The 102,047-nt window shown below is 46.2% G+C and carries 96 protein-coding genes and 1 tRNA gene (1 of these 97 only partly in view); 58 read left to right on the forward strand and 39 right to left on the reverse strand.

Features of this window, described 5'->3' with window-relative positions:
* A protein-coding gene (locus MTBPR1_RS10340; protein ID WP_069188932.1) for a caspase family protein crosses the window boundary here: on the reverse strand, positions 1–297 show its 5' portion. It extends 1,011 nt beyond the left edge of the window; the window shows 297 of its 1,308 coding nt (coding positions 1–297); its start codon is at positions 295–297; the stop codon falls past the left edge of the window.
* A 154-nt stretch (positions 298–451) separates the two neighbouring features.
* Here MTBPR1_RS10340 and MTBPR1_RS10345 point away from each other — a divergent pair, with 154 nt between their 5' ends.
* Genes MTBPR1_RS10345 through MTBPR1_RS10355 form a run of 3 tightly spaced genes read left to right on the forward strand, consistent with a single transcriptional unit; the run spans position 452 to position 2,451 of the window.
* Positions 452–1,555 (forward strand): cytochrome b/b6 domain-containing protein, encoded by a 1,104-nt coding sequence (locus MTBPR1_RS10345; protein ID WP_069188933.1) that lies wholly within the window; start codon positions 452–454, stop codon positions 1,553–1,555.
* A complete protein-coding gene (locus MTBPR1_RS10350; RefSeq protein WP_069188934.1) occupies positions 1,548–1,955 on the forward strand; it encodes a DUF1924 domain-containing protein in 408 nt (135 codons plus the stop codon). Before MTBPR1_RS10345 ends, MTBPR1_RS10350 begins: the two co-directional genes overlap by 8 nt.
* A 19-nt stretch (positions 1,956–1,974) precedes the next feature.
* Complete coding sequence (locus MTBPR1_RS10355; RefSeq protein ID WP_069188935.1) at positions 1,975–2,451, forward strand: diheme cytochrome c; 477 nt, start codon at positions 1,975–1,977, stop codon at positions 2,449–2,451.
* A gap of 3 nt (positions 2,452–2,454) precedes the next feature.
* Here MTBPR1_RS10355 and MTBPR1_RS10360 read toward each other — a convergent pair whose 3' ends face one another.
* Positions 2,455–4,725, reverse strand: a complete 2,271-nt coding sequence (locus MTBPR1_RS10360) for an ATP-binding protein (RefSeq protein ID WP_069188936.1) — start codon at positions 4,723–4,725, stop codon at positions 2,455–2,457.
* A gap of 274 nt (positions 4,726–4,999) precedes the next feature.
* On the opposite strand from MTBPR1_RS10360, the gene MTBPR1_RS10365 reads away from it, so the two are divergent.
* Positions 5,000–5,989, forward strand: coding sequence for a zinc-dependent alcohol dehydrogenase family protein (locus MTBPR1_RS10365; protein ID WP_205631233.1), 990 nt, complete (start codon positions 5,000–5,002; stop codon positions 5,987–5,989).
* A 76-nt stretch (positions 5,990–6,065) separates the two neighbouring features.
* On the opposite strand, the gene MTBPR1_RS10370 is transcribed toward MTBPR1_RS10365, so the two are convergent.
* A complete protein-coding gene (locus MTBPR1_RS10370; protein WP_069188938.1) occupies positions 6,066–7,064 on the reverse strand; it encodes a polyprenyl synthetase family protein in 999 nt (332 codons plus the stop codon).
* 123 nt (positions 7,065–7,187) lie between these two features.
* Between MTBPR1_RS10370 and MTBPR1_RS10375 the strand changes: the two genes are divergently transcribed.
* Both MTBPR1_RS10375 and MTBPR1_RS10380 read left to right on the forward strand, forming a co-directional pair.
* Positions 7,188–7,412 (forward strand): putative signal transducing protein, encoded by a 225-nt coding sequence (locus MTBPR1_RS10375; RefSeq protein ID WP_069188939.1) that lies wholly within the window; start codon positions 7,188–7,190, stop codon positions 7,410–7,412.
* Complete coding sequence (locus tag MTBPR1_RS10380) at positions 7,405–8,172, forward strand: tRNA1(Val) (adenine(37)-N6)-methyltransferase (protein ID WP_165602657.1); 768 nt, start codon at positions 7,405–7,407, stop codon at positions 8,170–8,172. The genes MTBPR1_RS10375 and MTBPR1_RS10380 overlap by 8 nt, the downstream gene beginning before the upstream one ends.
* On the opposite strand, the gene MTBPR1_RS10385 is transcribed toward MTBPR1_RS10380, so the two are convergent.
* The gene (locus MTBPR1_RS10385) at positions 8,161–10,308 is read right to left on the reverse strand and encodes a diguanylate cyclase domain-containing protein (protein ID WP_069188941.1); all 2,148 of its coding nucleotides are present in this window, start codon (positions 10,306–10,308) and stop codon (positions 8,161–8,163) included. The genes MTBPR1_RS10380 and MTBPR1_RS10385 overlap by 12 nt on opposite strands.
* A gap of 238 nt (positions 10,309–10,546) precedes the next feature.
* On the opposite strand from MTBPR1_RS10385, the gene MTBPR1_RS10390 reads away from it, so the two are divergent.
* The 6 genes from MTBPR1_RS10390 to MTBPR1_RS10415 all read left to right on the forward strand — a co-directional run bounded on the left by MTBPR1_RS10390 (position 10,547) and on the right by MTBPR1_RS10415 (position 18,409).
* Complete coding sequence (locus MTBPR1_RS10390; RefSeq protein ID WP_069188942.1) at positions 10,547–11,236, forward strand: hypothetical protein; 690 nt, start codon at positions 10,547–10,549, stop codon at positions 11,234–11,236.
* Positions 11,237–11,335: 99 nt separating this feature from the next.
* The gene (locus MTBPR1_RS10395; RefSeq protein WP_069188943.1) at positions 11,336–11,605 is read left to right on the forward strand and encodes a hypothetical protein; all 270 of its coding nucleotides are present in this window, start codon (positions 11,336–11,338) and stop codon (positions 11,603–11,605) included.
* Between the two features lie 95 nt (positions 11,606–11,700).
* Positions 11,701–12,588 (forward strand): glycine--tRNA ligase subunit alpha, encoded by an 888-nt coding sequence (locus tag MTBPR1_RS10400; RefSeq protein WP_069189038.1) that lies wholly within the window; start codon positions 11,701–11,703, stop codon positions 12,586–12,588.
* A gap of 6 nt (positions 12,589–12,594) precedes the next feature.
* A complete protein-coding gene (gene glyS / locus MTBPR1_RS10405) occupies positions 12,595–14,679 on the forward strand; it encodes a glycine--tRNA ligase subunit beta (RefSeq protein ID WP_069188944.1) in 2,085 nt (694 codons plus the stop codon).
* 106 nt (positions 14,680–14,785) lie between these two features.
* Complete coding sequence (gene ppdK, locus MTBPR1_RS10410; RefSeq protein WP_069188945.1) at positions 14,786–17,467, forward strand: pyruvate, phosphate dikinase; 2,682 nt, start codon at positions 14,786–14,788, stop codon at positions 17,465–17,467.
* Positions 17,468–17,470: 3 nt separating this feature from the next.
* Complete coding sequence (locus MTBPR1_RS10415; RefSeq protein ID WP_069188946.1) at positions 17,471–18,409, forward strand: ArgK/MeaB family GTPase; 939 nt, start codon at positions 17,471–17,473, stop codon at positions 18,407–18,409.
* 66 nt (positions 18,410–18,475) lie between these two features.
* Here MTBPR1_RS10415 and MTBPR1_RS10420 read toward each other — a convergent pair whose 3' ends face one another.
* Positions 18,476–19,093, reverse strand: coding sequence for a FecR family protein (locus MTBPR1_RS10420; protein ID WP_069188947.1), 618 nt, complete (start codon positions 19,091–19,093; stop codon positions 18,476–18,478).
* Positions 19,094–19,300: 207 nt separating this feature from the next.
* Here MTBPR1_RS10420 and MTBPR1_RS10425 point away from each other — a divergent pair, with 207 nt between their 5' ends.
* Positions 19,301–20,629 carry a sodium-dependent transporter gene (locus MTBPR1_RS10425; protein WP_069188948.1) on the forward strand — a complete coding sequence of 443 codons (1,329 nt, stop codon included), beginning with the start codon at positions 19,301–19,303 and terminating at the stop codon, positions 20,627–20,629.
* Between the two features lie 61 nt (positions 20,630–20,690).
* Here MTBPR1_RS10425 and MTBPR1_RS10430 read toward each other — a convergent pair whose 3' ends face one another.
* Together MTBPR1_RS10430 and ygfZ are read right to left on the reverse strand one after the other, a co-directional pair.
* Positions 20,691–21,431, reverse strand: coding sequence for a substrate-binding periplasmic protein (locus MTBPR1_RS10430; RefSeq protein ID WP_083223029.1), 741 nt, complete (start codon positions 21,429–21,431; stop codon positions 20,691–20,693).
* An 80-nt stretch (positions 21,432–21,511) separates the two neighbouring features.
* Complete coding sequence (gene ygfZ / locus MTBPR1_RS10435; RefSeq protein ID WP_069189039.1) at positions 21,512–22,342, reverse strand: CAF17-like 4Fe-4S cluster assembly/insertion protein YgfZ; 831 nt, start codon at positions 22,340–22,342, stop codon at positions 21,512–21,514.
* 140 nt (positions 22,343–22,482) lie between these two features.
* On the opposite strand from ygfZ, the gene MTBPR1_RS10440 reads away from it, so the two are divergent.
* The 9 genes from MTBPR1_RS10440 to MTBPR1_RS10480 all read left to right on the forward strand — a co-directional run bounded on the left by MTBPR1_RS10440 (position 22,483) and on the right by MTBPR1_RS10480 (position 30,755).
* A complete protein-coding gene (locus MTBPR1_RS10440) occupies positions 22,483–23,511 on the forward strand; it encodes a glycosyltransferase (RefSeq protein ID WP_069188950.1) in 1,029 nt (342 codons plus the stop codon).
* A complete protein-coding gene (locus MTBPR1_RS10445) occupies positions 23,512–24,264 on the forward strand; it encodes a glycosyltransferase family 2 protein (protein ID WP_069188951.1) in 753 nt (250 codons plus the stop codon).
* Positions 24,265–25,296 carry a glycosyltransferase family 4 protein gene (locus MTBPR1_RS10450; RefSeq protein WP_069188952.1) on the forward strand — a complete coding sequence of 344 codons (1,032 nt, stop codon included), beginning with the start codon at positions 24,265–24,267 and terminating at the stop codon, positions 25,294–25,296.
* Entirely contained in the window at positions 25,296–26,333 is a 1,038-nt protein-coding gene (locus tag MTBPR1_RS10455) for a glycosyltransferase (RefSeq protein ID WP_069188953.1), read from the forward strand. The genes MTBPR1_RS10450 and MTBPR1_RS10455 overlap by 1 nt, the downstream gene beginning before the upstream one ends.
* Before the next feature lie 31 nt (positions 26,334–26,364).
* Positions 26,365–28,125, forward strand: coding sequence for an asparagine synthase (glutamine-hydrolyzing) (gene asnB, locus MTBPR1_RS10460; RefSeq protein ID WP_069188954.1), 1,761 nt, complete (start codon positions 26,365–26,367; stop codon positions 28,123–28,125).
* A 15-nt stretch (positions 28,126–28,140) separates the two neighbouring features.
* On the forward strand, positions 28,141–29,460 hold the full coding sequence (locus MTBPR1_RS10465) for a dihydroorotase (RefSeq protein ID WP_069188955.1): 1,320 nt from the start codon (positions 28,141–28,143) through the stop codon (positions 29,458–29,460).
* 10 nt (positions 29,461–29,470) lie between these two features.
* Positions 29,471–30,025, forward strand: coding sequence for a Crp/Fnr family transcriptional regulator (locus MTBPR1_RS10470; protein WP_069188956.1), 555 nt, complete (start codon positions 29,471–29,473; stop codon positions 30,023–30,025).
* A gap of 89 nt (positions 30,026–30,114) precedes the next feature.
* Positions 30,115–30,555 carry a FliM/FliN family flagellar motor switch protein gene (locus tag MTBPR1_RS10475; RefSeq protein WP_240492881.1) on the forward strand — a complete coding sequence of 147 codons (441 nt, stop codon included), beginning with the start codon at positions 30,115–30,117 and terminating at the stop codon, positions 30,553–30,555.
* On the forward strand, positions 30,552–30,755 hold the full coding sequence (locus tag MTBPR1_RS10480; protein ID WP_069188957.1) for a hypothetical protein: 204 nt from the start codon (positions 30,552–30,554) through the stop codon (positions 30,753–30,755). The genes MTBPR1_RS10475 and MTBPR1_RS10480 overlap by 4 nt, the downstream gene beginning before the upstream one ends.
* A 2-nt stretch (positions 30,756–30,757) precedes the next feature.
* Here MTBPR1_RS10480 and MTBPR1_RS10485 read toward each other — a convergent pair whose 3' ends face one another.
* The 3 genes from MTBPR1_RS10485 to guaA all read right to left on the reverse strand — a co-directional run bounded on the left by MTBPR1_RS10485 (position 30,758) and on the right by guaA (position 35,356).
* Positions 30,758–32,494, reverse strand: coding sequence for an ATP-binding protein (locus tag MTBPR1_RS10485; RefSeq protein ID WP_069188958.1), 1,737 nt, complete (start codon positions 32,492–32,494; stop codon positions 30,758–30,760).
* A 151-nt stretch (positions 32,495–32,645) separates the two neighbouring features.
* Entirely contained in the window at positions 32,646–33,650 is a 1,005-nt protein-coding gene (locus MTBPR1_RS10490) for a response regulator (protein ID WP_069188959.1), read from the reverse strand.
* A gap of 152 nt (positions 33,651–33,802) precedes the next feature.
* A complete protein-coding gene (gene guaA / locus MTBPR1_RS10495; RefSeq protein WP_069189041.1) occupies positions 33,803–35,356 on the reverse strand; it encodes a glutamine-hydrolyzing GMP synthase in 1,554 nt (517 codons plus the stop codon).
* Positions 35,357–35,519: 163 nt separating this feature from the next.
* Here guaA and MTBPR1_RS10500 point away from each other — a divergent pair, with 163 nt between their 5' ends.
* Entirely contained in the window at positions 35,520–36,137 is a 618-nt protein-coding gene (locus MTBPR1_RS10500; RefSeq protein WP_069188960.1) for a TetR/AcrR family transcriptional regulator, read from the forward strand.
* On the opposite strand, the gene MTBPR1_RS10505 is transcribed toward MTBPR1_RS10500, so the two are convergent.
* From MTBPR1_RS10505 to MTBPR1_RS10525, 5 genes are all read right to left on the reverse strand, one after another.
* Positions 36,134–36,928 (reverse strand): TSUP family transporter, encoded by a 795-nt coding sequence (locus MTBPR1_RS10505; protein ID WP_069188961.1) that lies wholly within the window; start codon positions 36,926–36,928, stop codon positions 36,134–36,136. The genes MTBPR1_RS10500 and MTBPR1_RS10505 overlap by 4 nt on opposite strands.
* Before the next feature lie 16 nt (positions 36,929–36,944).
* Positions 36,945–38,231: an RsmB/NOP family class I SAM-dependent RNA methyltransferase gene (locus MTBPR1_RS10510; RefSeq protein WP_069188962.1), complete on the reverse strand. Its 1,287-nt coding sequence runs from the start codon at positions 38,229–38,231 to the stop codon at positions 36,945–36,947.
* A gap of 84 nt (positions 38,232–38,315) precedes the next feature.
* The gene (gene guaB / locus MTBPR1_RS10515; protein WP_126465168.1) at positions 38,316–39,779 is read right to left on the reverse strand and encodes an IMP dehydrogenase; all 1,464 of its coding nucleotides are present in this window, start codon (positions 39,777–39,779) and stop codon (positions 38,316–38,318) included.
* Positions 39,780–39,910: 131 nt separating this feature from the next.
* Entirely contained in the window at positions 39,911–40,624 is a 714-nt protein-coding gene (locus MTBPR1_RS10520; RefSeq protein ID WP_069188964.1) for an RlmE family RNA methyltransferase, read from the reverse strand.
* Between the two features lie 100 nt (positions 40,625–40,724).
* Positions 40,725–41,750, reverse strand: a complete 1,026-nt coding sequence (locus tag MTBPR1_RS10525) for a Ppx/GppA phosphatase family protein (protein WP_240492882.1) — start codon at positions 41,748–41,750, stop codon at positions 40,725–40,727.
* Between the two features lie 617 nt (positions 41,751–42,367).
* Between MTBPR1_RS10525 and MTBPR1_RS10530 the strand changes: the two genes are divergently transcribed.
* From MTBPR1_RS10530 to MTBPR1_RS10550, 5 genes are all read left to right on the forward strand, one after another.
* Entirely contained in the window at positions 42,368–42,628 is a 261-nt protein-coding gene (locus MTBPR1_RS10530; RefSeq protein WP_069188965.1) for a DUF4212 domain-containing protein, read from the forward strand.
* 22 nt (positions 42,629–42,650) lie between these two features.
* Positions 42,651–44,426, forward strand: a complete 1,776-nt coding sequence (locus tag MTBPR1_RS10535; protein WP_069188966.1) for a sodium:solute symporter family protein — start codon at positions 42,651–42,653, stop codon at positions 44,424–44,426.
* 211 nt (positions 44,427–44,637) lie between these two features.
* On the forward strand, positions 44,638–46,491 hold the full coding sequence (locus tag MTBPR1_RS10540; protein WP_069188967.1) for a DUF294 nucleotidyltransferase-like domain-containing protein: 1,854 nt from the start codon (positions 44,638–44,640) through the stop codon (positions 46,489–46,491).
* 12 nt (positions 46,492–46,503) lie between these two features.
* Positions 46,504–47,202, forward strand: coding sequence for an exonuclease domain-containing protein (locus MTBPR1_RS10545; RefSeq protein WP_069188968.1), 699 nt, complete (start codon positions 46,504–46,506; stop codon positions 47,200–47,202).
* Positions 47,203–47,303: 101 nt separating this feature from the next.
* A complete protein-coding gene (locus MTBPR1_RS10550) occupies positions 47,304–47,816 on the forward strand; it encodes a hypothetical protein (RefSeq protein ID WP_069188969.1) in 513 nt (170 codons plus the stop codon).
* Between the two features lie 3 nt (positions 47,817–47,819).
* On the opposite strand, the gene MTBPR1_RS10555 is transcribed toward MTBPR1_RS10550, so the two are convergent.
* Positions 47,820–48,236: a bacteriohemerythrin gene (locus tag MTBPR1_RS10555; RefSeq protein ID WP_069188970.1), complete on the reverse strand. Its 417-nt coding sequence runs from the start codon at positions 48,234–48,236 to the stop codon at positions 47,820–47,822.
* A gap of 71 nt (positions 48,237–48,307) precedes the next feature.
* Entirely contained in the window at positions 48,308–49,300 is a 993-nt protein-coding gene (gene dusA / locus MTBPR1_RS10560; RefSeq protein ID WP_069188971.1) for a tRNA dihydrouridine(20/20a) synthase DusA, read from the reverse strand.
* A 252-nt stretch (positions 49,301–49,552) separates the two neighbouring features.
* On the opposite strand from dusA, the gene MTBPR1_RS10565 reads away from it, so the two are divergent.
* From MTBPR1_RS10565 to MTBPR1_RS10575, 3 genes are read left to right on the forward strand one after another with little or no spacing between them, the layout of a single operon-like run.
* Complete coding sequence (locus MTBPR1_RS10565) at positions 49,553–51,433, forward strand: ATP-binding protein (protein ID WP_069188972.1); 1,881 nt, start codon at positions 49,553–49,555, stop codon at positions 51,431–51,433.
* Between the two features lie 19 nt (positions 51,434–51,452).
* A complete protein-coding gene (locus MTBPR1_RS10570; protein ID WP_069188973.1) occupies positions 51,453–51,959 on the forward strand; it encodes a chemotaxis protein CheX in 507 nt (168 codons plus the stop codon).
* Positions 51,959–52,342: a response regulator gene (locus tag MTBPR1_RS10575; protein WP_069188974.1), complete on the forward strand. Its 384-nt coding sequence runs from the start codon at positions 51,959–51,961 to the stop codon at positions 52,340–52,342. Before MTBPR1_RS10570 ends, MTBPR1_RS10575 begins: the two co-directional genes overlap by 1 nt.
* Here MTBPR1_RS10575 and MTBPR1_RS10580 read toward each other — a convergent pair.
* A complete protein-coding gene (locus tag MTBPR1_RS10580; RefSeq protein ID WP_069188975.1) occupies positions 52,339–52,545 on the reverse strand; it encodes a dodecin in 207 nt (68 codons plus the stop codon). The genes MTBPR1_RS10575 and MTBPR1_RS10580 overlap by 4 nt on opposite strands.
* Positions 52,546–52,663: 118 nt before the next feature.
* On the opposite strand from MTBPR1_RS10580, the gene MTBPR1_RS10585 reads away from it, so the two are divergent.
* The 8 genes from MTBPR1_RS10585 to MTBPR1_RS10620 all read left to right on the forward strand — a co-directional run bounded on the left by MTBPR1_RS10585 (position 52,664) and on the right by MTBPR1_RS10620 (position 61,435).
* Positions 52,664–55,453, forward strand: coding sequence for an ATP-binding protein (locus tag MTBPR1_RS10585; RefSeq protein ID WP_165602658.1), 2,790 nt, complete (start codon positions 52,664–52,666; stop codon positions 55,451–55,453).
* Positions 55,454–55,538: 85 nt separating this feature from the next.
* Positions 55,539–56,837, forward strand: a complete 1,299-nt coding sequence (locus MTBPR1_RS10590; RefSeq protein WP_083223032.1) for a methyl-accepting chemotaxis protein — start codon at positions 55,539–55,541, stop codon at positions 56,835–56,837.
* 18 nt (positions 56,838–56,855) lie between these two features.
* A complete protein-coding gene (locus tag MTBPR1_RS10595) occupies positions 56,856–57,161 on the forward strand; it encodes an STAS domain-containing protein (RefSeq protein ID WP_069188977.1) in 306 nt (101 codons plus the stop codon).
* 9 nt (positions 57,162–57,170) lie between these two features.
* Positions 57,171–58,049, forward strand: coding sequence for an ATP-binding protein (locus tag MTBPR1_RS10600; RefSeq protein WP_069188978.1), 879 nt, complete (start codon positions 57,171–57,173; stop codon positions 58,047–58,049).
* The gene (locus tag MTBPR1_RS10605) at positions 58,049–58,555 is read left to right on the forward strand and encodes a response regulator transcription factor (RefSeq protein WP_069188979.1); all 507 of its coding nucleotides are present in this window, start codon (positions 58,049–58,051) and stop codon (positions 58,553–58,555) included. Before MTBPR1_RS10600 ends, MTBPR1_RS10605 begins: the two co-directional genes overlap by 1 nt.
* Positions 58,456–59,196 (forward strand): PP2C family protein-serine/threonine phosphatase, encoded by a 741-nt coding sequence (locus MTBPR1_RS10610; RefSeq protein WP_083223033.1) that lies wholly within the window; start codon positions 58,456–58,458, stop codon positions 59,194–59,196. Before MTBPR1_RS10605 ends, MTBPR1_RS10610 begins: the two co-directional genes overlap by 100 nt.
* Before the next feature lie 280 nt (positions 59,197–59,476).
* Positions 59,477–60,694, forward strand: coding sequence for a 5-aminolevulinate synthase (gene hemA, locus MTBPR1_RS10615; RefSeq protein ID WP_069188981.1), 1,218 nt, complete (start codon positions 59,477–59,479; stop codon positions 60,692–60,694).
* A gap of 168 nt (positions 60,695–60,862) precedes the next feature.
* Entirely contained in the window at positions 60,863–61,435 is a 573-nt protein-coding gene (locus MTBPR1_RS10620; RefSeq protein ID WP_069188982.1) for a hypothetical protein, read from the forward strand.
* Here MTBPR1_RS10620 and MTBPR1_RS10625 read toward each other — a convergent pair.
* From MTBPR1_RS10625 to MTBPR1_RS10635, 3 genes are all read right to left on the reverse strand, one after another.
* On the reverse strand, positions 61,432–61,803 hold the full coding sequence (locus MTBPR1_RS10625) for a response regulator (RefSeq protein ID WP_069188983.1): 372 nt from the start codon (positions 61,801–61,803) through the stop codon (positions 61,432–61,434). The genes MTBPR1_RS10620 and MTBPR1_RS10625 overlap by 4 nt on opposite strands.
* Positions 61,804–61,903: 100 nt before the next feature.
* Positions 61,904–62,275: a response regulator transcription factor gene (locus MTBPR1_RS10630; RefSeq protein ID WP_069188984.1), complete on the reverse strand. Its 372-nt coding sequence runs from the start codon at positions 62,273–62,275 to the stop codon at positions 61,904–61,906.
* A gap of 93 nt (positions 62,276–62,368) precedes the next feature.
* Entirely contained in the window at positions 62,369–63,112 is a 744-nt protein-coding gene (locus MTBPR1_RS10635) for an SDR family NAD(P)-dependent oxidoreductase (protein ID WP_069188985.1), read from the reverse strand.
* A gap of 44 nt (positions 63,113–63,156) precedes the next feature.
* Here MTBPR1_RS10635 and MTBPR1_RS10640 point away from each other — a divergent pair, with 44 nt between their 5' ends.
* Complete coding sequence (locus tag MTBPR1_RS10640) at positions 63,157–64,689, forward strand: bifunctional aminoglycoside phosphotransferase/ATP-binding protein (RefSeq protein WP_069188986.1); 1,533 nt, start codon at positions 63,157–63,159, stop codon at positions 64,687–64,689.
* Between the two features lie 54 nt (positions 64,690–64,743).
* Positions 64,744–65,610: a universal stress protein gene (locus MTBPR1_RS10645; RefSeq protein ID WP_069188987.1), complete on the forward strand. Its 867-nt coding sequence runs from the start codon at positions 64,744–64,746 to the stop codon at positions 65,608–65,610.
* On the opposite strand, the gene MTBPR1_RS10650 is transcribed toward MTBPR1_RS10645, so the two are convergent.
* Both MTBPR1_RS10650 and MTBPR1_RS10655 read right to left on the reverse strand, forming a co-directional pair.
* Entirely contained in the window at positions 65,607–66,188 is a 582-nt protein-coding gene (locus MTBPR1_RS10650) for an SOS response-associated peptidase (RefSeq protein WP_069188988.1), read from the reverse strand. The genes MTBPR1_RS10645 and MTBPR1_RS10650 overlap by 4 nt on opposite strands.
* Positions 66,189–66,190: 2 nt before the next feature.
* On the reverse strand, positions 66,191–67,405 hold the full coding sequence (locus MTBPR1_RS10655) for an ABC transporter substrate-binding protein (protein ID WP_069188989.1): 1,215 nt from the start codon (positions 67,403–67,405) through the stop codon (positions 66,191–66,193).
* A gap of 98 nt (positions 67,406–67,503) precedes the next feature.
* Between MTBPR1_RS10655 and MTBPR1_RS10660 the strand changes: the two genes are divergently transcribed.
* A complete protein-coding gene (locus MTBPR1_RS10660) occupies positions 67,504–68,169 on the forward strand; it encodes a D-glycero-alpha-D-manno-heptose-1,7-bisphosphate 7-phosphatase (protein WP_069188990.1) in 666 nt (221 codons plus the stop codon).
* On the opposite strand, the gene MTBPR1_RS10665 is transcribed toward MTBPR1_RS10660, so the two are convergent.
* A complete protein-coding gene (locus MTBPR1_RS10665) occupies positions 68,166–68,624 on the reverse strand; it encodes a MarR family winged helix-turn-helix transcriptional regulator (protein ID WP_069188991.1) in 459 nt (152 codons plus the stop codon). The two genes, MTBPR1_RS10660 and MTBPR1_RS10665, sit on opposite strands and share 4 nt — an antisense overlap.
* Positions 68,625–68,685: 61 nt before the next feature.
* Positions 68,686–69,273: an LOG family protein gene (locus MTBPR1_RS10670; protein WP_069188992.1), complete on the reverse strand. Its 588-nt coding sequence runs from the start codon at positions 69,271–69,273 to the stop codon at positions 68,686–68,688.
* Positions 69,274–69,327: 54 nt separating this feature from the next.
* Between MTBPR1_RS10670 and MTBPR1_RS10675 the strand changes: the two genes are divergently transcribed.
* Positions 69,328–70,185, forward strand: a complete 858-nt coding sequence (locus tag MTBPR1_RS10675) for a hypothetical protein (protein ID WP_069188993.1) — start codon at positions 69,328–69,330, stop codon at positions 70,183–70,185.
* Positions 70,186–70,270: 85 nt separating this feature from the next.
* Entirely contained in the window at positions 70,271–71,233 is a 963-nt protein-coding gene (locus tag MTBPR1_RS10680; protein ID WP_069189044.1) for a LysM peptidoglycan-binding domain-containing protein, read from the forward strand.
* A 15-nt stretch (positions 71,234–71,248) separates the two neighbouring features.
* Here MTBPR1_RS10680 and MTBPR1_RS10685 read toward each other — a convergent pair whose 3' ends face one another.
* Positions 71,249–71,890 carry a hypothetical protein gene (locus tag MTBPR1_RS10685; RefSeq protein WP_069188994.1) on the reverse strand — a complete coding sequence of 214 codons (642 nt, stop codon included), beginning with the start codon at positions 71,888–71,890 and terminating at the stop codon, positions 71,249–71,251.
* 180 nt (positions 71,891–72,070) lie between these two features.
* On the opposite strand from MTBPR1_RS10685, the gene pssA reads away from it, so the two are divergent.
* Positions 72,071–72,886: a CDP-diacylglycerol--serine O-phosphatidyltransferase gene (pssA, locus tag MTBPR1_RS10690; protein WP_069188995.1), complete on the forward strand. Its 816-nt coding sequence runs from the start codon at positions 72,071–72,073 to the stop codon at positions 72,884–72,886.
* A 69-nt stretch (positions 72,887–72,955) separates the two neighbouring features.
* Here pssA and MTBPR1_RS10695 read toward each other — a convergent pair whose 3' ends face one another.
* Positions 72,956–73,378, reverse strand: coding sequence for a hypothetical protein (locus MTBPR1_RS10695; protein WP_069188996.1), 423 nt, complete (start codon positions 73,376–73,378; stop codon positions 72,956–72,958).
* Between the two features lie 197 nt (positions 73,379–73,575).
* Between MTBPR1_RS10695 and MTBPR1_RS10700 the strand changes: the two genes are divergently transcribed.
* Both MTBPR1_RS10700 and MTBPR1_RS10705 read left to right on the forward strand, forming a co-directional pair.
* On the forward strand, positions 73,576–74,292 hold the full coding sequence (locus MTBPR1_RS10700) for a response regulator (RefSeq protein ID WP_069188997.1): 717 nt from the start codon (positions 73,576–73,578) through the stop codon (positions 74,290–74,292).
* A 2-nt stretch (positions 74,293–74,294) separates the two neighbouring features.
* Entirely contained in the window at positions 74,295–75,704 is a 1,410-nt protein-coding gene (locus MTBPR1_RS10705; RefSeq protein ID WP_083223036.1) for an ATP-binding protein, read from the forward strand.
* A gap of 134 nt (positions 75,705–75,838) precedes the next feature.
* Here MTBPR1_RS10705 and MTBPR1_RS10710 read toward each other — a convergent pair whose 3' ends face one another.
* From MTBPR1_RS10710 to MTBPR1_RS10725, 4 genes are all read right to left on the reverse strand, one after another.
* On the reverse strand, positions 75,839–76,522 hold the full coding sequence (locus MTBPR1_RS10710) for an orotate phosphoribosyltransferase (protein ID WP_069188999.1): 684 nt from the start codon (positions 76,520–76,522) through the stop codon (positions 75,839–75,841).
* Positions 76,523–76,680: 158 nt separating this feature from the next.
* Positions 76,681–78,081 (reverse strand): TRAP transporter large permease, encoded by a 1,401-nt coding sequence (locus MTBPR1_RS10715; protein ID WP_069189000.1) that lies wholly within the window; start codon positions 78,079–78,081, stop codon positions 76,681–76,683.
* A complete protein-coding gene (locus MTBPR1_RS10720) occupies positions 78,081–78,734 on the reverse strand; it encodes a TRAP transporter small permease (RefSeq protein ID WP_083223037.1) in 654 nt (217 codons plus the stop codon). The genes MTBPR1_RS10715 and MTBPR1_RS10720 overlap by 1 nt, the downstream gene beginning before the upstream one ends.
* Positions 78,735–78,836: 102 nt before the next feature.
* Positions 78,837–79,823, reverse strand: coding sequence for a TRAP transporter substrate-binding protein (locus MTBPR1_RS10725; protein WP_069189002.1), 987 nt, complete (start codon positions 79,821–79,823; stop codon positions 78,837–78,839).
* A 526-nt stretch (positions 79,824–80,349) separates the two neighbouring features.
* Between MTBPR1_RS10725 and MTBPR1_RS10730 the strand changes: the two genes are divergently transcribed.
* The 5 genes from MTBPR1_RS10730 (at position 80,350) to MTBPR1_RS10750 (ending at position 85,563) form a co-directional block, all read left to right on the forward strand.
* Positions 80,350–82,089, forward strand: a complete 1,740-nt coding sequence (locus tag MTBPR1_RS10730) for an ATP-binding protein (RefSeq protein ID WP_069189003.1) — start codon at positions 80,350–80,352, stop codon at positions 82,087–82,089.
* Between the two features lie 80 nt (positions 82,090–82,169).
* On the forward strand, positions 82,170–82,844 hold the full coding sequence (locus tag MTBPR1_RS10735; protein ID WP_069189004.1) for a response regulator transcription factor: 675 nt from the start codon (positions 82,170–82,172) through the stop codon (positions 82,842–82,844).
* A gap of 123 nt (positions 82,845–82,967) precedes the next feature.
* Positions 82,968–83,882, forward strand: a complete 915-nt coding sequence (locus MTBPR1_RS10740) for a hypothetical protein (protein ID WP_069189005.1) — start codon at positions 82,968–82,970, stop codon at positions 83,880–83,882.
* 27 nt (positions 83,883–83,909) lie between these two features.
* Positions 83,910–84,626 (forward strand): outer membrane protein, encoded by a 717-nt coding sequence (locus MTBPR1_RS10745; RefSeq protein ID WP_069189006.1) that lies wholly within the window; start codon positions 83,910–83,912, stop codon positions 84,624–84,626.
* A 331-nt stretch (positions 84,627–84,957) separates the two neighbouring features.
* Positions 84,958–85,563 (forward strand): response regulator, encoded by a 606-nt coding sequence (locus MTBPR1_RS10750; protein WP_069189007.1) that lies wholly within the window; start codon positions 84,958–84,960, stop codon positions 85,561–85,563.
* Between the two features lie 9 nt (positions 85,564–85,572).
* On the opposite strand, the gene MTBPR1_RS10755 is transcribed toward MTBPR1_RS10750, so the two are convergent.
* Positions 85,573–86,934 carry a sigma-54-dependent transcriptional regulator gene (locus tag MTBPR1_RS10755; RefSeq protein WP_069189008.1) on the reverse strand — a complete coding sequence of 454 codons (1,362 nt, stop codon included), beginning with the start codon at positions 86,932–86,934 and terminating at the stop codon, positions 85,573–85,575.
* A complete protein-coding gene (locus MTBPR1_RS10760; protein ID WP_126465170.1) occupies positions 86,927–88,891 on the reverse strand; it encodes a sensor histidine kinase in 1,965 nt (654 codons plus the stop codon). Before MTBPR1_RS10760 ends, MTBPR1_RS10755 begins: the two co-directional genes overlap by 8 nt.
* Before the next feature lie 130 nt (positions 88,892–89,021).
* On the opposite strand from MTBPR1_RS10760, the gene MTBPR1_RS10765 reads away from it, so the two are divergent.
* A complete protein-coding gene (locus MTBPR1_RS10765; RefSeq protein WP_069189010.1) occupies positions 89,022–89,981 on the forward strand; it encodes a mitochondrial fission ELM1 family protein in 960 nt (319 codons plus the stop codon).
* Here the strand turns inward: MTBPR1_RS10765 and MTBPR1_RS10770 are convergent.
* A complete protein-coding gene (locus tag MTBPR1_RS10770) occupies positions 89,978–92,029 on the reverse strand; it encodes a M48 family metalloprotease (RefSeq protein ID WP_069189011.1) in 2,052 nt (683 codons plus the stop codon). The genes MTBPR1_RS10765 and MTBPR1_RS10770 overlap by 4 nt on opposite strands.
* A 46-nt stretch (positions 92,030–92,075) precedes the next feature.
* Positions 92,076–93,494 carry an FAD-binding oxidoreductase gene (locus MTBPR1_RS10775; RefSeq protein WP_069189012.1) on the reverse strand — a complete coding sequence of 473 codons (1,419 nt, stop codon included), beginning with the start codon at positions 93,492–93,494 and terminating at the stop codon, positions 92,076–92,078.
* 150 nt (positions 93,495–93,644) lie between these two features.
* Between MTBPR1_RS10775 and gatC the strand changes: the two genes are divergently transcribed.
* The 3 genes from gatC to gatB are packed head-to-tail and all read left to right on the forward strand — an operon-like array spanning position 93,645 to position 96,877.
* On the forward strand, positions 93,645–93,935 hold the full coding sequence (gene gatC / locus MTBPR1_RS10780; RefSeq protein WP_069189013.1) for an Asp-tRNA(Asn)/Glu-tRNA(Gln) amidotransferase subunit GatC: 291 nt from the start codon (positions 93,645–93,647) through the stop codon (positions 93,933–93,935).
* Between the two features lie 2 nt (positions 93,936–93,937).
* Positions 93,938–95,416, forward strand: a complete 1,479-nt coding sequence (gene gatA / locus MTBPR1_RS10785) for an Asp-tRNA(Asn)/Glu-tRNA(Gln) amidotransferase subunit GatA (RefSeq protein ID WP_069189014.1) — start codon at positions 93,938–93,940, stop codon at positions 95,414–95,416.
* Between the two features lie 3 nt (positions 95,417–95,419).
* Positions 95,420–96,877, forward strand: coding sequence for an Asp-tRNA(Asn)/Glu-tRNA(Gln) amidotransferase subunit GatB (gene gatB, locus MTBPR1_RS10790; protein ID WP_069189015.1), 1,458 nt, complete (start codon positions 95,420–95,422; stop codon positions 96,875–96,877).
* Positions 96,878–96,927: 50 nt separating this feature from the next.
* Here the strand turns inward: gatB and MTBPR1_RS10795 are convergent, their stop codons facing one another.
* Positions 96,928–97,161, reverse strand: coding sequence for a hypothetical protein (locus MTBPR1_RS10795; RefSeq protein ID WP_069189016.1), 234 nt, complete (start codon positions 97,159–97,161; stop codon positions 96,928–96,930).
* Positions 97,162–97,294: 133 nt separating this feature from the next.
* Here MTBPR1_RS10795 and MTBPR1_RS10800 point away from each other — a divergent pair, with 133 nt between their 5' ends.
* Entirely contained in the window at positions 97,295–97,981 is a 687-nt protein-coding gene (locus MTBPR1_RS10800; RefSeq protein ID WP_069189017.1) for a glutathione S-transferase family protein, read from the forward strand.
* 69 nt (positions 97,982–98,050) lie between these two features.
* Positions 98,051–98,140, forward strand: a tRNA-Ser gene (locus MTBPR1_RS10805).
* Positions 98,141–98,374: 234 nt separating this feature from the next.
* On the opposite strand, the gene MTBPR1_RS10810 is transcribed toward MTBPR1_RS10805, so the two are convergent.
* Genes MTBPR1_RS10810 through MTBPR1_RS10820 form a run of 3 tightly spaced genes read right to left on the reverse strand, consistent with a single transcriptional unit; the run spans position 98,375 to position 101,406 of the window.
* Positions 98,375–99,988 (reverse strand): recombinase family protein, encoded by a 1,614-nt coding sequence (locus tag MTBPR1_RS10810; protein WP_069189018.1) that lies wholly within the window; start codon positions 99,986–99,988, stop codon positions 98,375–98,377.
* On the reverse strand, positions 99,985–101,022 hold the full coding sequence (locus tag MTBPR1_RS10815) for a DUF2924 domain-containing protein (protein ID WP_069189019.1): 1,038 nt from the start codon (positions 101,020–101,022) through the stop codon (positions 99,985–99,987). The genes MTBPR1_RS10810 and MTBPR1_RS10815 overlap by 4 nt, the downstream gene beginning before the upstream one ends.
* Before the next feature lie 12 nt (positions 101,023–101,034).
* Complete coding sequence (locus MTBPR1_RS10820; RefSeq protein ID WP_069189020.1) at positions 101,035–101,406, reverse strand: hypothetical protein; 372 nt, start codon at positions 101,404–101,406, stop codon at positions 101,035–101,037.
* Positions 101,407–102,047: the final 641 nt, after the last annotated feature.

The following is a 102,047-nucleotide window of genomic DNA, read 5'->3' on the forward strand; positions in this document are numbered from 1 at the left end:
ATTTTCCATGGCGAAGAAATCTTCATCAAAACTTTCGCCACCAGCACTGTCGCCGCCGCCATCACCACCAGAAGCGCCGCCATCGCCGCCACCGCTTCCGCCATCGCCGCCGCCGTCTCCGCCACCATCTCCGTCACCATCGCCGTCGCCATCACCATCGCCGTCCCCATCTCCATCACCACCATCCCCATCGCCAAAAGCCGGTGAGATTAGGTTTAGGTCTTGCTGAGAAGTGAAGCAGACAAGGCTTATGCCAAGAAACAAGAAGAGGAAGCTACGGTGCGAGATTTTTTTCATATCGTTGTCAGACTATTGTGTGGTTTCATATCAAACTGAAAACAACCCTATAGAGCCAAGCTTACAAGAAGCTGACATGAAGTCTGACAGCTTGTCAGTTTCCTGTAAGCTCAGGGGAATATAAAGCATCAGGATAAATAAACGGGTTCCTGTTATGCAGAACGTCACGACAATTTGGGATATGCCTGTGCGCCTTTTTCATTGGGCGCTGGTTATCTGTGTTCTCATCACATTATATACGGGTTTTTTAGGTGAGGAATGGCTGCTCAACTGGCATGTGAGTGCGGGCTATCTCATTGCGGTGTTTATGGTCTTTCGCCTGTTCTGGGGCTTTATGGGATCGCGCTATAGCCGTTTTAGCAGTTTTAAACCCTCGCTGAGTAAAGCATGGGTGTATGTACAAAACTACCGCAAGGGCCGTGGTGATCCTTATGTTGGGCACAATCCGGCAGGAGCTTTTTTTGTATATTTCGTTATTGGGCTTCTTGTGATGTTGAGCCTATCGGGTTTTATCCTTTTAGGCGGGGTTGAAAAACAAGGTGTCCTTGCGCCGTATGTGAGCTTTGCGACGGGGCTTTCCTTTAAAGTAATCCATGAAGCGCTTGGATTTGCCCTGCTGGGCTTGATCCTCCTTCACCTGCTTGGCGTGCTTGTGCATGAGCTAAAGGGGGAGAAGCTGGTTCTCTCCATGATCCATGGTCAAAAATCGGATGTGCCTGAAGAAAAAAGTGATGAGGGGGCTTTAAGGTTTCTTTTGTTCTGGTGCGTGCTTCCTGTTTTTGTGTTGCTTGCCCTTTATTTGTTTAACCAGCCCTTTCAACAGACTTTATCGACAAGCCGCATCTATGAAAATGAATGCGGAGATTGCCATCATGCGTTTCATCCAAGTTTGCTGCCACAAGAAAGCTGGGAGCATATTATGGCAGGTCTGGACGACCATTTTGGAGAAGATGCAACGCTGGATGAGGGCTCATTCCTTGTTATTCAAGACTATTTAAAGGCAAATAATGCATGGAAGTGGGATACGGAAGCGGCGAATAATTTGCGCCTTGACCTCTTTGAACAACCTGCTCGCATTACAGCTTCACCCTTTTGGCGTTATCGCCATGAAGCAATTGCTGAAGAATTCTTTTCGCATAAAAAAATTGAGTCAAAAACAAACTGTGCAGGCTGCCACCAAGATGCGCTTGTGGGCACTTTTTACGACCAGAATATCAACCTGCCTGACGTTGTGAAAAAAGGAAAATCAAATGAATAAAATTATAATTACCCTCGTGATGGGTATGAGTTTTGCCCTGTCTTCAATGGCGGGTGCATCACCTGTATTGGAAAAACTCAAAATGAAGGCCGAGCAAGAAAACGCCTCTTTTCAGGGCTTTGATGCGCAAAGGGGTAAGGTGTTGTTTGAAACAAAATTTGGTTTGGGAAAGGCTGAAACACCTTCTTGCACCACGTGCCATGGTTCAAGCCCTTTTACACAAGGGCTAACACGTGCTGGCAAGGTGATTGAGCCAATGGCCAGCTCAAAAACACCTGCGCGTTATATGGACCAGCGCAAGGTGGATAAATGGTTCAGACGTAACTGTAACTCGGTTCTTAATCGTGAATGTAGCCTTCAGGAAAAAGGTGATTTCCTGACTTATATGATGTCGCAATAAAAAAGAGAAAGTGAAGAAAATGAAAAAAGTTTTATTGCCTGTAATGGCCCTGATGCTCAGCGCAGTCCCTGCATGGGCTGATAGTGATAATGTTCCTGTAATTAAAGACAGAGTTGTAAAGCAGGAATGTGGGGATTGTCATATTGCTTTTCAGCCCCAGCTTTTACCAAAGGCCTCATGGCAGAGAATTATGTCTGATCTGCCTAATCATTTTGGTGAAGATGCTTCGCTTGAAAAAGATATCGAAAAGCATATTGAGACTTATTTGGTTGAAAATGCAGCCGATGCAGGCACGTTTTCCCGTTTTTGGCGCTCATCACGTTTTGATAATGTGAAAGGTGATAACCCCAGCCTGCGTATTACCCAAACATCCCATTGGGTGCATGAGCATGAAGAAGAGGATGAAATCACGCCACAACGTTGGGCCAAGGCCAAGTCAAAAGCAAATTGCCAAGCGTGTCATAATGAAGCTGATAAAGGCTATTACGATGATTAGAATTTAGTCGTCTTTAAGGACGTGAATGTCTTCATCCATGACGTTGTTGATGGCAAGAATGGTTTGAACCCAGTTAAACGGTTTGGGGACAAAGGCATTCATGCCTGCTTCAAAGTAACCCTCAATATGTTGCTTGATGGCATCTGCGGTAATGGCGATGATGGGGACATTTGCGGGCTCACCAGAAAGTTGGCGAATGTTTCTGGTGGCTTCAGGGCCATCCATTTCTGGCATGCGCACATCCATTAAAATCAGCTCATATGGGTTTTCCTTATGGGCATTTAGGGCTTCAAGGCCGTTGGCGGCAATGGTGATTTTATGCCCATAGGCTTCCATGAATTTTTGAATGATATGCTGGTTAACCCGGTTATCTTCTGCCACAAGAATATTAAGCGGGCGCAGGGCCTTATAATCAGTCGCAAGGGCTTTGGGTTCATCTTGTGACTGAATATCTGTTGCTTCTTTATAGGGCAGGGTAAACCAGAAGGTACTGCCTTTACCTTCCTGGCTTTCAACACCAATTTCACCACCGAGAAGGTCAATTAGGCTTTTGCAAATTGCAAGCCCCAAGCCAGTACCTTCAAACTTTCTCGAGATGGAGGCATCGGCTTGTGTGAAGGAGGTGAACAGCATGTTGATTGTATCATCGGCAATACCGATCCCTGTATCAATCACACTGAATTTCACAAAAGGTTGTCCCTCATCATCCTCAGTCATTTCACAATGAATGCTGATGGTGCCTTCTTGGGTGAATTTAAACGCATTACCCAACAGGTTCATTAAAATTTGGCGAATGCGGGTAATATCTGAATGAATGCCTTGGGGGAAGTCATCTGAAAAATGAAGTTCCCAGACAACATTTTTATCCGTTCTCCTGCTTTTCTCAAACAGGTCAGTCACTTCTTTGACAAGTTTTTGCAGGTCGAAATCGTTCATTTCTAAATTGAATTTCCCAGCTTCGAGCTTGGACATATCCAAAATATCATTGATGATGCGATAAAGTGCTTCGGTAGAGCCTTTAATGCGCATGGCCTTTTGTTTGCTTTCTTGGGGGATATCATCCACCAACAAAAGGTCTGCAAACCCCATCACCCCGGTGAGCGGCGTGCGGATTTCATGGCTCATGGCGGCTAGGAATTCGGATTTTGTTTTATTGGCAGTTTCGGCATCATCTCTTGCCTGAACAAGTTTGTGTTTCTGTTCGGTAATTTCGCGCGACATATGGTTAAAGGCGTGCGCCAGTTCGCCTAATTCATCATTTCGCTCAACAACAATCTGGGCTTCATCACCTTCTTTGACTTTATGGGTCGCGGAAATAAGTTCGCGAATGGCCTTATGAAGAGGGCGCGATATGACGCTAATGAGAATAATGCCGAAGATCAGGAAGAAAATAATAGAATTGCGTATGTTGGTAATGGTGGAAAGTGCTTCTTCTTCTGCTTGTTTAGCTTGCTGGGTTGCATGTGAGCGAAGATGATCGTTCACGATGGTTTCCATATAGGTGGTGGTTTTATTAAGCGTGGTTAGCAGGCGGTCTTTTTCATCTTCAAGGATTAATATGTCTAGGCTAAGGGTTTTAATTTCGTTGAAGAGAAAGTTAACAACTTCAACCTTGCGACGGATATTACTTGTGAGAGAAAGCGAGGTAAGCTGTTTTTTCCATTTCTCAAAATCTTTAATGCTTTGATTAACCTGCTCTTTTAGATGAAGGTCGTGGCGCAGCAGATAGCCGCGCACAGCCGAGATCAGTTCATGAATGCTGACTTCCATTTCAACAAGAAAGTGATCTTTCAGGCTATAGTGAGACAGGTCTTTCCCTTTTTGCAGGATATCGTCGAGCAGGATTTCAAGTTCGTTTGATAAAATGCGTCTACGTTCAGTGATTTTGGCAAGCTGTTGGGCATTTTTTTTCGTGAGAATATCTGATACCCGGCTGAACTTATCAAAGTTTATGCGAATATCTTTGAGAACTTCCTGTTCTTCAGGCCCTGTGGGTAAATCGCTATAGCTTTTAAAATAGTCTTCAAAGCCAATAATATGTTTTTTGAAAGAGGCCAGTGATTTTGGGGAAGCCGTAATAAGATAATAATGCAGGTTTGCTGAGGCTTCCTCGATATTAATTTCCATTTCAAGAGCGTTTTTAATCTTGGGATTGCCATTATGGATAATGGTTTCAAGGTTACCCTTTAGGACCTCACTGCCAAGATATATGGCAAGACCAAGCAATAGATAGCCGCCTAAAAATAAAATGGTAAGCTTTTGAGTGAGTTTCATATGTCCCTAAGCCCAAGTAGCAGTTTACTGCAATTATAAAATTTATCTTATCATAGAAGCCCTTAAGACGGTATTTTATACTTTCTTCAGAATAATCAGCAATCCGGAAGCGTTACTTAAGGATTGTTCCTTATCTATGTAATTCATACTTTTGGTAGAACTTGACGGTCTTATTATATGTAAAATCAGAATAGTGATTTTATAAATGCGTCATTTATATATAAAAAATATATTCTATCTTAAGGGCCAAGCAATCTTGACCCTTAGGAGTAAAATGATGAAAGCAATGACGCTTAATGAATATGGTGAAAACGCACAGTTCCAACTGACGGATATGACTAAACCGACGCTGAAATCAGGCCATGTGCTTGTTCGTATTGCGGCGGGCAGTGTAAATACGGTTGACACCATGATCAAAACGATGGGTAAGGACTTGCCTCTGTCGCCTGATCTCCCTGCCATCTTGGGCATGGACTTTGCTGGCACAGTAGAAGAAGTCGGTGAAGGTGTTGAGGGCTTTGTTGTGGGTGATGAGGTATACGGCTGTGCAGGTGGCTTAGCTGACCTTCAAGGCACCTTGGCTGAATATATGGTCGCTGATGCAAGACTTATGGCTCACAAGCCCAAATCCATCTCTATGCGTGAAGCCGCGGCTTTGCCGTTGGTCGGCATTACGGCTTATGAGGGTTTAAAAAGAGCGGGCGCACATGCAGGGCAGAAAATTCTGGTTCATGGTGGTGCAGGTGGTGTTGGTCATGTGGCAACACAATTGGCAAAACATTTTGGTGCAGAGGTTTATGCAACCATCTCCGGTGAAAAAACGGCTGAAATGATGAAGCAATATGGAGCTACGGCCATTGATTACACCACAGAAACCGTTGCAGATTATGTGGCTCAATATACGGATGGTGCGGGTTTTGATGTTGTGTTTGACTCCGTTGGTGGGGAAAATATGACAAACTCTTTTGAGGCCGCTGCCCTAAATGCACAAGTGGCAACCACGGTTTCATTGCTGGAGATTGATTTATCCCCTGCTCATTTTAAAGGTCTGTCTTTACATGTGGTTTTTATGTTGATCCCCATGTTGTTTAATCAAAAACGCGAAGAGCATGGGGCAATTTTGGCAAAGTTGGCAGAGATTGTTGATGCAGGTGCCTTAAAGCCCTTACTTGATGAAAACCGTTTCAGCCTTGAAGAAGTCGGCAAGGCTTATGACCATCTCACAAGCGGTCAAGCCATTGGTAAAGTCGTCGTTGAAATCTAAGTGACAGCTAAAAAGAAAAGAGCAGCCGGTTAAATCGCGCTGCTCTTTTTTTGTATTTAAATCATTGGGCGAGGTTTTAATAAGCACGCTCGATACAGAATTGCACAATCCCTTTAAGGGCCTCTTTGGCAGCGCTATCAGGGAAAATATCCAAATCGCTGATGGCTTTTTCACCATATTGTCGCGCGCGCAAAACCGTATCTTCAAGCGTGTTGTGCTTGTTCAGCAGGCCAAGGGCGTGTTCAAGATCGCCGTCTTTAAATTCCTGTTCTTCTTGGGTGCGCTTCCAAAAGGCTTTTTCTTCATCATCACCGCGCGCAACCGCCAAAATAACCGGCAAAGTCATTTTACCATCACGGAAATCATCGCCAACCGCTTTGCCCAGCTCTGCCTGTTTGGCACTGTAATCAAGCGCATCATCAATCAGCTGGAAGGCAATGCCAAGGTTATTACCATAGCTTTGCAAGGCTTCTTCTTGGGCATCAGTGGCACCAGCCACAAGGCCACCTACATGACAGGCCGCTGCAAAAAGCTGGGCCGTTTTGGCCTGAATAACTTCAAGATAGGCTTCTTCTGTGGCATCGGCATCATTGGCTGTGATCAGCTGTAAAACTTCACCTTCAGCAATAACAGAAGAGGCATGAGACAGAATTTCCATGACTTTTAAGCTATCGGCTTTGACCATGAGCTCAAAACTGCGGCTAAAGAGGAAATCGCCCACAAGCACACTTGGCTTATTGCCCCAAATGGCATTGGCGCTATCTTGACCGCGACGCAAGTCACTTTCATCAACCACATCGTCATGCAACAAAGTGGCAGTATGGATAAATTCAACACAGGCAGCCAGCCCGATATGTTTGCTGCCCTGATAGTCAAGCAATTGGGCACTGGCAAGGGTCAACATGGGGCGAAGGCGTTTACCGCCTGCGGCAATCAAATGGCCTGCCAATTGTGGGATCAAAGCGACGGGGCTTTGCATACGCTCCACAATGGCTTCATTGACAGCTTTAAGATCATCTGCCACCAAATTGGTGAGAGTTTCAACGGCAGTAGGGCTTGACGACGTCTTATCCATGTTATTCCATAATTGATAATTATAGTATGGCCTTGTGTTTTATGGTCAAATCATCCAAAAAATTACAAAGGCACAAGTCAAATAGCAGGTTTGGGCGAGAGTTGGAAGAGGGTATCGCATTTTATGAAAGAGTTAGTTGCTTCTGGTGATCCGGTTTTACTATCGGCCCTGAAATACCACCTTGAGGGCGAAGGTATTGAGTATGACCTGTTTGACGGCTTTGTCGGTAGCCTGTTTCCCGGTGATTTTAGTGTGGCTTCTAGCCGAATTATGGTGTCTGATGAAGATTATGATCGTGCCAAAAGGCTGTTAAAAAGTTTGCAAAATGGGGAGATGGCTTGTGAGTGAACTCCCTAAATTAAGCGAAGACCTGTTCTTAAATGGCAAGGTTCATCTGTTTCAACCTGTTGAGGGCTATCGCGCAGCCACAGACCCGGTTTTGCTTGCGGCTTCAATTCCAGCCAAGGCGGGGCAGAAAGTCCTTGATGTGGGCTGTGGTGTGGGGGCAGCAAGTTTTTGTCTTGGGGCACGTGTGGACGGACTTGAGCTCAGCGGTATTGAAATTCAGGACGATCTGGTTGCCATTGCCCAGAAAAATATTGAAAAAAATCAACTCAACAGCACTGTGCGTATCATTCAAGGGGATTTGAGCAAAAGGCCTATGGATCCTATGCCCAATTCCTTTGACCATGTCATGGCAAATCCACCTTTTTATGAGGCAGGCTCTGGTCATCGCCCCCCTAATGAGATCAAGGCGCGCGCCCATATGGAAGAAGATGCTTCCTTGCAAAATTGGGTGGATTATATGTTGCGCATGACCAAACCCAAAGGCACGGTGACTTTTATCAACCGCTCAGAGCGTTTAGAAGAAACCTTAGCAGCCCTTAAAGGTCGCCTTGGGGAGATAATTTTATACCCCATCTGGTCCATGAACCCCACAGGCCCGCAACGTCGCGGGGCCAAGCGCTTTATCTTACAAGGGCGCAAAGGCATCAAGACGCCGATGAAAATATCTGGCGGCATGGTGGTGCATGAAGATAATGGGGATTATACAGCGCTTGCCTCAGACATCTTAAAAAAAGGTGATGGGCTCGACTTAGTCTTGTGATGTGGGCATACGGGTGAAGCGGTCATAATGGCAAAAGCCGTTTTTACCATCTTGCTTGGCCCCATACATAGCCACATCGGCAAAACGCAGCAGCTCATTGGCGTTGGAGGTATCGCGTGGCATCAGGGCAATGCCGATGGAGGCAGAAACCGCCATTTTATCTTCCTTAAAAGTGGTCTCTTTGGAAAGCTCATTGATAATTTTATGAGCGACATTTTCTACCCCTTCAATTGAGGCGGGTTCGTGTAAGATGACAACAAATTCATCCCCGCCCAATCTGGCAGCCGTATCACTTTGACGGATATGTTCTTGCAGGCGTTTGGCAGTGATTTGTAAAACATGATCCCCCGCATCATGACCATAGGTGTCATTGACCTGTTTAAAGCCATCGAGATCAATGAATAAAAGGGCCAGGCTTCTTTTTTCACGAAGGGCGAGCGACACGGCATTTTCTAACCTGTCTTCTAACAGGCTGCGGTTGGGCAGTTTGGTTAATTGGTCAAAGTTGGCTTGGCGCCAAGCCTCATCCATCTCCACCTTAAAATCGGTAATGTCGCGGTTTACAGCCACAAAATGGGTGACCTCACCAAAAGTATCCGTGATGGGGGAAATGAGGCATTCTTCCCAGAAAAGCGTACCATCTTTCTTGCGGTTTAAAAGCTCACCATGCCATTCATCACCCTGAAGTAAAGTGTTCCAGATGTCTTTATATACCTCTGGTGCGGTATGGCCTGATTTTAAAAGACGCGGGGTTTTTCCAATGACTTCTTCCTCGCTATAGCCTGTTACCTCACAAAAACGCTTGTTCACATATTCAATGCGACCTTTCTTATCGGTGATAAGGGTCGTTGCCGGGCTGTGAGTTACGGCTTTGGACAGCTTATTGAGTTCGCTTTCGCGTTGTTTGCGATCTGTTACATCAACAAAAGTGACAATCGCCCCAATGAGCTTATCTTGTTCATAAACAGGAGAAGCAAAATATTCGACCGGAAAAGAGGCACCATCTGATTTTTTGAAAAATTCATTGTCACTGTAATGTTCTTTGCCATCTTGAAAACATTGTACAATCGCGCAGTCTTCTTTTTGGCTGGGGCGCAGAGGGTGGATGTGATGACCACTTACATGATGGAAGTCTTTGCCAAGAATGTCTTGGGTTGAGGGCAGTTTGAAAAGGCTGGCGGCTTTAGGGTTGGCAAATGTGCAGACCCCATCAGTATCAAGCGCCACAATCCCTTCAGCAGAAGCATCAATAAACCGCCTGAATTGGGCTTGGGTTTCATGACGTTTGCGTGATTCTTCGCGTAAATCCTGTGTGCGCAGATGAACAATTTCTTCTTGGCGTTTGTTGACATCAATCAATAAGGTCAATTGGTGGCGCAACCGCTTTAGCCCCATTAAAGTCAGGCTGCATAACAGTGCCCAGATGCTTGCATGTAAAATAATCTGGTTCTGTATCTGTTGGTCTTGTGCCGACATATAAGACGTTGCGTTAAAGGATACGCTAATTCCACCGCGCACATCGCCGACTTGATAGCCTTGATGCTCATGGCAATCAAGGCAGGCATTTGCGGTCATAAGCGGGGCCATGTAACGAAAACTTTGAACATCTGCAAATTCAATAAACTCAAACCGTTCTTTTGCCGTTTCTTCAAAGGATTTAAGTGCGCGCTTTTCCCATTCATCGGCCACATTACCCGGATTGATGGGGTTAAGGCTGGTCAGATGGATAAGTGTATCGCTGTTTTCCTTAATGACGCCCGCAATCTGCCTTGTCATATAGGCCGGATTGAGTTTTGTGAGTTTGCGCCCCTTGGTGGTCACAATGTCTTTTTGCGGGTCTTTTAAATAGGGGTTAGATGGGCTTTTATCGGTGGTTTCAACATAAACGCCGCCGTGACGTGCATTCCACAAACGCACATCTTCAACCATCGAAAAGATAAAACGCCCTTTATTGGCAGCTGTTTCAAGGGTGAATTTTTCAATCTGTGTCAGGTTGTGGAAAAGGGATAGAGCGACAATCAAGCTCCAGATCAGAACTGGGATTGCCCAAAAGGCAGGCATGAGGACGAATTTATTGATTGAGGCCTTGTGGTCCCATTGAATAGCGTCAGAGAGATTCTTTGCACTATGTTCCATTCCTAGCGTCCACTTGCTTTCTTTTTGTGGATTAGGTCAATCCTAACACAATCGTATGCTGTTGCCTCGTTAAAATTAGTCTGCAAAGCCTTTTTTTGTGGCGTTTCTTTTCACTCTATGTAGACTATCTGCTAAATCATGGAAAACCCATGTCTTTGTCCAAGGAACTACTGATGCCTGTGTTTGAAAAAACATTGATTTTGAAGCATAATCTCTTTCGAGAAGGGAAGGGATTCGCATGAGCGGAACAGCGACCATAGCCATTACAGTTGGCGTTGCTGTTGCTGTTTTAGTTGGCTTTTTCATTGTCTATTATTTGGGCAATGTTGCAAATTCCATCTACGACATAAAAGTCGGTGTGCGCAAAGACTTTGAGAGCAAAGTCAAAGAGCTTCAGGAATGGATTGATAACGACACCAAACAGCGTATCAACTGGATGCGTGATGAAAATAAGGAAGAGGGCAAACGTTTTAAAGAGTCCATGGAAGGCCATCTAGAAGAAACCTTTATGGAAATGGAAAAAACCATTGAACGTTTGCGCGCAGATGTAAACTCACTACAGATGCAGGTCAATAACCTTCAAGACGGCAAGGGCGTTAAGGTTAAAGTCAGTGATGCCCCACCGATGAACCGCCCCAAAGCTGAAAAAGAACCAATGGGCATTGGTGATGTTGAGCTGGCTAGAACAGGAATGCCGGAGGCTGAAGAAGCCCCCGATATGGCAGCCCCTGTGAAAAAAGAGGCTGATGAGGGGAAGGATGCGATTAAAGATAAGCCCACACCACCACCACCGCCTAAATCTTCAAACCAACCAGCTGGTCGGGCTTCCGTTGAAGAAAAAGCCAAAAAGAAAAAGAAAAAACGCAGAAATCCTGATGCTTTTGAATCCTTTGATAGTTTTTCTGAAGATTTTAAAAGCGGGCGATAGGCGCTGCATTGGGTAAGCGAAAAAAGAAGTTCCTTCCAAGGGGCCATTTTGCTAAAAGAATCACACTTTTTTTGATGCTGTAAGGAACCTTTCAAACAGATGTTTGGATTTAGCCCCAATAAACTCTTATTTACCGTCATTATCATCGCGGCTGTCTGGTACGCCTTTAAATGGCTGGGCCGTATGCAGGAACGCCAAGATAAGACACCTAAAAACGTATCTCGTGATCAGGGGGAAAGCCAAGCACCGCAAGCCTCTCCCAAAGATGCAGAATATGAAGAACTGGTGGCTTGTTCTAAATGTGGTGACTATGTCATTGCCGATAAACGATCAGGCTGTGGCAAAGACGGTTGCCCCTTTGATAAATAATGTTGAACATTGCTTGACCGCAGGCTTTAATTTCCGCTAATTTCGGCACTGCAAAAATCGGTATTTCGAACCTCTTTTCTAAGATTGTGATGACCATGGGCACGACACCCAATAAAAAGACCTGTTTTCAGAATTTGATCCTCTCGCTTCAGAATTTCTGGGCCGAGAAGGGCTGTGTAATCCTGCAACCACTTGACATGGAAGTTGGCGCGGGTACATTCCACCCAGCGACGACCTTGCGTGCTTTGGGGCCAAAGCCATGGAAAACGGCTTATGTGCAGCCTTCGCGCCGCCCGGTTGATGGGCGATATGGGGAAAACCCAAACCGTTTGCAGCATTATTACCAGTTTCAGGTGGTTTTAAAACCTTCACCATCAGACTCCCAAGAGCTGTATCTTGAATCCCTTAAACATCTGGGTATCGATACCGATTTGCATGATATCCGTTTTGTGGAAGATGACTGGGAAAGCCCGACACTGGGCGCATGGGGCCTTGGCTGGGAAGTTTGGCTGGATGGTATGGAAGTCACCCAGTTCACCTATTTCCAACAGGTCGGCGGGATTGAATGTGATCCGGTCGCTGTGGAGCTGACTTACGGTCTGGAACGTTTGGCCATGTATATTCAGGGCGTTGAAAATGTCTATGACCTGGACTTCAACGGTGAAGGCGTCTCTTACGGTGATGTGTTCTTGCAAAATGAGCGTGAGCAATCGGCCTTTAACTTTGAACATGCCAATACCGATATTTTGTTCCAGCATTTTCGTGATGCCGAAACACAATGCTCACATCTGTTGAGCCTTGAGGAACCGCTTGCACTGCCCGCTTATGAACAATGCGTGCGTGCCAGCCATACGTTTAACCTTCTTGATGCCCGCGGTGTAATCTCCGTGACAGAACGTGCTGCCTATATCGGTCGTGTACGGACAATGGCGAAAGGCTGCTGTGAAGCCTGGATGAAGACCCAAACGGTTGAAAAGGCGTAAAAAGAAATGGCTGAATTATTACTCGAACTTCTCAGTGAAGAAATCCCTGCCCGTATGCAGGTGCGCGCCGCAAACGACCTAAAACGTTTGATGAGCGAAGGGCTTAAAAAAGCTGGTCTGGAATTTTCTGAGGCCAAAAGCTTTGTCACACCGCGCCGCTTGACCTTGGTCGTTGATGGCTTGCCGGAAAAACAACCTGATGTGCGAGAAGAACGCAAAGGCCCCAAAGTCGGTGCGCCAGAACAAGCTATTAACGGCTTTTTGGGCTCAACGGGCCTGACGCTGGATCAATGTGAAATCCAAGAAGGTAAAAAAGGCAGCTTCTATGTGGCTGTGATTGAGAAAAAAGGCCAAGACACCATTGCGGTTCTGCCTGAAATCATCATTGCAGCCCTAAACGCATTGCCTTGGGCGAAATCCATGAAGTGGGGGGCAAACTCTTTGCGTTGGGTACGCCCCTTGCAAAATATCCTCTGTATCATGAATGGCGCGGTTGTACCGTTTGATTTTGGCCCTGTAACCTCTTGTGGTTATACACGTGGTCACCGTTTCTTGGCGCCAAATGATTTCTCGGTTGATGACTTTGCCAGCTATGCAACGCTGCTTCGTGAACATAAAGTCATTCTTGATCAAGAAGAGCGCAAAGCCTCTATTAAAGAGCAGGCAGAAAAAGTTGCCCGCGAACAAGGCTATGTGCTCAAGGATGATGAAGGCCTCTTAAATGAAGTGACAGGTCTGGTTGAATGGCCTGTTGTTCATGCAGGCCAAATTGATGATGAATTTATGGCTGTGCCGCAGGAATGTTTGATCACTTCCATGCGCTCTCACCAGAAGTATTTTTCTTGCCTAAAAGAGGATGGCAGCCTTGCCCCGCGCTTTGTTGTGGTGGCAAACAAGGTGGCTCCTGATGGCGGAAAAGCCATTATTGCAGGTAACGAGCGTGTGTTGCGCGCGCGTTTGTCTGATGCGAAATTCTTCTGGGATCAGGATTTGAAAAAGAATCTTGAAGACCTGCTGCCTAAACTGGATGACATGCTGTTTCATGCCAAGCTGGGCTCCATGGGCCAAAAAGTTGCCCGTATGGAGAAACTTTCTGGCGAGCTTTCAGAAATGATTGAAGGTGCTGATTTGGGCACCACCTGTCGTGCCGCCCATTTGGCAAAAGCCGACCTCGTTTCTGAAATGGTTTATGAATTCCCTGAGCTTCAAGGCATTATGGGTGAATATTACGCTGAACATCACGGTGAAAGCCCGCTGGTTGCCCAAGCGATTGCGGACCATTATGCTCCGCAAGGCCCAAGTGATGCCTGTCCATCTGCACCAAACTCGGTTGCGGTGTCTTTGGCGGATAAAATTGATACATTGGTGGGCTTTTGGTCTATTGATGAAAAACCAACCGGATCAAAAGACCCGTTTGCCCTGCGTCGTGCAGCGCTGGGTGTGATCCGCTTGATCCTTGAAAATAACCTGCGTTTGAACCTGTTGAAGGTCTTCTCAGAAGCCCATACGGCATTTTCAACGGTGAATGGGTTGAATTCTGTTCCGTCCAACACGGCGCAGAATGAACAAAATCTGCTTGATTTCTTTGCTGATCGTCTCAAAGTTCACTTAAAAGACGAAGGAATTGCGCATGATATGATTACGGCTGTTTTCTCCAAAGGTGGAGAAGATGATCTCGTGCGCTTGTTGGCGCGCGTTAAAGCCCTAAAAGAATTCCTGTCATCTGATGACGGGGCGAATTTGGTCGCGGCTTATCGCCGTGCCATGAATATTGTTCGCATCGAAGAGAAAAAAGACGGTGTTAAATATAACGAAGCTGTAGAAGCATCTCTTTTGGAACAAGATGAAGAACAAAAGCTGTTTGAGAAGCTGGAACCAGTCATGGGGACTCTGGGATCTGCTCTTAAAGAAGAACGTTTTGCTGAGGCAATGGCGGCGCTTGCCACATTGCGGGGACCGGTAGATGCGTTCTTTGATAAGGTGACGGTCAACTGTGAGAACGCTGATGTACGTGCCAACCGTTTGCGCCTTTTGTCGCAAATCGGCCATGCATTGGACGGGATTGCAGATTTCTCTAAGCTAGAGGGATAAGACTGTTTCCTTAAGTTCGTCATCCCCGTGCAAGCGGGGATCTAGATCCCGGATTACGGTTTGGGATGACGGTGATACTGTGATCGAACTTGAGAGGCAAAAGATCATGACTAAATGGGTTTATACCTTCGCAAAAGGTAAGGCGGAAGGCCGTGCCGATATGAAGGAATTGCTGGGTGGCAAAGGTGCCAACCTTGCAGAGATGAGCAGCCTTGGTATCCCTGTACCCGCAGGATTTACCATGACGACCGAGGTCTGTACCCATTTCTATGATAATGACAGAACATATCCCCAAGACCTTGAAGAACAGGTCTTAACAGCGCTCGCTGAAATTGAAGTCCATATGGATGCCAAATTTGGCGATGCTAAAGCCCCCTTGCTTGTTTCGGTAAGAAGTGGCGCACGTGCCTCCATGCCCGGCATGATGGATACGGTGCTTAACCTTGGCCTAAATGATGAAACGGTTGAAGGGCTTGCACAGCAATCGGGTGATACGCGGTTTGCCTATGATAGCTATCGCCGTTTTATTCAAATGTATTCAGATGTGGTCCTTGGTGTGGACCATTACATCTTTGAAGAGCTGCTTGAATATTATAAGGACGAAAAAGACTATAGCCTTGATACGGACCTCACAGGGGAGGATTGGAAAAGCCTGTGTGATCAATATAAGGAAAAAGTCCTTGAAGAAATGGATGAAGACTTCCCCCAAGACCCCAAGGTTCAGCTTTGGGGCGCTGTTGGGGCGGTGTTTAAATCATGGATGAATGCGCGGGCTAACACATATCGCATCTTGCATAATATCCCGGCTGAATGGGGCACGGCTGTGAACATTCAGGCCATGGTCTTTGGCAATATGGGCGAAGATTGCGCCACAGGTGTCTGTTTTACGCGCAACCCCTCAACGGGTGATAAGCATTTCTATGGTGAATATCTGATCAATGCCCAAGGTGAAGATGTGGTGGCTGGTATTCGCACACCTCAACCGCTGACCATCTATGAAAAAGAAGAAAGCGGCTCAAAACTGCCGAGCATGGAAGAAGTCATGCCCAAGACTTTCGCGGAATTGGTCACGTACCGCAATAAGCTTGAGGCCCATTATAAAGACATGCAAGACATGGAGTTCACCATCCAGAAAGATACACTCTGGATGTTGCAGACCCGTGTGGGCAAACGCACAACCAAAGCCGCCTTGAAAATGGCAGTGGATATGTGTGAAGAAGGCTTGATCACTAAAGAAGAAGCCGTCATGCGCCTTGATCCGCATTCACTGGATCAGTTGCTCCACCCAACGCTTGATCCTGATGCCCCGCGCGATGTAATCAGCCGCGCTTTGCCAGCCTCACCCGGTGCGGCAACGGGACGGATTGTTTTTTCTGCTGAAGATGCGGAAAAATGGGTCAAACGCAAAGAAGAAGTCATTCTTGTGCGCACAGAAACAAGCCCTGAAGATATTGGCGGTATGCATGTGGCAGAAGGGATTTTAACCACCCGTGGCGGCATGACCTCCCACGCCGCTGTTGTGGCGCGTGGCATGGGGACACCTTGTGTTTCTGGTGCAGGGGATATGCGGGTTGATTATAAGGCCAGAACGCTCACCAGTTTTGATGGTAAAGTCTTGGCTGAAGGCGATGTGATTACGCTGGATGGATCAAACGGTGAGGTGATTTTAGGCACCGTGCCAACAATCCAGCCAGAACTTTCCGGTGATTTTGCCAAGCTCATGCATTGGGCCGATGACATTCGTGAACTTGGCGTGCGCACCAATGCAGAAACCCCAAGTGATGCGGAAATGGCGCGCAAGCTTGGCGCAGAAGGCATTGGTCTGTGCCGCACAGAACATATGTTTTTTGAACATGCGCGAATCAATTATGTGCGCGAGATGATCTTGGCGGATGATGAGCGCAAGCGCCGTGAGGCCTTGGGCCATATCTTGCCGTTTCAGCGCCAAGACTTTGAAGAGCTCTTCCAGATTATGGAAGGCCTGCCGCTTACCATCCGCTTGCTGGACCCACCGTTGCATGAATTTCTCCCCCATAGTGAACATGACATGGAAGAAGTGGCGAAAATCGCCAATATGTCGGTTGAAGGGGTGAAAGAACGCGCTGCTGAACTGGCTGAACAAAACCCGATGTTGGGTCATCGCGGTTGTCGTTTAGGGATTACTTATCCTGAAATTTACGAGATGCAGACCCGTGCAATTTTCGAAGCCGCCTGTAAGGTGACAAAGGCAGGTGGCAAGCCTGTCATGCCAGAAATCATGATCCCGCTTGTCGCCATGAATGCGGAGCTGGAGCGTTTGAAAGTTGTGGTGCAAAACACAGCCAAGGAAGTCTGTGAGGCCGAAGGGCTCGAGATTGACTATATGGTCGGCACTATGATTGAGCTGCCACGTGCCTGTTTGCGCGCTGGTGAAATTGCTCAAGCCGCTGAATTCTTTAGCTTTGGTACCAACGATTTAACCCAGACAACATATGGGCTGTCGCGCGATGATGCCGGGCGCTTCTTGCGTGTTTATCAGGAAAAAGGCGTGATTAATGTTGATCCGTTTGTTTCCATTGACCAAGACGGCGTAGGTGAGCTCGTGCAAATGGGGGCTGAGCGTGGTCGCCAGACCCGCCCAGATATCAAGCTTGGTATTTGTGGGGAACATGGTGGTGATCCGGCTTCTGTGGCTTTTTGTCATAAAATTGGCTTGAGCTATGTTTCATGTTCACCTTATCGTGTGCCCATTGCCCGTCTGGCTGCTGCACAAGCGGCCTTGGGGTTGGACCCTGCCTCACAGGATTAATTGATGAAGACAGTTGATTTTGAAAAACTGAAAAGCGGTAAAAAAGCCGCTATGGCCCGTGCCTTGGCACAGGTGGAACGCGCCCCTGATAGCCGTGAAACCCTTGATTTGCTCAATGCCGCTTATCAGGAACCCCAAGGCCATGTCATTGGCATAACGGGTCCACCGGGTGTGGGAAAATCAACTTTGACCAATACATTGATTGCCCAGTGGCGCTCTATGGGGCGCACGGTTGGGGTGATTGCGGTTGATCCCAGTTCAAAGCGCACGGGTGGCGCTTTGCTGGGGGATCGCACGCGTTTTACAACAGACCCGGATGACCAAGGTATTTATGTGCGCTCCATGGCGGCGCGCGACCGTTTGGGCGGTCTGGCAGGGTTAACCGTTTCCGGTATGGTGTTGATGCGCGCTGTTTATGATGTGGTGCTGATTGAAACCGTTGGGGTGGGGCAATCTGAAACCGATATTGTCGGGGTGGCGGATACGGTCTTATTTTGTGTGCAGCCCGGCTCTGGTGACAGTTTACAGTTTATCAAAGCAGGCATTGTGGAAATCCCTCATATTGTGGCCATTACAAAGGCCGATATGGGCGCACCCGCACGCCGTGCAGTTGCCGATATGAAAGGCGCGCTTAACCTTGCGGGGCGTCAAGGGGCGGACCCTTGGGATATTCCGGTTTTATTGCTGTCTTCCATGCAGCAAAAAGGCATTAAAGAACTGGTTGATGCTTTTGATACACATCTGGAATTTTTAAAAGACAATAGCCTTTTAAATGATGCACGTCATATTCAGGCCAAGCAATGGTTGGAAGAGGCTGTGCGCGAAAAATTTGGTCGTGTTGGCATGGGGAAGGTAGAAGATCAGCTAGCAATTAGCGCTGAACACTCCCCATTTGAACGTTTGTTCGATATCTCTCAAGAGTTTGAAAAACGCTGGAGCTAACTGTCATTCTGGCGCAGGCCTGAATCTAGACACTGGCCTGCGCCAGTGTGACGTTATGCCAAGGCTTTATTCAACCGTCTGTTTTGCTTGATCAACTTGCTCTTGGCTCAGTTGGAAAACTTGGCCCAAAGGTTTGTCTTTTTCAATAACAATGGCGCTTAAAGGTGTGCTCAAGGTGACGTCTCCTTCCTGTGTTGATATCTCGACCTCACCATCATCAAGTAAAGCCAGTATGAGTTTATCCTCTGTTTGGTGACCCCAAAAGTCAGTGCCTCTCACACCGATGGTCGCTAAGGGTGTGCGAACACGAAAAGAAGAGCCCGCTATTTTGTTGATAGCGCCGCTGACCATGCGAAAAACACCTTGGCTCAGGCTAAAGAGAGCTTGGCCTTTTTGGTTGGGGATATAGACCAGCTCATCAATGGTGAGGGTTGAATGATCGCCTAAATAAAGCTCTGTCGAATCGTTAAACACCACTTGCAGGCGCGAGCTTGCCCCTGTTTTGAGCTCATCGCCAAAGAAAACAGGGTCGGTGTTGCGTTGCGCATAAATGAGGTTTAGGCGATAAGCTGTTGTTGTGCCCGTTGCTTTTATGGTTGTGCCGATTTTATCATTTGCTGATGCAGCATTAAAACCAAGGCTGAGCACTGAGATGAAGCAGGCTAGAAAAGCAAATCGTCTCACAATATTTCTCCTGTTATTTTCCGCTTTATTCATATCCCATTTGAAATTAAATTTCAAACTTGACCGTATGGTCAGTCGTTTCATTTTAATTTCATCTGAAACTTCGCAAGCCTATTTCTCACAAAAAGATGTAGTTTCGCCCGTTACTACGTGCGTGATAAAAATAACAGGCGCACCTAACTTGGTTATTGGGAAAGTAGAATAATAATGAATTCACGAGAAGAGTGGGGCTCACGCCTTGGCTTCGTTCTGGCTGCTGCCGGATCAGCCGTCGGACTTGGTAATATCTGGAAGTTCCCCTATATGACGGGCCAGCATGGTGGTGGTGCGTTTTTACTTATTTATCTGGCCTTGGTTTTCACCATTGGTCTTAGTGTCATGTTGGCTGAATTTGCCATTGGGCGTGCTGCACAGCGCAACCCTATTGGCGCTTTTGCCACACTAAAAGGTAAGCTCTGGCCTGTGGTTGGCTTTATGGGTGTGGCAGCCGCTTTCATCATCCTGTCTTTTTATAGCGTGGTTGCAGGTTGGACGATTGCCTATATTTTCAAAATGGCATCGGGCTCACTTGTTGGGTCTGCTGATGAGCTGGGTAAAGCCTTTGGCAGCTTTATCAGTGATCCGGTTGAGCCAATCATCTATCACGCCCTCTTTATGGGGATCACGGTTGCCGTGGTGCTTGGCGGGGTGCAAAAAGGGATTGAACGGGCCTGTAAAATCCTCATGCCCATGCTGTTTGTGCTTTTAATCGTCTTGATCGGACGTGCCATTACATTGCCGGGTGCGGAAAAAGGCCTAGAGTTTTTCTTGTTGCCTGACCTTTCAAAAGTCACAGCAGAGACCTTTAATGGGGCGCTTTCTCAGGCGTTTTTCTCCCTTTCCATCGGTATGGGCGCAATGATCACTTATGGTTCTTACCTAAATAAAAAGGAAAGCCTTGGCAAATCAGCCCTTTGGGTAAGCTCACTTGATTCAGGTGTTGCTGTTTTGGCGGGGCTCTTGATCTTGCCGGCAGTCTTTGCCTTTGGCTTTGATCCATCAGCCGGACCGGGTCTGACGTTTATCACCTTGCCAGCCGTTTTTGCCCAAATGCCGGGCGGGGCCTTCTTTGGCTTGTTGTTCTTCTCATTGCTAACGGTTGCAGCGCTGACTTCTGCGGTTTCGCTTATGCAGCCGATCATTGCTTTTTTCAGCGATGATAAAGGTTGGCACCCCAAAGCAGCGGCTGTCATCTTTGGTGTGGTGATTTTCTTGTTGGGTATCCCGTCTTCCCTGTCCCTTGGGGTGTGGAGTGATGTTCACATCATCAGGGAAAAAGGTTTCCTTGATTCAATGGACTATATTGCGTCAAACATCCTGCTGCCCGTTGGCGGTATTTTGATTTCATTGTTTGTGGGCTGGGTTGTGGCTGACAAGATGAAAGAAGAAGTCACCAATAAGGGCGAGGCACCGTTTCCATTTATGGGGGCATGGCTGTTTATCTGCCGTTTTGTCGCCCCTGTTGCGGTTGCTTGGATTTTGGTTAGCGGCCTTTGAGCTAAACAGAGCTTTTGCTTAGAACAATGCCCTTTAGGACAGCAGTCTTAGGGGCAGGACCCTAGGGGGCATATTTTTGTAAGATTTGATCAAGCTTGCCTGAGGCTTTCAGCTCTTCAAGATGCTTGGATAAAAGGTGGGTTAAAAGCGGGTGGCGTTTAGAAACAGCAAGGAAACGCGGCACTTCATTGACCAGAATATCGGTTTCCACAATATTGTCATAACGATACTCTTTAAGCAGATACTTCATGCTTAGGCTGCTGCCAATTGCAAACTCACAGCGTTTAAAGCTTAGCATCTGTAACAGCTTGATGTTGTTTTTCAGGTTTTCGCGACGAAGCGATTGTTCTGCCCAACGCTTTCCCATATTGATATAGATATAGCCATCACGTGCACAAACAGATGTGCCTGTAACCCCGTTTAAAGCGGCAAACTTCGACTTGTTTTCCTGCAAGGCAAAAAGCGTGTTTTTCTGACTAAACTGGAGAGGGACAAATTCTAAAAGGTCATCCTCTTTTGTATAGTTTGGGTGCAGCATGATCAAGTCGACACGGGCATCTTTGATATAGGCATCAATGCGTTTGCGCGGCGCTTCTACAAAATTGAGCTCATACTCTGGCAGGCTTGAAAAGATATCGGGAATAATGCCTTTTTGGACATGATCCTCAATCCAGTAAAATGGACGCAACCCATTTTCTGAGGCATAAAAATTAAGGGTGGTAGCAGCTTTTATCTGTGCAAGATATGAAGGTGTTAGTAAAAGCACCAAGCCTGCCAAGAATATGTAAAATGATCTTTTCATACTCTATAAAGTATTTTCTAAGACCAAAAATACAAGCAATATTTGGCCTTTAATCAACTTTATCACATGTATGATGCCCCTTAGGCCTGCAAGCTAAACCAATCGGGTAAACAGACCCGAAGAATTGCGCCATTTGCGTTTAATTCTTGGTCCAGGGCATCGACCTTCAGTAACGCAAGGGCCATTTTATCTGTGCCGGAACGTACTTCGCCAACCGTTTTATCACCCGCTGTGATTTCAGTACCACTTTCAGGGAGCTCACCCGCAACTTCCACAGGGACAAGGCGTTTTTTAATGAGGGCGCGGTATTTGGTGCGTGCGGTGAGTTCTTGGCCCATATAGCAGCCCTTATCCCAATCCACCCCATGAAGCTCATCAAAGCCATATTCAAGCAGGATGGATTTTTCAACGATCATATCGCGCGCGCCATCACCAAGGCCAAGCTTGATGCGGTGAAGGTCATATGTTTCAAAATCAACTTCTTCTGCATCTGCTAGTGGCTGGCCCTTGGCTGTGAAAAGGCGATAGCCTGCTTCTTCTAATCGGGGGTCTTGATATATGCCGGGGATAAGCTTAATCTTATCGCCAAAGGCGGCCAAGATATCATAACCTTCAGAAATGTCTTCGATCTTCACATCAGCACGCAGCTTATACATGGTGAGCTTTTTCTTAAAAGCGGGCAGGGCATCGGCTGCCATATCAATGAGCAAGCACTCATCGTTCTGTGAGGCTAAAATGAAAAAGTCACATAAGAACTTACCTTGTGGGGTGAGAAAGGCTGCATAAATGCCCGTGGTGTCCGTGGCTTTTGTTACATCGTTGGAAATAAGCCCTTGGAGAAAATCAACACGGTCTTCACCGGAAATTTTCAAGACACCGCGATTAGGCAAAACACTATATTTTAAGGGCATGAATTTCACTTCCATCATCAGAATATTCAGATTTTTTATGAAAGTGGGGTATTTAGATCATTTTCGCAAGGCTCTTCTCTTTGCAGAAGGGAAAAATCACCTTATAACAGCAGGCAAGAAAATTAATTTTGTGGGGAACCATGCATATTACAATCATCGACGATTCCATCCCATATGACGGCAATAGCCCAATGACCCAGCCCTTGGGCGGGACGGAAAAAGCCGTTGCCTCATTGGCACCAGCCTTGGCAAAACGCGGGCATGATGTGTGTGTGGTCAACCGGATTGAACAGGGCACGATGATTGATGGTGTGTCATGGGTGCCTTTTGATGGGCCGCGCCCGCCAGAAACCGATGTTGTGATTTGTGTGAAAAAACCACAATTGCTGGATGAATTCCCTGATGTGGAGAAAAAACTCCTTTGGTTGGCAACACCTGCAAAAATTCTCAATAAGCCGCGCTATCAGGCCTTGATGGAAAAACACAATCCCATCGTTGTCTTTATGGGCGATACGCACTTTAGAACGTGGGAACCTTGGAAATATTTCCGCAAAGGCATTGTCACACCGGGTGTGCGCCGTGAATATCTGACCGAGGCTGAATGTGATCCGGTAAAACCACCGCGCGCGATTATGACGACCAATCCGTTACATGGGATGGAAGAAATGATCGATCTGTGGTGTGATAATATCATCAAGCAGGTGGGCAGTCAGGCCACGCTTCATATCTATTCAGCCGGTCTTTATAAGGCGCAAAATAGCGGTAATGTACCTGATAAACTGCGCCCTGTTTTTGATAAGGTGCAAAAAGCCCATGAACATGGCGTGATTGTTCATAAACCCGGCTCAGACCTTGAAATGGCCTTGGCGTATCGCAATGCCGCTGTTCATATTTATCCGGGTGTGGAAACAGAAATGTATTGTTCCACCTTGGCAGAAACCCAAGCCATTGGCCTGCCGTGTGTGGCACGCCCTGTTGGGGCTTGTTCTGAGCGTGTGAAAAATGGGCAAACAGGTTTCTTGGTGCCAGATGTTGAATCGATGGCAAATGTCACCGTGCATTTACTGACCAAATCAGCTTCGCGTGAAAATATGAGCCGCGATGCGCGCATGATGCAACGCAGCCAGACTTGGGAATTAGCCGCCGCTGAGTTTGAGGCTTTGCTTTAAATGCCAAAACTTTCCGCCCTGATCACCGCCCATAATGAAGAAGACCGTCTGGCAAGCTGCTTGGAAACACTCAGTTTTTCAGATGAGATCGTTGTGGTCTGTGATAAATGCAGTGATGGCACCGAAGAAATTGCCAGAAAATTCACCGATAAAGTCTTTGTCGGGGCATGGAAGCTGGAAGGTGAGCGGCGCAACACAGCCATTTCATATTGCACAGGCGACTGGGTGTTTGAAATTGATGCTGATGAGCATATGACACCGGAACTGGCAAAAGAAATTCGAACGACTATCGAGACAACCAGCTTTGATTGGCATGAAGTGTTGGTCGATAATTATATTGGTGAGCGTTTGGTGCGCCATGGTTGGGGGGCGTCTTTTGGTAAAGCGGCTTATCCCGGTCTGTTTAAAAAAGGTGTTAAAGAATGGGGGCCTGAACGGCTGCATCCATCCCTTAAATGGTCAGGTCAAAAAGGGCCTATGTTAAAGGGGCGTATCAAGCATTTTGTAGATCGCAATATCTCAGACATGATCCGGCGTTTAGATAGCTATTCAAGCGCGCGCGCCATGGATTTGCGCGAAAGTGGGAAGGCGGGAAGTTTTGCAAATAACTTAAGACGCTTGTTTTCCCGCTTCTTTAAATGCTATGTGTCACGCAAAGGCTATCGTGAGGGCGGCTACGGCTTCCTTGTTGCCTTATTTGCAGGGCTTTATCCCTTGCTCTCCTACCTTAAAGCCACATTGGAAAAAGAATAAATGGCCAAGATCGTTTTTGCAGACGATGGAATTGAATTTGACGGTAAAACGTTGGAACAACGCGCATTAGGCGGAGTTGAATCTTCTGTCATCATGATGATGGAAGAATTCGCCAAACGCGGTCATGAAGTGATCGTGCGCAATAAGTGCAAAGAGGCCATGGTCTATAAAGGGGTTGATTGGGCACCCATTGAACAGGGCTTACCTGAAGAGGCTGATCTTTATATCGCCAATCGCGGGGATAAGCTGATTGATTTGATGCCCAAGGCCAAAAAGACGGTCTTTTGGACGCATAATCCGTGTAAGTATATGGTCAAGTGGCGCTATCTAAAGAAATTCTGGAAAGTGCGCCCCACAATCGTATTTATTGGGGAATATCACGCAACGACTTTGCCAAGCTGGGTGCCAGATGGCGGGCGTCGCGTCATCCCATACGGTATTCCTGAGATTTTCCGCCATGCAACTGTACGCAGCCAAGCGCCTGCCCCACGTGCGGTCTTTACCTCAAACCCGCTGCGCAGCCTTAACTGGTTGTTAGACCGTTGGGAGCAAGAAATCCGCCCAGCCTCACCCAAGGCCGAGCTTCATGTTTTTGGCGGGCCTGCGGTTTATGGTGCGGTTGGCGCTGAAAAAGCAGCCTTGATGGATGAAATCTTTAAACGCGCAAAAGCCATGGCAGACCAAGGCATTGTGTTGCGCGGCCCTGCGACCAAGCAGGAACTTATTGAAGAATTACAACAAGCACGCATCATGACCTTTCGCGGGGATATTAATGAGACATTCTGTCTGGCAGTGGCAGAAGCCCAAGCCTTGGGCACGCCAACGGTTGTGCAGGATTATGGCTCTATGTATGAACGTGTTGTGGATGGAAAAACAGGGACCGTGGCAAAAGATGATGAGACCTTCAGTCAGGGGGCGATCAAGCTTTTAAATGATGATGAACACTGGTTTGAACAGCATAAAAATTGCCTGAAGACCCAACGTAGTTGGGGCTGGGAACAAGCATGTGCTGCTTTTGAGGAATTAATTTAATGCGTATCTTGCAAACAATGGCAGGTGCAGAATTTGGCGGGGCAGAAGCCTTTTTTACCCGTCTTGCAGTGGCCTTGCAAAAAACGGATGTGGAACAACGTGTTATTATTCGCGAAAACCCAGCCCGCGCACGTGCATTGCGTGCGGGTCAGGTGGAACCATTGCAACTGTCATTTGGCGGGGCTTTGGATGTGCGCACAGGCATGACCTTGCGCCGCGAGATTAAAAACTTTAATCCCGATGTGGTTTTGACATGGATGAACCGCGCAACCAAAAAAACACCCGCAGGGAAAGGCAAATTTGTAAAAGTTGCCCGTCTTGGCGGTTATTACGATCTGAAATATTATCGAGATTGTGACCATCTGGTGGGCAATACACAGGATATTGTTGATTATCTGGTGAAAGAAGGCTGGCCGGCAGAACGCGCACATTATCTGCCGAATTTTGTGACTGCAACACGGGCTGAACCAGCTTCGCGCATGGAACTTTCCACACCGGAAGATGCACCCTTGTTGCTGTCTTTAGGCCGCCTTCATGAAAATAAAGCGTTTGATACGCTCCTTAAAGCTTTGGCGCGTGTACCCGGTGTTTATCTGTGGCTGGCTGGTGAAGGCCCGCTTCGTCGTGAGCTGGAATTACAGGCTGAAGAATTGGGTATTCGCCCGCGTGTGCGGTTTTTAGGCTGGCGTGAAGATACGGCCTCTTTATTTGCTGCCAGTGATGTTTATATCTGTCCCTCACGTCATGAACCTTTGGGCAATGTAGTGCTTGAAGGCTGGGCGCAAGGACGTCCGGTGATTGCAGCTGATAGTCTGGGGCCGGGGACATTGATTGAACATGGTGAAAACGGTGTTCTGTGTCCGGTTGATAATGATAAAGCAATGGGTGATGCCATTAAATGGGTCTTTAGCGATCAGGACTTTGCCTATAAGCTGGCAACACGGGGTTGGGAAAGCTATCAGCGTGATTTTACCGAAGAAGTCGTGGTGCAGAAGTATCTGGAATTCTTTGAAAAAATCACTCAGGATGTAGCTTAGTCGCAAGGACGACAAGACAGGGTAGACGAACATGTGTGGCATTGCAGGTTTTATGACGATTGATGGCACCTCGCCAAGTGATGAGGTGCTGGATGCGTTTGCGCGCTGTCTTGCCCATCGTGGTCCGGATGGTCAGGGACGTTTTCGTGAAAAAAATGTCGCCATGGTGCAGACTCGTCTTGCCATCATTGACTTAGAGACAGGGCAACAGCCTATCATTGATGAGAAGGGCAATGTGTTAAGTGCCAATGGCGAGGTTTATAACTTCGTTGAATTGCGCGCAGAACTGCCTGATCTGGAAATGAAAACCGCTTCTGATTGCGAACCCCCGCTTCATCTTTATGGGCGCAAAGGCTTGGCTTTTGTGGATGATCTGCGCGGCATGTTTGCCATTTCCATTTATGATAAAGAACGTGGTCGTCTGGTCCTAAGCCGGGATCCCTTTGGCATTAAGCCGCTTTATTATGCAGAAACCCAACGCGGTTTTGCCTTTGCCTCAGAACCTCAGGCCCTGATTGGGGCGGGTTTGGTTAAGCCCAAGGTGCGTGAAGAAGCGCGCAATGCCTTTATGCAGCTTCAGTTTTCAACGGGGCGTAACACCATTTATAAAGGGATTAAGCGCGTCTTGCCCGGTGAAACGCTGGTGGTGGAACGCGGTCTTGTGGTGGAACATCACATGAAGCTGGCCCTTGATGCAGGTGGGCCAAAGTCCATCTCTGAAGGCCAAGCCATGAAAAAGATGGAAGAGGCCTTAATTGATAGTGTGAAGGTCCATCAACGATCAGACGTGCCATATGGTTTGTTTTTATCCGGTGGTATTGACTCATCTTGCCTGCTGTCTTTGATGGCAGAGCTTAATGATAATCCGATCAAAGCCTATACCGCAGGCTTTAGTGGCACTGATGTGCCGGATGAGCGCGAACATGCGCGCATGCTGGCACAAAAAGTGGGCGCGGATCATACCGAGGTTGAGTTTGATGAAAATGATTTTCTTAAGCTGTTGCCGCGCATTGCAGAAGCGATTGATGATCCGGTGGCTGATTATGCCGTACTGCCCACTTTCAAGCTTGCACGTGAAGCCAGAAAAGATGTGAAAGTAGTGCTTTCTGGTGAAGGTGCGGATGAACTTATGGGCGGATACGGGCGTTATCGTGCCTATTGTCGCCCTTGGCCCTTGCGCAAAACCATTCGTGGCACAGGCACCTTTGATGGGCTGGGTGTCTTTTCAAAAGATATTGGGAAAGATTGGCATAAAGGTATTGAGAAGGCGGAACATTACGTCAAAAAATTTGGTTTTTCCCGTCTGCAACGCGCCCAAGGGATTGACCTGATTGACTGGTTACCGCACGATCTATTGATTAAACTGGACCGTTGCCTGATGGCAAATGGGGTAGAAGGACGCACACCGTTTTTGGACCCAGAGGTGGCAAAGGCTGTGTTCTATCTGCCTGATAATATGAAAATTAGCAATAAGTTGGGTAAAAACCTGTTGCGCCACTGGCTGAACAAACGTTTACCCGAAGCCAAGCCTTTTTCAAAAAAACGCGGCTTTACCGTGCCTGTTGGGCATTGGATTGCAAGTCATGGGGCGCAGCTTGGCCCATTGGTGGCGTATCAGCCCGGTGTTGCGGAATTTTGTGATAAAAATGCTGTGATCCGTCTTTTCACCACTGAGGGTAAAGAAGAAGGTTTTGCGGCTTGGACGTTGTTGTTCTATGCACTTTGGCATCAACGTCATATACTTGAATTAAAATCAGATGGCGACGTGTTTGACGCCTTATCTCTTAAATAAGCAAGGAGACACCACATGTACGATATGATCCTTAAAGGCGGCACTTGTGCGACGCTTGCTGGTATCATCAAAACAGATGTAGCCATCAAAGACGGTAAAATTGCAGAACTTGGCGATATTGATGTTTCCAAAGCTGAACAGGTGATGGATGTAACGGGCCTTCATGTATTGCCGGGTGTGATTGACAGCCAAGTCCATTTTCGCGAACCCGGCCTTGAACATAAAGAAGATTTGGCAACAGGTACGGCGGGTGCGGCCCTTGGGGGGGTGACAGCGGTTTTTGAAATGCCAAACACCAAGCCATCCACCATCACAGCCCAAGATATGGCGGATAAATGTCGCCGTGCCAAAGACCGTGTTTGGACCGATATTGCCTTTTTCATTGGGGCTGCGGCTGAAAATGCAGAAAAATTGCCAGAGCTTGAGCGCCAGCAAGGCGTATCTGGCGTAAAAATCTTTATGGGCAGCTCCACTGGTAGCCTGCTGGTTAAAGATGATGCAACGCTTGCAAGTGTGCTGGCTTCTGGTCAGCGCCGTGTGGCGGTCCATTGTGAAGATGAAGACCGTCTTGAAGAACGTTTTGCGCTGGTTAAAGACGGCGCCCCTGTGAAAATGCATGCACAGTGGCGCGATGCTGAAACAGCTGTGCGCGCAACCAAGCGCCTGTTGAAAATTGCCAAGGGTGTGAAGCGCCGTGTGCATGTCTTGCATGTCACCACAGCTGATGAAATGGAAGTGCTGCCTGAATATAAAGACATTGCGACGGTAGAATGTACACCACAACATTTAACGCTGAACGATGAATGGTATGAAAAAATCGGCACCAAAGCGCAGATGAACCCACCTATTCGCGCACAGCATCATGTGGATGCCTTGTGGAAAGCGGTGAACCAAGGTGTGGTTGATTGTATCGGCTCTGATCACGCACCTCATACATTGGAAGAAAAATCAGCACCTTACCCCCAAAGCCCGTCAGGCATGACAGGGGTGCAGACATTGGTGCCTGTTATGCTCAACCATGTTAATGAAGGCCGCCTAAGCCTTGAGCGTTTTGTTGATCTGACAAGTGCAGGGCCGTGTCGTATTTACAATGTGGCTTCAAAAGGGCGCATGGCCAAAGGTTATGATGCGGATTTCACCATTGTGGATATGAATGCAGAGCGCACCATCACCGATAAATGGATTGCGTCTCGTTGTGGCTGGACCCCTTATGACGGGATGAAGGTCAAAGGCTGGCCGATTTCCACCATTGTGCGTGGTAATGTGGTGATGCATGAAGACCAGTTGATTGGTGACCCGCAAGGTGAAGCTGTGCGTTTCGCTGAATGTCTCTAAAGGGGACATAATGGTTCAGAACTCTCAAGACCAGTTTGAACGCCGCAAGGTGAGAAAAGGACGTCGCCTGTTTAATGAAGGTGAAACAGGCGACTTTGCTTATATTGTCGAAACTGGTGAAATCACCGTTTATAAGAATATCGAGGGCAATGATATTGAGTTGTCTGTTCTTCATCCCGGTGAGATTTTTGGTGAAATAGCTGTGCTAGATGGGCGCAGGCGTATGGCCTCAGCCAAGGCAACAATGGATTCAACATTGATTGTGGTCTCACCCAAGGCACTGGAAGAACGTATTGAAAAAAGTGACAAGTTTGTCAAAACGCTTTTGCAGATTTTAATGAGCAACTTGCGTGATACCCATCGTGCATATGAAGATCAACGTCATACGTTTGAAGGGCATATTCAATCGATCAATCGTCATATTAACGGGATGCGTGATTTGGCCCAATTGAGCCATCAAGATGAGTTTATTGAAGAAGTCTGTCCCAATTTGGTGAAGATGCGTGATAATTGTGATAAACTTTCACAATCACTGGATAAATATAGTGAAAAGATCAAAAGTTAGACTTTTTGTTAACCTTTTTGGTCTTTACTAGGCAGAGTCGGGAGAGGGGATTTTCCCGATTTTTAAAGCGTAAGAGTTAAGAGGCGCTTATGGCGGACGACGAAGACGATGATGATCTCTCCGTAGATTGGGGGGCGGCACTTGAAGAAGACCACAATGCTCCCTCTATGGATGAAGATCCCGATATGGCAGCTGCTTTAGCCGATATTGAGGCTGAAGAAGCGCAAAAAGCATCACAACAAAGTGCTGCACCTAGCACGCTGGGCGATGCTTTGGGCCTTGGGGACAGTGTAGAAGCTGTTTATGACGTTGAAGTTAGTGTTCGTGCTGTGCTCGGTATGGCCGTGATGCCGATGAGCCAAATCCTTAAACTGGGCCGTGGCGCGGTTGTGGAATTGGATCGTGGTGTGGGTGACCCTATCGATGTCTTTTCATCAGACCAGAAAATTGCCGAAGGCGAGGTTGTGGTTGTTGAAGACAAGCTAGCCGTAAGCATCGGTGATATTATGAGGTCGAAGCGAAGCCTATGAAGACTGAAACTGAAATCTACGAAACAGCCAATCAGGTTATCGAAAAATTTGGTGATGAAGCTGCGTTATATGCAGCCATCCGTGGCGATGAATTTGAACGTTTGGGCAATCAGGAAGGCGAGGTTCTCTGGCGTCGCATCACGCGTGCAGTAGAGGTTCTCCAAACTAGTGAGCGCCCACATAGCGCTGTACTTCACTAATTTTATTGAGTTCCAAATTCCTGATAATATCTAGAAACCGCTTGGCGTAAGTCTTGCGGTTTTATGGGCTTGGCAAGACAGCCCTGCATGCCCGCCTTCAGGTAGCTTTCCTGCTGTTGCGGCATGATATTGGCACTGATGGCAATAATGGGTGTGTCTTTATTAGGGCCTGTGCCATTGCGAATGGCAATGGTCGCTTCTTCGCCTGTCATTAATGGCATTTGGATATCCATCAAGATCAAATCAAAATGCTGATCTTGGGTGACCTCAAGGCAACGTTGCCCATTCTCCGCAATAGTGACAGTGTGACCCGCATGTTTAAGGATGGTCATCAGGACTTTCTGATTAATCGCATTATCTTCAGTTAAAAGGAGATTGAGAGCCCCTACGTCTTGTAGGGGGGTGATTGTGCTGTTTTCAACTTCTGCATCTGATGTGGAGAAGGGGAGTTCTAGGTAAAAGGTACTGCCTTTGCCAAGCTCACTTTGAACACTTAAGGAACCATTCATTAATTCTGCAAATTCCTTGCACAGGCTAAGCCCTAAGCCAATGCCGCCATGTTGGCGCGACATGGGGTCATCCACCTGATGGAAACGTTCAAAAATGTCGGCCTGATCTTCTTGAGACAGGCCAAGGCCTGTATCTTTAATATGACAAATAAGTTTTCGCTCAGGGCTGGAGGTCACTTCCATATGAACGTCAACTTTACCCTTATCTGTAAATTTAACCGCATTACTGACCAGATTGAACATGATCTGGCGTAATTTTTTCAGGTCAATCTCACCATGACAGCCTTCCGTAAAGATACGATTGACGTGATAGTCCAAGCCTTTGTTGGTCGCATCAACCTTGAACATAATTTCAATCTCACTGGCAAAATTGCTGAGATTAATGGTCTCTGGATTAAGGGATTCACGTCGTCCGGTGGCTTGTGTGAAATCGATAATATCATTGATAATATCAATGAGATGTTCAGTTGAGTGAATGGCGGTTTGCGTCAGTTGTGTTTTTTCATCTTCATTTTTACTTTCACTGACAAGGCCAAGTGCACCAAGGATGCCGTTTAAAGGCGTGCGTAGTTCATGTGAGACCAAGGCAATAAAATCGTTACGTGCTTTGGCAGCTTGCAAGGCTTTGGCTTTTAGTTTTCTTTCTTTACCAATTTCATAGCGTGCAATGAGCGAGGTAATGAGGAGAAGAATAACAAAGAGCGAGGCGATGCCACTGGTTAAGGTAACAGCCATTCGTTGGGTATCTTGTGCAAGATGGGTCAGGTCAAGTGAGACCTCAATCGCCCCAAGGAAATTACCATCTTTCATAATGGGCAAGAAAGCATCGGCAATAACGCGGTTTTCATGTTCTAAACGTAGGATGCGAACATGTTTTTGGCCACGCATGACCTTGGCAATGAAATAGTCTTCGCGGTTTTCATCACCGATCTTTTGATAATCACCAGACCAGACAACCGTGGCATCATCGGCATAAATTTGAAAGCTATAAACATTGCCTACATTTTTGGCTGTGCCAAGGGTGCGCATATCTTCAATGGTTGGTGGGGCACCATAAAGCAAACGAGGTAAATCAGTAAGGTCACGCTGGACAAACTGCGCCCAATGCAGGCTTTCAGAACGCGCCTGTTCTTGCAGGATTGTCTCCGTGCTTTTTTGAACAATCAACCATGTACCACCCACAGCGATGATGCCGATTGCCAAAATAATGAAAAGAAGCCGATTACCCATTTATATTTCTTTTTATATGAGAACACATCACATGTTTTGCTCATGCAATCTATTCATGCTCTATCCTTTTGAGGCAGCATAGCAAATTCAGTATGTGGATGCTATATGGCAATATACTTATTTGAGGGTTTGAAAAGGTTGAGCACACTCATTAAGCATGTTTTTTTAAATGTTTAAGCAGTTCTTCTTGTGAAGCAACATCAGGTACAGCTTCATTATGTGTAACCGCTGGCGAAGTTTTTTTCTTTTTGACGGGCATTGGGGTGGGACGAGTTGGTTTTTCCTGTGGTTTGCTTACAGGGAAGATGATGTTTTGTATTTTATGATTTACTTGCCTGATTTCATGAACATTTTCTTGGGAGAACTGTTCTGAGCGGGCTTTCACATCTGTGGAAAGTTGCAGAAGGTCTGAGCACAGGTTGATGGCTTGGGTAAAACCAGACATGCCAAGTTTTGACCTGAGTACCATAGAAGCGCGGGCGATTTTATTTAAGGTGAGGGGGATCTCGTCCATTTTCTTATTGGATTGTAAAAGTTCCAGATGGCCTGTGCTGAGCTCAAGTTCAGCAGCATAACGTTCAATGAATTGGTCATTGACCATTTTCTTGGTTTTTTCAATCTGCTGCTTAACTTGAAAGGGTGTTACTTTGATACCGGCTTGATCCAAAGGGTTGGGAACAACAAAGGTGCCGACATGTGATTTCTGATCTGCTCGTGTATCTTTGCGCCGATCTGGCCCAAAATAGTTTTCTGTTGCGAGAAACTTTTTTCGATGATGGGCAAGCATATGTAGATGTTTTTCAAGGTTTAAACCACTGACAGGCTTAATCAAAATATCATCAATCCCAGCATTGACGAGAGAGCGAATGATGCCACTCTCAGCCTTTGTGACAAGGCCGATGATAACCATAAAAGGATTCTTGCCAATTTTATCTTGTCGGATATCACTAATTAACTGACTGAGGCATCCCGCTTCTAAATTCGTATCACAAACCAGCAAGTCAACCGAACTACTCTTGAGGATGTTTTGTAAGGCAGTGAAATTAGCTGCGTGATTGATGTCACTGAAGCCTTTCTGCCTAAGCATGGAAACAAAGGCATGACGGGTTGAAATATTACTTTCACCAAGAACGAGTTTGACAGAATGAGTATCCATAGCCACTTAAACAAATGCAGTTTTGTGAAATTACATAATGTACAGCATTCTAAAGCTGATCAAATGGACAAGAAATCCCCATTTGGTAACTATTGGGACTATGGGATTAAATTAAAAAAAGGGCTGACTTAAAGCCAACCCTTTTAAAAATTTTATTCCCACTCAATGGTCCCGGGTGGTTTACTTGTGCAGTCATAAACGACGCGGTTGATGCCGCGGACTTCGTTGATGATGCGGTTGGAAACGCGTGCAAGGAATTCATGGTCAAAGTGATAGTAATCAGCCGTCATGCCGTCTGTTGAGGTCACAGCGCGCAAGGCACAGACAAATTCATAGGTGCGTGCATCACCCATCACACCAACGGTGCGCACAGGCAAGAGAACCGCAAAGGCTTGCCAGATGGCATCATATAGGCCTGCATTGCGGATTTCTTCCAAATAGATCGCATCGGCTTTGCGCAGGATATCACACAGCTCAGCTGATAAGGGCTGGCCGGGAATGCGAATGGCAAGGCCGGGGCCGGGGAAGGGGTGGCGACCGACAAATTTTTCCGGCAGGCCGAGTTCTTTACCCAGTTCACGCACTTCATCTTTAAACAGTTCACGAAGCGGTTCCACCAGTTTCATATCCATACGTTCAGGCAAGCCGCCCACGTTATGGTGTGATTTGATGGTTACAGAGGGGCCACCAACAAAGGAAACAGACTCAATCACATCTGGATACAGTGTACCTTGGGCAAGGAAGTCTGCCCCGCCAATGGCTTTTGCTTCAGCTTCAAATACATCAATGAACAGGCCACCAATGGTTTTGCGTTTTTTCTCTGGGTCATATTCATCACCAAGGGCGTCAAAGAATTGCGCGGAGGCATCTTTGTGAACCAGCTTGATGTTGTAATGATCACGGAACAATGTCACAACTTCTTCAGCCTCGCCTTGGCGCATAAAGCCTGTGTCTACAAACACACAGGTTAATTGCTCGCCAATGGCTTCGTGAAGAAGGACCGCAACAACCGAGCTATCCACACCACCAGAAAGGCCGCAGATGACTTTTTTGTCACCGACCTGTTTGCGAACCGCTTCAATGGCTTGCTCTTTAAAGGCGGCCATGGTCCAGTCACCTGAACAGCCACAAACCGCATGGGTGAAGTTTTCAATCAGTTGTGCGCCATGTGGGGTATGAACCACTTCTGGGTGGAACTGAACGGCGTAAAATTGCTTTTCTTCATTGGCGACAGCCGCATAAGGCGCACCTTCTGAAGTGGCAACCACATTAAAGCCTGGGGCCAGTTTGGTTACACGGTCACCATGGCTCATCCAGACTTGTTCTTTAGCACCGACTTCCCAGACACCTTTGAAAATTGCGCATTCTTTGTTTACATCAACAAAGGCACGACCAAATTCGTGATGTTCTGATGTTTCAACCAAGCCGCCAAGCTGTTGCATCATGGTCTGCTGACCATAACAAATGCCCAGAACCGGAATGCCCATCTCAAATACTTTTTTGGGTGCGCGTGGTGATTCTTCCCATGTTACAGAAGCCGGACCACCAGAAAGAATAATGCCTTTAGGCGCGTATTCATCCAGAAGTTCGTCTGTCACAAGGTTGAAGGGGTGAATTTCAGAATAAACACCGCTTTCACGTACACGACGTGCAATGAGCTGGGTTACCTGAGATCCGAAGTCGATAATAAGAATGCGATCGGTCATGTGGCCACCATATTTATGGTCTTGAAAGAGGGGCGCAACATACAACAAGCGCGCAAACCCCACAATAGTCATATGGCTCTTGCGGGTATAAAAAACGCTTCCCTTAATATGATAAATATCATATAACATTATATGTTAAATGTCATATTTACGGGTGGAAAAGATGGGTTATCCAGAAGGTCATAAGGAAAAAACGCGCGATCGCATTATCGCAGCAGCGCGAAAACTTTGGAAATCATTGGGCTATCAAGGCGCTAGCGTCGATAAGGTTATGCAGGAAGCTGGCCTGACCCGTGGGGGCTTTTATGCCCATTTTAAATCAAAGGATGATTTATTCTCTCAAGCCTTAGATCAGGATATAGCCCAAGGCTTGATGGAGGAAATGGACGAAGAGGGGGTGAACTCCCTTGATGAGAAAAGAAAGCGCATTATTGATTTCTATTTATCGGTTGAGCATCGCGACCACCCAGAATCTGGCTGCCCTTTAACAGCCCTTACACAGGAAAGCGCGCGTTTGGGGGAGGCACCCAAAACGGTGATTTCAGGTTTAGTACAGCGTTTTAGCAGTTGGATTACAGGGGATAAGCAATCAAAGCAAAGTCTCGCTGCCTTATCCATGATGGTGGGGACCGTGACATTGGCACGTGCGACCAAGGATAGCGCCTTATCGGATGAGATTTTGCAGGCTGCTCATAAAGAGTTAGATAATATGCTTAATGATAATCAGCATAAAGAGTATCTGCGCCGCAAGAGCCTCTCGATCCTCAATAAGCAGGCTTAAAAGACCAAGCTGATCCATTGGCGGATGATATGGTCTGGCGTATCTAAGACAAGCTTTCCCGTCATGGCAAAGCAGATGATGACCAGTAAGGGGCGAATGATTTTAGAACCGTGCTTCATGCTCATATGTGCCCCGACATAGCCGCCAATCATTTGCCCCATGGCCATGATCAATCCCACCACCCAGATGACTTGCCCGCCCAAAATAAAGAAGAGGAGGGAGGCAATGTTACTGGTGAAGTTAAGAATTTTGGTATGAGCAGTGGCCTTAAGCAGGTTAAACCCCATCAAGGTGATGAAGGCAACGGCAAAGAAGGAGCCTGTGCCCGGGCCAAAGAAACCATCATAAAAGCCCAAGGTGAAGCCTGCGATGAAGGAAAAACCCCACAGGCCCACGCGTTGTTTTTGATCCTCTAACCCGATTTTAGGCTTGGCAAGGAAGTAAAGCCCCACAGCCAATAATAAAAAGGGAATGATATCAACCAAAATGCTGGCATCAAGGCGTTGGACCAATAAGGTCCCACTGGCAGAGCCAATGAAGGTCAGCATAATCATAGGCCAAACATCATTGATTTTAAGATGGCCCTTTTTGATGAAATTGGCCGTGGCTGCAAACGTGCCAAAACTGCCTTGAAGCTTATTGGTGGCTAAAGCTTGCACAGGGCTAAGCCCCACACTTAAAAGTGCAGGCAGCGCAATGAGCCCGCCGCCGCCTGCAATGGAGTCGACCCATCCCGCGATGAGCCCAATGCAAAAAAGCATGCCGAGCGTATCAAGGGCGAGGAAATCCATTTAAAACAGGCCGGGTTTAGCTTTGGCGTTGCAAGATTGCGCAGAAGAACCCATCACTTTTGTGCAGGTCGGGGCGCATTTGCATAAACTCACCCTCAAACGGACATTCTGTATCAAAAAGATCAGCCCAAGCTTCGCTAACAGGCAGGACGGTATAATTGTCATGACTGGTGAGGAACTTGGCAATCTGGTCTTCATTTTCGCGTTTGAGCAACGAACAAGTTGCATAAACCACATAGCCACCCGGGCGCACCAGATGGGCGCTGCTATCAAGGATACGTTCTTGACGCCCGATCAGGTCTTCCAACAATTCAGAAGTCATTTTCCAGCGGCTTTCAGGCGCACGACGCCATGAACCAACACCGGAGCATGGCGCGTCAATTAATACGCGATCAAGGCGGGTTTCAAATTGCTTAAGCCATGGATCATTTTCTGCCTTGATGGGGTGAAGGTGCACATTGCTCACCTTGGCACGTTCAAGACGCGGGCGCATTTTATAAAGGCGGGTGGGGGAGATATCCAAGGCGTAAAGGGCGCCTTTATTTTCCATCTCTGCTGCCATGGCAAGTGTTTTACCACCAGCCCCTGCGCAAAAATCCATGACCAATTCACAGTCTTTAGGCTGGGTGAGCAGGGAAATCAGTTGTGAGCCTTCATCCTGAATATCAATCAGCCCCTCTTTATAGGCTTTAATCCCGCCCAGCTTGACCTTTTTCGCACTGCGCAAACCCCAAGGAGAATAGGGCGTTGGTTCAGCCTCAATATTCTGTGCTTTTAGGATTTCAACGGCTTTTGCCTTATCGGGGTGAAGGGCATTGATGCGTATATCAAGCGGGGCTTCTTGGTTAAGAGCGTTGATCACCTCTTCAAAATGCTCACCAAGGGACTCTCTTAAGTCTTTATCCAGCCACTCGGGATATTCAAATCGAATAGGATCGGGTGCGTTTGTGACATCATGGTCAGATAAAAGCGCCAATGTGCCGATTTCTTGGGCGCTTAAGGCCTCTGGCGCATATTGATCCCCAGTAAAAAGACTTTGAACATCTTCTTCTTTAAGGGCGGCATCAATCAGCACGAGTGTGCGCGGGGTTGCTTCAAGTGAAACTTGTTCAGCCAGCCAGCCAAGTTTGGCACGATTGCGCAAAGTCTCATACAGACGCGTATTGATAAAACGACGGTCTTTTGATCCGGCATATCGTCTGGCTTTGAAATAATCCGTGCTCAGTGCATCTGCCGGGCGTTTGCCTTCAAAGACTGCTTCAAGGAGTTCAATAACCGATTGGAGGCGCGCTGCTGGTTTCATGATTTTTTCCCTCGCAAAAAAAGCAGGGGCCTATGTGAGGAGAAAAGAGAAAATGGCTCCTGCTTTCACAGGAGCACAATTTGGTTATTTGGTACCGCTATAGTTTGGTGCTTCACGTGTGATGGTTACATCGTGAACATGGCTTTCGCGAAGACCGGCATTGGTAATGCGGTTAAACTCGCAATTTTTGCGCATCTCAGCAATGGTGCCATTACCCGTATAACCCATGGAAGAGCGCAAGCCGCCAACCATTTGGTGAACGATGGCAGAAGCCTCACCTTTATAAGGAACACGGCCTTCAATGCCTTCTGGCACAAACTTCATATCGTCTTTGACATCAGCTTGGAAATAACGATCGGCTGATCCACGTGCCATGGCGCCCATAGAGCCCATGCCACGATAAGACTTATAAGAACGTCCTTGGTATAGGAAGACTTCACCCGGGGCTTCATGTGTACCCGCCAGCATAGAGCCAACCATGACACAAGAACCACCTGCGGCGATGGCCTTGGCAATATCACCTGAATGTTTAATACCACCATCGGCAATGACCGGAACGCCTTGTTTATCGGCTTCTTCACAAGCATTCATGATGGCAGTGAGTTGAGGTACACCCACACCGGCAACAATACGTGTAGTACAGATGGAGCCCGGACCAATACCCACTTTAACCGCATCCGCACCTGCATCAATCAGGGCTTTTGCTGCGGCACCTGTGGCAATGTTACCACCGATGACTTGTACGTTTGAATGGTGCTTTTTAATTTGGGCAACCTGATCAATTACACCGCGCGAATGACCGTGGGCGGTATCGACCACCAACACATCAACACCCGCATCAATCAGGGCGACAGAACGCTCCCAACCGTTATCACCTGTGCCAGTGGCGGCTGCCACGCGCAGGCGACCATGGTCATCCTTACAGGCATTAGGGTGTGTTTCAGCCTTATCGATATCTTGAACCGTGATCAGGCCGATACAGCGATATTTATCATCAACAACAAGCAGCTTTTCAACGCGTGCTTGGTGGAGCAGGCGCTTGGCTTCTTCACCAGATACACCTTCAGGAACAGTGACTAAGTTGTCTTTGGTCATGAGTTCAGAAATGGGCTGGTTCGGGTTTTCAGCAAAGCGCATGTCGCGGTTTGTGATGATACCGACCAATTTACCAGAACCACGTTCTACAACGGGGAAGCCGGAAAATTTAACTTCTTCTTTTTTGCGAAGGACTTCAGCCAAAGTTGCATCTGGCGGGAAGGTCAACGGGTCTGCGACCATGCCGGATTCAAATTTCTTAACCTTACGAACTTCTGAAGCTTGCTCAGCAATATCCAGATTCTTATGGATGACACCAATGCCACCAAATTGCGCCATGGCAATAGCCATGTTGCTTTCTGTCACCGTATCCATAGCTGCAGAAACAAGGGGAATGCCCAGTTCAATGCCTTTGGTCAGGTTTGTGGATGTATTTGCTGTCGCAGGAAGGACGTCTGATTCTGCTGGTACGAGCAGTACGTCGTCGAAGGTCAAAGCTTCTTTAATAGTCACGGCCATCTCCATATGCTGAGTGTCTGGATTTGGCGCGTTATATATACATAGGTCTTACCAAACTTCCACAAGATTCATACATCCGGTCAAAGTTTTTTTTGCATGTGCGTAAAAAGTATAAGATGACAATCTTAGCTATAGTCGTTTTTACCACGAAAACCGCTGGCAATCAGATAAGTCTCAGATGAATCTTTGCGGCTTGCGGGTGGTTTTGCATGGCGCACAGAAAGAAAAGATTTTTTCAGTTCTTGCAGCAAGGCGGTTTCTGTTCCCCCTGCAAGAACTTTCGCGACAAACCAGCCATTGGGTTTAAGCACTTCTTGTGCAAAAAAAGCCGCTGCTTCGACAAGGGCGGTGATGCGCAGATGGTCAGTTTGTGGATGACCACTGGCCGCAGCCGCCATATCACTTAAGACCACATCAACGGAGCCGCCGATGACTTCTTTTAAGCGATCTGGTGCATCATTTTCCATGAAATCCCCAACCAGCAAGGTCGCACCGGGAATGTCTTCAACTTCTTGAAGGTCGATACCGATGACGTGACCGTCAGGATTTTTCTCTGCTTCAATACGTTCTGCGGCAACTTGGGTCCAACCGCCCGGTGCGCAGCCAAGATCGACAATTTTTTGACCGGGTTTTAAAAACTGGAAACGATCATCAATTTCAATCAGTTTAAAGGCCGCGCGTGAGCGATAGCCCTTGCGACGGGCTTCTTGAACATAAGGGTCATTGAGTTGACGTTGCAGCCACCGTGTGGAAGACGACTTGCGACCACGCGCAGTTTTAACCCGTACGGTTTTGTCGCGTCGGGCTTGGGTGGTTTTCCATTTCTTACTTTGGGACATATCAACACTTATATAAAAGAAGTCATTTGCTAAGCACTACATAGTCTTCTTTATAACAGAAATAAAGTGTTAAGGCAGTAAACTCGTCAAATAGGCCCTTTTAAGGGGTGAGTTCTTGTTCCGTTGTACGCATCAGCTTAAGCAAGATACCTTCACGAATGCCACGATCAGCAATGGTCAACTCGCCCACAGGCCAGAGTTTGCATAAGGCTTCCAAAATGGCGCAGCCTGCAATGACAAGGTCGGCACGGTTGGCCCCAATACAGGGGTGAGCTGCGCGTTCATCCTCATTCATCTCAAGCAAGTTGTGTGAGACACGATGGATTTCATCAAAGGGCAGGTTCATGCCATCTACTTTTGAGCGCAGGTATCTTGGCAGGTTTAGGTGAATGGCACCAAGGGTGGTGACCGTGCCGGATGTGCCCAACATCTGGACCACACCGTTTGCCACTTCATTTACAATGTTATTGCGCTCACTAAATTCTTCAATTTCAGCAAGAACCATTTCTTGGATGGCCTGATAGCTTTCCTCGCTGACTTCATTATTGTGCGCATATTCTTCAGAAACAGTCACAACCCCGATGGGCAGGGAGATAATATCAACGACCTGAGGGTCGCCCATACGGTCAAGCTCAATCCACATGATCTCCGTACTGCCACCGCCAATATCAAAGACAAGGCCTTTGGGTTTTTTCAGGTTTAAAAGAGAGGCACATCCGGTTAAGGCGAGGCTGGCTTCTTCTTCAGGATTAATCGCTTCAAGCTGAAGACCCGTTTCACTTTGAACGCGGGTGAGGAAATCAAGGGCGTTTTCAGCACGCCGGCATGCTTCTGTTGCAACAGAACGTACAAACGAGACATTGCGGTTCTGGATTTTCTTTGAACACACAAGCAAGGCCTTAAGCGTGCGCTCCATGGCATCATCACTTAAGCGACCACTTTGGGCCACATCTTCGCCAAGGCGGGTAATGCGTGAAAATGAGTCAACAACGCGAAAGCCCTGTTTGGTACGCCGGGCAATGAGCATACGGCAGTTATTAGTCCCCAAATCCAATGCAGCATATAAAGGCATGGTCGCAGATTTTGCACCACGGGTATGGCCTTTTCGTTTTTTCCTATTGTGCATGTAATTTGGAGCCACTTTATATAGGTGCCTTTTATTGCTTATTTAATGTGTTACAAATTCCTTACACTCTTTCTATACGAAGAAGCCCTAAATGCGAAAGACATATTGTATAGAAATGTAAAAAATCACGAAAACCATCAAGGGAATAAAATACCGAATTTTGGAAAAAATATACGCCAAAAGAGGTACTTCTTTTGACAGGTCGTAAGTGATTCTAGGTAATTAGCCATGCAGTTTTCGGATTTCAGGCATGAATTAAACGCATATTGCACTGCACAAAGTAAAAAAAGTTGGCGGTAATACCAGAAACTTAGGCTTTGTGCCGTTTTTTAATTAGAGTGGTTCAAGACTAGCGGAAAATAAAGGGTTGCCGGGGTGTGTCGATTAGGGTTTTCTTGTTCGCAAGTGCAAAAACATGTTTGCGAGCCCTACAAAAAATTAAAATTTCTCAATTTTTTTTGCATTGATTGCTGGACCATGGGTCCTTAGTTGCGGTACAAAATTGCGGGTTACGGCGCTTTGTTTGTAATAAAGTTGTCGTATTTTAATTTTTTGGAACAATAAACCGCTGCATTTTTTGTGGCGGAAGCTCTCATTTGTAGGGGAGGCTTTTTTTTATGAGTAATCATGACGGACAAGGCTACTGGGCTGCGAATATTCGCCTCGTAACTTGGCTTCTGGTTGTATGGGCAATCTGTTCATATGGCTTTGGTATTCTCCTGCGTGACGCGCTGGATGCTATGGTACCGTTTGGTGGTGTTGGACTGGGTTTCTGGTTTGCACAACAGGGTTCAATTCTCGTTTTCTTGGCGATCATTGTGATCTATACTAAGAAAATGTCACAAATTGACGAAGATTTCGGCGTACACGAAGACTAATATCGTCTGGGGAATGACTAATATGGATTTAACTACACTAACGTATATCTTTGTGGGCGGCTCTTTCGCGCTCTACTTTGGTATCGCAATTTGGGCCAGAGCTGGTTCTACAGGTGAATTCTACGCTGCGGGTCGCGGCGTACACCCAGTAGCAAACGGTATGGCTACAGCTGCTGACTGGATGTCAGCTGCATCATTTATCTCAATGGCGGGTCTTATTGCCTTTAAAGGTTACGACGCATCTATCTTCTTGATGGGTTGGACTGGCGGTTACGTGCTTTTGGCACTGCTTCTCGCTCCTTACCTGCGTAAATTCGGCAAATTCACTGTGCCGGAATTCGTTGGTGACCGTTTCTATTCTTCTACAGCACGTGTAACAGCGGTTGTTTGCTTGATCGTAGCGTCTATCACTTACGTTATCGGTCAGGTAAAAGGTATCGGTGTTGCATTTGGTCGCTTCTTGGAAGTTGATTACGCAACTGGTCTGATCATTGGTATGGTTACAGTAGCTTTCTACGCCGTTCTCGGTGGTATGAAAGGTGTAACTTACACTCAGATCGCTCAGTACTGCGTATTGATCTGTGCTTACACAGTTCCTGCTGTATTTATCTCTTTGAACCTCACTGGTTCTCCATTGCCACAAGTCGGCCTGTTCTCTGAAACAGAGGGCGGCATTGCTATGTTGACTAAATTGGACATGGTAATCACTGATCTTGGCTTTAAAGAGTACACTGCTCAAAAGGGCGGGATGATGAACATGTTGTTCTACACCTTCTCCCTGATGATCGGTACAGCTGGTCTGCCACACGTAATCATTCGTTTCTTCACAGTACCTAAAGTACGTGACGCACGTGCATCTGCTGGTTGGGCATTGGTCTTCATCGCGATCCTTTACACGACAGCTCCTGCTGTTGGTGCAATGGCTCGTTTGAACCTGATGAACGCTATCCAGGTTGGTGACGTTGGCGCTGCTGATGGTAACTTGAAGTATGACGAACGTCCTCAGTGGTTCAAAAACTGGGAAGCTACTGGCCTTCTGAAATATGAAGACAAAAATGGCGACGGCCGTATCCAATACTACAACGACAAGAACAAAGATTTCGCTGCTAAAGCCGCTGCATGGGGCTGGAAAGGCAACGAGATGGTTAAAGTTGACCGCGACATCATGGTTCTTGCGAACCCAGAAGTTGCACAACTTCCTAACTGGGTAATTGCTCTTGTTGCTGCTGGTGGTTTGGCTGCTGCCTTGTCTACTGCTGCTGGTCTTCTTCTCGCAATTTCTTCTGCTGTATCGCATGACTTGTTAAAGTCTACGTTCATGCCAGAAATTTCTGAGAAACAAGAACTGTTGTATGCTCGTCTTGCTATGATCGGTGCGATCATCTTGGCTGGTTACTTCGGTCTGAACTCTCCAGGTTTCGCTGCACAGACAGTGGCACTTGCGTTCGGTTTGGCTGCATCTTCAATCTTCCCTGTTTTGATGATGGGTATCTTCTCTAAGAAAATGAACAGTACTGGCGCTATCGCTGGTATGGCAGCTGGTATCGGCTCCACTTTGCTGTACATCTTCTCTTATAAAGGTTTCTTCTTCATCAAAGGTACAGAACTGTTTGTTAACACTCCTGCTAACCACATGTTCGGTATCTCTCCAGAAGCATTCGGTACTGTTGGTGCGATCATCAACTTTGCAGTAGCGTTCATCGTGATGAACATGTCTGCTCCAGTTCCGGCTGAAATCGAAGCTATGGTTGAAGACATTCGTATCCCTAAAGGTGCGGGTGCTGCTCAAGATCACTAAGATTTATTCTTAGAGTTCTAAGCGAACCAATCTAAAGAAGCGGGCTCTGCATTTGCAGGGCCCGTTTTCTTTTGTTCTAAGCTCCTATTTGTGCGCGCAAACGACCCATTCGAAAGTTGCATATCTAATGCGATAGTCTTGCGCTTGACCTTTAGGTCGAAAACGACCAATGTAGTCAAAATTTGATTCGGGTTAAAAAAGGGGACCTTATATGGACATCGAACTGATCGAGATAAGGGATTTTCTAAAAGTACATCATCCTTTTGATCTCTTGCCAGAAGAGGCAATTGAAACACTACCAACAACGATCGAAGTTCGTTATGCCCGTCGTGGCACCGTGATGTTTGAGCCGGGGGATGAAAATAAATTCTTGTGGGTCGTGCGCACAGGTGCGGTTGAAACACATGACCCTGAAGGCCACTTACTTGCCCGCCTGTCTGAAGGGGAATGTTTTGGCGTGCGTGCCCTGTTGCGCGGTGGTGTTGCAGTAAATCGCTGTGAAGCCATTGAAGACAGCTTGCTCTACCTGTTACCCGTCACTGAATTTAATCGCCTTTGTAGTGAATATCCTCAGTTCTCCTTCTTCTTTGCCCCTATGGGCGGGGATCGTTTGCGCTCAGCTCGTGAACATGTGGAAACCGGCGGTGATGACGGTATGGGTCTTATGTCGGCCAAGGTGCGCGACATGCTTAAACGTGAACCAATTACCACGAAGGCAGATGTTACAATCCAGCAGGCGGCTCAAGTCATGTCGGATGAAGGGGTATCTTGCCTTCTTGTCACTGATAATGACAAATTATCCGGTATTGTGACGGATAAGGATTTGCGCAAACGTGTTGTTGCAGAAGGCCTATCTTATGATCAGCCCTTAGCAGAGATCATGACGCCAGACCCTATTCATATTGATGCAGAAGACTATCTGTTTGATGCGTTATTGACCATGTCGCGAAACAATATCCGCCATCTTCCCATCCTTGATGGTGAGAAAGTCGCAGGTGTTGTAACCACAACGAATATTATCCAAAAACAGACCACCTCCATGGTTTATCTTGTGGGTGACATCTATAAACGTGAAACTGTTTCGGGCTTGCGCGAAGTGGTGAAACAGGTGCCATCTATGGTGATGAACCTTGTTGATAGCGGGGCGACGGCCCATAATATTGGTCACGTGGTTTCTACTGTGACTGATGCCATTGCCACACGTTTGTTGCAAATGGCAGAAGAAAAACTCGGCAAAGCGCCGGTTCCTTTTGCATGGATTGTTGTGGGCTCAGAAGCGCGCCATGAACAAACGGCACTTTCTGATCAGGATAATGGTCTGATCCTTGATGATAGCTATGATGAAGCGACCCATGGGGATTATTTCCGTGAACTGGCGAAGTTTGTCAGCGATGGATTGAATGAATGTGGTTATGTCTATTGCCCGGGTGATGTGATGGCAACCAATGATAAATGGCGCCAGCCTTTATCAGGTTGGAAGAACTATTTCTCTAAATGGATTGATGCACCAGAGCCAGAAGCCCTTATGCATTCCAGCATCTTCTTTGATATGCGCAGTATTTATGGCGAGGAAAGCCTCTATACGGACTTGCGTGATTTTGTCCTGAAAAAGTCAACTGGCAACCGTATCTTCTTATCCTTTATGGCAGGTAATGCGCTGACCCACCAGCCCCCCCTTGGCTTCTTCAAGAATTTCGTGCTGATCCGCGGTGGGGAACATGACCATACGTTTGATCTCAAACATAATGGTGTAGTACCGATTATCGACCTTGCACGGACCTATTCACTGGATGCGGGCCTTTCTGAGGTCAATACGGAAGAGCGTTTGCGCGCAGCTGTTGAAAAGAAAATCATTTCTCAAGACGGGGCAGATGATCTGCTTGATGCACTTGAATTTATCAGCATCACGCGTCTTCGCCATCAGGCTAAGCAAATCCGCAATTCTCAAAAGGCTGATAACTTCATGCCGCCTGAAGATATGTCTCATTTTGAACGCAACCACCTAAAAGACGCGTTTAATGTGGTGAAAACCATGCAAGCGGCCCTATCTTCGGCCTACACCTAAGGAAACAAGGGAATGTGGAAACGCATATTCGGTCCTGACCTACGTCGTGAATGGTATCTGATTAAGATGCCAGAAGGGCCGATGAAACAATATTACAGAAAGCCAATTCCTTGGCCGGAGACGGACTATAAGGAGTTGGAATATCTCTGTATCGACCTTGAATTAAGCGGGCTCAACCCTGAAACCGATGAAATTCTCAGTGTCGGGTTTGCTCCGATTGTTGATCAAAATGTCATTTTGTCTGAATCTGCCCATTATCTTGTGCGCCCAAGCGGGGACTTGCCGGAAGATTCTGTCATTGTCCATGGTTTGACCGATGACCGTTTGGCAGAAGCCGAACCTTTAGAAGATATACTGCCCCATGTTTTGATGGCGTTATCGGGTCGTGTCTTGCTTGCCCACCATGCCCCTATTGAGCTGGGTTTTCTTAATGCTGCGTGTGAGCGTATTTATGGCTATCCGTTATTAACCCGTGCGGTGGATACGTTAGAGCTTGAAAAACGCAATCGTCAGCAACGCAACCAGCCCCTTGATGGCGGCGTGTTACGTCTGGCAAAAGCGCGTGAGGCCTATAACCTGCCGCGTTATCGTGCCCATAATGCCTTGGTGGACGCAGTGGCCTCAGGTGAATTGTTCCTTGCCCAAGCTGCACATAAAGCTTCAAAAGGCGAAAAAATCACCCTGCGTGAGGTCATGTTTAGAAATCGGTGATAAAAAATGCCTGAAAGTGAAGGAAACGCTTGAGTTTTTTTTGCTTTCTGCGCATTTTCACATCTCATCATTTTGATTGAATTTTTAGAAGTAGACCTCCTATGTGGGATATTATCATTGCCATTTGCTTGGTAGCCGTTGTTTGCTTGCCTGTTTGGGCAATCTGTAGGTATTTGCGCGTTGACTTACCCAAGTTCGTTCTGCCTATGCTCGCGGGTATTTCCCTGCTCAGCTTTAATGCTTATATGCGCTATACATGGGGTGATCGCACAGCGGAAGCTTTCCCGCCAGAAGTCGTCGTTCTAAAAGAATATCGCCATTCAAACCTGTTTGAGCCATGGACTTTCCTCTGGCCGCGTGTTTCACACCTGATTGCTGCTGACACAACCCAGACCCGCACCAATCCGGCCTATCCTGATATTATTATGGGCTCTACCGTGATGATGCAGGAACATCAAGATACAACGCAAATGAGTGTATTGGTAAATTGTAAAAAAGGTCAGGTTGCTGTATTGCCAACCAAGGCGATTGCACAAGGTGTCAATCCGATTGAAACCGCAGCATGGGCAGATAGAAGTGATTTTCCCTTTATTGCCGGGTTTTATTGTAAGTAATTTTTAGGGCTCAATACCGCGCAGCAGGAAGCTTTTAATTTGCATATCCTGCTCGCCCAGATGTTTGAGCACCAAGGCACGCAAGAAAAGAACAGAAGCATGTATCTCTTTAGAGCTATGTGCTTTTTTCAATTCTGCAAAGATATCAACAGCATCAGATAAAAGCTGGGCATGATGTCTTTTATGTTCTTGAATGGATGAATAATTGATATTCATCATCAACTGTTCTTCACAGCGAAAATGCGCTTTCGCATCGGTGATGATTTTCTCAAACAGGTCACAAAGGGCAGCAACAGGTTGCTCTGTTTCTACAGCCTCTAGAAAATCATTGAATAGATCAATAAGGCCGTGGTGCTGTTGATCCATAAGGGAAATCTCAATAGAGAGCTTTTCGCTCCATTCGATCTTTTTAAATGGCATACTCTTCTTTCCCTTTAAGGATTGAGCCTGCATCTTACTTCAATTCTTGTTAATTTCAAGCTGATAGCTGTTTATTCAATAAGCTTTGCAGCCTCAGAGATAACTTCAGCACCAACACCGGGCTGGAACATATGTTCACTTAAGTAACGTCGCCATGCTTTGGCACCACGTTGGCTTTGGAACAGGCCGAAGAGATGTTTTGCCATATGACGAACATAAACATCATTGGCAACTTGTTCTTCGACATAGGGTAGAAAACGCTCTAAAGCCTCTTGTCGGGTGATGACTTCTTTGTTCTCATTACCAAAAATCAGCTGATCGGCATTGGCCATAATATAAGGTGTTTCATAAGTAGCCCGTCCAATCATAACGCCATCGACTTTATCAAGATGGCTGGCGGCTTCTTCCACGGTTTGGATGCCGCCATTTAAGATGATTTCCAGATGAGGGAAATCTTTTTTGATCATATGAACAATATCATGGCGCAAGGGCGGGACTTCCCGGTTTTGTTTGGGGCTCAGGCCTTTAAGCCAGGCTTTGCGTGCATGAATGATAAAGGTTTCACAGCCCGTTTGGGCAACACGATCAACAAAGCCAGCCAAAAGCTCATAACTGTCAAGATCATCAATGCCAATGCGGTGCTTCACCGTAATGGGAATATCGGTTGCATCCTGCATGGCCTTGATGCAATCAGCCACCACATCAGGCTCCGCCATCAAACAGGCACCAAATCGCCCGGCACTTACACGGTCACTGGGGCAGCCACAGTTCAGATTAATCTCGTCGTAATTCCAGTTAGACGCAATCTTGCAGCATTCAGAAAGTTGCTTGGGGTCACTCCCGCCCAGCTGAAGGGCAATGGGGTGTTCAATATCTTGATTGTAATCCAAAAAACGACCGGGACCATCTTTACTGAAAATAATGGCAGGCGCCACAACCATTTCCGTATAAAGCAGGGTCTGTTTTGTCAGCCCACGCATGAAAACACGCTGGTGACGATCCGTCCATTCCATCATGGGGGCCACGCTAAGGCGGCGGTCTGGTTTTTTGGGTAAATTGTCCATGTGGCGCAATATACGCCTTCATTTAATTTGTTCAAGAAATTATGATTAATTGACTTTTTTTGAGTGTATTACAGCATGATTTTGCTTTTACTTATCTTCTTGTATTGATTGAGAAATACAATTGGACATCTGTTTTTTTAGGCGAAAAAGCGTCACAATAATTTTATAGGTTTAGGAATGCGAATATTCCTTTAGGTTGATCTGGTTTTTAGGTAGTATCAACAAAATCTCCTGATGAAAAAGTGACAGAAAATGACCAAAGATAGCCAAGAGCAGAAAATCACTGAATTGGAAGCTAGAATTGCAAGCTTGGAAAGCGAGCTTGAGGAAGCCCAAGATAGTGAGCAAAGGTTTCTTGATGCTTTGAAAGTCAGTCCCATGGCTTTGTGTCAGCATGATACAAAACTAAGCTATACGTGGCTGTATAATTCGCATATGGGTTTTGTCGATAATGAGGTGATTGGCAAAACCGATTGGGATATTTTGCCCACGGATTTGGCGGACCGAATGGGGGTTATCAAAAAACGCGTTCTAAAAACAGGGGTCGCAGAAAGGGTTGAAATTCCATCTGTTGTTGATAGTCCAGATGCTGAATATTTTGATCTGGTTGTCCATCCCATTACGGCAGAAGATAGTGATGAGGTCATTGGCTTGACGTGCGGTGGCATTGATGTGACTGAGCGCAAGAAAATGGAAAAGCAGATTCAGGAAGCGCGCGATGCGGCCCTGATCAGCCGCCAGCATATTGCCGACCTGCTAGACAGCTCGGGCCAAGGGTTTATTTCCTTTGGGAAAGATATGATTGTTGGCAGTGAATATAGTAAAGCCTGTAACGATTTTTTCCAATGTAAGCCGGAAGGTCTCAATGTTCTTGACCTGTTTTATACAGAGCAAGAGGTTCAAAAGAGAGAATTATTCAAAGAGAGTCTGATCAGTGCGCTTGGATTTGATGATGAATTTGCACAAGGCATGGTTCTCTCACTATTGCCAGCATGCTTTGAGATGAACAGCTATGTGCTCAAGGTCGAGTATAAGGTACTTCAGAGCTCAAAAATTATGATTGTCCTGACGGATATTACCAAGGAAACAAACCTGAAAAACAAACTTGAGGGCGAGTATAATCGCTTGAACATGATTGTTACAGCCGCCAGTGAACAAGGCGAGTTGTTTGAAGTCATTTCGGATTTCAGGGCGTTTCTGGCTGGTGAACTTGAACCTTCAAATTGGGTCAGTATCTATCGCCAAATTCATACCTTTAAGGGACATTTCAATCAGTATTCATTTATTGAATTGCCCCTTGTTCTGCATGATATTGAACAAGAAATCCAGCAACAACAAGATCATGTTTCTCTATCTAAAACCAAGATGATAGAGGCCTTAGAGACTGATTTACAGGTGATTACCGATATCCTTGGTGAGGATTTCATCGATAAAAAAGGCTATTCGCAAGTCAGCAATCTATTGCTTGATGCCATCAAACAACGTGTGGCTCAGCTCAGGGAGCAAAATCCGGCTGCTCTTTCAGATGCGAATATTAATGAGCTGTTGGAAAAACTCGACAGCATTTACACCATTGATTTCAAACAAATGTTAAAGCCACTTGCACGTGGAACCTATAGCCTTGCGGAACGTTTTGATAAAAAAATCAACATTGATATTCATGGTGATGAAATTGTTGTTGAGCGCGAAAAATTCCATGACTTGGCCTCAAGCCTGATCCATGTGTTTAGAAATGCAGTTGATCACGGCATTGAAGATGAGGAAGAGCGCGATGAAACCGGTAAGGATGAAATCGCGACCATTGATTGTCACTGTCGAGATACCGATGGTGAGATCATTCTTCAAATCAAGGATGATGGGCAAGGCATTGAACCTGCAAAAATCAAGGATGTTCTGATCAGTAAATACCATATGGCTGATAAAGAAGTCGATGAGATGTCTGATCAAGAGTTACTGCAAACCGTTTTTGACGATCAGTTTTCATCACGTGATGAGGTGACAGAAGTGTCTGGACGTGGTGTAGGCTTATCGGCAACACGAATGGTTGTTGAAGAGTTTGGCGGCACCATTGCCATGTCTTCTGTTCCCGGTCAGTGGAGTATGGTTGAAGTCCGTATTCCTAGAGCCTCATAAGTAAATAAGGGCTCAAAGAGTGAGTAAACTTGAAAAACTGATGCATGTGGTTGAGCGCAACGTCAAAGACTATTTGCGCGAAGAAGCTGGTGTTAAAGACATAAAATGTAAAACAGCTTTGCGCCAGCTCAGTACATTGCAACTACGTGAAGTCACCTCAACAATCAGCGTGGCTGGCAGTATCAATATGTTGCTCGGCTTTAGTTATGATGAAATGCTCTTACAGCGGGTGGCAAGTGCCTTTTTAGAAGAAGCTCAAGCCAGCAAAGAAGAATGTATGGATATGGCTGGGGAGTTTATTAATATCATTCTTGGGCAGGGGGCCAACGAGATTGATATGAATAACCCAAGCCCAACTCTTTTTTCACCACCGATGACCATGTTGGGGGCGAAAAAAGTGATACAGCATAAAGCCAGTCAGTATTATTCAATTGAGCTGGAAACAGAATATGGCAATCTACATATTTTATGCATTGGGCCAAAGGAACTTTTTGATACGAGTTTGAATTACTTGGGGGGAGAGTAATGAAAAGATTGAACGTAATGATCGTTGATGATTCTCAGATCATGATCAAGAAGATCAAAAAGCACCTTGAAGCTTTAGGTCATCGTATTGTGGCCACGTGCCATTCCGGTAGTGAAGCGCTTGTACAGTATAAAAAGGTCAAGCCAGATCTGGTCACGATGGATATTACCATGGCGGATATGAACGGCATTGAAGCAACCAAAGTAATTGTTAAAGACAATCCATCTGCCTTGATCATTATGGTGACATCCCATGGGCAGGAAGGCATGGTGCTGGAAGCCATCAAGGCAGGGGCAAAGGGATATCTTTTAAAGCCAATCAATGAAGACCAGCTTCAAGATACCCTGAACACAATTGATGCGAAATATTTGAAGTCGGCTTAATCGAGCCTGAAGCCGACTTTTAGCACGACCTGATAATGTCCGACTTTTCCATCCACAATATGCCCGCGTGTTTCTTTGACTTCAAACCAATCCATATGGTTGATGCTTTGGGAGGCTTTGGCCAATGCGGTGTTGATGGCATCTTCAATAGTTGTCGTTGAAGACCCGACAATTTCGACTTTTTTATAGACATGACTGCTCATAACTAAATCCCTGATATACAAGTTAAAATATTTTATTATTATAACTCATATAGGAATAACTAGGCGCAAGTCGTAGAAAAAAATGCAAGCACGTCATTCCTCGTTAGCAAAAAGGCGGTTGATCAGTTTCGTACTGTTCGCCTTATTTGGCGTGTTTTGTTCTATTGGTGCGGGTTTTTTCGTCAAAACATGGCATAAAAGCAACGAGGCTGTTTCTGAGAGAAACTGGGGGGTAAGTGTTGGTTCCCAAATTAAAAGTGAATTATCGCGCGAAACCGAAATTCTACATGTTCTGAGAAGCATCCTGCTTGCCAATAGAGATTTCCCAAGAGATGCGTTTGATATTTTTATCTCCTCTTCACTGGTGCGTTTCCCCCATTTAGAAAATATTTATTGGGCTGAACGTAGTGGCAGCGATTATGGTGCAAAATCAAAATTTCCAATCATTGCGACTTATTCGCGAAGTGGGGTCGATCTCTTTGGCCGTGATCTTATGGGCTTGGCGGATGTTGAGAGTTTGGTTGAGCGGGCAAAACGTAGTCGTCGTTTACTTTTGTTTCCTCAGTTAAATGTGAAAGGCAGCGGGTTATTTTATGCTGCCTTACCTGTGATGGGCAGAGGGGCGCATCCCATTGGTGAAATTAGCGGAATTTTATTGGCGCAGTTTGATTTTGAAACGCTTTTTAAGCGGGTGTTGCTGACCCGTGGGGACCGGGTCGTTTCGGTGCAGTTGCGTGATGTAACCATACCTAATGTGCCTCATGTTTTATTTACTCATAATAAGGAAGGCTTGAAAAGACAGGCCCTTTCATCGCGTTTTTCCGTTTCTGGGCGTATTTTTGAGTTGGAGTTTTCAAGCCAAGCCGGCAATCGTTATTTTTCTGTCTGGGGAATTGTCACCGCATTGGGCTTGGTGATTACAGCCCTGATCCTCTATTTGACCATGCGCATGAACAAGATGGAGTTTTTGATTGAGGACGGCGTTGCAATACAGATGAAGGAGCTCAACGAGAGAAACCTTCTTTCGCGCCATTTTCTTAATTTCACGCTTGAAGCGTTTTTTGCCTTAGATGAAAAAGGTATTATTGTAAAAAGTAACAACCGTGGTGATGAGCTGTTTTTTGATGGTCTAAGTACATGTTTAGGCAAGCATATATCTGAATTATTCCCCCCGCAGGAATTCTCTCAACTGTTTTTTCAGGGCAAAGAAATAACGCCGGTTGAGCTTAATACAGCCATTCAGTTAGAGGGGCGGGCGTATGATAATGAAACAATTCCACTTGATGTGCGTGTAACTGAAATTACCAATGCCACAACCTATAAATGGTTGGTTATTTGCCGTGATATTACGGCAAGAATGCGTTCTGAAAAGAGACGTGAAAATAGTGATAAGCAATTTAGGCAGGCTTTCACATTAAGTTCTGTCCCTATGGCGATTTTAAACCCCGGTGGCTTTATTGTTGATTCAAACAAAGCGTTTCAGAAGTTCTTGGGCTATAGCGAAGTTGATCTTTCGGCAAAGCCGATCAGAAGCTTCATGCATCCCGATATGGCACATCCGCTTGATGAGTGGCTTAAAAGTGCTTCGGCAAGAAAGCTGGAAAGTTATCAGTCAGAACAGCGCTTGCTGAATAAGGCTGGGTTTAATTTGTGGGTCGTGGGGAGTTTTACGGCCGTTTACCGCTTTGATGGCAGCCTAAAGCATGTGATTTGCCAGTATCAGGATTTTACCGATCAGCGTTATGCAGAACAGGAATTGAAACTTCACCGTGACAAACTCAAAGAAATGGTGGTTGAGCGTACCAAGGAAGTGGAAGGCACGCGTGAACGCCTTGTCACATCCATCAATGCGGCTGATAGTGCCATCTTTGTTTATGACAGTGACATGAACCTTGAATTCTGTAGTGATTTAGCTTCTGAAATGTTCCCTGAAATGAAAGCCGGGTTTGAGATCGGTACAAATGCATCTGAGCTTGTCAGGCTGTTTTCTTTTTATACGGATGAGGGGCATGAGGAGCAAGAATCCCGTATCAACCGTTTGAACCAGGGTATTTTTGATGATGATATCCAGTTAAATGATGGCCGCTGGATCAAGATCAGTCGCCGCAAAACACCTTCAAACGGCACTGTTGCCGTTATGTCGGATGTAACGGCCTATAAAGAACAACAGGAGCTTTTGCGCATTCAGGCAGAAGGTTTGGCCCATGCCTTAAGGTGCCAGCAAGAGGTCAATGAGCAACAAAAGATGTTCACTTCTGTGATCTCTCATGAGTTTAGAACGCCATTGGCCATTATTGACAGTACGGTGCAACGCATTGTCAGAAAAGGCCAAAACCTGAGTGATGAAGAACTCCATGACAGGTTGGGACGTATTCGAAGTGCAGTAAACCGTTTGTTAAAGCTGATTAAAAGCATTCTTACAGCTCAACGCCTTGAAACGGGCAAGCTGGAATATAAACCTCAAAATATCGAGGTCACAACATTTGTTCAGGATGTTTGTCGTTCACACAAGGAACTCTCAGAGAACCATAATATTGAGGTTATGGCTGATGAGGTTGATCATCAGGTGAGAATCGATAGTGAATTGCTTGAGCTTGCCTTGGTGAATTTGCTGAATAATGCCGAAAAATATTCGCCAGATGGTAGTGAAATTATCGTGGAAGTCTGGGAGGATACTGACAATGTAGGTATTTCTGTGAAAGACCAAGGCATGGGAATTTCTTCACAGGATCAAAGCAAAATCTTTGAGCGTTTCTTCCGTTCTTCTGAGGTCGGCAGTAAAGAAGGCACCGGCGTTGGGCTTTCAATTGTGAAAATGATTATGGTTTTGCATGGGGGCGATGTGAGCTTTGAAAGCCAAGAAGGTGAGGGGAGCACATTCACGCTCCTTGTTCCTAAATTAGTTTAGTTGCGCTCTTAATCGCTTTATGGCTATGATAATACAGCGAAGTTTTTTGCGCATAAAAACATAAATAACAAATTAAGGAGGGGAGATGTTTGGGTCATCCCTTAATACGATCAGGATCTGCTTGGGTGGAGCACTGTTATTAACAGTGGTGCAGGTTGTGATATTGCTTTCTTCAGGCGCGATGCTCTCAAGTGTTGTTGCACTTGCGGCTTTGGTTTTTTCTGCTATTGCCTTGATATATGTGGCAAAAGTCTCAAGAAATATTAAGGGTGCAGTCTCTTTTTGTCGCAAAGTTGAAAGCGGTGATTTTGAAACCCGCATCACCAATATTGATGGCAAGGGTGAAATTGCCGAAATGTTATGGGCCATGAATGGTCTGGTTGACCGTATGGATGCATTTGTGCGCGAGGCCATGGCCTCTATGGAAGCGGTGAGTGATAACCGTTTTTATCGCCGGATTCTTGAACAAGGTATGGTCGGCACCTTCTTACATGCTTCGCAAACAATCAATAACGCCACGGGCGCTATGGAAAAAGTTTCAAACCGTATGATTAAAATGGGGGACGAGCTGGAAGAAACTGTTGGTAATGGGGTTACGGCAATTTATGGCAGTGCGTACCAGATTATGGAACGTACAAAAAATATGGGTAACCGTATTGATCGTTCTTCTACGCGTTCTGTTGATGTGGCAAAAGCAGCCCAACGCACTAATGAAACGGTACAGATTGTGGCTGAAGCCACCTCGCAACTTTCAGCCTCAATCACAGAAATCAGCTCTCAGGTCAACCAATCTGCCTCAATTGCGCGTGATGCGGTGACCAATGCACAAGCTGCCACCAATGCCATGGATGGATTGAACGTTGCGGCTGATAAAATTGGTGAAGTCGTTCAATTAATTACAGCCATTGCGGAACAAACCAACCTCTTGGCGCTCAATGCGACAATTGAGGCCGCACGTGCAGGTGATGCAGGAAAAGGCTTTGCGGTTGTGGCTGGTGAAGTGAAAAACCTAGCCAACCAGACAGCCCGTGCAACTGAAGAGATCGCGCAACAAATTGGCGGCATCCAAAGTGCGACAGAAGAAGCCAGTGATGCGATTTCCAGTACGGGCAGAACGATTTCTCAGATTGATGAAATTGCAACAGCCATTGCCTCAGCTGTGGAAGAACAAGGTGCCAGCACGGAAAATATCGCCTCAAACATGCAAGAGGTCGCTGAAAACTCAGAGATGGTTAGAAGCCGGATCGTTAAGGTAAACCAAGGTTCTGCAACATCTTATAGTGCGGCCATTCGTGTGATGTGGGCGGCGCGTGACTTGAATAAGCCTGCACAAGAACTAGATGATGAAGTCAAAGCATTCCTCAAGAGTTTGCGAACACAATAAACAGGGATATTAAAAAATATGGATCATTCAATTACAGAGAACAATGGCGTCATTCAGGTTAAGTTGACCGGAGAATTGACACTCAATGATGAGGAAAAGTTCCGCTCTTTGAGCCTTGAGGCCTCAGAACAGTCTGGAAGTAAATGTGTCATTGATCTTAGCGCACTTGAATTCCTTGATTCCGCAGGGCTTGGGCTTTTGCTTGTGCTTAAGGAGTTTTGTGAGGATGCGTCTAAAACCGTCTCTATTCGACCCGGTGGTGGTGAGGTGCGTGAGATTTTGGATATTTCAGAATTCTCAAGCCTGATCCCTTACGAAGAATAATTACATCTGATGGAAAGCTGGAAGAGCAATTGCCTTATCGTTGAAAGCGACCCTGAACGCCGCAAGGAGTTACGCGAGTGTGTGACTATGCATGGGTTTGGGGTGATGTACTGCGATAGTCTGGCAAGTTGCCCCCTTCCTAATGATGAACCCGATGCAGTGATTTTTGGCCCCGGGGCAGAGATCGGTGATGATGAAGTCAATGACGTTGAATTGCTGATCCGTGAATGTCAGGTTCCAATTCTATGCCTGCCCTCTCAGAAGGCTCAACTGATTGAACGTTATGAAGATGTTCATGCCTATTTCACACTTGATGATGCCAGCCATATGGTTCTGTCCTTTGTACTAAGCCATCTTCGCAGGCGAAATATCCGTGAAATGATGGTCAATGCTGTGGCAGGTATTACACAGCTGACCAATGGGGAATTTACCTTTAAAAGCCTTGAAGAAGCCCAAGCGCTGGCTCTGTTAATTGCATCGCTTGCACCTGAAAAGAAAATCTTACGTCTTGGTTTGATGGAACTTTTCGTCAATGCCATTGAGCATGGCAATCTTGGCATCACCCATGAAGAAAAAATTCAATTGCGCAATGAGGGTAAATGGATTGAAGAGGTTGAAAAGCGCCAGTCGGATGAAAAGTTCCGTGACCTTTATGCTTCTTTGAAGTTAAAACGTGATGGCGATAGGCTCAAACTATGTCTTTGTGATGAAGGCCAAGGCTTTGATTGGAAAAAGGTTTTACAAAAAAGCAAAGAGAAGATAAACCTAACAAAATCGGGTCGGGGGATCGTGATTATTCAAAAAGCGGGACTTGATGATATCTGCTATCAGGGATGCGGAAATATCGTCGAGTTTTCCTTTAAAATCACGAGGGTTGAGGAACTTTAATGGCGAAAATTCTCTGTATTGAAGACGAAAAAGATTTACGTCATGATATTTGTGAAGAGTTACGTGATAACGGCTATGAGGTCATTGATGCTTGTGATGGCGCACAAGGGCTCGACCTGATCCGCACAGAACTGCCGGACCTTGTTTTATGCGATATCCGCATGCCTATTATGGACGGGTTTGAGTTGTTAGATAAGGTGCGCAATAGTTACGGCCAATGGGCAAATGTGCCTTTTCTATTTTTAACCGCTTACGGCGAACGCGATGAGATGTTGAAAGGCCTTGAAAAAGGGGCTGATGACTATCTGACCAAGCCTGTTGATTATGATATGTTGATCGTGCGTGTCTCAACCATGTTGCGTCAGGTTAACCGGGTGACGCAACAAGCGAAAACGATCAACGCGATATGCAAAAAGAGCTTAACCGCGCCCATGCTATGCAACGCGACCTTCTGCCTTCTGATGAAAAAGTCAGAATGCTGGAACGCGCCTTCCAAATCCGCCTGACCAGCCATTATGAACCTTCAACAGAGCTGGGTGGCGATATCTGGGGGGTGCATCTGATATCGCATTCCAAAGTGATGTTCTATCTGGTGGATTTTTCCGGTCATGGTATTGCAGCGGCGATGAATACATTCAGGCTGCATAGTAAAATTGACAGTGAACCCATTGGTGAGGCAACACCGCGGGAGTATCTGGAACATTTAAACCAGTGGCTCTGTACCCAATTGCAAACCGGGCAATATGCGACTGTGGCCCTTGGTGTGATGGACTTTGAAAAAAGCCGCTTTGATTATTCTGCGGCGGGTTCAACCGCGCCTATTCGCATTGATCACAAACATAAAAAGATTGAAGTTGGTTCCGGCAAGGGCATTCCATTAGGGATGAGCCCCAAGGCGAAATATGAAGACCGCTCCATGGAATTTAATGTGGGCGATGGCTTGTTTATGTATAGCGATGCCTTGATCGAACATGGGCGCAAAGAAGGTCTGGCCCTTGGGCGCGATGGTGTTGAAAATCTTGTTTTAAAAGCACTAAGTGAACAAGACGAAATCGAAATGGGCGAGCTTATGGAGCCCTTTATCTCAAAAGCCCCACGCCCACTTTCTGATGACCTCACCGCTTTTTGTTGTGTCTGGCAGGGCTAAGCTTAATTTCAGGCACGGTCATATGTTACAGCATATGGCGTGTGATACCGCCTAAAACCACCTCGCGCCAAGGTCTGTGGCCGTATCCACCCATGACAATAAGGCTTCAATTTCCTGTGCGTGTGTAAGTCACCATGATTTCCATCAGCTCTAAAGCTTAAAAGAGCAAAAAACCAAAAAAAGAAACTTGGACACAATGAGGTCACAATCATTGGGTAGGACTCTGTAACAGATAGATAGGGGACCCGGGCTATTCACTATTCCCGGTACGGAGAAGAATATGAATTACGAAAAGTTTTTTGCCGAACAAATCAGCGACCTTCAAGATGAGGGGAACTATCGGGTTTTTGCCGATCTGGAACGCAAAGCGGGTAACTTCCCACAGGCGAGTAATTATCGCGATAGCGGCGTGGAAGAAGTCACCGTCTGGTGCTCTAATGACTACCTCGGTATGGGCCAGAATGAAGAAGTTATGGCAGCCATGCATGAAGCATTGGATAAATGTGGCGCAGGTGCGGGCGGGACACGTAATATTTCCGGCACAAACCACTATCATGTTCTTTTAGAAGAAGAGCTGGCAAATTTGCATAAAACCGAAGCGGCGTTGATTTTCACATCCGGTTATGTGGCAAACTTTACAGCCCTTTCTACATTGGGTTCAAAAATGCCCGGTATGTTGGTTATCTCTGATGAATTAAATCATAACTCCATGATTGAAGGTATTCGTCTGGGCCGTAGTGACAAGACAGTCTTTAAACATAACGATCTGGAAGATTTAGAGCGCATTTTAAAAGAACAGCCGCTTGATCGCCCTAAAATGATCGCTTTTGAATCTGTTTATTCCATGGACGGCGATATCGCGCCTATTAAAGAAATTTGTGATTTGGCAGATAAATATAATGCCATGACTTACATTGATGAAGTTCATGCCGTGGGCCTCTATGGTGAGCATGGCGCTGGTGTGGCTGAGCGCGAAGGGCTGATGGACCGTTTAACGGTTATTCAAGGCACCATGGCCAAAGGTTTTGGTGTTGTGGGTGGATATATCGCAGGGACCAAAGCGATGTGTGATTTTATTCGCTCATTTGGTCAGGGCTTTATCTTTTCAACTTCCATTCCACCTGCTGTGGCAGCAGGTTGTCGCGCCTCTATCCAATATGTGGCAAAGCATAATGAGATCCGGGTGAAACATCAGGCAAATGCCAAAATGTTGCGTGAGAAACTTGATGCTGCTGGGATCCCACATATTGAAAACCCCAGCCATATCGTACCGGTCATGGTGGGGGACCCTGTTTTATGTAAGCAGGCAAGCGATATGTTGATGGAACAATTTAACCATTATGTACAGCCCATTAACTATCCGACAGTGCCAAAAGGTACAGAGCGTTTGCGCTTTACGCCATCGCCTTTCCACACTGAAGAGATGATGGATGAACTTGTTTCTTGCCTGTCTAAAGTCTGGGAAACTTTGTCTTTGCAAAAGGCTGCTGCACAATAGGTTTTCTCTCGTTTCTCCCCTATGATTGAGAAGAGACAGTGTTTATGCGCTGTCTCTTTTTTTATTTCACGAAGCTATTGCAAGGCATTGTGAAATAAGCCATATCTGAACTGCGCTATAGTAGCGAAATATGCTACAGTCCATGAGGAACAATAAAAGTGGCTTACCATGTATGCTGATAACACATTAACACCAAAAGAAGCCGTCAGGCTTTGTGCGTTGGGTACCCTTGCCCAAGGCGGTGTTGCCCTGCGTTATAGTGTGCTCGCCCATGATGCCCGTCATTTTATGAGCCGCGTGACCGGCCCCTCGCTTGAGTTGATGGGCACATCGCTTGAGCTTTTAAAGTTTGAAGGCTTAATTGCGCCATCAGAAGGCCAGGGCATGGAAGATGATGCCTTGATGGAGTTGACAGATAAAGGCCAGCAAGAACTTCAAAACTTGCTGCTCGCGCGCGTTCGTGCAGAAAGCAGTGATCTAAACAAGCTGATCATCACATTGAAATTCCGTTTCTTGCATCTTTTGCCCATGGAAGAACAATGTAATCAGGTTGATAGCCTGTGTGATGCCGCCCAAGCAGAATTGGCCCGTCTTGGTGACTTGCGTGATAATCACTGTGAAGAGACAGGCCATCTGACAGACTGGCTGGATCATGATCTTGATTTGATCGAGAAACGCCTTCAATGGCTGGAAAATATGCGCAATGCGCTTTATGAAAAGGCGTTTCCTGAGGGGGCTTAAGCGCTTTTTAAATGAACTTCCAAACCGTTTTTAAAGATATCTGAAGATAGCTCTTTTTGTAGATACCCAGCAGCACCATAGTGAATGCAGCTTTCAGCAACCACTGTGTTATTGTTAGCTGTGAGCATAACAATCTTTGCAGTAGGGTCTGTCTTTATAAGGCTCTTTAAGGTATCAATCCCGTTTCTGTTAGGCATTTCAATATCAAGCAAAGTAAGATCAGGCTTGAGTTCATGAAACATTTCTTCAGCTTCGATACCATCATTGGCTTGACCAACGACAGTTGCACCCATTGTTTCAACAATAACTGCCATCATAGTGCGTATTGTCTGGGTGTCATCTACAATTAAGACCTTTGGATTGTTCATTTAGCGCCTATTATAAAAAGTTGTGAACTTGATTTTATCTATAATTAAGAATTAATCGCATTTGTGAAAAATTCAAATTAAAAATTATATGAAAATCAAATTAGCAAGCTTCAAGGGTTTTATTTAAGCGTTGTTTAAACAGGTGCGGGGATAGACCTTTTTGAAGAAAATCACGCGCACCGTTGCTCATACAACTTTCAGCCACAGCTGTATCATCATGGCCTGTCAGCATGACAATATTGGCTGTTGGGTCCATCTTCTTTAGGCTGCGCAGGGTTTCAAAGCCATTTTTTTCCGGCATCTCAATATCTAAGAGGGTGAGGTCAGGACGGTGTTTAAGGTACATTTCTTCTGCTTCAACACCGTTTTGAGCTTGGCCAACCACATCACAGCCCAGTGCATCCATTAAGGTGGACATAAGCGTGCGGATGGTGGGGGCATCATCCACAATGAGTACTTTTGCTTTCGACATATCAATTCTCTTTTTCTCATAATTATTTTAGGGATATATATGCCTAATTTACTCAAAAAGATAGTATTGATACTGCTTAAGTATTAGTCCGTATTAAAACAGGTGCTGTCCACCCGTGAGCCACATTTCAGTTCCGGTGACATAAGATGAGTCGTCGGAGCAGAGATAATAGATGGAAGAGGCCACTTCATCGGTGGAGCCCATGCGATTAAGTGGGATGCGCGGGATGAGGGTTTCATATTCTGGCTGGATCATGTCGGTTTGAATTTCACCCGGTGCTACGGCATTTACGCGCACACCAATGGCGGCAAATTCATTTGCCATCTCGCGGGTAAGGGCAGAAAGGGCGGCTTTTGAAATGGAATAGGCCGAGCCTGCAAAGGGATGGATATAATGTCCAGCAATGGAGGTCACATTGACAATCGCCCCACCACCACGGTGAAGGGCAGGCGCAAAGCCGCGCGATAGTTTGAGTGGAGCATAAAAATTAAGGTCAAACACCTGGCGCCATGCATCCAAATCCCCATTCAGGCAGCCAAGACGTTCCTTATAAGGTGTTTTGGGCGACATGCCTGCGTTATTGACCAATGCATGCAGTGGGTCATCCCCTAAAAGCGCGTTGGCCTCTTTGACGAAATTTGCAAGACTGTCGTCATCACTAAGATCAGTTGGATAATGAAAGGCGTAATTGGGGTCACGCATACATTCTTCAGGGACATCTTTGCGCGCACATGTAATCACCCGCCAGCCTTTTTTAAGAAAATGCTGTGCAGTTTCATGGCCAATTCCTTGACTGGCCCCTGTAATCACTGCTGTTTTTTGTTCTGTGTTTGACATAGTATGAAGAGAGTAACCCTACTTTCTTGCAAGGACAATCATAAATGCAGCAAAGCGAAGTTATTGAATTTCTTTCAAAACCTGAAACATATGGTTTGCCTGAGGGCGAGCGTGTTGAGCGTTTTGATACTCATATCTCCATCGTTTTTTTAGCAGGGCCCTATGCCTATAAGCTCAAGCGCGCCATTGCTTTGCCCTTTGTTGATTTTTCAACCCTTGAAGACCGTGAGAAATATTGCCGCCTAGAGCTGGAAATCAATAAAAAACGTGCTGAAAATTTATATGTAGATGTCATCCCGGTGTGTTTTGATCAGGTCCTAAGCCTTGATACCAATGGCTCTGCGGTGGATTGGCTGGTGAAAATGAAGCGCTTTGATCAAGACCAGCTGTTTGATTTTTTATGTGAAAAGGGCTCATTGTCAGCAGCAGATATGGAAGCCCTGACAGATCATATTGTCTCTTGTTATGAACAAGCTGAGGTTAATCAAGAATATGGTGGGGCGAGTGGGATAAAGCGGGCATTTGAAGGCCATTATCAGGCTTTTGAAAGCTGCCCAGAGGGTGTTTTACCCCTTGATGAAATTACCGCCCTTAAGGAAAAGGTTGCTGCAGAGATCAAGCAGCATGAAGCTCAGTTAGAGGATCGTTGTAAAACAGGCTATGTGCGCAAATGTCATGGGGACTTACACTTGCGCAACATTTGTTATTTCCAAGACCAGATCACACTTTTTGATGCCATTGAATTTGAGCCCGATTATGAAATCATCGATGTACTCTATGATCTGGCCTTCTTATTGATGGACTTATGTCATCGCGGCAGGCTTGATCTCGCCAATGTGGTGATGAACCGCTATATGGGGCTAACAGGAGATGTCTCAGGCCTCAATCTGTTGGGGCTGTTTTTATCATCGCGCGCAATTATCAGAACCCATGTGAATGCTGTGGCCTCGCAAAACCAAGCAAGCCCTGAGGCTCGCAACTATTGGGAAGAAGATGCACGTCACTATTTGGATGAGGCACAAGGCTATTTAGAAAAAGGTCAAAAGCCAGCCCTTATTGCCATTGGTGGTTTATCAGGCACAGGAAAATCACGCCTCGCAATGGGGCTCGCACCCGAATTGGGGCAAAAGCCCGGAGCCTATATTGCACGCACAGATATGATCAGAAAACGGATCATGCGGGTAAAGCCCCATGAGAAATTATCAGAATATGGCTATCGGGAAAGTGTCACCAAACATACCTATAACACGCTTTATGTTGAGGCTCAGTTCGCCCTTCATAGCGGTTATTGCGTTATTGTCGATGGGGTTTTTGCCAAAGAAGAAGAACGCACAAAACTCGCTGAAATTGCTCAGGCGATGGAGGTGCCATTTGCGGGTTTCTGGCTGGAGGCTCCGCAAGAAGTGTTGGAAAAACGTGTGGCGGCGCGCGAAAATGATGCCTCTGATGCGGATGTTGAAATCGTTAAGATGCAAGCAGGGTATGAGCTTGGCGAAATGACATGGCAGAAACTTGATGCAACGCTCACGGGGGATGAACTTATTGAAAAAGCACAGAAGTATTTGACCAAAATCTAGTCAGTCGTGCCAAAAAAGCGTATGATATTAGACTGATAAACAAAGGAGGCTGTCATGTGCATGAAATCTATCCTTGCGCCCATCGATGGTGCAAAATCGTCTCATGCGGTGTTAAATGCCGCCTTTCTCATTGCGCAGGAGTTTTCCAGTCATATCAATGTGCTCAATGTTAAACCTGATCCCAGATCAGCCATTCCGTTATTAGGCGAAGGTATGTCTGGGGCCATGATTGAAGATATGATCAATATGGTTGAGGTTGAAGGCACAGAACAACGCGCCAAAGCCCATAGCTTTTATAAAAGCGCGCTGGAAAAATACGCAGCCATTGAGGCCTCGCAACCCGTTGGTGACGATAAAGTCACGGTGCAATGGTTGGAAGATCAGGGCCGTGATGATGAAATTATCGCGCGCTACGGTCGTTTGGCTGATATCATTCTTGTGCCAAAGCCTGTGGAAGAAAATGAGGTTTATTCCACCCTTGCCCTTAATGCGGCCCTGTTTGAAACCGGGCGTCCCATGATGCTTTTACCTGAAATGCCCCTAGAGCATTTTCCCAAAACCGTTTCAATCTGCTGGAATGGCTCCATGGAAGGTGCGCGTGCTGTGTCAGCTGCAAAACCATTTTTAAAACATGCAGATGCCGTGCATATCATTACAGCAGATACTTCTGCGACAGATAAGCCTGTGGGTGGGGAGTTGCTTGATTATCTGCAATGGTACGATATTAAAGCAGAAGCGATCTTTTTCACCCCTGCTGGAAAATCCGTTGGTCAGGCGTTGCTGTCAGAAAGTCAAAAACTCGGGGCAGAATTGATGGTTATGGGCGGTTATACCCACAGCCGTATGCGTGAACTCATTTTAGGGGGTGCGACACGTGATGTGATTGAAAATGCGCAAATCCCCGTGATCATGGGCCATTAAAAGAGTTTGAGCTGTGTCTGTGCGGGCTTTTCTTCGCTCACCTCAAAAGCGATGTTTTGCGGTGGGGCGAGCAGCTTGCTGAGGTCTTGTGTTGGTATAGCTGTATCAAGCCATTGGTCATAAGCATTGGGTGCAATAAGAACGGGCATGCGATTGTGAATATGGGCAATTTCTGGGTGGGGTGCGCAAGTGAGAATGCAAAAATGCTCATTTGCTATAATGCCAGCCATAGCAAATTGATCCACAGACTTAATCGTGATCCTGTTTTTAAATTTATCAGCTTCTTCTTTGCGATATTCAAACCAAGCACTTGCCGGGATAAGGCATCGGTTTTGATGAGCCTCTCTAAAGCTGTGTTTTTCAAACAAGGTTTCACTGCGGGCGTTGATGAGAGGCTTTGGTGACCAATCTGTTTTAAAGCCCCATTTCAAAAGGCTTAGCGTCTCTTTTGTAATTACCGCTGTTTCATCGGTTGGGCGCACGGTTTGTTTGTCTGGCCTTCTTTCAGGCACAACAGAAATGGCAAAAGTTTTTATAATTTGCTGAAAGGTGAGTTGGTTTTCAAAGGTGGAACACATGGTTATATCTGAGGTCGTCTTTCTTTGATAACCGCTTCTGTTGGCCAAAATTCAGGCCCATCGGCATAATACCAGTCCGTCATGATGTTTTTACCTTCATGGTGGCGCAAGCGTCCGATAAAGGCCCCCATTGAAGATTGGTGATCGCTTTTTCGAAAATGCACCATGCCAAGGGGCCTGTCAAAATAGAGCCCTTCAAAATGGCGATGAAGGTCGTTTTTATCTTCCTCTTTATGCTGCTTATAGGCACTTGCGATAGAGAGAAGGGTCATATAACCCACAAGAGAGCCCAGCATGGGCGGTTCTTCAAACCGGGCGAGGTATTTTTTGACAAACTCTTTATGGGCATGGGTTTGGATTTGGTCCCATGGATAGCCCGTGACAATCCAATTATCACAGGCGGGTGAGGTGATCCTATTTAAATATTCCGGCTCACCCGTAAGGAGGCTGACAACGGATTTATCTTTAAAAAAGTCGCTTTTTTCTGCCTGTGTGATGAGCTTTTCCAAATCAGATGAAAAGGTCACGTTAAAGAGGGCATCAATGTTTTTATTGGAAAGATTGTTGATCACTTTTTCAGGATTGATGTTGAACAGCTCGACCCATTCATCATGGATAAATTCCACATCGGGGCGTGCTTTATTGATGAAACTTTTGAAGTTCTCAACAGCGGAGCGACCATATTCATAATCTGGCGCAATGCAGGCCCAACGCCCAACAGGAAGTTTCGCGGCCTCTTTTGCCAGCATATGGGCTTGGGTATAGGTACTTGGGCGCAGGCGGAAAGTATAAGGATTCCCTTGTTCTAAGGTGAGCTCATCACTTAAAGGTTCCGCTGCAATAAAAGGGATTTGGCTTTGATGGGCATATTTTGAAACAGCTAAACCCACATTGGAAAGAAAAGTGCCACTAAGGATATCAACGCCTTTTTGTTCAACAAGGAAACGTGCTGCATTGACAGCTTCTGAAGGCCGTCCCTTATCATTTTGCGACAGTACTTCAATGGGCTTGTTATTAATCCCGCCACTGATATTGACCTGTTCAAGGGCAAGGGTCCAGCCTTTGCGATAGGGCAGGGTGAAACGGTTGATGCTGGGGATATAGCTGTTGATGTCGCCAATAAGGATGGGTTTGTGACGGGCATGGACAAGGGAGGGCAGGCTCAGTGCGGCTGCACCTCCAATTGCGATTTTAAGTACATTGCGTCGAGTGAGCATAGGGCACTTCCTTCACATTCCACCTTGTTCATAGTATAAGCTGACATGCATTCCTGCAACATGTTCCCCACCGCCGTCTTAAAGTTAATGAGAAATCCATGAAAGCTGAACTTCCTGCAAATGTAACACTTGGTTCTGACCATATCTGGTGTCAGGTTTTTGAAAGTGCAAAACGGTTTGAAACGCCAAGGCCCGCCTTGTTTCTGGATCGTGACGGGGTGATTGTGGAGGAAGTGCATTATCTGCATAAAGTTGAAGATGTCGCCCTGATAAAAGGGGCAGCAGATATTATTGCACAGGCCAATCAGCGCGATATTCCGGTTGTGATTGTTACAAATCAGTCAGGGCTGGCGCGCGATATGTTTGATTGGCAGGATTTCAACGCCGTGCAAGAACGCATGCATGAACTGCTGGTAAATGAAAATGGGGCTTATGTGGATGCGGTTTATGCTTGCCCCTTTCATAAAGTGGGCAAAGAGCCGTTTAACCATCCCTCACATGAAGCGAGAAAACCTAATCCGGGTATGTTGTTGCGTGCCTTTGATGCAATGGCTATTACAACGCAAGGCTCATGGGTTGTTGGGGATAAGGCAGGGGACTTAAAAGCCGGATTAAACGGTGGGATTTCAGGTGGTATGCACGTGCTAACAGGCCACGGCCGTGATGATGGCGAGGTGGAGAATGCACAAAACCTGCAAAGTGAGACGTTTGAGGTCAAGATGTTGAACTCCATTGCTGAAGTTCAAATCAACTCGATATTTTAGTCATTAGGCCCATAATGGATATAATCGGTCCATGTGCGCTCAAGACGTTTTAAGGCTTTTAGCGTCACTTCAACTTCAATAGGTGTTAAACCAAACGCTTTCATGGTTTGAGCGTGATGGTCTTCCATTTTCTTTAAGTTTTCAGTGAATTCAAGCGCTTTTTTGGTCAACTTTACGTTGACGGATCGACGATCATGTGGAGAGCGTTTTTGCTCAAGAAAGCCCGTTTCGGTTAGTTTCTTAATATTGTAAGAAACGTTGGAACCTTGATAATATCCTCGCTCGATTAAATCCCGTATCGCGATTTCTTCATCGCCAATATTGGCAAGAAGCAATGCTTGAACAGCGTTTAGATCTTTAATTTCCAAACGGTTTAATTCAGCGCGCAACACATCAAGAAAGCGACGGTGCAAACGTTCGATCATTCGGGTGAGATCGAGATATTCTTTTTTCATCCTACTGCCCTAGAATCCCTATACCTGATTTACTTATGACATGATCATGATTTGATTTCAATCAGAGATGACTTGTGAAAACCTCTTCTAGCACATCGGGAATGTCTTCAAAACACTCAAATACAGATTTTGCGGTTTTTACAAGGCAGTAAAGGTCGCGCACGCCTTCATGGGCAAATCCTCCCGCAATGGTTGCTTCTACAAGTTGATGAAATGGTTGCCAGTAATCTTTGGTATCTAACACAATGATGGGCTTGTTATGCAGGCGTAGTTGTTTCCATGTCATAATCTCAAATGTTTCATCCATGGTGCCCAAGCCTCCGGGCAGTACGATAAAACCGTCTGATTTTTCAAACATGGTGCGTTTTCGCTCATGCATGCTTTCTGTGATAATCAGCTCGCTCAGGCCATGGTGACCGACTTCATGTTTTTGTAAAAACTCTGGGATAACGCCTGTTACACGCCCGCCATGATCAAGGATTTCTTGGGCAATGATACCCATAATGCCGATTGAACCACCGCCATATACCAGTTCAATTTCCTTCTTCGCCATCATGCGGGCCAGTGCTTTGGCTTCTTCAACATATGTTGGATCATTGCCGTTTTTTGACCCACAAAATACACATAGGGATTTTGGTTGAAAGCTCATTTTAGCCCCGCTTTTTGAAACGCTTTGGTAACTCTTTGGCGTTATCTTAACATCATGACGGATTTATTTAACAGCGCCTTGTTTCTCTCTCTTCTTTTCCCCGCCATTACGGTGATGGGGGTCGTGCCGCTTTTGCGTTGGGCACTGAGTGGTGAAAAGCAGGAAGTCTTTGCTTCGCTCAGCATCGGCCTTGGCTGCCTGATGGGGGTGATCACAGCCTTTGGACGGGTGGGGGAACCTTTCCAGTTTGGTATGAATGCCATGGCCTATGGCCTTGGTTTTGTAACGATATTTGCGTTGGTCTATAGTCTTTTATTTAACAATCAAATACTTAAATTGCTCAGTAGTATCGCTGCTATCCTTATTTGGGTGTGGATATTAACCGGCATGTCCCTTGAACTTGAGATGTTGATAAAAGCATCTTTGGCAGGAAGTGTCTTGTTGGTGCTTAGTCTCGTAATTGGGCTTAAATCAAGAGGGCAGTTTGTTACAGCTCAAAACTTGGCAAGTTCTGTTATTCCCTTAATCATTATGGCGGCCACATTAGGCCTGTTTGCTTCTTGGGTGGGCGATATCATGGCGAGAAACTTTGCCATTGCCCTTTGTGTGGTTGGGGTTTGTGCATTATTTTGGAAAATCCCGAAATTTGCTTTTAACTTTCAAGAAAATGCCATTTTACCACTGTCTTTAAGTGTGGCGGCATTGGGCTGGGATATGTGGCTTCAAGGTCATACACCTTTATTGAGTTTGGCTTGCCTGAGCATGGCCCTTTTTAGTCATCGCGCTGTTGAAAAGCTACTTGAAGGGCGATCTTTGCGCATTATAGGTCTTCAACATCTGGTCTTAGTTGCATTTTGTCTGCTGCCTGTGGTGTTGAGCCTTGTTTTTTTTGATATTTTACGGGCCTTGTAAGATTTCTTGAATTGCGCTTACACTCGTTTAGGTCTAGTCTGTTTGATAATTGAATAGGACATATACTTACGGGGTGGAGAGTAATTTGCGTTCAATCATTCTTATTGGCTTAGGTCTTGTTGCTGCTGGCGTTGCGATTTTTTTGACAATGTCGGGCGATGATGATGCCACATTAAAGGCACAGCAGAATGAAGCGCAAAAATCAGCCCCTGCTGTGACGGCGACGAAAAAAGCCACCAAGAAAACCCAAAATGTCATTCCAAGCTTTGATGTGGTGCGCCTAAACCCAGATGGGGATGTGGTGATGGCAGGGCGTGCAACGGGCCTTGCAGAAGTCACCGTGTTAGATAGCGATACGGTCCTTGGGAATATTAAAGCAGATAATCGTGGGGAATGGGTGTTTTTACCCACAAGCCCGCTTGAAACGGGTGAGCGCGAATTAAGCCTGCGCAGCTTGAACCCTGATGGTTCGGTTATGACATCCAAGGATATTGTCGTATTGATCGTGCCTGAAGTTAAGGGCGAGACAGCCTTGGCTGTGACCATGCCACGCGATGGTAAAGGTGCTGTGAAAGCCTTGCAAGTGCCTGGTGCGCAAGGGCTAACCCTTTCCATTGATGCGGTGAATTACGATGAAAAGGGCCAATTGTCCATTTCAGGTGCTGCACCGGAAGATGGCGTGGTCTTTTTATATCTGGATCAAAACTTCTTGGGCAATACGGTTGCGGATGATCGCGGCAGTTGGACCCTTTCACCAGATAAAAGCGTTAAGCCGGGTGTCTATCAGCTACGTGCAGACCATGTCGATGAAAACCAAAAAGTCCTCAATCGTGTGACTATTCCTTTTGCACGTGCAGAAAATGATACTGAAATTCCAAAAGAGCGCCGCATTGTCGTGCAGCCGGGCAACAGCCTATGGCGCATTGCGCGTCGTGTTTACGGAACGGGCTATGATTTTGCGGTGATCTATCAAGCTAATGAGGATCAGATCAGTGACCCAAATCTGATTTATCCCGGTCAGGTTTTTGAAATTCCTGAAGGGCAATAAGCTTAATTCGCTTTTTTATTTAGGTTTGATTTTTACTTTTGGAGTCAGTTTGACTTTAAAGGTTTTATGGGCTTTGACCACAGGCTTTAAAGTAACGTTTACTTTTTCAGCATCCGTTTGTTCTTCTTCAACAAGGCTATCTTGTTTCTTTTTATAATGCGCTGGTGCGGGGGTGCTGGCCTGTTTGGGCGGCTGTAAGATTGTTACAAGCTGCAAGTAAGGCTTGACCATTAAGAGGACTTTGGTTGTTTCTGCCAAAACCACTTTGGGCGAGAGGGAGCCTTCAAACTCGATCGTATCAATCAAAAGAATGTTTTGTTTGCTATCTACTTGGACACTTCCGCCCAAGGCGCGCCCTGCTGCGCGCACAACGGCGAGAACATTGGCGCGCGAAAAAGCGCTTTCATAGGTATAGGGTAATTTACCAATAGCCCCATGAATATGCAGGTGGGACTTGGTGCCACGTTGTTCTACATTAACCGAAAACCAGTAACCTTGATATTCGACCATAAAGTCGAGATCACTTTTACCCGAAGACAGCATGAGTTCTTTGCCATCTGCTTCAATTCTATCTGTTAGGGATAAAGCGCCGCTTTGGACTGCGCTAAATTCCACCAAACTTTTGGCTGCTTTTGGAAAATCTGTCGAAGTACCCACCAAAACAATCCTATTTTTTATACATTTAGCTCAATCTAACATGCATTGTTGATGCAAACAAATCATATAATTAAAGACAGTTGAGTTGTAATTTGATAGCTTGTGGCTTAAGAAGGCGGGCTGAAAAACGGTTCGCCTCTAATAAAATTAAAGACCTGTGCACGGGTGAAGTGAGATAAAATGACAGAGAAACCTCGTCCCAAACTAAGAAGATTACCGATCAATCGGTTGATCCCCAATATGTTGACGGTTTCTGCCTTGTGTGCAGGGATGACAGCGATTAACTTTGCTTCTCGTGAAATGTGGGAGGCTTCTGTTTTTGCCATTGTGGTTGCGGCAATTTTAGATGGGCTTGATGGTCGCGTGGCCCGCATGTTAAATGCACAAAGCAAGTTTGGCGCAGAACTGGATTCTTTATCGGATTTTGTCAGTTTTGGTGTGGCCCCGCCTATGATCCTGTATTTCTGGGTGTTAGAAGGTGCGGGCCGCGTGGGCTGGGTGTTTGTGCTGTTCTTCTCTGTCTGTATGGCGTTGCGTTTGGCACGCTTTAATACCGCCCTTGAAGATCCAAATAAGCAGGCATGGGAGAATAATTTCTTCACAGGCGTGCCAGCTCCGGCTGGTGCCTTGTTGATTATGTATCCGCTGGTACTGTCTTTCATGTTTGGGGATGATCTCTTTAGAAGTCCGTTTATGGCAGGCTTCTTCCTGTCTATCATCGGGGGCTTGATGGTCAGCCGCATTCCAACCTTTTCCTTTAAAAAGGCGAAAATTCCAGCAGCTTATGTCTTGCCGGTGATGATTGCAGTGGGGCTTTTTGTCGCCTTTTTGGTCAGCGCACCTTGGGCGATGCTCTCGGTTATTGGAGCGATTTATCTGGGCAGTATCCCCATGTCTTTCCAATCCTATCGCAAATGGAAAAAACGCGCTGCCGATGGCGAGTTGGAAGAAGACGAAGAAATAGATGTAGATACATCGGTCAAAGAAGATAACTAAAAAAGAAGGGCTCCAAAATTGGGAGCCCTTTTAGTTTGTCGGGGAGGGTATGAATGAAGGGGAGAGGGCTTAGCGCATTGGGCCTTTGAAACCTGTTTTTGGGTCAACCACAAAGGTTTCAACAAGGGAATTGTCTTTGGTGACCAGCTGGGCAATGATTTTGCCGTCTTTATCCAGTGTGACTTCACCGACTTTTAGATTGTCGTTGCCGCGCCACGCCAGCTTGCCTTCCATAATTTCTTTTACGCGCTCTGGTGTGAGTTTGAGGTCAAAATCACCATCTTTCATGAAGCGGGCCATGTGTTTGCCGCCCATAAAGCCCATGCCCATATGCTCACCACGGTGCATGTGACCATATTCACCACCTTTGCCATATTTGCCTTTAGGGCACCAGCCGCGACCATCGTCATCGTCATCGGCAATGGCCATTGTGGTTAAGCCAACAAGGGCGAGGGCACTGACAGCGCTAAGAATAAGTGTTGTGCGTTTCATTGTAAGTCTCCTATGAGGTAAGATGTTGGCGATCAGTGTGTTCGCCCTTTCGATACATTCATTAAACACCCTGCCTGTAACGCTTATGTGTCGAAAAACGCCCTAAAAGGTGACTGATTGTTTCAGAGCCAAATTCTGTTACAGTCTGTTACAGTAATGCCCGATACCTGTTTAAAAGAGTGCGATATAGTAAGGTTATGGATAAGCAAGCACATATACTCGTCGTTGATGACGACCGTGAAATCCGCGATCTGGTCGCGAAGTTTCTCAAACAGCATAATCTGCGTGTAACCACCGCACAGGATGGACGCGAGATGAAACGTGCTATTGAAGACTGGGCCATTGATCTGGTAGTTCTTGATGTGATGATGCCCGGTGAAGATGGCTTGACCCTATGTCGTAACCTGCGCGCGAGCTCAAACCTGCCTGTGATTATGTTAACGGCAATGGGTGAAGATACTGATCGCATCATCGGGCTTGAAATGGGCGCTGATGATTATATCGCCAAACCTTTTAACCCGCGTGAATTGCTGGCCCGCATCAAGGCTGTCTTGCGCAGAACAGGCGCGATGCAAGAGGCACCCGTTGATGAAAATGTGGAATGTTTCAGGTTTAATGGTTGGGAGTTTAAGCCCGATCAACGTGAGCTTTTAAATGAAGAAGCCGTGCTTGTGTCGCTAAGTCGGGGGGAGTTTGAACTGCTTGATACATTTGTGCGCCACCCCAACCGCGTGCTTAATCGTGACCAGCTTTTAGATATGGCACGTGGGCGTGAAGCCATACCGTTTGATCGCGCTATTGATGTTCAAGTTAGTCGCCTGCGCAAAAAATTAAAAGATGATCCGAAAAACCCAGCCACAATTAAAACAGTGCGTGGCGGGGGCTATATGTTTTCTGCCAAGGTGGAGAAGTGATCATGCGCTTTATCCCGCAAACCATGTTGGGGCGGACCCTTGCCATTGTTATCGGCCTTATTTTGCTGGTGCAAATTGGCGGCGGGATTGTACATTATCGTGAATGGCGTAATTTTACCGAAAATGCTGAGCGCACCCAGCTCATTGAACGTATGGCGACCTATGTGAAATGGATGAATGCAGCAACGCCTTTGCAACGCAAATTTCTGCTGCAATCAAATCGCTTATCGGGCATGCGGGTATGGCAGTCTAAAACCTCATCCATCCATGAACCTTCAGATTGGTTTGGGGTTGAGTCTTTTGTGCGCAAACGTCTGGCTAAAAAGCTTGGCGGTATTGATGAAAAACGCATTCGTGTTGAAGATGCGGTTATTAGAGGCGGTTTTAAGGATCGGTTTTATCACCGCGATGATGATGACGACGATGATGAGGAACATGAATGGCGCGAACATCGCCGCCATATGTTTGAGGGTCGCCAAAAGCCGAAAATCCTCGTGGCTGTGCGTCTTGATGATCGTAGCTGGCTCAATATGAAAGTCGCTTATGAGGGATTGGGTAAACCGGTTTTACCTCCTTTTGTCTTGCCGTTTTTTGTCATGACCATTGTGATTGCGCTGCTTGCCATTTTTATTATGCGCCGGGCAAACAAGCCTTTGAGCATGATGGCAACAGCCGCAGACCGATTGGGTCGTGATGTAAACGCCCCACCTATGGAAGAAACGGGCCCGCGCGAAGTACGTGAGGCTGCCCATGCCTTTAACGAGATGCAAACACGCTTGCGTCGTTTTGTGCAGGATCGCACCCATATGCTGGCGGCAATTTCCCATGATTTGCGCACGCCCATAACCCGTATGCGTCTGCGTGCTGAATTTGTTGATGATGACCAACAACGTGAAAAAATGCTGGCTGATCTGGATGAAATGGAATCTATGATCGCTGCCACCATGGCCTTTGCACGCGATGATGTGGCAAATGAAGCGGTTTCCCAGATTGATCTGGCGGCACTGGTGGAAAGCCTGTGTGAAGACATGCGCGAAACAGGCGGGGATGTGACTTATGAGGGCATGGATGAACTTGCCTTTAAAGGCCGCCCTGTGGGGCTTAAACGTGCGGTGAGTAACCTGGTTGGCAATGCGTTGAAATACGGCACAGCCTGTACGGTGAGCTTAGCCCAAGAAGAAAAACAAGTAGTCATTTGCGTGAGGGATGACGGTCCCGGTATTCCTGAGGCGGACCTTGAAGAAGTCTTCCAGCCCTTTAGACGTGTGGAAGCCTCGCGCAATAAAGAAACAGGCGGTGTTGGCCTTGGCTTGGCTGTGGTGCGCTCCGTCGCCCATGCCCATGGCGGGACAGCAGAGTTGCGCAACTGTGGTGAGGGCGGGTTAGAAGCAAAACTGATTTTGCCTGTCTAAAAGAAAAGGCCCCTGTGAAGGCAGGGGCACAATCTTTTTTTTTTAAGGCATCAGCATCGGCACAACGAAATAGCCGATAACGCCAAGGGCAAGGATTTTAACCGAGACCCAGAAAGCGAGTTTCTTAGGTGTCATTATTCACCGCCGTGCTTTGAGGACCAACCCAGTGGGTCTTCAAGGAATTCTTTTACGCCTGCGATCTTTTCAGGGGTGAAGTAATCGCCTTTTTCGGCCACATGCAGCACATCCCACCAGTTACATAAGTAGTGCAGGGTAACGCCTTCTTTATCCAGTTCTTCCAACGCACCGGGGATAACACCGTAAAAGAAAACCACAAAAGCGTCATTACAGTGTGCACCCGCATTGCGAAGGGCATTTACGAAGTTGAGTTTTGATCCGCCATCCGTTGCGAGGTCTTCAACCAGCAAGACGCGCTTGCCTTCTTCCATATGACCTTCGATTTGGGCGTTGCGACCAAAACCTTTTGGTTTTTTGCGCACATAAAGCATGGAGGCTTCAAGCTGGTCTGCCATCCAGGCTGCATAAGGGATACCAGCGGTTTCACCACCAGCGGCATAATCAAAGACTTCAAAACCGGCATCTTGCTGGATTTGGTGTTTTGCAAGGTCCATGACAGTGCGACGGGCACGGTTAAAGGAGATGAGTTTGCGACAATCAATATAAACCGGGCTGGCTTTACCAGAAGTCAGGATATAGGGCTCTTCCGGGCGAAAGTTAATGGCTTCGATTTCGAGCAGAATTTTTGCAACGGTTTCACCAGTTTTCTTGTGTTCATCAGAACGCGCGATAATAGCCATATGTCTCTATCCTTCGAATTGGAAAATATTTGACATGTTTGTAGAATCAAATGAGGCGAAGATCAACAAAGAACACGATGTATCACCTCTGGAATAAGCAAAAAAAAGGGCCGCCATAACAGCGACCCTTAAGGTAGTAGACACATGGTCTAGGTTGATTATTTATATCCTTGCATCTGATCAATAAAGTTCGGCAGGAAGAGTGAAATCTGCGGAATATAAGTGATCAGGATCAAGAAGATGAGCAGGAGTGACAGCCATGGCAGGGCAGCTTTAACAGCCCAGCCGATGGAGTGGCCCGTAATACCTGCCGTTACGAACAGGTTGAGCCCCACAGGCGGCGTTATCATCCCGATCTCCATGTTCACCACCATGATGATACCCAGATGGATCGGATCAATGCCGAGCTGAACAGCAATTGGGAACAGGATCGGTGCCATGATCAAGATGATCGCAGAAGGTTCCATAAAGTTACCAGCAGCCAAAAGCAACAGGTTCACTACAATCAGGAAGCCCCACCAAGGCAGGCCCCAGCCCACAATGGTTTCAGCAATGGTGTGTGGGATACGTTCCGTTGTTAGTACATGGGCAAACAGCATGGCATTTGCGATGATGAACAACAACATGATGGAGACTTTTGTCGCATCAAGGAGAACCTTGCGCACATCCGGGTCGTTGATACATTTTGGCAGGGCAACGACGGATTGCATGACGGCGCGCCCAATTAGGGCAATGCCGTGCTCTTTTTCATTTTTCCATGCTTTTTCTTTTAAAGGCCCCATGTCGCGATAGACAAAGACCGAAACAAAGAAAGCGTACACGGCAGAAACAGCCGCGGCTTCAGTTGGTGAGGCAACCCCACCGTAGATGGAGCCGAGAACGATCACGATCAACATGATCCCGCCCATGGCACTCATCATGGATTTGAAAAGCTCTTTTACACCGGGGAAAGGTTCAGACGGAAGGTTCATGACGCGCGCTGCGATATAGATGGCGATCATCAAGATCAGGCCCATCATAATGCCCGGAATAAAACCAGCCATAAACATTTTTGAGGCGGAAACCTCAGTTGCGGCAGAATAAACCAGCATCACAATAGATGGCGGGATCAAGATACCGAGCGTTCCGGCATTGGCGATAACGCCGGCACCGAATTTTTCAGGATAACCAGATTTAACCATACCTGCGATCACGATGGAACCAATGGCAGCAACCGTTGCAGGGCTAGAGCCTGATACAGCGGCAAACAACATACAGGCCAGTACCGATGCCATGGCCAGACCACCTTTAATATGGCCCACAACAGCAATGGCAAAACGGATCAAACGTTTGGCAACACCACCTGTGGACAAAAAGGCAGAAGACAGAATGAAGAAAGGAATGGCAAGCAGGGTGTAATGTTCAGATAGCGCCTCAAACATTTTTAAGGCAATAGAAGCCAGTGAGTCACTGGAGAACAATAAAATAGTACTTACAGAAGATAGGCCAAGCGCAACAGCGATGGGCATACCCAAAAACATACAGCCAAATAAGGCGACAAAAAGGAATGCAATAGTCATTATTTGGTTACCTCTTCATCATCACTCATATCATCAAGGTTTACTTTGTCAGCATCAATGCCTTGTTCTTCCAAGGCTTCTTTTGCTTCATCAGCCATGTGCATTTCAATCCATTCACCTGTGACCAGTTTCTTGAGAACTTCAAGGAAACGATAGGCAAGCAGGAGAAAACCGATCAAAAGCGGACCATGGGCAAACCACATGGGCAAGAGGGGTTCTTCTTCATCAATTTTGAAGGTATCCCACATCATGCTCTCAGGAATAAGGGCCATTAAAATAGACGGTGTCGGCATGTCTTCCATGGCGAGACCGATTTTATAAACTTTGGCAAGATAGACCCACGCACCCATCAGGATGAGAACGCAATATAAAAGGCAAAGCAGAACGGCAACGATACTCACAAGACGTTTGACTGGTGGGCTCAGTAAGCGAACCACGGCATCAACACCAATATGTGCGCCAACTTTTACGCCATAGGAGATACCAAAGAGGACAAACCAAGCTGATGCGTGAAGCGTAAGCTCCTGCGCCCAGTGAATGCCCGTGTTAAAGCCAAAACGAAGGACAACTTCGATAAATACAAGAAGTGTCATAAAGACGAGCAGGAAGCTCAAGACGCCTTCTTCTAATTGGCGGGTGAATTTTGCAACCATCACAATGCCCCGATTTGATTGATACGGTAATTAAATATTCAGATAGATAAAGAAACACCCCTTAGGTGAATGAACGCCTAAGGGGTGTCTTTTGCAGACAGCTTAGTTATTGGCTGCGATTGCAGCATTCAGAAGGTCTGTGCCAACAGCGCCTTCGAACTTAGCCCATACAGGCTTCATAGCTTCAACCCACTGCATGCGCTCAGCAGCAGTTAGATCGAGAACCTTAGAACGACCAGATGCTTCGATTGCAGTGCGGTCACCCGTTGCTTTTTCAGCAGCGATTTTGTTACCGTGAGCAATAGCTTCATCCAGTGCTTTTTTAACTTGTGGGCGGATGTCAGCAGGCATGCCGTCCCAGAATTCAGTTGAAGATACTACAAGGTAGTCAAGCAGACCGTGGTCGGATGCTGTGATGTATTCTTGTACTTCAAAGAATTTCTTAGAGAAGATGTTTGACCAAGTGTTTTCCTGACCATCGATCGCTTTTGTTTGCAACAGTGTGAAAACTTCAGAGAACGGCTTTTTCAGTGGAACTGCGTTCACAGCTTCAAACTGAGCAGACAAAACGTCAGAAGACATGATACGGAATTTCAGGCCAGATGCATCAGCAGGTGTGCGAAGTGGCTTGGAAGCAGAGATTTGCTTCATACCGTTGTGCAGGTAACCCAGACCAATGATGCCTTTTTTCTTCATAGAACCAAGAAGTTTCTGACCGGCAGGGCCTTGCTGGAATTTTTCAGCAGCAGCCATGTCTTTAAACAGGAATGGAAGATCAAACAGTTGCAGTTTCTTTGTGAATTTTTTGAATTTAGACAAAGAAGGTGCAGCCAACTGAACGTCGCCAAGCAACATAGCTTCAAGAACTTTGTTATCACCATAAAGCTGTGAGCTTGGGTAAACTTCTACTTTAACTTTGTCGCCAAGACGTTCTGCAACAAGGTCGCGGAATTTGTTAGCCATTTGGCCTTTTGGAGTGTTTTCAGCAACAACGTGTGAAAACTTGATTACTATTGGATCTGCAGCAGTTGCAACAGTTGCAGTCATCATAGCAGCAGCGGCAAAAAGGCCAGCGGTTAGCTTACGCATAAGGAAAATTCCTCCCAGTTAATACAAGATAGCGAAGGCGGCATGTTAGTTTCATCTGTAGGGTCATAAAACCAACTTTCCCATTGCCGCGCTTTCGCTGAAGTTAATTACTTTAAGCAAAGAAAGTACGATTAAGGTGACAAAGCAGAAGCCTGAAGAGAAGAAGGAAAAAGCCCAAAAGCCGCAAAAAAAGGGATGTGCAGTGCAATATTAGATATTTTCTTGCGTTGGCAAAAAACGATGGGTGGAAACCCGCCAAAAGGGTAAAATACCTATGGCGGATTTCCGCCAATCTAAATGTTCATCTGCTGAACAATGCCTTAGCTATGCAAAAAATACATAGCTGAAATGAGGGATTCGCAGTAATACTCAAGCCAATTTTATAGGTCAGGCCCTTACTCCCAAAATATGATAGGCTGGGTACTGCCTGATTTATCGACGCTGAGAGTATTATGAGCTAGCCAGGACGTGCAAAGCCTCAGAACTCTTTATGCGTCTCATTATATTATTGCACAGGATGGTTATTGTGAACGCCCCCTTAGCTCAAGAACATGCAGCCTCTATAAGTACGAATAATCTGGGGCGCAAAAAAAGGCTTTATTTGCTAAGTGCTATTGTTTTTGGTGTTCTCATCACACTGGCAGCCATCTGGGATATTCGTACATCTAAAGCACTTGTTTTTAAGCAGGCAGAAGAACAAGCCCGGTCTTCCTCATTTCTTGTCTCCGCCTGGATCACGGGTTCCTTTGAGGTGGTGAAACATGAGAATAGAGCGCTTCGGGCCAAGATAAAGCCCTCTGATTTGATCATTCCCCCCATAGATATAAAGCGACATGAAGAACTTGCAAAGTTTGTGGTAGAGGAAGGGAAAACCATTCCTCAGATATTAAGTCTGGGGTATATGGATGACGAATGTCGTGTGGTTGTAGGGGCCACAAGAGGTGTTTATCGCTTAAACGGTAAGGCTTTCCCCAACAAAGCGTTTGAAGGGGTGACGATCCCCATTGGCAATTCTTATAGTTATCAGGATTTCTGTCGTGGCTTGATGGATTTTCCAGAAAGGGAGGATTATCTCTCTAAAATATATGAAGGCTATACCAAAGAAAATACCATGGCCTATGTTCATCGCCTGCGTGATGAGAAAGGGGAATTCGTCGGCATTTCAGCCATTTCCTTTACCATGTCTTTTTTCCAGCAATGGCTTAACAGGTTAGACCTTAAAGATATCGGTGTCTTTGCCATTACCGACCTGGAGGGCAACCTCCTTGCACAGTTGCCCCAAACAACCAAGCGACTTCATAAGCAAAAGCTGGATGAGGCTTTTTTTAAGTTTTTACCTAAAGAGACAAAAAACAGCCAGTCAGAAACTAATCAGAATATTGAGGGTGAAAATCATATCCTTCACTTTGAGCGTGTCACAGGACTGCCTTTTTATGTTGTAATCGCTTTGGAAAAACATGCATTGCTTGGTGCGTGGCGCGGTAAATTATATGGTTATAGCGTTGGTTTAATTTTGATCTGGTTACTTATTGCGGTTTCTGTGCGCGAACATTTTCGCACGGTGGATCAATCTGTCCAATTGCATGGTTTTGCCATGCAGGAACGATCAAAAAATGAAGAAAAAGCCCGTTTTCTGGCCATGCTTTCCCATGAGCTAAAGACACCGCTTTCTGTGATCCGCATGGTTCTTGGGGCAAATACGATAAGTGATCAAATGCGCGAAACTGCTGAACAGGCCGTTAATGATATGGATTTTGTCATTGGGCGGACTAAGGATGTGGAACAGTTAGATGCAGAGAAAATTGAGCTGCATCTTTCAGACTGTGACATAGTAGAAAACTTGAATGAAATTATTGAAACATTGGCACAAGCAGACCGCTTCACGATTGTAGGTGGTCCTCTTGCAATCATTGAGAGCGATAAGCATTTATTGATGATGGTTTTGTCAAACCTTCTTCATAATGCCATCAAATATAGTGACCCTAAAAAAAGCATCATCCTTGAGCTTGGCCATATTCAAAGAAATGGTGTTGAGATGGTGGAAATCAGCATTGCCAATTATCCCGGTCAAGCGGGTTGGCCTGACCCTGATATGGTTTTTACTAAATATTATCGCCATGTAAAAGCCCATCGCATTACCGGAAGTGGTCTGGGGTTATATCTTGTCTCGGGGCTCACCACCTTATTACAAGGGGCTATTGAGTATAAACCGGATGAGGAGTTGATCCGCTTTGTTGTGCGTTTGCCACTGTCACTGAAAGGGTGATGAAGGTAACTGTAGGTTTTCTTTTTGCAGCTGCGGTTAATTTAGGCTTTGGCTTAATGAAAAGAAAGGGAGACTAGAAAGTGCATGTCGTAGTTGTTGAAGATCATGACGCGTTGCGTGACATTACAGCAACTGTTCTGCGTGAGGAGGGGTATTTTGTAACTGATCTTGCCTATGCTGAAGATGTTGATGGCATTGTGGACGGCTCCCCCATTGATATTATTGTTATAGACCTGAACCTTCCCGGAGAAGACGGCATCAGCCTAGCCAAGCGTTTGCGCAAAGCCCATCCACTGGTCGGCATTATCATGATGACAGCTAGAGATTCAGCAAAGGATATGGCAATCGGCTATGACAGTGGTGCTGATGTTTATCTGGTCAAGCCTATATTACCGGAAACATTACTTTCTGTAATTGGTTCTCTTCAGCGCAGGCTCCATAGTACTATAGAAGGTCAATCAGCCAAGCTTAATCAGGCTGAGAATTTGCTGGTGGGCCCAAAAGGAGATGCCACCTTGCAAGAGGCTGAAACTAAATTGTTAACCGCATGTATGCGCGCAGCCAACTGTGAATTGGAATATGGTCAGGTTGCCAAAATATTTGGTATGGATGAAGTTGGCTATAATAAGAAAAACCTTGAAGTTAGAATCGTGCGATTGCGCAAGAAATTAAAAGAGGTAACAGCGGGAAAAGTGAATATTTGCTCCGTTCGCCTAAAAGGCTACAAACTAACCAAACCCCTTAAAATATACTGATTTTTCGAGCATAGCTTAAACAATCCTCTTTCCATTAAGGGGGGATGTAGGCAAGTGAAGGCAATGCTGAGATGCATGAATTATATAGCATTTAGAAAAATTAAAACGCCTTAGGGGATAATTATGCTTAATAAGAAGAATGCTCTTATTTTATCAACTGTAGCTTGGATTGGGATGCCTGCATTGGCTCAAGCTGAAGACTTCTCAAAGAATTTTGAAGGCTTTAACGTATCATTAGGTGCATCACTACAATCATCTGAAGTTGATACAACACAAACAGGCAATGGCACATGGGATGCAGTTGTTGACTCAAGCCCAGCTGGTGCATGGACAAATGGTTCAAACGCAGCAGGTAATACAAATCTTTCAGGTGTCTTTAGTTATGACAAGCTGATCCAGTGGCCATCAACTGATCAAGCTGTTTTGCCAGAACTAGAAATTAACTATAACTTTGCAGTATCTGATAAGTTTTTAATTGGTCTTTCTGCTGGTACTGACTTTATGAAAAAGTCTACCCGCTCAGACAGTACAAGAACGACAAGCTCTGTAACTGGCGGCCGTAGTGATAACGATGGTTCCGGTGGTGGTGGCGCTGCTCACAACCATTCATATGATTTGAACCCATCGATCAGTTATGATCCAAGCCTGTCTACTTCAGACAGTTCGGTTGATATTAGCAAGCACTTCTTTCTCGCTCTTAAACCCGCTTATACTCTGACTAAAGATACAATGGTCTTTGCTAAAGTCGGTTACCATGTGGCACAAGCCGCTGCAGGTGAGTATGACGCAACTATTCATGGCCCCGGTATTGGTGGTGGTTTTGAAAGCAACGTTGGCAATGGTTTCTTCTTGCGCGGTGAAATTGAAGCTTATCAAATGAGTGGAACAACAAGTGATAACTCTACACTCGTTTCAAACTTCTCATCTGCCGGTGGTACAAGCCTAACAAGCTTTACTCCTGTTTATGCAGATGATCGTGAGATTGAGTTTGATACAAGCACGATCGCAGGTAAAGTTTCTTTGGGATACCGTTTCTAAAGAGTGGTTCGTAGCGGAGTTTTTGACATGTTAAAATCAAAACTTAAAACTCTGGTCTTATCAGCAACTATATTGCCTGCGGTTATGAGCATTGATGCTTTTGCAGGCGATGATAGTCATTTTGATGGCTTATATGCAGGGCTTTTCACAGGGTATGGCGGGGCTAGTCTTGATGGACTTGTCGATAACGACCACCTTCCGGCCCAGCCTGAAAAAACGGAAGACCTGTCGACAAGCTTTTCTAAAGGCGTCTTGTATGGCGGGACGCTCGGCTACAACACTGTGCATGATAATCTTTTGTTTGGTCTAGAGGCTGACTTGGGTTCTGGTCGCATTGAAAGTGAAACGGCTTTTGATGATTCATCTGATGATTATGCCGAGCATGACCTGAAACTATATGGGTCCATTCGTGGGCGTGCCGGGGTTCTTTTTAATGATGAAACTCTGCTTTATGGCACGCTTGGTCTCGGTATGACACGTACAAAGCTGTCAGCCTATGATGATATGGATACAGATAAAGACACAGGGAGCAGAACACTTAGCAAATACAGCCTCATCTTAGGGGCTGGTGCGGAGCATTTTGTTTCAGATAAGGTGAGTTTCAATGCAGCGGGTCTATATAGCCTGCCTTCAACAAAATATAAGTTTGCTGAAGATGAACTGACACCGGATATGGACCAGGGTGATTATGCGCGCGTTAAGGGCCTGTTCCAAATTCGTGTTGGTATGTCTTATCATTTTTAGGAAGTGACTTAAGGAAAATTCATTTTTCTTATTGAGTAATAAATAAGGGCGAGGTCTTTCTGTAGACCTTGCCCTTATTTTATTTAGGATCACCCTTCAAAGCCTTCGAAAGGCGAGAGTGCCTTTTTTTCTTGATGTAGGAAAAGGTAAATAAGAATAATTAAAGAGCTATGTATTAAAGGAGGTATTATTTTCAACTACACTAATGACTAAGTGTTCAAATGGAGGCTTTAAGGCGTTTATCCAATGTTAATGTCCCCATATGGGAATACCCCCTTAGGCCTTTGTTCATTTATAGTGCGGTGTCGGAACGATTAGGATTCTATTTAAAATGCGGGTATTATTTGTAGATGATGAGGTCAATGTCTTAAATGCATTGGCACGTACATTACGTCATAAAAAAAATGAGTGGGATATCGATTACGCCACTTCTGGCTTTAAAGCGATTGAGCTTTTTGAAGAGCAGCCCTATGACGTTGTCGTTTCTGACATGATGATGCCGCAGATGAGTGGCGAGAAATTACTGGACCACATCTGGCGCACATATCCAGAAACCGCGCGGGTGGTGTTATCAGGCCATTGCAATCAGGCAACGGCCTTTAGGCTGGTGGGCTCAGAGCATTTTTATCTCTCCAAGCCCTGCTCATACGACTTGCTGGTCTCCACGTTGGAAAATGCTCATAAAATTGCACTGATGAAGCATGCAAGCCACCATGCCATGAACCAAGCTGAGCTTGAAGACAGTGTGAGCGGCTTGTTATCCAAACTGATTAAACAGAATAAAATTAATACGTCTGACGTGCCGGTGGAGCTGAAATATTTACTTTCAGAAGAAACAGCTGAGACCACACAGCCGCTTTATTTGCGCAACGAAGCCTTGGAAGGTTGCGTTGAACAGGATTGTATCGATTGGGGCCTTGTGGCTGAAAGCTCCTGATTAAAAACGTTATTTCTGCTGAAAATCGGCTTTATCAATTTCGTATTTTTTACATTTATCACTGAGTGTTTTTCTCGGGATATCAAGAAGCTCCATGGCTTCTTTGATGCTGCCGTTTGATTGTTCCAAGGCTTGCATGATGAGCCCCTTTTCAAAGGCTTCGACTTTATGTGCCAAGCTTTGGTTTTCTTCTTCTAACGGTTCTTGGGTTTGGGCAAGCGGGCTTTGACCATCATTAAGCACGTAACGCTCAGCCGCATTTTTAAGTTCACGCACGTTACCGGGCCAGTTATGGGTGATTAAAGATTGGGTTTGGCCTTCGCGAATGGCGGGACAGTCGCGTGAAAACCGCGTGCTGGCTTCTTCTGCAAAATGCTGGAATAAAAGCGGGATATCTTCTTTCCATTTGCGCAAAGGCGGGGTGGAAACCACAACCACACTTAAACGGTAATAGAGGTCTTCCCGAAAGTTTCCTTTTTGAACCTCGGATAATAGGTCGGTCTTGGTTGCGGCTAAAATGCGCAAATTAAGTGGGATGACCGTGTTTGAGCCCAGCCTTTCAATGGAGCGTTCCTGTAAGACCCGCAGCAGTTTCACCTGCATGGACATGGGCAATGTTTCAATTTCATCTAAAAACAACGTGCCGCCGGATGAATATTCAATCTTGCCAATGCGCCTGTTGGGGTTGTTGGGAAAGGCACCGGGTTCATACCCAAAAAGCTCACTTTCAAAGATGGTTTCCGGCATAGCCCCGCAATTTACTGCCACAAAATGGGCGTTATGGCGGCTACTGTTTTCATGAAGGCAGCGCGCAACCATTTCCTTGCCTGTGCCTGTTTCCCCCATAATCAGCACATCGGTATCGGTATTGGCGATATTGCCGATAAGTTTTCTGAGCTGTTCAATAGGTTGGGATTTTCCAAGCAGGTTTTCAGCAATGCCGGACTGGTTTTTAAGCTTTGCGCGCAGTTCCTTATTTTCACGAATAAGGGCGAGTTTTTCCATCGCGCGCCCAGCCACATCTGTGAGCAGTTCTGAAGGAAAAGGTTTTTCAATGAAATCATAGGCCCCATCGCGCATGGCCTGCACTGCCATGGTCACATCACCATGACCCGTGATTAGGATAATGGGAATATCTTTATCAATCTCATGGGCTTTTTCCATAAACATGATGCCATCCATAGAGGGCATTTTAATGTCTGAAATAACAATGCCGGGCCAGCCTTGTTCCAGTTGTTTTAGCGCATCTTCTGCACTTTCAAGGCAGACCACATCAAAACCAGCAAGCTCAAGCGTTTGCTTGGCTGAAAGGCGGATATGCATTTCATCGTCTATAAAAAGGACCGGACCTTTATATTGATAATCAACCATGTGAAGCCTGTAAAAGTTCAATTGTAAAGACTGCCCCGCCATCTTCATGGTTATGGGCTTTTAAGACACCGCCGAAATCTTGAATGATGCGCGAGGAAATGGAAAGGCCTAATCCTAAGCCTTTGCCCACTTCCTTGGTGGTGAAGAAAGGATCAAATATCCGATCCAGTTCGTCTTTTTTAAAACCGGGACCATTATCACGGATAATAATGGACATGCGGGTTTGGGATTGCTCAGCCGATATCCAGATGGCGGCCTTGTCTTGGTCTGTCATGGCGTCAAGAGCGTTGCGCAAAATATTAATCAAGACCTGTTCAAGACGGATGGCCTCACCAAGGACCATGGCATCAGTCTCACCAATGGCATTATGGATATCAATATTGCCCATTTTGGCGCTGCTTTCTAATAAGGCGAGGGTCTCATTAATCACCTTAGATAGGCTGATGGGTTCTTTCTCAGACGGTGTTTTGCGCGAAAAGACTTTAAGCTGCCCCGATATTTTACCCAAACGCGCACATAGATCAGAGATTTGTTCAAGGTTTGAATGCACATCATCAAGGCGGTTGCGCTCAAGCAAGATGGTCGCATTATCAGAATAACTGCGAATGGCGGTTAAAGGCTGGTTCATCTCGTGGGTAATGCCCGCTGCCATTTGCCCAAGGGCGGCGAGTTTACCGGCTTGCACCAGCTCATCTTGCGCCATATGAAGGTCATCTTCTGCCTTTAGGCGTTCTTGTATTTCTTCTTCAAGGCGTTGGTTGGCCTCACTTAGGGCCTTGGTGCGACGATCAACACGGTGTTCAAGCTGAATAGCGGCTTCTTCAAGTGTTTTTTGATGGCGTTCTTGAAACTCAAGACGGTGCGTGATCATGTTTCTGCGTTGCAGGATGTAAAGGAAGCTTAAGATAATGACCAGCCATGCAAAGGCTGCGAGGATCAAGGTATTGATCACATCATCGCGCAAATTGGCTTCTCTAAAGATATAATGTATTGTCCAGTCTGTGCCTAAGACAGAGCGTGAGCGAATATAAATATCTTCCCAGTTTTTTGCATCTGGCGCATCCACAAGGGGATGGCGAATGGCAATGCGTCGGGTTTGGTCATCCACAATATTTTCGCGCCCCATATCAATGGGCAAAAGCTTCGCATCAGAATATTGCCGCGTTAAGATAAGGGCGGAACGTTTTTCATCAGAAAGCGGTTTAAGGGTTCTAAATTTCCATTCCTCATGGCCTGTGATGATGATGACGCCGTTGCTATCGGTCACCACAACTTCTTCATTGGCGGTTGCCCAAGCTTCTTCAAGGCGCGCCACGCTGACTTTTACAACAACCACGCCTGTGATTTTGTCACTATCTCCAATGGGATGGGAAAGATAATAGCCCGGTATTTTAGAGGTGGTGCCAAGGGCAAAATAATGTCCGGTTTTGCCAGCCATGGCATTTTTAAAATAGGGGCGAAACTGAAAGTTTTTTCCCACAAAAGAGCCCTCTTCAGCCCAGTTGCTTGCCGCAATGGTCTTGCCTTGGCGGTCCATCACATAAACGGCAGAAACTTCAGCGGTTTCACGAATAGCGCTGAGGTGACGATTGGCACGATCAATGTGGGCGGCGCGTTTTTCATCTTGAAAAAGGGATTTTAAAATAGGGTCGCGCGCCAAAATCGTCGGGAGATATTCGTATTTTTCCAACTCACTGACAATGTTGGAGGAATAGAGCTTCATGCGCGAATCTAGTTGCAGGCGCAGATTATCCAGTGCGGTCTCATGGGTCCATTTGGCTAAGCCCCAAAGGCTAAGGGGCATGGCAATGGATAACAAAACAATCAACAGGATTTTGATTGATTTATTTTGCAGGAGGTCAAAGGTCGTGCCATTGAGTTCCGGTTGGGAAAGCTCAAAAGATTTATCAGTCATAAGGTTTAAGTCAGCTTGTGAGCGTTGCGTTATTTTTAACACGGTTTGATCCGTAAAACCTAGTGGATATGTCGTGATCTATTTTAAAGAGGGTTGAGAAAATAAAAGATTATGAACCACACCCTTTATGTATTAATGATAGTGTTCATATCGTTAATGAGTGGTTTTACAAATGAGTATGGGGCCAACCATCTGGGTTTTGTGCGATGATCGCGCGGGAAATGTCAGCCAATGTTTAGGGGTTGCTGAAGCCTTAGACCTGCCTTTTGAGCAAAAAGACATTGCTTATAATGGGCTGGCGAAACTGCCCAATTTTCTGCTTGGCACGTCCTTACAAGGCTTAAACGCGCAAAGTAAAAGTCAAATCAAAGCACCATGGCCTGATCTTGTCATTGCAGCAGGCAGGCGCACAGCCCCCATTGCACGCCATATTAAAAAAGCCTCAAAGGGTAAGTGTAAGATTGTGCAGGTCATGTATCCCGGCAATAGTGGGGCTGATGATTTTGATTTAATCTGCGTGCCTTCGCATGATCAAAATAGTTATTCAGCAAATGAAATGACCATGACGGGCGCCCCGCATCGGGTTAACCAGCAAAAATTAAATGAAGCGGTTGCCCATTGGCTGGAGCGTTTTTCATTTTTGCCACAACCGCGCATCGGCCTGATTGTTGGTGGGGCGACAAAGAATAAAGCCTTTAGTGCTGATATGGGCAAAGAGCTCGGGCGCAAGGTTAATGACATTGCCAAAGCCAAAGGTGCCAGTGTGCTTGTCACGACATCGCGCAGAACAGGCGAAGCCGCCGAGCCTTTATTGGAAGAAATCACGGTTCCGTCTTTTAAATTTAAATTCGGTGATGAGGGTGAAAATCCTTATTTTGGTTTTCTTGCTCTCTCAGACGTTTTAATCGTCACAGGCGATAGTGTTTCCATGTGTTCTGAGGCTTGTGCAACGGGCAAGCCGGTTTATATCTATGCCCCTGAGGGCATGATCTCAGAAAAACATAAACGCATGGTCGCTTCGCTTTATGAAGGCGGCTATGCCTATCCGTTTGCAGGCTCGTTAGATATGAAACTGACCAATAAGCTCAATACCACCCATGAGATTGCCGAGCGTATCAGAGAAATTCTCTAACCCACCGTCCAGAAATAGGCTGAAGCGGCAAGAATACAGGCGCTGGCAAAGAAGCTCCATGCCCAGACATAGGTGGTGACCATGGGCTGGCTGTCATCAAGGCACCGCAGGCTTTTGACTTCAATGTAAGGCACGGGGGCGCGGCGATACCAGCCCGTAACTTCCACCTCTTGACCAATATATCTAGGCGTCATAACAAAGCCGAAGAAAAACTCCCAAATGGAAAGTGGGCTGCGATGATCCAGATAGATCAGTCCGGTTTCATCCTGAATATAAAAATCATCACTGAAAAAGGAACCCGGATTGCCCTTACCGATGATTTTACCGCGAATGGTGCAAGGCGTGGGGCGCACGGCGGAGACTTTGACTTTTTTAAGCAAGGCGGCAATGCTCATTTCGCAAAAATGCTTGAGGGGATATTGAAAATAGGTGCGCACCATCAAGCCAAAACCCAGACCTGCAAAGGCAAGCGGCACATGGACGGCTTCTTTTAAATCAATAGCAGTCAGAATAACCTGCCAACTTTCCATATGTGTACCCACCAATAGGTGGAAAAAATGAAAGATAATCTGGCTTATGGGCAGGCCAATGAGGGCGAGCATGGGCAAAAGGTGGATTGAAAGATCAATCGCGAATTCATCCCAATAAGATTCTGGCTGTTTTAAATCAAAATCCACATAAGGTTTTTGCCCCAGTGATTTTGACTGTTGTGCAAGATAGTTTAGGCGACGTGAAATTAACGGATGGGTGGATTGCAGCTCATACCAGCGTGACCACGGGTTCCACATATCCCATTTCATCACTTGCTTTAAGCTTTCAGGGTCGTGCGGGGTGTCTTTTGCTTTGGGTGGCATCATGAGTGAGCCCGTTGAATGCACCCCCATGATGTTAAGCGCTTCAAACTGTTTTTTTGAATGATGCTTATGGGGGGAGGGTACATCTGAAAAGCCATGCACCAAGCCATAGCCAATTTTCACCAAGGCAGAAGAAAGCAGCGCGGGATTGCCTTGTGTATGGGCGGCAAAACGATCGGCATGAAGTTCACGAATGCGCGAAAGGGCAAGGGTGAGATATTCTGAGGCCACATAAAGGAAATAGGCAAAGGCACTGATGCCGCCTGCTTTGGCATCACGCTCACCATTGCTCGGTAATGTTGATCTGAACAAATGATAAAACAGGGTCGGGTAAAGCTGTGCCCAACTCATAAAAGCGATATCCCAATGAACCGCATGACCAACCTCATGGGCAATCACGGCTTCGAGCTCTTTTGGGCCAAGGATTTTCATCAAGCCTGTGGAAATGACGATACGCGCATTATTGGGTGTGTGACCATAGGTAAAAGCTTGCGGGGCACCGTCATAGATCAGGCTAATGCGCGGATGTTTAATGTTATTCTTGCGTGCAATCTCTTCAATAAAGTTTTGAAGGGACAAGGGGAGCTCATCAAGGGCATTTTCTTTGGATTTATAAAGATAGAATAGGGAGGCATCGATTATCCAAGGCGAGACGAGATAACTAAACAGGCTCACGAGAAGACTGATGAATAGAAAACCGCCCCAGTTTGTCTCCATCTCCATCAGGCTGGAGATACCAAAACACGACAAAACGAAAAAGCCATTGAGCAGAACCACCATTTTTGCCGTCTGCCACCACAGGTTTGGTAAGCTTTTCTCGCTTTGTGACGAAGGGTTGGATGTTTCTTCAATCAGTTGGTAGTCAAGCAGGGGGGACCATTTAAGCACTTTGTCCCATTCTTCTTTATCAAACCACAGACCGCCCGTTGTTGGACATTCTTCAAATTGCGCAATGTCTTTAAAGCTACAGCACCGCATGGCCTCACCCGTGCGCGGGGAGGGGTGACCTTGTGAGTTATGATAGGTGTAATATTTACCATAGAGTTGTTCTGTGAGATGTCGCTTTTTTGAAAGCAGGATAAATTCCCCCTTATCCAGCCAGATGCCGCCTGTCTCAGGGCAGATGTCCACTTCAATGCCCGTTGTTGTCAGGCGGGCAATCAGCTGGGTCTCTTTAGAATTGGGGGAATACATAGCCATATCCTTCATTGTAAAATACTTACAAAGGGCTATGAAAAGTCTAGGGGCGTTTTTTTAAAATCTTGCCCGGGTTCATAATGTTATTGGGATCAAGGCTGTTTTTAATGCTGTGCATCATGTCCAGTTCAGGGCCTTCGCGAAACAGTTCCATCTCGTTTGTTTTTAACAGGCCAATGCCATGTTCTGCACTAAACGAGCCACCGTATTTCTCTGCCATCTCATGGACGATTTCGTTAAAATCACTCCAATGGGCAAGAAAAGCATCCTTTTCCATGTCAATAGGTTGGCTGATGTTAAAATGGATATTACCATCACCCACATGACCAAAGGCGCAGATGCGCGAATTCGGCACTATGTTACCTATCATATGTGAAGTTTCTTCAAGAAATTCAGCAATATGAGAAAGCGGAACAGACACATCATGTTTAATGGAGCCGCCTTCACATTTTTGTGCCTCAGACATATTTTCACGCAAGGCCCAAAACTGGCTTGCTTGGCTTAAATCCTTTGCCACACTGGCATTATGCAAAAAGCCTTTATCAAAAAGCGGGTGGAGAGCCTCTTCAAGGGCGGTTGTTAACTGGCTGTCAGGGCGCGAGCTGGCAACTTCCACCACCCCATACCAGTGATAAGGCGCATGAAAAGGGTCACGCGCAGCTTTCATATGTTTGGTGACCATCTCAAGGCCAAAGCGCGGCATGATCTCAAAAGCGCTGAGCTCTTCGCCAAATTGGTCGCGCAAAATGGCAAAGACTTCCATCAGGTCGTGCGGTGTTTCTGCCCCTAAAAAGGCAACCGCTGTGTCTTTTGGTTTGGCAGAGAGTTTCAAAACAGCACCCGTGATAACGCCCAAGGTGCCTTCTGATCCGATAAACAGATGTTTGAGGTCATAACCCGTATTGTCTTTTCGCAAAGCGCGCAAACCATCCCACAACCGCCCATCGGGCAGGGCCACTTCAAGGCCCAGCGTGAGGTCGCGCATATTGCCATAGCGCAGCACATGTACCCCGCCTGCATTGGTGGCAAGGTTTCCGCCAATTTGGCAACTGCCTTGGGCAGCAAGGGAGAGCGGGAAGAAAAGCCCGGCTTTTTCAGCTGCTTCCTGAATGGTTTGTAAAATACAGCCTGCATCAACGGTGATGGTGGCGTTTAGTGGATCAATCTGGCGAATTTTATTAAGCCTGGAGAGGTTGAGCAATATCCCGCCATTGGGTACCGCCCCGCCGCAATGCCCCGTATTTCCCCCTTGGGGGACGACTGCCACATCATGGTCATTACAAATGGCAAGAACCTCGGCAACTTCTTGGGCGCTGGCGGGTTTGATCAGCACATCGCACTGGCCTTTAAACTTATTGCGGCTTTCCACCAGATAGGGCGCGATTTCAGCTTGATTGGTGATGAAACCTTTATCACCCACAATAGATTGGAGCGTTTGAAGTATGGCAGCGGAAAGGGGCATTGTTTCTTATATTTTCAGATCGGCTTAAAGGTTACTCTTTTTTCCACTCTACCCCTTGTTTCTTGTCCGTGCCAGTGCTACTTTCCGCACCGCTATTTTTCACATTATGAGTAGGTCCGTGATACTGGGCCGATAAGGGACGAAATCGTCATGTCTTCACTGGACAAAGATACCGTCAAGAACATTGCTTTTCTTTCTCGCCTAGAAGTGGCTGATGAAAAGCTTGAGCCGATTGCTCAGGACTTGACTAAAATCCTTGATTGGGTTGAACAACTTTCTGAAGTTGATACAGACGGCGTAGAGCCGATGACATCCGTAGCTGCACAGACTTTGCACTGGCGCAAAGATGAAGTGACCAGCGGCGACCAGCCGGACTTGGTTCTTAAAAATGCACCGGATCAAGACGATCATTGTTACCTCGTGCCTAAGGTGGTTGAATAATCATGACAAAATTGACCAATCTCACATTGGCTGAGGCCCGCGATGGGCTTAAGGCTGGTGACTTCAGCGCTGTTGAGCTAACCCAAGCTCACGTTGATACGATGGCTGCGCGCAAAGAGTTAAACGCGTTTATTACAGAAACACCTGAGCTTGCCCTTGAACAGGCCAAAGCATCTGATGCCAAGATTAAATCTGGTGATGCGGGTGCCATGGAAGGTCTGCCGATTGGCATGAAAGACCTTTTCTGTACCAAAGACGTGCGCACAACTGCGGCCTCCAACATTTTGGATAACTTCATCCCGCCCTATGAATCCACTGTTTCTTCCAACCTGAAAAAGGCGGGTGCCGTGATGGTTGGTAAAACCAACCTTGATGAATTTGCCATGGGCTCTGCCAATATCACATCTGCTTTTGGCACGGTTAAAAACCCTTGGGGTTCTAACGTGGATAAAGATTTGGTTCCCGGTGGATCAAGTGGTGGGTCTGCTGCGGCTGTGGCAGGTGAGCTTTGCTTGGCAGCCACAGGCACGGATACGGGTGGTTCCATCCGTCAACCAGCATCCTTTAGCGGCATTGTTGGCTTAAAGCCAACATATGGGCGTTGTTCGCGCTGGGGCATCGTGGCCTTTGCGTCTTCTTTGGACCAAGCTGGCCCCATGACCAAGACGGTACGTGACAGTGCCATCATGTTGCAATCCATGGCGGGTTATGACGTGCATGATTCCACATCAGCACGTGTTGAGCTGCCAGACTTTGAAGCTGCCCTTACAGGTGACATCAAAGGATTGAAAGTCGGTATTCCAAACGAATATAAAGTCGATGGCATGCCAGAAGAAATCACTGCGCTTTGGAAACAGGGTGAAGAGATGCTCAAAGATGCGGGTGCTGAAATCGTTCCGGTTTCCTTGCCCCATACAAAATATGCGTTGGCGACATATTATATCGTTGCGCCTGCAGAAGCCTCTTCTAACTTGGCGCGTTATGACGGTGTACGTTACGGTCACCGTGCAGAAGGTGAGCTTGAGAACCTTGATGATCTTTACATGAAGACACGCGGTCAAGGTTTTGGTGAAGAAGTGCAACGCCGTATCATGATCGGCACCTACGTGCTTTCAGCAGGCTATTATGATGCTTATTATGCCAAAGCACAGAAAATCCGCACACTCATTTCACAGGATTTCGCTAAAGCGCACGAAGCGTGTGATGTGATTTTGACACCGACTTGTCCGTCTGAGGCATTCGGCATTGGTGAGAATGAAGATGATCCGGTGAAAATGTATCTCAACGACGTCTTTACGGTCCCGACTTCACTGGCAGGTTTGCCGGGGATTTCTGTTCCGGCTGGTTTGTCACAGGGCGGTTTGCCTTTGGGCTTGCAGTTGATTGGTCGTCCGTTTGATGAAGAAACACTGCTGCGTTCTGCAGAAGTATTGGAAAAGGCGGCTGGTTTCAGCGCCAAGCCTAAGATGTTGGAGGCCTAAAAGATGGGTTACGTAATCAAAGGTGAAACAGGCGATTGGGAACTGGTCATCGGTTTGGAAGTTCACTGTCAGGTGATCTCTAATGCCAAGCTGTTTTCTGGTGCATCCACAACGTTTGGGGCAGAACCAAACCATAATGTGGCTTTCTTAGATGCTGGTATGCCGGGCATGTTGCCTGTTATTAACGAGCAATGTATTGAACATGCTGTTCGCACAGGTCTGGGCTTAAAAGCGCAGATTAACGAATATTCTGTTTTTGCACGTAAAAACTACTTCTATGCAGATTTGCCACTGGGCTATCAAATCTCACAATTTGATAAGCCAATTGTGGGCGAGGGCACCATGATCCTTGATTTGGAAGATGGTGAAACCAAAGAAGTTGGTATTGAACGTCTTCATATGGAAATTGATGCGGGTAAATCTCAGCATGACCAGCACCCAAGCAAGTCTTATATCGACTTGAACCGTGCAGGCGTCTGCTTGATGGAAATCGTGTCCATGCCGGATATGACCTCACCTGAAGAAGCGGGTGCTTATGTGCGCAAACTGCGCTCTATTGTGCGCTACCTTGAAACATGTGATGGCAACATGGATGAAGGTTCCATGCGCTGTGACGTAAACGTTTCAGTGCGCAAGGTCGGTGAAGAAGGCCTGCGCACCCGTACAGAAACCAAAAACGTAAACTCCGTTCGTTTTGTGATGCAGACTATTGAAGCTGAATCTGCACGCCAAGTTGAAGTTTATGAAGAAGGTGGCGAGATCGTTCAGGAAACACGCCTGTTTGACAGCACGACAGGAACAACACGTTCCATGCGTTCTAAAGAACATGCCCATGATTATCGCTACTTCCCTGATCCTGATCTTCTGCCGTTGGAATTGCCAGCAGGTTATGTGGATGAAATCCGCAAAACGTTGCCGGAACTTCCAGATGAAAAGAAAGATCGCTTCATCAATGAGTTGGGCCTATCACCTTATGATGCCTCCGTTCTGGTTGCTGAAAAAGAAAAGGCGGATTACTACGAAGTTGTTGCCAAGGGCCGTGATGGCAAACTGGCGGCAAACTGGGTCATCACCAACCTGTTTGCAGTGTTGAACAAGCAAGGCGTTTCCATTCAGGAAAGTCCGGTTTCTGCTGAAAACCTCGGAAAACTTGTTGAGTTGATCAGCAACGACACGATTTCTGGCCGTATCGCCAAAGACGTTTTTGAGATTATGATTGAAACAGGCGATAACCCTGAAAAGATCGTTGAAGAAAAAGGTCTCAAGCAGATCACGGATACAGGCGCGATTGAAGCCGCCATTGATGAGATTATGGCAGCCAACGAAGATAAGGTTGAACAAATCCGCGGCGGTAAAGATAAAATGCTGGGCTGGTTTGTCGGTCAAGTCATGAAAGCCACACAGGGTAAAGCCAACCCGGGCGTGGTGAACAAACTGCTTCGTGATAAAATTATGGGCTAAGCTTTTAGCGCATTAACGTTTAATAACGCTCTCAAGGAAACTTGGGGGCGTTATTTTTTTGTCTGGCCGCGATTGGGGATGTTTGAGGCCACGCGGCCTTTTTCTGTAATGGTTGTTTTATGAAACCCTGCACCAAAAACAGAACGTCGTACCCAGCCCTTTTTCTCACATTCTTCAATAGTACGTTCCAAGATCGTATCGGAAATATCATCAGCAACCGCAATGTCACCGGACATGACAAGCAATTCAAGAAGGAGGCGCTGTTGAGGAAGAACATCTGGCATAAGGACACCTGGCTAAATTAGTTTTCTCACATAAAAATTACAAAAGAGAGAAGTGTGAGGTCAATCATATTTTTTGTTTTTGAATAATTTAAAATAGCTTAGAATTCTTAAAACTCTCTAAACGGTGGTATTTATGATTGATCTTTATTCCTGGCCGACCCCAAACGGCCATAAAGTCCATATTATGTTGGAAGAAACGGGGCTGGATTATACTGTCCATGGCGTCAATATCGCCAATGGGGAACAGTTTGAAGAAGGTTTCCTTGCCATAAGCCCTAATAATAAAATCCCCGCAATTGTGGACCATGATGGTCCAGAGGGAAAAGCCATTAGCCTGTTTGAAAGCGGGGCAATCCTGATCTATCTGGCAGAAAAAACAGGCTCAAAGCTTTTGCCAAGCACGCCTGACAAACGTTATGAGGTCCTGCAATGGCTGATGTTCCAGATGGGCGGCCTTGGCCCCATGTTGGGGCAGGCGCATCATTTTAGAAAATATGCCCCTGTGCAGGTCGATTATGGCATTGAGCGCTACACCAATGAGGCCACGCGCCTTTATGGGGTGATGGATAAACGATTGGGGCAGGCTGACTATCTGGCAGGTGACTATTCTATCGCCGATATCGCAGCTATGCCGTGGATACGTTCATATAAAGATCAGGGCCAAGACCTAGACAGTTATCCAAACTTGAAACGCTGGTTTCTTGCGATTAAAGAGCGCAAAGCCGTGCGCCGCGGCCTTGCTGTTTTGGACGAACATACCCGCAAAACCCCTTATGATGATGAAGAACTTAAAACCCTGTTTAACGTTGAGAGAAAATAATTCGCAAAAAGCAGTTTTTGAACATTGACAGCGCCTCCATGTATTTGTAGAACCCTTGAACCACACCGTGGATAGTTGGCCGAGTGGCTGAAGGCGCTCCCCTGCTAAGGGAGTATGGGTTAACGCTCATCGAGGGTTCGAATCCCTCACTGTCCGCCAGAATTTTTAAAGCGAACCGCTGATTATCAGTTGGTTCGCTTTTTCTTTGTAATATGCTTTATAAATCAAATAGTTGCGGGCGGCAGCGCATCATTGTAGTGCGCTAAGCTGAACCGGAGACGGCGAATTCGGAGCCGAATATCTTAAATATCTCTGTGACGATTTGACCCAGTTTAATTCAGCAATAAAAAAGCCCTCCACACCGGGAGGGCTGGGCGGTCATATCTGACGTATTTAGATTCCAAAAAGCTGTTCTTGTTCACTCCAGTCCGAAGGCAAGGTCTTCAAGGTCATGAGCTTATTTGCCGTCATGGTTTGAGGCTGAGTACCTGTAATAATAGCTTCCTGAATTTTTGGAGATAGGGCAGATACGCGAAGTAGCTTGCCGATATAGGTCAGCGAAACACCTTCTTGCCGGGCAAGCGCGGACAGACTGAGCTGATCCGTTGACGTCAACTTTTCCATAAGGGTATGAGCTTTGGCTAAAATGGTGATTAAGGTCGCATCGTTCTTTGGCTTCCTTTTTACCTCACCGAGAACAATTTTCTTCTCCATGCCACAGCGTTTGAGTTGGGCGGGAATGTTTAGGGATGCGAAGCTGTCTTCGCTGTCCTGCTTATCATTCAGTTCAATATTGGAAACCTGAATGGTCACTTCTTTCGTATCAACCGTGATGGAATGAACAAGTTGTTTGACCAGAAAAACACGCTTGAAGCTGTTGTCATCTTTTAGAGTTTTAACGAACTCCGCGTATCGATCAGCATCTTCAGTCGTTTTGATGTTCTTCGGGTCGTTTAAAAAGGCACAGAGATTGATGATTACAATTTGTTCGATATCGGCTGCAGGAAGCCTGAGGCTTTCATTCACGTAATAGCGATAGCGTTTCTTCCCAGAAGCCGTTTTCTTAACCGCATGACTGGGCGTCAAACGGTTCCCGTCCCTATCAAAGATCAAACCAGTGAGCAGGCTTCCATTCTTGCAATTAACCTTGCCTTCTTGGTTGTTCTGATTTTCATCCAACACGTCCTGAACCTGTTGCCAAAGACCCATGTCGATAATCGGTTCATGCTTTGCGTCATACACATTCTGCTTATGCCTGATCTTACCGATGTAAACCGGGTTTCGTAAAATGGTGTAGAGTGCGCCTCTGGCCAGTGAATTGCCTCCCGTTAGATTACCTGTTTTAGAGATGCGGAGTTTGCTGACTATGCCTCGTTTATCCAAGTTAGCTTTCAGCTCTCTGACTGATTTAAGTTTCAGGTAGGTCTGGAAAATATCACGTACCGTGTTGGCTTCGTCCTCATTGATGACAAGCAGCTTGTCTTCCTTGTCGTACCCAAGGGCCAGTAGGCCACCCATCCACATGCCTTTCTTCTTGGAGGCTGCAATCTTATCTCGTACTCGTTCGCCAATCACTTCGCGTTCAAACTGCGCAAACGACAAAAGGACATTCAAGGTCAGTCGCCCCATGGAAGTGGTCGTATTAAACTGCTGGGTGACGGAGACAAAAGACACGGGATGATCCGGGTTATCAAATATCTCCACCATCTTGGCAAAATCAGCTAAGGCGCGGGTCAGGCGATCAATCTTGTAAACGACAACCGTGTCGATCAGGCCTGCCTCAATATCCGCCATGAGTTGCTTCAAGGCTGGACGATCCATATTGCCACCAGAGAAACCGCCATCATCATACAAGGTTGGCAACGTTATCCATCCTTCGTGCCGTTGACTTTGGATGTAGGCCTCACATGCTTCGCGTTGTGCATGAAGCGTGTTAAAAGTTTGGTCCAATCCTTCCTCGGTGGATTTGCGGGTATAAATGGCGCATCTAACAGTTTTCTTGCTCATGATCTAACCCTCGGCGGTGTCGGGCGTTTATTGAGGCCGAAGAACCGAGGGCCGGACCAGTGTGATCCGGTGATCAGTTTTGCGATGATAGAAAGGGAAGAATATATCTCTCCTTCATCTTCAAAATCCAGGCTTAGTTTAGTGCTTCTTCGACTGTCGTAGATAAATTCAATAACTGGATTATCCCCGACAAGTTTAACCACATGACAGGGCTTTTTATAAAAACGGTTATAGCTGCTGCCAATCTTGATGCTATCTAGGATGACATTATTCAGTTTGAGATGAGCCTGGCCACCTTGGCTTTCCCTTTTAAAGATACAATGCTGTGGATCAATCATCTTCCAGCTTTCAGCATGGGCCTGCTTGGAGCCAAAGGTGGTGTAGTTGAGGACCTCTTCCCCGAGTTTGTCATTTTCTGAAAGATTGGCAATCCGGTGCGCCTCAGCCTGTTCAGCGCGTTTTTTCTTTTCCGTAGTTTCACGTTCCTTTTGCTGCTGATCAAGCTTTGCCTGCTCTTTTTGTAGCGCTCTTTCGTGTTCACGCTGTGCTTGCTCGGCTGCTTGTTTTTCAGCCCGTGCTTTTTCTGCCTTTTGGGCTGCTATGCGTTTTTCTTCACGTTTGCGCTCATATGCCGCCTGCTTTTCTTTTTCCACTTCTTTAAGCCGCGCCTGATAAGCGGGCAGCAGGTTTGATAAAGACCGGGCATTTTGTCGAATGGCATCCGGATTTGTCTGACTGTAACTATACTGCAGATCAGAATGGGCCTGAAGAATATCATCTCTAAGCCTGATTTCCTGATGGGCTTTAATGGCGTTATAGTCTTTCAGGATGCGGTCAGCATATTTTTTGGCCTCATTCAGTTCGGCCTTTTGTTGGCGCTCAGCTTCCTGTTTTTTCTTTTGGTCTTCCTGCTGTTTCTGTTTCAGCATGCCATCGCCGATTTTAACGGCATCACCCAAGCTGAAGGCTGATGCCGGTTGCAGAAAAGAAAACGCCAGAATAAAGGCCGGGATCATTAGCAATGATTTTTTCATGATCCAATCTCCCTATTCCTGCACTTCAAAGGTCAGCATGTAGCTGCCATTATCACGCAATGCTAGTTGATAGAGAACGGGCACGGTGTTGGCGTTATTCATGGTGATTTTGGCAAAACAGTCCTTTTTCTTATCAATTGAAGAAGTGAGTTCTGTACTTTCCTTAATTTCAACAACAGCTAGGCCCATGTTACGAGCAAATTGGGACTGGTCAAAGGCTTTGGCCAGCGTGCCTTTGGCCCGGGAACTGTCGCAAGCAGGCAATCCACCACCTCCGGTAAATTGTCCCAGCAATAGTGATAAGCCAAGTAAAACCAGCGGTATTCTGAACCACCAGCGTTTGTAAATTGGTTTCTTCGTTGAAGTTGTGTCTTTCTCAGACATGGTCCTACTCCCATAAAAGCCAGAGCCTCGCGGTACGCCCCCGCGAAGGGTTGCTCAATTGATCTCTGGTGATCGGGGAGTTAGTAAACCGGTATTAGACGGTCCCCATGGCCTTTAGTTCGGAGAACCTGGACATACGCCACAGGCTCCCCGACCATAGAGGTCAGGAAGATATCATTACGGTCGATATTGACCGCTAATACAGAGGTTACTAAGCCCCAGAGCTGTGCGTTCCAGCTCCAAAAACACCTTAGATCAGGTGCTTAGGGGAGTGAAGTGTTTTTTGTATATGAATGACTATATTTAATTTATGTGTTCTCTATACAGAGGTGAAAATAGTCTTTCACAATTCAAATGTCCCTATTCCTGCTTTTCCCAAAAGCAAGAGTAAATTGAATATACTCATACGAGAGATTAAGCAGTTTTAAAACTAAGCCAGTTAATAACTGAGCTTTCTTTTTAGGAAGCTCGGTTATTGTGTTGCATCTATTGGGTATGTGATTTAATTTAGTACACCTTTAAGGTGATAAATTTAAAGATAATTAGGAATTATTAACAAAACAGTTTTCAGTTTTTACTTCTGCCTTCATGTAGAAAACAGACCAATAATCATGCGCATCTGAATGACTGTTCTTAGCCGA

Origin of the sequence: Candidatus Terasakiella magnetica (assembly GCF_900093605.1) — a bacterium.
Lineage (GTDB): Bacteria > Pseudomonadota > Alphaproteobacteria > Rhodospirillales > Terasakiellaceae > Terasakiella > Terasakiella magnetica.

What these genes read in the sequence shown, in the direction of transcription:
- MTBPR1_RS10345 (WP_069188933.1), top strand. Translation starts at nt 452, where the DNA reads ATGCAGAACGTCACGACAATTTGGGATATGCCTGTGCGCCTTTTTCAT.
- MTBPR1_RS10350 (WP_069188934.1), top strand. Translation starts at nt 1,548, where the DNA reads ATGAATAAAATTATAATTACCCTCGTGATGGGTATGAGTTTTGCCCTG.
- MTBPR1_RS10355 (WP_069188935.1), top strand. Translation starts at nt 1,975, where the DNA reads ATGAAAAAAGTTTTATTGCCTGTAATGGCCCTGATGCTCAGCGCAGTC.
- MTBPR1_RS10360 (WP_069188936.1), bottom strand. Translation starts at nt 4,725, where the DNA reads ATGAAACTCACTCAAAAGCTTACCATTTTATTTTTAGGCGGCTATCTA.
- MTBPR1_RS10365 (WP_205631233.1), top strand. Translation starts at nt 5,000, where the DNA reads ATGATGAAAGCAATGACGCTTAATGAATATGGTGAAAACGCACAGTTC.
- MTBPR1_RS10370 (WP_069188938.1), bottom strand. Translation starts at nt 7,064, where the DNA reads ATGGATAAGACGTCGTCAAGCCCTACTGCCGTTGAAACTCTCACCAAT.
- MTBPR1_RS10375 (WP_069188939.1), top strand. Translation starts at nt 7,188, where the DNA reads ATGAAAGAGTTAGTTGCTTCTGGTGATCCGGTTTTACTATCGGCCCTG.
- MTBPR1_RS10385 (WP_069188941.1), bottom strand. Translation starts at nt 10,308, where the DNA reads ATGGAACATAGTGCAAAGAATCTCTCTGACGCTATTCAATGGGACCAC.
- MTBPR1_RS10390 (WP_069188942.1), top strand. Translation starts at nt 10,547, where the DNA reads ATGAGCGGAACAGCGACCATAGCCATTACAGTTGGCGTTGCTGTTGCT.
- MTBPR1_RS10395 (WP_069188943.1), top strand. Translation starts at nt 11,336, where the DNA reads ATGTTTGGATTTAGCCCCAATAAACTCTTATTTACCGTCATTATCATC.
- MTBPR1_RS10400 (WP_069189038.1), top strand. Translation starts at nt 11,701, where the DNA reads ATGGGCACGACACCCAATAAAAAGACCTGTTTTCAGAATTTGATCCTC.
- glyS (WP_069188944.1), top strand. Translation starts at nt 12,595, where the DNA reads ATGGCTGAATTATTACTCGAACTTCTCAGTGAAGAAATCCCTGCCCGT.
- ppdK (WP_069188945.1), top strand. Translation starts at nt 14,786, where the DNA reads ATGACTAAATGGGTTTATACCTTCGCAAAAGGTAAGGCGGAAGGCCGT.
- MTBPR1_RS10415 (WP_069188946.1), top strand. Translation starts at nt 17,471, where the DNA reads ATGAAGACAGTTGATTTTGAAAAACTGAAAAGCGGTAAAAAAGCCGCT.
- MTBPR1_RS10425 (WP_069188948.1), top strand. Translation starts at nt 19,301, where the DNA reads ATGAATTCACGAGAAGAGTGGGGCTCACGCCTTGGCTTCGTTCTGGCT.
- MTBPR1_RS10430 (WP_083223029.1), bottom strand. Translation starts at nt 21,431, where the DNA reads ATGAAAAGATCATTTTACATATTCTTGGCAGGCTTGGTGCTTTTACTA.
- ygfZ (WP_069189039.1), bottom strand. Translation starts at nt 22,342, where the DNA reads ATGCCCTTAAAATATAGTGTTTTGCCTAATCGCGGTGTCTTGAAAATT.
- MTBPR1_RS10440 (WP_069188950.1), top strand. Translation starts at nt 22,483, where the DNA reads ATGCATATTACAATCATCGACGATTCCATCCCATATGACGGCAATAGC.
- MTBPR1_RS10445 (WP_069188951.1), top strand. Translation starts at nt 23,512, where the DNA reads ATGCCAAAACTTTCCGCCCTGATCACCGCCCATAATGAAGAAGACCGT.
- MTBPR1_RS10450 (WP_069188952.1), top strand. Translation starts at nt 24,265, where the DNA reads ATGGCCAAGATCGTTTTTGCAGACGATGGAATTGAATTTGACGGTAAA.
- MTBPR1_RS10455 (WP_069188953.1), top strand. Translation starts at nt 25,296, where the DNA reads ATGCGTATCTTGCAAACAATGGCAGGTGCAGAATTTGGCGGGGCAGAA.
- asnB (WP_069188954.1), top strand. Translation starts at nt 26,365, where the DNA reads ATGTGTGGCATTGCAGGTTTTATGACGATTGATGGCACCTCGCCAAGT.
- MTBPR1_RS10465 (WP_069188955.1), top strand. Translation starts at nt 28,141, where the DNA reads ATGTACGATATGATCCTTAAAGGCGGCACTTGTGCGACGCTTGCTGGT.
- MTBPR1_RS10470 (WP_069188956.1), top strand. Translation starts at nt 29,471, where the DNA reads ATGGTTCAGAACTCTCAAGACCAGTTTGAACGCCGCAAGGTGAGAAAA.
- MTBPR1_RS10475 (WP_240492881.1), top strand. Translation starts at nt 30,115, where the DNA reads ATGGCGGACGACGAAGACGATGATGATCTCTCCGTAGATTGGGGGGCG.
- MTBPR1_RS10480 (WP_069188957.1), top strand. Translation starts at nt 30,552, where the DNA reads ATGAAGACTGAAACTGAAATCTACGAAACAGCCAATCAGGTTATCGAA.
- MTBPR1_RS10485 (WP_069188958.1), bottom strand. Translation starts at nt 32,494, where the DNA reads ATGGGTAATCGGCTTCTTTTCATTATTTTGGCAATCGGCATCATCGCT.
- MTBPR1_RS10490 (WP_069188959.1), bottom strand. Translation starts at nt 33,650, where the DNA reads ATGGATACTCATTCTGTCAAACTCGTTCTTGGTGAAAGTAATATTTCA.
- guaA (WP_069189041.1), bottom strand. Translation starts at nt 35,356, where the DNA reads ATGACCGATCGCATTCTTATTATCGACTTCGGATCTCAGGTAACCCAG.
- MTBPR1_RS10500 (WP_069188960.1), top strand. Translation starts at nt 35,520, where the DNA reads ATGGGTTATCCAGAAGGTCATAAGGAAAAAACGCGCGATCGCATTATC.
- MTBPR1_RS10505 (WP_069188961.1), bottom strand. Translation starts at nt 36,928, where the DNA reads ATGGATTTCCTCGCCCTTGATACGCTCGGCATGCTTTTTTGCATTGGG.
- MTBPR1_RS10510 (WP_069188962.1), bottom strand. Translation starts at nt 38,231, where the DNA reads ATGAAACCAGCAGCGCGCCTCCAATCGGTTATTGAACTCCTTGAAGCA.
- MTBPR1_RS10520 (WP_069188964.1), bottom strand. Translation starts at nt 40,624, where the DNA reads ATGTCCCAAAGTAAGAAATGGAAAACCACCCAAGCCCGACGCGACAAA.
- MTBPR1_RS10525 (WP_240492882.1), bottom strand. Translation starts at nt 41,750, where the DNA reads ATGCACAATAGGAAAAAACGAAAAGGCCATACCCGTGGTGCAAAATCT.
- MTBPR1_RS10530 (WP_069188965.1), top strand. Translation starts at nt 42,368, where the DNA reads ATGAGTAATCATGACGGACAAGGCTACTGGGCTGCGAATATTCGCCTC.
- MTBPR1_RS10535 (WP_069188966.1), top strand. Translation starts at nt 42,651, where the DNA reads ATGGATTTAACTACACTAACGTATATCTTTGTGGGCGGCTCTTTCGCG.
- MTBPR1_RS10540 (WP_069188967.1), top strand. Translation starts at nt 44,638, where the DNA reads ATGGACATCGAACTGATCGAGATAAGGGATTTTCTAAAAGTACATCAT.
- MTBPR1_RS10545 (WP_069188968.1), top strand. Translation starts at nt 46,504, where the DNA reads ATGTGGAAACGCATATTCGGTCCTGACCTACGTCGTGAATGGTATCTG.
- MTBPR1_RS10550 (WP_069188969.1), top strand. Translation starts at nt 47,304, where the DNA reads ATGTGGGATATTATCATTGCCATTTGCTTGGTAGCCGTTGTTTGCTTG.
- MTBPR1_RS10555 (WP_069188970.1), bottom strand. Translation starts at nt 48,236, where the DNA reads ATGCCATTTAAAAAGATCGAATGGAGCGAAAAGCTCTCTATTGAGATT.
- dusA (WP_069188971.1), bottom strand. Translation starts at nt 49,300, where the DNA reads ATGGACAATTTACCCAAAAAACCAGACCGCCGCCTTAGCGTGGCCCCC.
- MTBPR1_RS10565 (WP_069188972.1), top strand. Translation starts at nt 49,553, where the DNA reads ATGACCAAAGATAGCCAAGAGCAGAAAATCACTGAATTGGAAGCTAGA.
- MTBPR1_RS10575 (WP_069188974.1), top strand. Translation starts at nt 51,959, where the DNA reads ATGAAAAGATTGAACGTAATGATCGTTGATGATTCTCAGATCATGATC.
- MTBPR1_RS10580 (WP_069188975.1), bottom strand. Translation starts at nt 52,545, where the DNA reads ATGAGCAGTCATGTCTATAAAAAAGTCGAAATTGTCGGGTCTTCAACG.
- MTBPR1_RS10590 (WP_083223032.1), top strand. Translation starts at nt 55,539, where the DNA reads ATGTTTGGGTCATCCCTTAATACGATCAGGATCTGCTTGGGTGGAGCA.
- MTBPR1_RS10595 (WP_069188977.1), top strand. Translation starts at nt 56,856, where the DNA reads ATGGATCATTCAATTACAGAGAACAATGGCGTCATTCAGGTTAAGTTG.
- MTBPR1_RS10600 (WP_069188978.1), top strand. Translation starts at nt 57,171, where the DNA reads ATGGAAAGCTGGAAGAGCAATTGCCTTATCGTTGAAAGCGACCCTGAA.
- MTBPR1_RS10605 (WP_069188979.1), top strand. Translation starts at nt 58,049, where the DNA reads ATGGCGAAAATTCTCTGTATTGAAGACGAAAAAGATTTACGTCATGAT.
- MTBPR1_RS10610 (WP_083223033.1), top strand. Translation starts at nt 58,456, where the DNA reads ATGCAAAAAGAGCTTAACCGCGCCCATGCTATGCAACGCGACCTTCTG.
- hemA (WP_069188981.1), top strand. Translation starts at nt 59,477, where the DNA reads ATGAATTACGAAAAGTTTTTTGCCGAACAAATCAGCGACCTTCAAGAT.
- MTBPR1_RS10620 (WP_069188982.1), top strand. Translation starts at nt 60,863, where the DNA reads ATGTATGCTGATAACACATTAACACCAAAAGAAGCCGTCAGGCTTTGT.
- MTBPR1_RS10625 (WP_069188983.1), bottom strand. Translation starts at nt 61,803, where the DNA reads ATGAACAATCCAAAGGTCTTAATTGTAGATGACACCCAGACAATACGC.
- MTBPR1_RS10630 (WP_069188984.1), bottom strand. Translation starts at nt 62,275, where the DNA reads ATGTCGAAAGCAAAAGTACTCATTGTGGATGATGCCCCCACCATCCGC.
- MTBPR1_RS10635 (WP_069188985.1), bottom strand. Translation starts at nt 63,112, where the DNA reads ATGTCAAACACAGAACAAAAAACAGCAGTGATTACAGGGGCCAGTCAA.
- MTBPR1_RS10640 (WP_069188986.1), top strand. Translation starts at nt 63,157, where the DNA reads ATGCAGCAAAGCGAAGTTATTGAATTTCTTTCAAAACCTGAAACATAT.
- MTBPR1_RS10645 (WP_069188987.1), top strand. Translation starts at nt 64,744, where the DNA reads ATGTGCATGAAATCTATCCTTGCGCCCATCGATGGTGCAAAATCGTCT.
- MTBPR1_RS10650 (WP_069188988.1), bottom strand. Translation starts at nt 66,188, where the DNA reads ATGTGTTCCACCTTTGAAAACCAACTCACCTTTCAGCAAATTATAAAA.
- MTBPR1_RS10655 (WP_069188989.1), bottom strand. Translation starts at nt 67,405, where the DNA reads ATGCTCACTCGACGCAATGTACTTAAAATCGCAATTGGAGGTGCAGCC.
- MTBPR1_RS10660 (WP_069188990.1), top strand. Translation starts at nt 67,504, where the DNA reads ATGAAAGCTGAACTTCCTGCAAATGTAACACTTGGTTCTGACCATATC.
- MTBPR1_RS10665 (WP_069188991.1), bottom strand. Translation starts at nt 68,624, where the DNA reads ATGAAAAAAGAATATCTCGATCTCACCCGAATGATCGAACGTTTGCAC.
- MTBPR1_RS10670 (WP_069188992.1), bottom strand. Translation starts at nt 69,273, where the DNA reads ATGAGCTTTCAACCAAAATCCCTATGTGTATTTTGTGGGTCAAAAAAC.
- MTBPR1_RS10675 (WP_069188993.1), top strand. Translation starts at nt 69,328, where the DNA reads ATGACGGATTTATTTAACAGCGCCTTGTTTCTCTCTCTTCTTTTCCCC.
- pssA (WP_069188995.1), top strand. Translation starts at nt 72,071, where the DNA reads ATGACAGAGAAACCTCGTCCCAAACTAAGAAGATTACCGATCAATCGG.
- MTBPR1_RS10695 (WP_069188996.1), bottom strand. Translation starts at nt 73,378, where the DNA reads ATGAAACGCACAACACTTATTCTTAGCGCTGTCAGTGCCCTCGCCCTT.
- MTBPR1_RS10700 (WP_069188997.1), top strand. Translation starts at nt 73,576, where the DNA reads ATGGATAAGCAAGCACATATACTCGTCGTTGATGACGACCGTGAAATC.
- MTBPR1_RS10705 (WP_083223036.1), top strand. Translation starts at nt 74,295, where the DNA reads ATGCGCTTTATCCCGCAAACCATGTTGGGGCGGACCCTTGCCATTGTT.
- MTBPR1_RS10710 (WP_069188999.1), bottom strand. Translation starts at nt 76,522, where the DNA reads ATGGCTATTATCGCGCGTTCTGATGAACACAAGAAAACTGGTGAAACC.
- MTBPR1_RS10715 (WP_069189000.1), bottom strand. Translation starts at nt 78,081, where the DNA reads ATGACTATTGCATTCCTTTTTGTCGCCTTATTTGGCTGTATGTTTTTG.
- MTBPR1_RS10720 (WP_083223037.1), bottom strand. Translation starts at nt 78,734, where the DNA reads ATGGTTGCAAAATTCACCCGCCAATTAGAAGAAGGCGTCTTGAGCTTC.
- MTBPR1_RS10725 (WP_069189002.1), bottom strand. Translation starts at nt 79,823, where the DNA reads ATGCGTAAGCTAACCGCTGGCCTTTTTGCCGCTGCTGCTATGATGACT.
- MTBPR1_RS10740 (WP_069189005.1), top strand. Translation starts at nt 82,968, where the DNA reads ATGCTTAATAAGAAGAATGCTCTTATTTTATCAACTGTAGCTTGGATT.
- MTBPR1_RS10745 (WP_069189006.1), top strand. Translation starts at nt 83,910, where the DNA reads ATGTTAAAATCAAAACTTAAAACTCTGGTCTTATCAGCAACTATATTG.
- MTBPR1_RS10750 (WP_069189007.1), top strand. Translation starts at nt 84,958, where the DNA reads ATGCGGGTATTATTTGTAGATGATGAGGTCAATGTCTTAAATGCATTG.
- MTBPR1_RS10755 (WP_069189008.1), bottom strand. Translation starts at nt 86,934, where the DNA reads ATGGTTGATTATCAATATAAAGGTCCGGTCCTTTTTATAGACGATGAA.
- MTBPR1_RS10765 (WP_069189010.1), top strand. Translation starts at nt 89,022, where the DNA reads ATGAGTATGGGGCCAACCATCTGGGTTTTGTGCGATGATCGCGCGGGA.
- MTBPR1_RS10770 (WP_069189011.1), bottom strand. Translation starts at nt 92,029, where the DNA reads ATGTATTCCCCCAATTCTAAAGAGACCCAGCTGATTGCCCGCCTGACA.
- MTBPR1_RS10775 (WP_069189012.1), bottom strand. Translation starts at nt 93,494, where the DNA reads ATGCCCCTTTCCGCTGCCATACTTCAAACGCTCCAATCTATTGTGGGT.
- gatC (WP_069189013.1), top strand. Translation starts at nt 93,645, where the DNA reads ATGTCTTCACTGGACAAAGATACCGTCAAGAACATTGCTTTTCTTTCT.
- gatA (WP_069189014.1), top strand. Translation starts at nt 93,938, where the DNA reads ATGACAAAATTGACCAATCTCACATTGGCTGAGGCCCGCGATGGGCTT.
- gatB (WP_069189015.1), top strand. Translation starts at nt 95,420, where the DNA reads ATGGGTTACGTAATCAAAGGTGAAACAGGCGATTGGGAACTGGTCATC.
- MTBPR1_RS10795 (WP_069189016.1), bottom strand. Translation starts at nt 97,161, where the DNA reads ATGCCAGATGTTCTTCCTCAACAGCGCCTCCTTCTTGAATTGCTTGTC.
- MTBPR1_RS10800 (WP_069189017.1), top strand. Translation starts at nt 97,295, where the DNA reads ATGATTGATCTTTATTCCTGGCCGACCCCAAACGGCCATAAAGTCCAT.
- MTBPR1_RS10810 (WP_069189018.1), bottom strand. Translation starts at nt 99,988, where the DNA reads ATGAGCAAGAAAACTGTTAGATGCGCCATTTATACCCGCAAATCCACC.
- MTBPR1_RS10815 (WP_069189019.1), bottom strand. Translation starts at nt 101,022, where the DNA reads ATGAAAAAATCATTGCTAATGATCCCGGCCTTTATTCTGGCGTTTTCT.
- MTBPR1_RS10820 (WP_069189020.1), bottom strand. Translation starts at nt 101,406, where the DNA reads ATGTCTGAGAAAGACACAACTTCAACGAAGAAACCAATTTACAAACGC.